Source organism: Kribbella deserti (genome assembly GCF_042434725.1).
GTDB classification, from domain to species: Bacteria; Actinomycetota; Actinomycetes; order Propionibacteriales; family Kribbellaceae; genus Kribbella; species Kribbella deserti.
The window spans coordinates 113,480-210,900 of sequence record NZ_JBHLTC010000008.1; the positions used below are offsets into that span (position 1 = coordinate 113,480).

83 protein-coding genes (1 of these 83 cut by a window edge) are annotated in these 97,421 nt (G+C 68.2%); 38 read left to right on the forward strand and 45 right to left on the reverse strand.

Annotated features, from left to right (window positions below):
- Positions 1-427: the 3' portion of an MFS transporter gene (locus ACFFGN_RS07755; RefSeq protein WP_380044655.1), read on the forward strand. 746 nt of this gene lie to the left of the window's left edge; 427 of the gene's 1,173 nt are visible here — the last part of the coding sequence; the start codon falls outside the window, past its left edge; the stop codon is at positions 425-427.
- Here the strand turns inward: ACFFGN_RS07755 and ACFFGN_RS07760 are convergent.
- Positions 424-1,236 carry a hypothetical protein gene (locus ACFFGN_RS07760; protein WP_380044656.1) on the reverse strand — a complete coding sequence of 271 codons (813 nt, stop codon included), beginning with the start codon at positions 1,234-1,236 and terminating at the stop codon, positions 424-426. The two genes, ACFFGN_RS07755 and ACFFGN_RS07760, sit on opposite strands and share 4 nt — an antisense overlap.
- Here ACFFGN_RS07760 and ACFFGN_RS07765 point away from each other — a divergent pair.
- Positions 1,217-1,984 (forward strand): helix-turn-helix transcriptional regulator, encoded by a 768-nt coding sequence (locus ACFFGN_RS07765; RefSeq protein WP_380044657.1) that lies wholly within the window; start codon positions 1,217-1,219, stop codon positions 1,982-1,984. The genes ACFFGN_RS07760 and ACFFGN_RS07765 overlap by 20 nt on opposite strands.
- Positions 1,985-2,199: 215 nt before the next feature.
- Here ACFFGN_RS07765 and ACFFGN_RS07770 read toward each other — a convergent pair whose 3' ends face one another.
- The 5 genes from ACFFGN_RS07770 to ACFFGN_RS07790 all read right to left on the reverse strand — a co-directional run bounded on the left by ACFFGN_RS07770 (position 2,200) and on the right by ACFFGN_RS07790 (position 5,839).
- Entirely contained in the window at positions 2,200-2,553 is a 354-nt protein-coding gene (locus tag ACFFGN_RS07770; RefSeq protein ID WP_380044658.1) for a GntR family transcriptional regulator, read from the reverse strand.
- Between the two features lie 226 nt (positions 2,554-2,779).
- Positions 2,780-3,208, reverse strand: coding sequence for a VOC family protein (locus ACFFGN_RS07775; RefSeq protein ID WP_380044659.1), 429 nt, complete (start codon positions 3,206-3,208; stop codon positions 2,780-2,782).
- A 39-nt stretch (positions 3,209-3,247) separates the two neighbouring features.
- Entirely contained in the window at positions 3,248-3,673 is a 426-nt protein-coding gene (locus tag ACFFGN_RS07780; RefSeq protein ID WP_380044660.1) for a helix-turn-helix transcriptional regulator, read from the reverse strand.
- A 66-nt stretch (positions 3,674-3,739) separates the two neighbouring features.
- Positions 3,740-4,699: a glycoside hydrolase family 19 protein gene (locus ACFFGN_RS07785; protein WP_380044661.1), complete on the reverse strand. Its 960-nt coding sequence runs from the start codon at positions 4,697-4,699 to the stop codon at positions 3,740-3,742.
- A 198-nt stretch (positions 4,700-4,897) separates the two neighbouring features.
- Positions 4,898-5,839: a glycoside hydrolase family 19 protein gene (locus tag ACFFGN_RS07790; RefSeq protein WP_380044662.1), complete on the reverse strand. Its 942-nt coding sequence runs from the start codon at positions 5,837-5,839 to the stop codon at positions 4,898-4,900.
- 182 nt (positions 5,840-6,021) lie between these two features.
- Between ACFFGN_RS07790 and ACFFGN_RS07795 the strand changes: the two genes are divergently transcribed.
- Positions 6,022-8,838: an AfsR/SARP family transcriptional regulator gene (locus tag ACFFGN_RS07795; protein WP_380044663.1), complete on the forward strand. Its 2,817-nt coding sequence runs from the start codon at positions 6,022-6,024 to the stop codon at positions 8,836-8,838.
- A gap of 60 nt (positions 8,839-8,898) precedes the next feature.
- Here the strand turns inward: ACFFGN_RS07795 and ACFFGN_RS07800 are convergent, their stop codons facing one another.
- From ACFFGN_RS07800 to ACFFGN_RS07815, 4 genes are all read right to left on the reverse strand, one after another.
- Entirely contained in the window at positions 8,899-9,252 is a 354-nt protein-coding gene (locus ACFFGN_RS07800; protein WP_380044664.1) for a hypothetical protein, read from the reverse strand.
- Positions 9,253-9,344: 92 nt separating this feature from the next.
- Complete coding sequence (gene aspS / locus ACFFGN_RS07805) at positions 9,345-11,117, reverse strand: aspartate--tRNA ligase (protein ID WP_380044665.1); 1,773 nt, start codon at positions 11,115-11,117, stop codon at positions 9,345-9,347.
- A complete protein-coding gene (gene hisS, locus ACFFGN_RS07810) occupies positions 11,114-12,457 on the reverse strand; it encodes a histidine--tRNA ligase (RefSeq protein ID WP_380044666.1) in 1,344 nt (447 codons plus the stop codon). Before hisS ends, aspS begins: the two co-directional genes overlap by 4 nt.
- Entirely contained in the window at positions 12,454-13,143 is a 690-nt protein-coding gene (locus ACFFGN_RS07815; RefSeq protein ID WP_380044667.1) for an MBL fold metallo-hydrolase, read from the reverse strand. Before ACFFGN_RS07815 ends, hisS begins: the two co-directional genes overlap by 4 nt.
- A gap of 171 nt (positions 13,144-13,314) precedes the next feature.
- Between ACFFGN_RS07815 and ACFFGN_RS07820 the strand changes: the two genes are divergently transcribed.
- A complete protein-coding gene (locus ACFFGN_RS07820) occupies positions 13,315-14,583 on the forward strand; it encodes a DUF349 domain-containing protein (RefSeq protein ID WP_380044668.1) in 1,269 nt (422 codons plus the stop codon).
- Positions 14,584-15,069: 486 nt separating this feature from the next.
- Positions 15,070-16,008, forward strand: a complete 939-nt coding sequence (locus ACFFGN_RS07825; protein WP_380044669.1) for a type IV toxin-antitoxin system AbiEi family antitoxin — start codon at positions 15,070-15,072, stop codon at positions 16,006-16,008.
- Between the two features lie 2 nt (positions 16,009-16,010).
- Here the strand turns inward: ACFFGN_RS07825 and ACFFGN_RS07830 are convergent, their stop codons facing one another.
- The 12 genes from ACFFGN_RS07830 to ACFFGN_RS07885 all read right to left on the reverse strand — a co-directional run bounded on the left by ACFFGN_RS07830 (position 16,011) and on the right by ACFFGN_RS07885 (position 28,320).
- Entirely contained in the window at positions 16,011-16,643 is a 633-nt protein-coding gene (locus tag ACFFGN_RS07830; RefSeq protein WP_380044670.1) for a DUF2461 domain-containing protein, read from the reverse strand.
- Between the two features lie 42 nt (positions 16,644-16,685).
- Positions 16,686-18,884, reverse strand: coding sequence for a RelA/SpoT family protein (locus ACFFGN_RS07835; protein WP_380044671.1), 2,199 nt, complete (start codon positions 18,882-18,884; stop codon positions 16,686-16,688).
- A 333-nt stretch (positions 18,885-19,217) separates the two neighbouring features.
- On the reverse strand, positions 19,218-19,757 hold the full coding sequence (locus ACFFGN_RS07840) for an adenine phosphoribosyltransferase (protein WP_380044672.1): 540 nt from the start codon (positions 19,755-19,757) through the stop codon (positions 19,218-19,220).
- Positions 19,757-20,956: a protein translocase subunit SecF gene (gene secF, locus ACFFGN_RS07845; protein WP_380044673.1), complete on the reverse strand. Its 1,200-nt coding sequence runs from the start codon at positions 20,954-20,956 to the stop codon at positions 19,757-19,759. The genes ACFFGN_RS07840 and secF overlap by 1 nt, the downstream gene beginning before the upstream one ends.
- Positions 20,956-22,776, reverse strand: coding sequence for a protein translocase subunit SecD (gene secD / locus ACFFGN_RS07850; RefSeq protein WP_380044674.1), 1,821 nt, complete (start codon positions 22,774-22,776; stop codon positions 20,956-20,958). The genes secF and secD overlap by 1 nt, the downstream gene beginning before the upstream one ends.
- 75 nt (positions 22,777-22,851) lie before the next feature.
- Positions 22,852-23,271 (reverse strand): preprotein translocase subunit YajC, encoded by a 420-nt coding sequence (yajC, locus tag ACFFGN_RS07855; RefSeq protein ID WP_380044675.1) that lies wholly within the window; start codon positions 23,269-23,271, stop codon positions 22,852-22,854.
- A gap of 254 nt (positions 23,272-23,525) precedes the next feature.
- Complete coding sequence (gene ruvB, locus ACFFGN_RS07860) at positions 23,526-24,584, reverse strand: Holliday junction branch migration DNA helicase RuvB (protein WP_380044676.1); 1,059 nt, start codon at positions 24,582-24,584, stop codon at positions 23,526-23,528.
- 1 nt (position 24,585) lies between these two features.
- Positions 24,586-25,188 (reverse strand): Holliday junction branch migration protein RuvA, encoded by a 603-nt coding sequence (gene ruvA / locus ACFFGN_RS07865; RefSeq protein ID WP_380044677.1) that lies wholly within the window; start codon positions 25,186-25,188, stop codon positions 24,586-24,588.
- The gene (gene ruvC, locus ACFFGN_RS07870; protein ID WP_380044678.1) at positions 25,185-25,718 is read right to left on the reverse strand and encodes a crossover junction endodeoxyribonuclease RuvC; all 534 of its coding nucleotides are present in this window, start codon (positions 25,716-25,718) and stop codon (positions 25,185-25,187) included. The genes ruvA and ruvC overlap by 4 nt, the downstream gene beginning before the upstream one ends.
- A gap of 81 nt (positions 25,719-25,799) precedes the next feature.
- Positions 25,800-26,969: a GNAT family N-acetyltransferase gene (locus ACFFGN_RS07875; protein ID WP_380044679.1), complete on the reverse strand. Its 1,170-nt coding sequence runs from the start codon at positions 26,967-26,969 to the stop codon at positions 25,800-25,802.
- Positions 26,970-27,009: 40 nt separating this feature from the next.
- Positions 27,010-27,816: a CPBP family intramembrane glutamic endopeptidase gene (locus tag ACFFGN_RS07880; protein WP_380044680.1), complete on the reverse strand. Its 807-nt coding sequence runs from the start codon at positions 27,814-27,816 to the stop codon at positions 27,010-27,012.
- Positions 27,817-27,828: 12 nt separating this feature from the next.
- Positions 27,829-28,320 carry a hotdog fold domain-containing protein gene (locus tag ACFFGN_RS07885; RefSeq protein ID WP_380044681.1) on the reverse strand — a complete coding sequence of 164 codons (492 nt, stop codon included), beginning with the start codon at positions 28,318-28,320 and terminating at the stop codon, positions 27,829-27,831.
- A 124-nt stretch (positions 28,321-28,444) separates the two neighbouring features.
- Here ACFFGN_RS07885 and ACFFGN_RS07890 point away from each other — a divergent pair, with 124 nt between their 5' ends.
- The 7 genes from ACFFGN_RS07890 (at position 28,445) to ACFFGN_RS07920 (ending at position 37,144) form a co-directional block, all read left to right on the forward strand.
- Entirely contained in the window at positions 28,445-29,488 is a 1,044-nt protein-coding gene (locus tag ACFFGN_RS07890; protein WP_380044682.1) for a LacI family DNA-binding transcriptional regulator, read from the forward strand.
- Between the two features lie 13 nt (positions 29,489-29,501).
- On the forward strand, positions 29,502-30,131 hold the full coding sequence (locus tag ACFFGN_RS07895; RefSeq protein WP_380044683.1) for a DUF1961 family protein: 630 nt from the start codon (positions 29,502-29,504) through the stop codon (positions 30,129-30,131).
- Between the two features lie 312 nt (positions 30,132-30,443).
- Complete coding sequence (locus tag ACFFGN_RS07900) at positions 30,444-31,073, forward strand: YesL family protein (RefSeq protein WP_380044684.1); 630 nt, start codon at positions 30,444-30,446, stop codon at positions 31,071-31,073.
- Positions 31,070-32,620 carry an extracellular solute-binding protein gene (locus tag ACFFGN_RS07905; protein ID WP_380044685.1) on the forward strand — a complete coding sequence of 517 codons (1,551 nt, stop codon included), beginning with the start codon at positions 31,070-31,072 and terminating at the stop codon, positions 32,618-32,620. Before ACFFGN_RS07900 ends, ACFFGN_RS07905 begins: the two co-directional genes overlap by 4 nt.
- A 72-nt stretch (positions 32,621-32,692) precedes the next feature.
- On the forward strand, positions 32,693-33,688 hold the full coding sequence (locus ACFFGN_RS07910; RefSeq protein WP_380044686.1) for an ABC transporter permease: 996 nt from the start codon (positions 32,693-32,695) through the stop codon (positions 33,686-33,688).
- Positions 33,689-33,698: 10 nt separating this feature from the next.
- Positions 33,699-34,592: a carbohydrate ABC transporter permease gene (locus tag ACFFGN_RS07915; RefSeq protein WP_380044687.1), complete on the forward strand. Its 894-nt coding sequence runs from the start codon at positions 33,699-33,701 to the stop codon at positions 34,590-34,592.
- A complete protein-coding gene (locus tag ACFFGN_RS07920) occupies positions 34,589-37,144 on the forward strand; it encodes an exo-rhamnogalacturonan lyase family protein (protein ID WP_380044688.1) in 2,556 nt (851 codons plus the stop codon). The genes ACFFGN_RS07915 and ACFFGN_RS07920 overlap by 4 nt, the downstream gene beginning before the upstream one ends.
- 243 nt (positions 37,145-37,387) lie before the next feature.
- Here the strand turns inward: ACFFGN_RS07920 and ACFFGN_RS07925 are convergent, their stop codons facing one another.
- The 6 genes from ACFFGN_RS07925 to ACFFGN_RS07950 form a co-directional block, all read right to left on the reverse strand.
- Positions 37,388-38,623: a hypothetical protein gene (locus ACFFGN_RS07925; RefSeq protein ID WP_380044689.1), complete on the reverse strand. Its 1,236-nt coding sequence runs from the start codon at positions 38,621-38,623 to the stop codon at positions 37,388-37,390.
- A 205-nt stretch (positions 38,624-38,828) separates the two neighbouring features.
- Positions 38,829-39,590 carry a YebC/PmpR family DNA-binding transcriptional regulator gene (locus ACFFGN_RS07930; RefSeq protein WP_380044690.1) on the reverse strand — a complete coding sequence of 254 codons (762 nt, stop codon included), beginning with the start codon at positions 39,588-39,590 and terminating at the stop codon, positions 38,829-38,831.
- A gap of 33 nt (positions 39,591-39,623) precedes the next feature.
- Positions 39,624-40,223, reverse strand: coding sequence for a pyridoxal 5'-phosphate synthase glutaminase subunit PdxT (gene pdxT, locus ACFFGN_RS07935; protein ID WP_380044691.1), 600 nt, complete (start codon positions 40,221-40,223; stop codon positions 39,624-39,626).
- Between the two features lie 27 nt (positions 40,224-40,250).
- On the reverse strand, positions 40,251-40,808 hold the full coding sequence (locus ACFFGN_RS07940; RefSeq protein WP_380044692.1) for a DUF6891 domain-containing protein: 558 nt from the start codon (positions 40,806-40,808) through the stop codon (positions 40,251-40,253).
- Positions 40,805-41,701 (reverse strand): pyridoxal 5'-phosphate synthase lyase subunit PdxS, encoded by an 897-nt coding sequence (gene pdxS / locus ACFFGN_RS07945; protein WP_380044693.1) that lies wholly within the window; start codon positions 41,699-41,701, stop codon positions 40,805-40,807. The genes ACFFGN_RS07940 and pdxS overlap by 4 nt, the downstream gene beginning before the upstream one ends.
- A gap of 72 nt (positions 41,702-41,773) precedes the next feature.
- Positions 41,774-43,174: an aminotransferase-like domain-containing protein gene (locus tag ACFFGN_RS07950; RefSeq protein WP_380044694.1), complete on the reverse strand. Its 1,401-nt coding sequence runs from the start codon at positions 43,172-43,174 to the stop codon at positions 41,774-41,776.
- Positions 43,175-43,239: 65 nt separating this feature from the next.
- On the opposite strand from ACFFGN_RS07950, the gene hrpB reads away from it, so the two are divergent.
- The 3 genes from hrpB (at position 43,240) to ACFFGN_RS07965 (ending at position 48,040) form a co-directional block, all read left to right on the forward strand.
- The gene (gene hrpB, locus ACFFGN_RS07955; protein ID WP_380044695.1) at positions 43,240-45,798 is read left to right on the forward strand and encodes an ATP-dependent helicase HrpB; all 2,559 of its coding nucleotides are present in this window, start codon (positions 43,240-43,242) and stop codon (positions 45,796-45,798) included.
- Positions 45,799-45,853: 55 nt separating this feature from the next.
- Positions 45,854-47,515, forward strand: a complete 1,662-nt coding sequence (locus ACFFGN_RS07960; RefSeq protein ID WP_380044696.1) for a bifunctional 3'-5' exonuclease/DNA polymerase — start codon at positions 45,854-45,856, stop codon at positions 47,513-47,515.
- Between the two features lie 111 nt (positions 47,516-47,626).
- Positions 47,627-48,040 (forward strand): DUF4259 domain-containing protein, encoded by a 414-nt coding sequence (locus ACFFGN_RS07965; RefSeq protein WP_380044697.1) that lies wholly within the window; start codon positions 47,627-47,629, stop codon positions 48,038-48,040.
- Between the two features lie 13 nt (positions 48,041-48,053).
- On the opposite strand, the gene ACFFGN_RS07970 is transcribed toward ACFFGN_RS07965, so the two are convergent.
- Entirely contained in the window at positions 48,054-48,560 is a 507-nt protein-coding gene (locus ACFFGN_RS07970; RefSeq protein WP_380044698.1) for a hypothetical protein, read from the reverse strand.
- 90 nt (positions 48,561-48,650) lie between these two features.
- Between ACFFGN_RS07970 and ACFFGN_RS07975 the strand changes: the two genes are divergently transcribed.
- Complete coding sequence (locus ACFFGN_RS07975) at positions 48,651-49,451, forward strand: S-methyl-5'-thioadenosine phosphorylase (RefSeq protein WP_380044699.1); 801 nt, start codon at positions 48,651-48,653, stop codon at positions 49,449-49,451.
- A complete protein-coding gene (locus tag ACFFGN_RS07980; protein WP_380044701.1) occupies positions 49,448-50,467 on the forward strand; it encodes an NAD-dependent epimerase/dehydratase family protein in 1,020 nt (339 codons plus the stop codon). The genes ACFFGN_RS07975 and ACFFGN_RS07980 overlap by 4 nt, the downstream gene beginning before the upstream one ends.
- Before the next feature lie 76 nt (positions 50,468-50,543).
- On the opposite strand, the gene ACFFGN_RS07985 is transcribed toward ACFFGN_RS07980, so the two are convergent.
- Entirely contained in the window at positions 50,544-51,683 is a 1,140-nt protein-coding gene (locus ACFFGN_RS07985) for a sensor histidine kinase (protein ID WP_380044703.1), read from the reverse strand.
- On the reverse strand, positions 51,680-52,387 hold the full coding sequence (locus ACFFGN_RS07990; protein WP_380044705.1) for a response regulator transcription factor: 708 nt from the start codon (positions 52,385-52,387) through the stop codon (positions 51,680-51,682). Before ACFFGN_RS07990 ends, ACFFGN_RS07985 begins: the two co-directional genes overlap by 4 nt.
- A 122-nt stretch (positions 52,388-52,509) precedes the next feature.
- Between ACFFGN_RS07990 and ACFFGN_RS07995 the strand changes: the two genes are divergently transcribed.
- The 4 genes from ACFFGN_RS07995 to ACFFGN_RS08010 all read left to right on the forward strand — a co-directional run bounded on the left by ACFFGN_RS07995 (position 52,510) and on the right by ACFFGN_RS08010 (position 56,770).
- On the forward strand, positions 52,510-53,169 hold the full coding sequence (locus tag ACFFGN_RS07995; RefSeq protein WP_380044706.1) for a glycosyltransferase family 2 protein: 660 nt from the start codon (positions 52,510-52,512) through the stop codon (positions 53,167-53,169).
- Positions 53,166-54,455, forward strand: coding sequence for a DUF2064 domain-containing protein (locus ACFFGN_RS08000; protein WP_380044708.1), 1,290 nt, complete (start codon positions 53,166-53,168; stop codon positions 54,453-54,455). The genes ACFFGN_RS07995 and ACFFGN_RS08000 overlap by 4 nt, the downstream gene beginning before the upstream one ends.
- Positions 54,452-55,819: a glycosyltransferase 87 family protein gene (locus tag ACFFGN_RS08005; RefSeq protein WP_380044710.1), complete on the forward strand. Its 1,368-nt coding sequence runs from the start codon at positions 54,452-54,454 to the stop codon at positions 55,817-55,819. Before ACFFGN_RS08000 ends, ACFFGN_RS08005 begins: the two co-directional genes overlap by 4 nt.
- A gap of 81 nt (positions 55,820-55,900) precedes the next feature.
- On the forward strand, positions 55,901-56,770 hold the full coding sequence (locus ACFFGN_RS08010; RefSeq protein ID WP_380044712.1) for an ATP-grasp domain-containing protein: 870 nt from the start codon (positions 55,901-55,903) through the stop codon (positions 56,768-56,770).
- Between the two features lie 62 nt (positions 56,771-56,832).
- Here the strand turns inward: ACFFGN_RS08010 and ACFFGN_RS08015 are convergent, their stop codons facing one another.
- Complete coding sequence (locus tag ACFFGN_RS08015) at positions 56,833-57,642, reverse strand: serine/threonine-protein kinase (protein ID WP_380044714.1); 810 nt, start codon at positions 57,640-57,642, stop codon at positions 56,833-56,835.
- Between the two features lie 106 nt (positions 57,643-57,748).
- Here ACFFGN_RS08015 and ACFFGN_RS08020 point away from each other — a divergent pair, with 106 nt between their 5' ends.
- From ACFFGN_RS08020 to ACFFGN_RS08035, 4 genes are all read left to right on the forward strand, one after another.
- Positions 57,749-58,033 (forward strand): hypothetical protein, encoded by a 285-nt coding sequence (locus tag ACFFGN_RS08020; protein ID WP_380044715.1) that lies wholly within the window; start codon positions 57,749-57,751, stop codon positions 58,031-58,033.
- Positions 58,034-58,199: 166 nt separating this feature from the next.
- Positions 58,200-58,799: an RNA polymerase sigma factor gene (locus ACFFGN_RS08025; RefSeq protein ID WP_380044717.1), complete on the forward strand. Its 600-nt coding sequence runs from the start codon at positions 58,200-58,202 to the stop codon at positions 58,797-58,799.
- Positions 58,796-59,824, forward strand: a complete 1,029-nt coding sequence (locus tag ACFFGN_RS08030; protein WP_380044719.1) for a hypothetical protein — start codon at positions 58,796-58,798, stop codon at positions 59,822-59,824. Before ACFFGN_RS08025 ends, ACFFGN_RS08030 begins: the two co-directional genes overlap by 4 nt.
- 130 nt (positions 59,825-59,954) lie before the next feature.
- Positions 59,955-61,256, forward strand: a complete 1,302-nt coding sequence (locus ACFFGN_RS08035) for an APC family permease (protein ID WP_380044721.1) — start codon at positions 59,955-59,957, stop codon at positions 61,254-61,256.
- Here ACFFGN_RS08035 and ACFFGN_RS08040 read toward each other — a convergent pair.
- Entirely contained in the window at positions 61,234-61,542 is a 309-nt protein-coding gene (locus tag ACFFGN_RS08040) for a hypothetical protein (protein ID WP_380044723.1), read from the reverse strand. The two genes, ACFFGN_RS08035 and ACFFGN_RS08040, sit on opposite strands and share 23 nt — an antisense overlap.
- Before the next feature lie 319 nt (positions 61,543-61,861).
- Here ACFFGN_RS08040 and ACFFGN_RS08045 point away from each other — a divergent pair, with 319 nt between their 5' ends.
- Positions 61,862-62,614, forward strand: coding sequence for a GntR family transcriptional regulator (locus tag ACFFGN_RS08045; protein WP_380044725.1), 753 nt, complete (start codon positions 61,862-61,864; stop codon positions 62,612-62,614).
- 105 nt (positions 62,615-62,719) lie between these two features.
- Here ACFFGN_RS08045 and ACFFGN_RS08050 read toward each other — a convergent pair whose 3' ends face one another.
- The 3 genes from ACFFGN_RS08050 to ACFFGN_RS08060 form a co-directional block, all read right to left on the reverse strand.
- Positions 62,720-63,349: a DUF47 domain-containing protein gene (locus tag ACFFGN_RS08050; RefSeq protein WP_380044766.1), complete on the reverse strand. Its 630-nt coding sequence runs from the start codon at positions 63,347-63,349 to the stop codon at positions 62,720-62,722.
- Between the two features lie 75 nt (positions 63,350-63,424).
- Positions 63,425-64,381 carry an inorganic phosphate transporter gene (locus tag ACFFGN_RS08055; protein ID WP_380044727.1) on the reverse strand — a complete coding sequence of 319 codons (957 nt, stop codon included), beginning with the start codon at positions 64,379-64,381 and terminating at the stop codon, positions 63,425-63,427.
- A gap of 239 nt (positions 64,382-64,620) precedes the next feature.
- On the reverse strand, positions 64,621-65,940 hold the full coding sequence (locus ACFFGN_RS08060) for a phytase (RefSeq protein WP_380044729.1): 1,320 nt from the start codon (positions 65,938-65,940) through the stop codon (positions 64,621-64,623).
- A gap of 283 nt (positions 65,941-66,223) precedes the next feature.
- Between ACFFGN_RS08060 and ACFFGN_RS08065 the strand changes: the two genes are divergently transcribed.
- From ACFFGN_RS08065 to ACFFGN_RS08095, 7 genes are all read left to right on the forward strand, one after another.
- A complete protein-coding gene (locus tag ACFFGN_RS08065; protein WP_380044730.1) occupies positions 66,224-67,408 on the forward strand; it encodes an ABC transporter substrate-binding protein in 1,185 nt (394 codons plus the stop codon).
- Between the two features lie 5 nt (positions 67,409-67,413).
- Positions 67,414-69,228 (forward strand): ABC transporter permease, encoded by a 1,815-nt coding sequence (locus ACFFGN_RS08070; RefSeq protein WP_380044731.1) that lies wholly within the window; start codon positions 67,414-67,416, stop codon positions 69,226-69,228.
- A 3-nt stretch (positions 69,229-69,231) separates the two neighbouring features.
- Positions 69,232-70,380, forward strand: a complete 1,149-nt coding sequence (locus ACFFGN_RS08075) for an ABC transporter ATP-binding protein (RefSeq protein ID WP_380044733.1) — start codon at positions 69,232-69,234, stop codon at positions 70,378-70,380.
- Positions 70,373-71,146, forward strand: coding sequence for an HAD family hydrolase (locus tag ACFFGN_RS08080; RefSeq protein ID WP_380044735.1), 774 nt, complete (start codon positions 70,373-70,375; stop codon positions 71,144-71,146). Before ACFFGN_RS08075 ends, ACFFGN_RS08080 begins: the two co-directional genes overlap by 8 nt.
- On the forward strand, positions 71,139-71,960 hold the full coding sequence (locus ACFFGN_RS08085; protein ID WP_380044736.1) for an inositol monophosphatase family protein: 822 nt from the start codon (positions 71,139-71,141) through the stop codon (positions 71,958-71,960). Before ACFFGN_RS08080 ends, ACFFGN_RS08085 begins: the two co-directional genes overlap by 8 nt.
- On the forward strand, positions 71,957-72,778 hold the full coding sequence (locus tag ACFFGN_RS08090; RefSeq protein WP_380044738.1) for an HAD-IIB family hydrolase: 822 nt from the start codon (positions 71,957-71,959) through the stop codon (positions 72,776-72,778). The genes ACFFGN_RS08085 and ACFFGN_RS08090 overlap by 4 nt, the downstream gene beginning before the upstream one ends.
- Positions 72,779-72,867: 89 nt before the next feature.
- The gene (locus ACFFGN_RS08095) at positions 72,868-73,353 is read left to right on the forward strand and encodes a TspO/MBR family protein (RefSeq protein ID WP_380044740.1); all 486 of its coding nucleotides are present in this window, start codon (positions 72,868-72,870) and stop codon (positions 73,351-73,353) included.
- A 297-nt stretch (positions 73,354-73,650) separates the two neighbouring features.
- On the opposite strand, the gene ACFFGN_RS08100 is transcribed toward ACFFGN_RS08095, so the two are convergent.
- Together ACFFGN_RS08100 and ACFFGN_RS08105 are read right to left on the reverse strand one after the other, a co-directional pair.
- The gene (locus tag ACFFGN_RS08100; protein WP_380044741.1) at positions 73,651-74,325 is read right to left on the reverse strand and encodes a hypothetical protein; all 675 of its coding nucleotides are present in this window, start codon (positions 74,323-74,325) and stop codon (positions 73,651-73,653) included.
- Between the two features lie 43 nt (positions 74,326-74,368).
- Positions 74,369-75,067, reverse strand: coding sequence for a GAF and ANTAR domain-containing protein (locus ACFFGN_RS08105; RefSeq protein ID WP_380044742.1), 699 nt, complete (start codon positions 75,065-75,067; stop codon positions 74,369-74,371).
- A 175-nt stretch (positions 75,068-75,242) separates the two neighbouring features.
- Here ACFFGN_RS08105 and ACFFGN_RS08110 point away from each other — a divergent pair, with 175 nt between their 5' ends.
- On the forward strand, positions 75,243-76,112 hold the full coding sequence (locus ACFFGN_RS08110) for an alpha/beta fold hydrolase (protein WP_380044744.1): 870 nt from the start codon (positions 75,243-75,245) through the stop codon (positions 76,110-76,112).
- Positions 76,113-76,166: 54 nt separating this feature from the next.
- On the opposite strand, the gene ACFFGN_RS08115 is transcribed toward ACFFGN_RS08110, so the two are convergent.
- Together ACFFGN_RS08115 and ACFFGN_RS08120 are read right to left on the reverse strand one after the other, a co-directional pair.
- Positions 76,167-76,859, reverse strand: coding sequence for a glycoside hydrolase family 12 protein (locus ACFFGN_RS08115; RefSeq protein ID WP_380044745.1), 693 nt, complete (start codon positions 76,857-76,859; stop codon positions 76,167-76,169).
- A 241-nt stretch (positions 76,860-77,100) separates the two neighbouring features.
- Positions 77,101-80,109 (reverse strand): glycoside hydrolase family 3 C-terminal domain-containing protein, encoded by a 3,009-nt coding sequence (locus ACFFGN_RS08120; RefSeq protein ID WP_380044746.1) that lies wholly within the window; start codon positions 80,107-80,109, stop codon positions 77,101-77,103.
- Positions 80,110-80,335: 226 nt separating this feature from the next.
- Here ACFFGN_RS08120 and ACFFGN_RS08125 point away from each other — a divergent pair, with 226 nt between their 5' ends.
- Positions 80,336-81,397 carry a LacI family DNA-binding transcriptional regulator gene (locus ACFFGN_RS08125; protein WP_380044748.1) on the forward strand — a complete coding sequence of 354 codons (1,062 nt, stop codon included), beginning with the start codon at positions 80,336-80,338 and terminating at the stop codon, positions 81,395-81,397.
- A 98-nt stretch (positions 81,398-81,495) separates the two neighbouring features.
- A complete protein-coding gene (locus ACFFGN_RS08130) occupies positions 81,496-84,300 on the forward strand; it encodes a glycoside hydrolase family 2 TIM barrel-domain containing protein (protein WP_380044749.1) in 2,805 nt (934 codons plus the stop codon).
- Between the two features lie 787 nt (positions 84,301-85,087).
- Here ACFFGN_RS08130 and ACFFGN_RS08135 read toward each other — a convergent pair.
- From ACFFGN_RS08135 to ACFFGN_RS08155, 5 genes are read right to left on the reverse strand one after another with little or no spacing between them, the layout of a single operon-like run.
- Positions 85,088-87,058: a beta-galactosidase gene (locus tag ACFFGN_RS08135; RefSeq protein ID WP_380044750.1), complete on the reverse strand. Its 1,971-nt coding sequence runs from the start codon at positions 87,056-87,058 to the stop codon at positions 85,088-85,090.
- Between the two features lie 4 nt (positions 87,059-87,062).
- On the reverse strand, positions 87,063-89,276 hold the full coding sequence (locus tag ACFFGN_RS08140) for a WD40/YVTN/BNR-like repeat-containing protein (RefSeq protein WP_380044752.1): 2,214 nt from the start codon (positions 89,274-89,276) through the stop codon (positions 87,063-87,065).
- Positions 89,277-89,300: 24 nt separating this feature from the next.
- Entirely contained in the window at positions 89,301-90,275 is a 975-nt protein-coding gene (locus ACFFGN_RS08145) for a carbohydrate ABC transporter permease (RefSeq protein ID WP_380044754.1), read from the reverse strand.
- Positions 90,272-91,252, reverse strand: coding sequence for an ABC transporter permease (locus ACFFGN_RS08150; protein WP_380044756.1), 981 nt, complete (start codon positions 91,250-91,252; stop codon positions 90,272-90,274). Before ACFFGN_RS08150 ends, ACFFGN_RS08145 begins: the two co-directional genes overlap by 4 nt.
- Entirely contained in the window at positions 91,236-92,900 is a 1,665-nt protein-coding gene (locus ACFFGN_RS08155) for an extracellular solute-binding protein (RefSeq protein ID WP_380044758.1), read from the reverse strand. Before ACFFGN_RS08155 ends, ACFFGN_RS08150 begins: the two co-directional genes overlap by 17 nt.
- Before the next feature lie 177 nt (positions 92,901-93,077).
- Between ACFFGN_RS08155 and ACFFGN_RS08160 the strand changes: the two genes are divergently transcribed.
- Complete coding sequence (locus ACFFGN_RS08160; protein ID WP_380044760.1) at positions 93,078-94,280, forward strand: ROK family protein; 1,203 nt, start codon at positions 93,078-93,080, stop codon at positions 94,278-94,280.
- A gap of 222 nt (positions 94,281-94,502) precedes the next feature.
- Positions 94,503-97,367, forward strand: coding sequence for a glycoside hydrolase family 3 protein (locus ACFFGN_RS08165; protein ID WP_380044761.1), 2,865 nt, complete (start codon positions 94,503-94,505; stop codon positions 97,365-97,367).
- Positions 97,368-97,421 lie beyond the last annotated feature (54 nt).

A 97,421-nucleotide genomic window follows, 5' to 3' on the forward strand; every position in this document is an offset into this window, starting at 1 on the left:
GTCCACGGGCGCGCTCGGGCTGGTCGCGGTCAGCGGGTTCATGGTGGTGATCCGGCTGCTCGGCGACCGCATCGTCGACCGGGTCGGCCGCCGCGCGGTGGTCCGCTTCGGCGGTGTCACGGCCGTACTGGGTTACCTGGTCACGGTCTTCACCGAACCACTCGGGCTGTTGCTGATCGGCTGGGCCCTGGTCGGTCTGGGCGTAGGCCTGGTCGCCCCGCAGGTGTACGCCGTCGCGGGCCATACCGGCGGCGGCCGCATGCTCGCCGTGGTGGTGACCTTCGGCTACGCCGCCTTCCTGATCGGCCCGGTCCTGATCGGCCAACTGGTAAACCACATCGGCATCCAGAACGCCATGATCCTGCCCCTGGTCCTCTCCCTGGCCCTGGTCGCCGTCTCCCCCGTCCTCCCCCGCACCGAGCCCTAACCAGCCCGCCACGCCGGCATCCCCGGCATCCCCGGCGTGGCGGTATCCCGCTCATCGGACCCTTGTGACGCGGCGTGTCGCCATTCATCGGACCCTTCTGACCACGAGCGCAGGCCTACAGCGTCCGCTAGAAGGTCTCCGGTCTCCCAGGACTGCACGATGCCCTTGACCGGTGTGTACCGCGCATAGGCCTTCCCAATCGCCTCGGAGAACGGAACCCACTTGTCGTCCTCCCGGTGGTTGTAGGCGTACACAAGGTCCATACCGGTCCGACGCATGTACTCCCCGCTCAACCGCATGTACGCGTCTACGTCCGCCGCAGGCCACGAACCCGGGTAGGTGTAACCCGCGCCCGACGGACCGCAGACGAGCAAGTCGTTGGCCGTAGCGGTTCGCTGATAGTGGCTGAGCAGGCCCGGGCCGATGTCGGCTAGCAGCGGGCTGACCGTCCAGTTCGCAGGGGCCTCGCCACGGCGCGGGTCGTCCCACAGCTCGCGCATCCGGCGCTGGCAGTACTGGACGTTGTCGCCTTCGCCGATGGTCATCGTCACGTAGATCTTCTTCTGCGCCTTAACCCGCTTAAGCGGCCCGACCTTCGCCGAGACCGGCGCAGCCACTCCGGAGTGCACAGTGCCGTTCATGTAGAAGTCCGCCGGTAAGGCCTCTACGCCGGCTTGGGCGGCTAGATCGACGCCACTCCACTCCCCCGCCACATCGTTCGAGAACCAACCGGCGTACGGCGTAGTGGGTTCAACCGCCTGGAAGATCGCTGAGCTTGCGCTCGCTCCGATGCGGGACCAGCTCGACAACGACGCGCCCGAGTACGGCGTGGAGATGGTGGCGTTCGCGACGGCTTCACTGGCCGAGGCCAAGGGTCAGGCGACGAAGGCGCACCAGCTGCTCCTGCGCTTCTGGCAACTCGACGAACAACGGGAGGTCCGCTACTACCATCGGTACCTCGCACCACCTCTCGTCCGCCTCAGCCTCTTGCTCGGTCAGGACGACGTCGCCCGGGCGGTGACCGAATCCGTGGAAGCGGGCGCCAAGCTCGCGCCGGACGTGCCGACCGTCCAGAGCACGGCTCTGCGCTGCCGCGGCCTGCTCGAACACGATCCGGACGCGCTGATCCGGGCCGTCGAGCTGGCCCGTCCGGTCGGGCGGCTGATCGACCATCTGTTCACGTGCGAGGACGCGGCCGGCGTCCTCGGTGCGGCCGGCCGTACCGAGGACGCGATCGCGCTGTGGTCAGAAGCCCTCGAGCGGTACGAGGCAGTGGGCGCGGACGCGTGGGCCACGCGGGTGCTGGCGCTGCTGCGGCGTCACGGCGTACGGCGGGGCACGCGCGGGCCGCGGCAACGTCCGTCCGCAGGGTGGGACGGTCTCACCCCGACCGAGCACGCGGTATCGGACCTCGTGGCCGAAGGGCTCACCAACCGCGAGATCGCCCGCCGCCTCCACATCTCGCCGCACACGGTCAACACACATCTGCGGCACGTCTTCCAGAAGCTGTCCGTGCCAAGCCGAGCCGCGCTGGCCGCCGAGCACCCCGGGCGGTGACGTCGCGGTCGTCTACTGGGAGGCCGACGATATCGCGGCGGCCCTGACGGGACTGGCCACCTCTGACGATCCGTTCGACCGCTGGTTCCGCGACCACATCCGCGACGTACACGGGCTGAACGTCGAGGACGGCTTCCCGCCGCCGGAACAGGTGATGGACTACCGCGCCTAAGCCGTTCGTCGGCCGGGCGTGAGGGCCTGAGCCGGCAGTGTGGTCACCAGGCTTTGGCGAGGATCTGGGTGGTTTCGGCGAGGCTGAGGCCGGCTTGGCGGGCCGCTACGGCGAGAGCCGTGGCGGCTCGCTGGGTGGCGGCGTCGTTGATCTGGCTTCGCCCGGCCAGTACGACGGTGCCGTTGCGGCCCCGGGTCTCGACCAGCGCGTCGGCCTCGAGCTCCTTGTACGCGCGCGCCACCGTGTTCACCGCCAACCCGAGGTCGATCGAGAGCTGCCGCACGGTCGGCAGCTTCGTACCCTGAGCCAGCTCGCCGGTACGGATCAGCTGCTCGATCTGATCCTTCACCTGCTCGTACGGCGGGATCGCCCCGACCGGGTCCACCGTGATGTCCATCGACCGAGCGTATCGGTGCCCTCCGGTCAACCGCTCGCGAAGCAACCCCGGCGCGTCACCAGACCTGGTCGAGGATGCGCGCCGCCGCGGCTGGATCAACCGCGATAATCACGCTTCCACCCACCCGGCGCGACTGGGCCCGATCCAGGGCGTGCCACGCTCATGTCCAGTTTGCACCAGCTGTATTGACGCAAAGCAAGGCAGCACGCCAGCCCGGTTCAAGGGGTCAGGCGAAGTCGGCCTCGGTGTACGGGTGCCGCTCGACCAGCACGAGCCAGTTACCGGAGTTGTCCCGGAGCACGGCCTCCACGCCGTACGGGCGGTCCGACGGCTCCTGGATGTATTCGACGCCCTTGGCAACGAGTTCGTCGAAGGTCTTGCGACAGTCCTCCGTCGCGATGCCGAAGCCGTGCAGAATCCCCTTCGCCATCATCCGCTTCACCGCGTCCGCCGCCTCCGGATCGAGCGGCGGCCCCGGCACCGCCAGCTGGATCTCCAGCTCGGGATGATCTGGCTGACTGATCGTGCACCAGCGAAAATCGGGTCCGACGGTGACGTCCTGCATCGCCGTAAAACCGAGCTTCTCGGTGTAGAAAGCCTTGGCCTCGTCGATGTCGTTCACGTACACGTGGATCAGCGAAACATTGGTGATCACGGCGACCTCCCTTTCGAAATTACGAAGACAGGTACGACGCTAAGCCCTCGCGGCCGGATCGGGCTTCGCCGGAATTGCGCTGTTCAGGCCGAGCATGAACACGTAACACCCCGGCACGCGTGGGCCGTCCTGGGTTCGCTGGTACTCCGACGGGCTCATGCCGAGCAAACTGGTGAACCGCCGGCTGAACGAGCCGAGACTGCTGAATCCGACCAGGTGGCACACCTCGGTCACGGTCAGGTTGGTGGCCCGCAGCAGATCGGCCGCGCGCTCGATCCGCCGCCGGCCGACGTACTGCATGGGCGTCTCGCCGTACTCCGCGGCGAAACATCGGAGGAAGTGGTACTTCGAAACTCCCGCGGTGGACGCCAATGCGGTCAGATCCAGCGGCTCGGCGAAATTTCGATCAGCCAGGTCCCGCGCCCGCCGCAAATGCGGCAACAACTCAACCGGCACCACACCCATCCCCCGAGCATAGATCCCCCACCTCGTGGCGCCCGGGCCTGAGCGAAGGCCCGGGCGCTTCGCGGTTCAGCCCTTGCTGGTCGGCGTACCGGCCAAGCGGTCGAACTCGGTGGACGTGAGCTTGCTGGTGTCACCGGAGAGCTTGGACGGGCGGGTGCAGATGATGCCGCCAGGCACCGACCCGGTCAGGACGCGAATGGCGCTCTTGAACGAGTCACACCGGCGCAGGTCCTCGGTGCCGGCGGGATAGCCGATCGCCGCGTTCACCCTGCCCATGTGCAACGCGTCGGCCATCGGGTTGATGTTGCGAGCGACCGTCCAGTACCAACGGGCGATCGGAGCGCTCCACTGCAACGACCGGGCCAGCTCCGGATTCCCCAGCAAATCGATCCCGAAGTACCGACCGGCCGGGCCGTAGTTGAAGTCCCCCGTCAACTGGATGTACCCGCGACCTCCGTACAGCCGGGTGTCGCCGATCTCGCGGATGTTGTACTCCAACCGCGACTCGTGCACCAACGTCGCCAGGAACGCGGCCTTGCGATACGGCGTGTTGATGTTCGCGTCCCGCATCGCCCGGTTCAGCGACGGCAGGCCCTCTTCGACCAACCTCGGGTTGGCGATCCGCGAACCGAACATCGCCTGCACGTTGGCCAGAGTGATGTCGGGACCGGGGTTCGGATTGCCGCCGCATTCGGGCACACCGGGCAGCTTGTCCTCGGGAATGCTCACATAGGCGACAGTGACATAACCACCCAAAGCCGGAACGTGGGCCCACCAGCTACTGGAACCACCAGACACCGTGACGCGATCGCCGAGCTTCTGGCAGTCCACGTCGATAGAGGTCGGGCCGGGCAGGGTTCGTACCACCGCCGAGCTGAGGTAGGCGTCCGCGCGGACGTTCACCCCGGTCCCGTACGTCGAGAAGACGGCAGCCTGGGCCGGAGTCGCGGCGATCACTCCGGCGGCGGTGATACCGGCCAGAGCGAGCAAAGCGGCTCCGAGCCGGCGAATCGTTGGTACGCGCATGTTTTCTCCCGGGCGGGCAGAAGGGCGGAGCTTCTGACGGGCGCCGTGAACAATTACCGAAACACTGTTACGGCATCGTCACTTTCCACCCAGCCCGGCTCGCGCTCAAGCCTTTCGACTCCAGCGCAACAGCCGGCAGCGCCGTGACGGTTGCCCATCACGGCGCTGCCGGCGTAGCTCAGACAACGCCTCGAGGGATCAGCCGACTGTTCCCGGCGCGATGCCGAGGGCGTCGAACTGGGCGCGGCTGAGCTTGCTGGTATCGCCCGCGTACGCCGTCGGGCGGGTGCAGATGATGCCCGCCGGAACCGATCCGGTCAGATAGCGCAGCGCGTTCTTGAACGAGTCACAGCGACGCTGGTCCTCGGCGCCGGCCGGATAACCGATCGCCGCGTTGACCTTGCCCATGTGCAACGCGTCGGCCATCGGGTTGATATTGCGCGCCACCGTCCAGTACCAGCGAGCGATCGGCGCACTCCACTGCAACGACCGGGCGAGTTCGGGATTGCCCAGCAGGTCGATACCGAAGTACCGCCCAGCCGGCCCGTAGTTGAAGTCACCCGTGAGCTGGATGTACCCGCGACCGCCGTACAAGCGCGTGTCCCCGATCTCGCGGATGTTGTACTCCAGCCGCGACTCGTGCACCAACGTCGCCAGGAAGGCCGCCTTGCGCCGGGCCGTGGTGATGTTCGCGTCCCGCATCGCCTGGTTCAACGACGGCAGGCCTTGGTTGACCAGCGTCGGGTTGGCGATGCGTGAACCGAACATGGCCTGTACGTCGGCGAGCGTGACGTTGACCGGTGGGTTCGGGTTCGGCGCGCACTCGGGCACGCCGGGCAGCTTCGTCGCGGTGGTGTTGAGATAGCCGACGGTGACGTAACCGTTGTGCGCGGGCAGATGCGCCCACCACGTCGTTGCCGCCTTTCCGGGCACGGTGACCGAGTCGCCGGACCGCTGGCAGTCGACGTCGACCGCGACCGGTCCGGGCAGCACCTTGATCACGGACGACGACAGATAGGCGTCCGATCGCACGTTGAGATTGTTGGCGGTGGTCTGAAAACCGACCGCCTGAGCCGGTGTCGCCACCAACGTCGCGGCAGAAACCAGCGTGGCAACAAAAAGTGAAGCGAACCTGACCATGGGCACTCCCTGGCGGTGGAGGGTCGGACCTCAACCGTGCTCCCCACAGCACCGGGTTGCTCAAGTACGCAACGGGCAGCCGTTGGGTCCGTCTGACCCGATGGTTCGACGGAGATCGAACACCGTGTGCAGCCAACTCTTCGTGCCTAGAGTCGAAGAGACGGCACAAGGGGAGGCGGTCGATGCGGTACGGGGTTCTGGGGCCCGTCGAGGTACTGGCAGCCGGTGGAGCGAGGGTGGCGCTCGGCGCCAAGCAGCGAGCCATCTTGGCAGCACTGCTGTGTCAGCCGAATCAGGCGATATCGACCGGACAGCTGATCGACCTGGCCTGGCCACGCCGTCCACCGGCGGCAGTCCGCAACAGCCTTCAGGTCCAGGTCTACCGCCTGCGCAAGTCGCTCGGTGATGAACGAATCCGGCACACCGCTGCCGGATACACCTTGGTGGTACAGCCGGACGAGCTGGACGCACGGCGCTTCGAAGACGACGCCGAGGCCGGCCGGCGCGCGGCCGGAGCCGGGTCGATCGAGCAGGCCACCGGCCTCTGGCGCCGGGCGCTGAACCTCTGGCGAGGCGAACCCTTCGCCGGTTTGGAGGACCTGGCCCTGGTTCGCGAGGAAGCGGCCCGGTTGGAGGAGTTACGGGTCTGTGTGTGGGAGGAACAGATGGACGCCGGGCTGCAGGTCGGCCGGCACCACGAGCTGGTACCGGAGCTCACGCGGTTGTGCGCGAGCTTCCCGCTGCGGGAGCGTTTCCGCGCCCAGCTGATGCTCGCGCTCTACCGATCGGGACGGCAGGCCGACGCACTTGCGGCGTATCGCGATGGACGAGAGCTGATCAGGACCGAGTGCGGCCTGGAGCCCGGGCACGATCTCCAGCGCCTGGAGACCGACATCCTGCGAGCAGATCGGGCCCTCGACCTGGTGCCGGACCGGGTCGAGGTCAGCAAGGATGTGGTGCCCGCCGAATTGCCCGCACCGAGCAGCCACTTCGTGGGTCGCGAGGCGGAGACCGCGCTGATCAGCGACCTGCTCCGACGGACGACCGACGGGCCGGTGATGACAGCCATCAGCGGGGTCGGCGGAGTCGGCAAGTCGGCCCTCGCGGTCCAGGTGGCGAACACGGTGGCGGAAGCCTTTCCCGACGGCCAGCTCTACGTGAACCTCCTCGGAGCCACGCCTGGCGTTCAGCCGTTGCCCCCGGAGGAGGCGCTGGACCGGCTGCTCCGGGCGCTGGGAGATACCGCGGACCGACCGGCCGGACTGGCCGAAGCGACCGCGCGGTTCCGGACCCTTACCGCGCACCGGAAACTCCTGCTCGTCCTCGACGATGCGATCGACGTGACGCAACTCAGGCCGTTGGTGCCTGGCGGTTCGGGCTGCGGGGTGCTGATCACCAGCAGGGTCGAGCTGCCCACTCTGGACGGCGTCACCCAGGTGCGACTGGACGTTCTCGGTGACAACGACGGTCTCCGGCTGCTCACCGCACTCGCCGGATCGGACCGGGTGGCCGGCGCCGAAACGGCCGCGCTGGACATCGTCCGGCTGTGCGGGCGACTGCCGCTGGCCATCCGGATCGCGGGTGCACGACTCGCCACCCGCCGCCATTGGACGCCACGGGTGTTCGCCGAACGGCTGTCCCGCGCCCACGTCCGGCTGGACGAGCTGGAGTACGCCGATCTCGCCGTCCGGGCCAGTTTCACCATGAGTCTCGAGCAGTTGCGGGCAGATCGCCGACGGGTCGTGCGGGAAGCGGCCGCGGTCTTTCCACTTCTCGGCCTGCTCGAACTCCCCACGCTGACCGCGCCCGTTGTCAGTGCACTGGCCGGACTACCGAACGACAAGGTTGCGGACCACCTCGACCTGCTGGTGGAGGCTCAGCTGCTGCGGGCCGTCGATCAGCACCACTTCGTCATGCACGACCTGGTCCGGCTTTACGCCCGTGAGCTGGCAGCGCAAGAGCTGTCCGAATCGGAGCGGTCTGCCGCCATACAGCGAGCCATGGAGCACTACCTGGCGACCAGTCGTACGGCGTTGATGCGCGCCGTCATCGACGGCGGCAGCCGGCTGCTGGCCGGTCTGCCGCCAGACGAGGTGACCCAGGCCGGCTTGCCGTTGACGGACAAAGCGGCAGCGCTGGACTGGCTCCGGCGGGAAGACCTGAACCTGCTCGCCACGATCCGGCAGGCATCGGTTGCCCCAGGCAACGGACCGGCCATCGCGCTGGGTCTGGCCGCCGCCATGAACGGGCTGGGGGTGCTCTATCAGCGCTGGCCGCTACTGCTCGGTGTCAACCGGCTGGCGCTCCGAGTCGCCGACGCGGTGGGCAGCCCCCGGGAAGTCGCGCTGGCCGCGGGCGATCTCGGCCGGGCCTGCAGGCTCACCGGCAGGCCCGATGAAGCCGAGCACTACTTCCAGCAGGCATTGCGTGGCTGGCAGGCCATGGCCGACCTCGGGCATGAGGCATCGGTGCTTTACAGCTTGGGGGCGTTACGGGCCTCGGCCGGCGACCTGACAGGTGCGCTCCGCTACCACCAGCGAGCCCTCGCGCTGCGTCGCGCATCGAAAGACGTGTACGGCGAGGCGCATCTGTTGCACGCGGTCGGTCTGGTGGAGATGGAGCAAGGTCAGTTCGGCGACGCGCTGCGGAACTTCACCAGATCACATCTGCTCTTCCGGCGACTCGCCATCGGTGAGGACCAGGGCATGGTGCTGACAAGTGTCGGCCGGCTGCATGTGCGTCGCGGCGACTCGCATCAGGCGCTGGCTGTCTTCGAGCGTGCGCTCGCGCTGCTCCGGGAGGCCGGGGATCGCGCGACGGAGGCGTTCTGTTTGTGGCATCTCGCCAAGGCCCGCCAGGATCTTGCGCTGTCCGGGCGAGCCGAGCAGCAGGCGGCGCTCAGCTTGCTGGCGGAGCTCCGGGTCCTGAGCGCCGACGAAGTACGGGATCTGGTCCAGCGCCTTACCCCGAGCGTGTCCTGGCCACTCGGAAACCATTAACACTCGGGAACCATTGAGGAGCGGGCCAGGTCGCCGTCGGTGACCTGGCCCGCTTCGACATCAGCCGACGAACTGGGCGTAGTAGCCGGTCAGGCGGTGCGGCGCGCATTCCCCGCCGAACCGCCAGTAGCCCACACCCTGCCACGGCCCGTACTTCGTGGTGCCGTCAGAGCAGGTGGTGATCGCGCGGGCATGGCCGGAGTTCACCCGGCAGTTCGCCCACCAGCTATAGCCGTTGTCGCCCACGCTGTCGCAGGAGCCGCCTTGCGCGGTGAACGGCCCGCCGCTCTGCGCGAGGGAAATCCGCTCGGGCGCAACCGGCGTACTGGCCGATGCAGCGGGTGCGGACGCGAAGGCGGCTCCGGCCAGCGCGGTGACGGCGAAACCGGTCTTCAGATAAGTACGCATGGACATCTCTAGCTCCCAGTGACATATGCGGAATGTCTGACCCTGAGAGCGTGCGGCCGGCCACTGACTGCGTACTGACCGGCCGCTGATCCGTCGATTCAGCCCTTCGGCTCCGGTACGGCGTCCACGCCGGCCTCCTTGCGCTGCGCCGGGGTGATCGGCGCCGGCGCGGCCGTCAGCGGGTCGAACCCACCGCCGGACTTCGGGAACGCGATCACGTCGCGGATCGACTCCGTACCGGCGAGCAGCGCGGTGATCCGGTCCCAGCCGAACGCGATTCCACCGTGCGGCGGCGCGCCGAACTTGAACGCGTCGAGCAGGAAGCCGAACTTCTCGGTCACCTCTTCGTCGGACAGGCCCATCACCGCGAACACGCGCTTCTGCACGTCCTCGCGGTGGATACGGATCGACCCGCCGCCGATCTCGTTGCCGTTGCAGACGATGTCGTACGCGTAGGCGAGCGCGTTGCCCGGGTCGGTGTCGAACGTCGCGAGCGAGTCCGGCTTCGGCGAGGTGAACGCGTGGTGCACCGCGGTCCACGCGCCCGACCCGACGGCCACGTCACCGGCGGCGGTGGCGTCGTCGGCCGGCTCGAACAGCGGCGCGTCCACGACCCACAGGAACGACCAGGCCGACTCGTCGATCAGGCCGCCGCGACGGCCGATCTCCAGCCGGGCCGCGCCGAGCAGCGCCCGCGACGACTTCACCGGGCCGGCCGCGAAGAACACGCAGTCCCCCGGCTTCGCGCCGACGTGATCGGCCAGACCCGCGCGCTCGGTCTCGGACAGGTTCTTGGCGACGGGACCACCCAGTTCGCCGTCCTGGCCGACGAGCACATACGCGAGGCCCTTGGCGCCGCGCTGCTTGGCCCAGTCCTGCCACGCGTCGAGCTGCTTGCGCGGCTGGTCGGCCCCGCCCGGCATCACCACGGCACCGACGTACGGCGCCTGGAACACCCGGAACGGCGTGTCCTTGAAGTAGTCGGTGCACTCGACGAGCTCGAGGCCCATGCGCAGATCGGGCTTGTCGCTACCGAACCGCGCCATCGCCTCGGCGTACGTCATCCGCGGCAGCGGCGTCTGCACCTCGTGGCCGATCAGCTTCCACAGCTCGACCAGGATCTCCTCGGACAGCGCGATCACGTCGTCCTGGTCGACGAAGCTCATCTCGATGTCGAGCTGGGTGAACTCCGGCTGCCGGTCGGCGCGGAAGTCCTCGTCGCGGTAGCAGCGCGCGATCTGGAAGTACTTCTCCATGCCGGCCACCATCAGCAGCTGCTTGAACAGCTGCGGCGACTGGGGCAGCGCGTACCACGAACCGGGCTGGAGGCGGGCCGGGACCAGGAAGTCGCGGGCGCCTTCCGGCGTCGACTTGGTCAGCGTCGGGGTCTCGATCTCCACGAAGTCGTGCTTGGCCAGCACCTCGCGCGCCGCCCGGTTGACCTTGCTGCGCAGGCGCAACGCGTTGCCCGGGCCCTGGCGGCGCAGGTCCAGGTAGCGGTACTTGAGGCGGACCTCCTCGTTCACCGGCGTCGCGTGGTGCTCCTCGACCGGGAACGGCAGCGGCGCGGCCTCGTTCAGCACCTCGACCTCGGTCGTGATCACCTCGATCTCACCGGTGGGCAGGTTCGGGTTCGCGTTGCCCTCGGGCCGCGGCGAGACCTCACCGACGATCTTGAGGCAGAACTCGGCGCGCAGCGGATGCGCGATCTCCTCGTCCCGGATCACCACCTGGACCGTGCCGGACGCGTCGCGCAGATCGATGAACGCCACGCCACCGTGATCGCGCCGCCGGGCCACCCAGCCCGCCAGGACGACGGTCTGACCGGCGTGCTCGGCACGGAGCGAGCCTGCGGAATGGGTACGGATCACTGGTTCTCCTGGGGGTTCTCGATGCTGGGTCGCAAGTCTTGGGCCGCGGGCGCCCAGGTGGACGCGTCGGCCTCCACCTGCTCGCCGCTGCGAATGTCCTTCACCGAATCGGCGGCGCCGTTCTCCCCGGCGAACCAGACGAACGGAATACCGCGGCGATCGGCGTACTTGATCTGCTTACCGAACTTCGCGGCGGCGGGTGCCACCTCGGTCGGAATGCCCCGGCCACGCAAGGCGGCGGCGGTACGCATCGCGTCGGCCCGGTCTTCTTCCTGGTTCAGCGCGACCAGTACGGCGGTGGGCGTCGAGCGGCTGCCCTTGACCAGGCCCTGGCTGAACAACCGGGCCAGCAGGCGGGAGACCCCGATCGAGATACCGACACCCGGGTACGTCGTTTTGCCGTCGCTGGCGAGGGAGTCGTACCGCCCGCCGGAACAGATCGAGCCGTACGACTCGTGGCCGATCAGCTGGGTCTCGTACACCGTGCCGGTGTAGTAGTCGAGGCCGCGGGCGATCTTCAGGTCCGCCACCAGCAGGCCGGGCGCGTGCTCGTTGGCGGCGGTCATGATCGCGGCGAGACGCTCGAGGCCCTCGTCGAGAATCTCGTGCTTCACGCCGAGGGCGCGGACCTGCTCGACAAACGACGCGTCCGTGCTGGAGATCTCGGCCAGCTGCAGCGCGGACTTCGCCTGGGCGTCGGTGAGACCCGCGTCGACGAGCAGCTTTGTGACCTTATCCGGGCCGATCTTGTCCAGCTTGTCCACAATCCGCAGCACGCTCGCCACGTCCTCGATGCCCAGACCGCGGTAGAAACCCTCGGGGATCTGGCGGTTGTTCACCTGGATGCGGAACGGCGGGATCGGCAGCTTGGAGAAGGCGTCCGCGATCACCAGCGGCAGTTCGACCTCGTAGTGGAACGGCAGCGTGCCGTCGCCGACGATGTCGATATCCGCCTGGGTGAACTCGCGGAACCGGCCCTCCTGCGGGCGCTCACCCCGCCAGACGCGCTGGATCTGGTAGCGGCGGAACGGGAAAGCCAGCTTGCCCGAGTTCTCCAGCACGTACCGCGCGAACGGCACGGTCAGGTCGAAGTGCAGCCCGAGACCTGGGCCACTGTCGTCATCCGCGCCGGCCGCGAGGCGCCGTACGGCGTAGATCTCCTTGTCGGCGTCCTCGCCCTGGCTGGACAGCCGCTCGATCGGCTCGACCGCGCGGGTCTCGATGGACGCGAAACCGTGCAGCTCGAACGTCTCCCGGATCGTGTCGAGAAAGTACTGCTCGACGATGCGGTCCGACGGCAGCCACTCGGGGAACCCACTAATGGGGGTTACCTTGCTCATGTGTTGGGGATCTCCAGGTCCTGCAAGTAGGGGTTGGTCGCCTTTTCCCGGCCGATCGAGGTCTGGCCACCATGACCCGGCAGTACGACGATCTCGTCGCGCATCGGCAGGATCTTGGTGGCCAGCGTATGCAGCATGGCCTGATGGTCCCCACCGGGCAGATCGGTGCGCCCGATGGAACCGGCGAACAACACGTCCCCGGAGAACAGCACGGCCGGAACATCCTCCGGCCCGTCGTACGGCGAAGTGAACGTGACCGAGCCACGGGTGTGCCCGGGCGTGTGATCAACCGTGAACCGCAGACCCGCCAACTCGAGGCTGGACCCGTCCTTGAGCTCGGCGACGTCGTCGGGCTCGGCGAAGGTGTAGTTCCCCCCGAGCAGCATCTGCGCCGTCTCCGGGCTGATACCGGCCATCGGATCGGCCAGCAGGTGCCGGTCGTCGGGGTGGATGTAGGCGGTCGCGTCGTACGTCCCGCAGACCGGCAGGACGGAGAACATGTGGTCGACGTGCCCGTGGGTGAGCAGTACGGCGACCGGCTTGAGTTTGTTCTCGGCGACGATCTGCTGGATGCCCTTGACCGCGTCCTGGCCGGGATCGACGATGACGCATTCCGTGCCCGGGCCGGTGGCGGCGACGTAGCAGTTCGTGCCCCACGCACCTGCGGGGAACCCGGCGATGAGCACGACTGACCTTCCTGAGGGAATCCGGAACGAGCCAAGATTACCGGTGCCCCCGGCCGAGGGACTAACCGGATTGAGACCCGAACCCCGTTGCGTACCCGGCCGGAGTTTGTGAGGCTCGACAACACGCCTACTGGGCACCCGGCTACGCGTTTGAACCGGACAGTGGCCAGAATGGGCAGCGAGCGCAAGACATACCGCCGAAAGGGGCGAGTTGTGGCCGAGGACAGCTGGGGCCGGGTAGCAGCGGACGGAACGGTCTACGTCCGGACCAAGGACGGTGAACGCGCGGTCGGCCAATGGCCAGACGCGGATCCCGCCGAGGCACTCGCCTTCTACACCCGGCGGTACGACGCCCTCGCCTTCGAGGTCGAACTGCTGGAGCAGCGCGTCGCCGCGGGCACGGTTTCGCCCGACGACGCGCGCGCCGCCGTCAAGAAGGTGACCACCGCGATCGACGAGGCACAGGCCGTCGGCGACCTGGACGGCCTCCGGGCCCGCCTGGAGGCGCTGAACCCGCTCGTCGCGCAGCAGCGCGAGAAGCGCAAGGCCGAGCGCGCGGCGAAGGTCGAGGAGGCCCGCGAGGCCAAGACGAAGATCGCCACCGAGGCCGAGGGCATCGCCGCCGGTACGGACTGGCGCCACGGCGTCACCCGGCTCCGCGAACTCCTGGACGAGTGGAAGGCGCTCCCCCGCCTCGACAAGTCCAGCGACGACGAACTGTGGCACCGGTTCTCCTCCGCGCGGACGACGTACACCCGGCACCGCAAGCAACACTTCGCCGAGCTCTCGTCCAAGCGCGACGAGGCCGCCGTGGTGAAGGAGCGCCTCGCCGCCGAGGCCGAGTCCCTGGTCAACTCGACCGACTGGGGTCCCACCTCTGGCCGGTTCCGCGACCTGATGCGCCAGTGGAAGGCCGCTGGTCCCGCTCCGCGCGAGGTCGACGACAAGCTCTGGGCCCGGTTCCGCACCGCCCAGGACACCTTCTTCGGCGCCCGCGACGCGGTCCAGGCCGAGGAGAACGTCGAACAGCAGGCCAACCTCCAGGCCAAGGAGGAACTGCTGGTCGAGATCGAGGCCATCCTCCCGGTCCGCGATCCCAAGGCCGCCCGCGAACAGCTGCGCGTCCTGCTCGACCGCTGGGACGCCATCGGCAAGGTCCCGCGCGACTCGATGCGTACGATCGACGCCCGCCTGCGAGCCGTCGAACAAGCCGTCAAGGCCGCCGAGGACGAGGTCTGGGAACGCAGCAACCCCGAGGCCCGAGCCCGCGCCGAAGCCACGGTCAAGCAACTCGAGTCCCTCATCGCGGACCTCGAAGCCCAAGCCGCCAAGCACGAGTCCGCCGGCAACGCCAAAAAGGCCAAAGACGCCCGCGAAGCCGCCGAAGCCCGCCGAGCCTGGCTAGCCCAAGCCCAACAAGCCCTAACCGACTTCAGCTAGCCCACCCCAAGGCCCGCGCTCCCCCACCAGGGACCGCGGGCCTTTCCGTTATCCCCGCCGCCACATCCCCGTCCAACCGTCAGAAAACTTCTTCCCGCCCCCCACGCCCGCCCGCCCAAAACCTCCCGACGGTCGGACGCAAAATGCGGCACGAGCGTCCCTGGCTTCCGACGGTCGGACGCGGAATCCCACGTCCGACCACGGGAAGGTTAAGTGCCAACCCGCACGGGGTGCATATGGACAACCTTCCGACGGTCGGACGCGGAATCCCACGTCCGACCACGGGAAGGTTAAGTGCCAACCCGCACGGGGTGCATGTGGACAACCTTCCGACGGTCGGACGCGGAATCCCACGTCCGACCACGGGAAGGTTAAGTGCCAACCCGCACGGGGTGGGTGTGGATAACCTTCTGACGGTCGGACGTGGAATGCGGGGCTGTGGATGAAGGGCGGCCAGGTTCGTCTCGCGGAGCGCATTCTGGTCCGATGCTTTTCGACGACCTGCGGTACTTCGACGGCGCGCCGTTCACGCGCATACAGGCGGCGGTGCGCGGTTGGGACCACGCGACGCTGCGGCGGCACCTCGCCAACGGGCTGATCCGCCAGGTACTCAAGACCGTGTACGTCGACGCGCTGGTGCCGGATTCGCTGGAGCTACGGGCCGCCGCGTTGTGCCTGGTCACGCCACTGGATGCGGTGATCTGCCGCCGTACGGCCGCCTGGTTGTTCGGCGTCGACACCTTCGCGCTGCAGGAGCGGGACGAGCCGATGGCGATCGACACCTTGCGGCCTGGCCGTTATCGCGCCGTTCGCCGGTCGAAGGTGACGGGGCACAGCCAGACGGTGTTGCCTGGCGACGTGATGGTTCATCGCGGCCTGCGGGTCACCACACCGCTGGCCACTGCCGTGCACCTCGCGCGGCATCTGCCTCGGCCGTATGCGCTTTCCGCCATCGACGCGATGCTCCACGCCGGGCTGTTCAGCCCTGACGAGTTGAACGCCGCAGTCGGGCGTTATCCGAAACACCCAGGCATTGCCCAGGCGCGTGAACTCGCTCTGTTCGCCGAGCCGTTGACCGAATCACCGGGCGAGTCCTGGCTACGGCTCCGCCTGCTTGATGCCGGCTTTCCCCGGCCGGAGGCGCAAGTCCGCGTGCTGACACCGGCCGGAGATCGCCGCATCGACCTGGGATATCCCGATATCAAGTTCGATGGGCGCCGGATCGGCCTTGAGTACGACAGCGACAAGTGGCACACCGGCAGGCGGGCGGCGCTTCGCGACGAAACGCGACGACTCGACCTGGAGGATTGCGGTTGGCTCATCTTGTCCGTACGACGTGGCGACGTCTGGGGTCGGAGCGTCAGCCTGGAGTACGCCGTGGGCGAGATTCTAGGGATGGAGCCACGGTTGCCGCGGAGGTGGTGAGGTTAGGGGCCGGTGGCGGTTACCCAGTCGATGAAGGGGGTTACGGCTCGCCAGTCTCGGCGGATCTGGTCGGCGAGTTCGGGGGTGTGGATGACGGGTTCGAAGCCGTACGACTTGGACAGGCTCATCGACTTGTGGCGCAGGAGGTCGATCCGGGGGTGGTCGGCGTCGTAGCCGCGCGGGCTGGTCTTCAGGCGGTCGCCGCCTACGATCCAGCCGGCCTTCTTCAGTTTGGCCAGGATCTTCTCGAGTTCGGTTCCGCGTCGTTCGTCCGCGATGGCGTCGCGGAAGGCGGCGAGCCGTTCCGGGGAGGCCTCGTAGAAGCCGGCGCCGACCAGCACACCCGGCGCGGCCACTTCGACGTACCAGCCGAGTGACGGGCCCTTCGCGACGAACGCGCCTTGGTTGGTCTTGTACGGCGTCTTGTCCTTGGCGAAGCGGACATCGCGATGTGGGCGGAAGATCTTCGCCGGGCCGAACTCGCCTTCCAGCAAAGCGACCAGCGCGGTCATCGGTTTGCGGACCGACTCGTCGTAGATCTCCTTGTGTTCCGCCCAGAAGGTCTTCGTATTGTCGACCTCGAGATCGTCGTAGAAGTCCAGCGCGGCAACCGGGAACCCGGTGAACTCAGCCATGCGCACACCCTAATCGGAGCGTGCGCACGGCCGCGAAGAGACCTACTGGGTGACGCGGTAGACGTCGAAGACGCCTTCTACGGAGCGGACGGCTTTCAGGACGTGGCCCAGGTGGGTTGGGTCGCCCATTTCGAAGGTGAAGCGGGACTTGGCGATTCGGTCGCGGGTGGTGGTCAGGGCCGCGGAGAGGATGTTCACGTGGTAGTCGGACAGCACGCGGGTGATGTCGGACAGCAGGCGGGCCCGGTCGAGGGCTTCGACCTGGATCGCGACCAGGAAGACCGATTGGGCCGTGGGAGCCCATTCGACCTCGACGATGCGCTCCGGTTGGGCCTTCAGGTTGTCCACGTTGGTGCAGTCGCTGCGGTGGACCGAAACGCCCGCGCCACGGGTGACCCAGCCGATGATCTCGTCGCCTGGCACCGGCGTACAGCACCTGGCGAGTTTGGCCAGCACGTCGGTGGTGCCCTTGACGATGACGCCGGCGTCGCCACGGTTGGTACGTTTGCGCCGCTCGCGACTCGCGGGCAGGCGGACGCCCTCGGCCAGGTCCTCGGCCGCGCCCTCCTCACCACCGTGCATCTCGATCAGGCGGCGAACGACGGCCTGGGCGCCGACGTGGCCCTCGCCGACGGCGGCGTACAGCCCGGTGACATCGGGATAGCGCAGGAAGTTCGCGACCTGGGTCAGCGTCTCGTGCGAGAGCAGGCGCTGCAGCGGCAGGCCTTCCTTGCGGAGCTGCTTGGCGATCGCGTCCTTGCCGTGCTCGATCGCCTCGTCGCGGCGTTCCTTGCTGAACCAGTGCTTGATCTTGTTCCGCGCGCGCGGGCTCTTGACAAACGTCAGCCAGTCGCGCGACGGACCAGCGCCCTGGGCCTTCGACGTGAACACCTCGACCACGTCGCCGTTCTCGAGAGTGCTCTCGAGCGGTACGAGCCGGCCGTTGACGCGGGCGCCGATACAGCGGTGACCCACCTCGGTGTGTACGGCGTAGGCGAAGTCGACCGGCGAGGAGCCCGTCGGCAGCGACATCACGTCACCGCGTGGCGTGAAGACGTAGACCTCGGCGTTGTTGATCTCGAAGCGCAGCGAGTCGAGGAACTCCGACGGGTCGGAGGTCTCTCGCTGCCAGTCGACCAGCTGACGCACCCACGGCATATCGTTCGGCCCGCCGACCTCGGTGGCCGGTGGCGCGCCGACCTCGGGGGCGGGCGCGTTCGGGTCTTCTTTGTACTTCCAGTGCGCGGCGATGCCGTACTCCGCGCGGCGGTGCATGGAGAAGGACCGGATCTGCAGCTCCACCGGCTTACCCTGCGGGCCGATCACGGTGGTGTGCAGCGACTGATACATGTTGAACTTCGGCATCGCGATGTAGTCCTTGAACCGGCCGGGCACCGGATTCCACCGCGCGTGCAGAATTCCCAGCGCGGCGTAACAGTCCCGGACCGACTCGACCAGCACGCGAATGCCGACCAGGTCGTAGATGTCGCCGAACTCGCGGCCGCGCACGATCATCTTCTGGTAGATCGAGTAGTAGTGCTTCGGCCGGCCGGTGACGGTCGCCTTCACCTTCGCGGCGCGCAGATCCTCGTGCACCTGATCGATCACGGTGGCCAGATACTCGTCACGCGACGGCGCGCGCTCCGCGACCAGCCGCACGATCTCGTCGTACACCTTCGGGTGCAGGGTCGAGAACGACAGGTCCTCGAGCTCCCACTTGATCGTGTTCATACCGAGCCGGTGGGCCAGCGGGGCGTAGATCTCCAGCGTCTCGCGGGCGATCCGCTCCTGCTTCTCCTGGCGCAGGAACCCGAGCGTGCGCATGTTGTGCAGCCGGTCGGCCAGCTTGATCACCAGCACGCGAATGTCCTTGGCCATCGCGACGACCATCTTGCGAATGGTCTCGGCCTGGGCGGATTCGCCGTACTTGACCTTGTCCAGTTTGGTGACGCCGTCGACCAGCATCGCGATCTCCTCGCTGAAGTCCTTCTTCAGCTCGTCGATCGTGTAGTCGGTGTCCTCGACGGTGTCGTGCAGCAGGGCCGCGCACAGCGTCGGAGCGGTCATACCCAGCTCGGCGAGAATCGTCGCGACCGCAAGGGGATGCGTGATGTACGCGTCGCCGCTCTTGCGCAGCTGGCCGGTGTGGTACTTCTCGGCGGTCCGGTAGGCCCGCTCGATGATGGCGAGATCAGCCTTGGGATGGGTGGCCCGGACGACGCGGAACAGCGGCTCCAGCATCGGGGCGCGGTTCGGGTGTCTCGTGCCACCGAGGCGGGCCAGGCGGGCGCGGACCCGGGCCGGCGCGATTCGCGGCGGTTGCGCCGCGGGTGGCGGAGCAGCCGGTGGAGGGGTCGCCGGCGGCCGGGCAGCCGAGGTCACTGCCGCAGGCCTCTCGGCTGACGTAGCGGCAGGCGCGCGCGGGGGCTCAGGCGGTACGACATTCGGTACCGCCGAAGTCATCGCCGGGTCTTCACCCACATTGTTTCCCTCCGCAGACGTTCCACCAGTCTAGAGGGAGAACGGCAACGGCCCCGACGCGCCCTGTGGACAACACGCCGGAGCCGCTTCGTCTCAGACGGTGAGCAGCGCGTCGATCCGCTCCCCCGCCAGGCGCTCGCGCCCTGGCAGGAACGACAGCTCGAGCAGTACGGCGGACGCGGCGACCGTGGCACCACAGCGGCGGATCAGCCCGAGGCAGGCCTCGACCGTGCCACCGGTGGCGAGCACGTCGTCGATCACCAGCACCCGATCGCCCGGGTCGAACGCGTCCTGGTGCACCTCGATCGTGGCCTGCCCGTACTCCAGGTCGTACGACGCCTCGAACGTGGCGGCGGGCAGTTTGCCCTTCTTGCGAACCGGCACGAATCCGGCGCCGAGCGCGAGGGCCACCGGCGCGGCCAGGATGAAGCCGCGGGCCTCGATCCCGACCACCTTGTCCACCACGGTCTGGCCCAGGCTGTCCCGGCCCGAGGCCGCGAGGGCGTCCACCACCTGGGTGAAGCCCGCGTGGTCCGCCAGCAGCGGGGTGATGTCCTTGAACATCACCCCGGGCTGCGGGTAGTCCGGGATGTCGCGGATCAAGGTCTTCAGGACCTCATCGAGTGACGGCACTACTTACCGCGCTTCGACCGCGGCTTGCGCTTCGGCTGAGGCCGTCCCGCGCTGCTGGTCTTGCTGATCGGCCGGGGCGAACCACCGCCGGTGGGACCGGCCTTCGGCGCGTTCCGCGTGCCCTTGTCCTGGGGACGTGGGCCCTCGATCGTGGCGACGCCCCCACCAGCACCGGCGACCGCGACACCAGCGACGGGCCGAGCGGCGCCGGCAGCCTGGGCGCGACGGGCCTTCACCCGGCGGTCCAGCGCCTGCATGGCCGGCTCGCGCTCCTTGAACGCAGCCAGCAGGGCCGGCGCGATGAAGATCGACGAGTAGGCACCAACCGCGACACCGATGAACAGCGCCAGCGAAAGGTCCTTCAGCGGACCGCTGCCGAGCACGAAGGTGCCGACGACAAGGATCGAGCCGATCGGCAGCAGGGCGATGATCGTGGTGTTGATCGAACGCACCACCGTCTGGTTCACGGCCAGGTTGGCCGCGTCGCTGTAGGTCTGCCGGTTCGAGCCGGTGATACCGCGGGTGTTCTCGCGGACCTTGTCGAACACCACGACGGTGTCGTACAGCGAGTAACCCAGGATGGTCAGGATGCCGATCACCGTCGCCGGGGTGACGTCGAAGCCGATCAGCGCGTAGAGGCCGATGGTGATGAGCACGTCATGGACCAGCGCGATGATCGCCGCCATCGAGCCCTTCGGTTCCCGGAAGTACAGCCAGATCACGAAGAACACCAGGAACAGGAAGATGCCCAGCGCGAGCAGCGCCTTGTTGGCGATCTGCGCGCCCCACGACGCGCCGATCTGCTGCCGGTTGACCTGCTCCGGATTACTGATGCCGACCTCGCGCGCGATGGCGTCGCGAACCTTCAGTACGTCGGCGTCGCTCAGCGGCCGGGTCTGCACCCGGACCTTGTTGTCGTTCAGCGTGGTGACGATCGGGTCGCCGAGCTCCTGGGCGTTGGTCGCTATGACCGCCTCGCGTACATCCGCCACGGTCGAGTCGTTCACCTTGGCAGCGGCGATGAACTCGTTGCCGCCGCGGAACTCGATGCCCAGGGCAAGACCACGCCAGGCCAGGCCCGCGATCGAGAGCAGCACCAGCACCGCCGAAACGGTGAACCAGAGTTTGCGCTTGCCGACGAAGTCGTACGAGATCTCGCCGCGGTGCAGCTTGGCACCGATGGCTCCGAGCTTCGACATCAGATCTCCCCTCCGACGGGCTTGGTACCGGCCCGGGGACCGGCGTTCTTCCTGCCCGGCGCCGACTGCCCCGGCAGCCGCTCGACACCCAGGTTCTCCGGGTCGAGGCCGGACAGCTTGTGGCCGTGGCCGTAGAAGTCGGTCTTGGCCAGCAGCGTGACCAGCGGCTTGGTGAAGACGAAGACGATGAGCAGGTCGACCAGCGTGGTCAGGCCGAGCGTGAACGCGAAGCCCTTGACGCCACCGACGGCGAGCATGAACAGCACGACCGCGGCGAGCAGCGAAATCGAGTCGGCCGCGATGATCGTGTGCTTGGCCCGGGCCCAGCCGGTCTCCACCGAGGTACGCAGGCTACGGCCCTCGCGGACCTCGTCGCGCAGTCGTTCGAAGTAGATGACGAACGAGTCGGCGGTGATACCGATCGCGACGATCAGACCGGCGATACCGGCGAGCGTCAGAGTGAAGCCCATCGACTTGCCGAGCAGCACCACCAGCGCGTAGGTCATCGCGGCGGCCACCGCCAGCGACAGCACCACGACCACACCCAGGCCGCGGTAGTACAGGAACGAGAAGAGCACAACCACGCCGAGGCCGATCAGACCGGCCAGGATGCCGGCGTCGAGCTGGTCACCACCGAGCTGCGGCGAAACGTTGCTCACCTCGGAGACCTCGAACGCCAGCGGCAGCGCGCCGTACTTCAGCACGTTGGCCAGGTCGCGCGCCTCGGACTCGGTGAAGGTGCCGGTGATCTCCGCCGTACCGCCGGGGATCGGGGCGCTCACGCTCGGCGTCGAGATGGTCTCGCCGTCCAGCACGATCGCGAACAGGTTGTTGCCCTCGCCGCGCTGCGAGATCGCGGTGGTGGCGTTCAGGAACTTGGTGCCGCCTTCACCGGTGAACTCCAGGTTCACCTGCCACTGGATGCCGTTCTGCGGGATACCCGCGAAGGCGTCCTTGAGGTCCGTGCCCTGCAGGATCGCCGGGCCGAGCAGGTACTTGGTGCTGCCGTCGCGGCTGCAGGCCAGCAGCGGCTTGTTGGAGACGTCCTCCACCTTGGGCGCCTCGCAGTTGTAGCCCGCGAAGGCCGCCTGCGTAGCGGGGTCCGGCTGCCACTTCAGCGGATCGCCCGAGGCGACCGGCAGCACCGGCGCCTTCGGCGTACCAGTAGCGCCCGGCGTCGGGGTCGCGCCCGGCGTCGGGGTGCCGGTGGCGGCCGGGGTGCCGGTGGCTGCCGGGGTCGGCGTCGGCGCGGGGGTGGTGGTCGGCGTCGGATCGGCGAGTACGCCGGTCCAGGCGCGGCCGTTCGGCGTGGTGGTCGGCTTGCTGCTGACTGGCGTCGACGGCTTCACGCTCGGGTTGGCCGACGGCTTTCCGCTGGGCGTGGCCGTGGGCTTGCCCGTCGGGGTGGGCGTCGGCACGGCGGTCGGGGTGACCACGCCCGCCTGCGCGTCGTACACGATCCGGAAGCGCAGTTCGGCCGTCTGGCCGACCTGCGCCACCAGCGCGTCGTTGTTCTGACCGGGCACGGCGACGGTGATGTGGGTTCCGCCCGAGGTAGTGATCTCCGCCTCGGCCACACCGCGGCTGTTCACCCGCTGCTCGATGATGTTCTTGGCTTCGCTGAGCTTGTCCGCGGTCACCGCACCACCGGTGACGGAACTCTTCGCCGTCAAGGTGATGGTGGTGCCGCCGCGCAGGTCCAGCCCGAGCTTCGGCTTCCAGCTGTTGGTCAAAGCCATGATGCCGAACAGGATGACCAGCACCACGCCCAGCGCGATGAGCTGCCGGCCGGGGCGTGATTGTGATGTCGTCGTTGCCACGTCAGTCTCTTCCTCGAGCTACAGGGCGCGGCCGGTGATCGTCACCGGGCGCCTACACCGAACTGGACCGCGAGGTCACTTCTCGGTGTGCGTGGGCGGAAGCTTGGAGTCCTCGACCGAGTCCTTGACCGGAGCGTCGGTGACGTCGGTGTCAGTCGCGTCGGTGTCGGCGACGGCGGGCTCGTCGTCCGGCTCCTCGTCGGGCAGCACCCGGCCGACGGCCTGCTTGACGAAGCGGGTGTACACGTCGGGAGCGACCTCGAGCGTGACGTACTCCTCGTCGATGTCCCAGACGGTGCCGAGCTGGCCGCTGGTGGTGATCACTCGCGTACCAGGCTTCAGGGCCGCGACGGTCTCCGCCTGCCGGGCCTTCTGCTTCTTCTGCGAGCGGCTCATGAACCAGATCATGCCGATGATCAGAATGAGCGGGAGCAGCAGCGTAAAGCCGGAGCCTCCGCTGGAGCTTTCGGCCATCGGGACAGCGGTGAGAAGCATCGGGATCGAAAATCCTTCGTCGAGTACGGCTGTCCCCGGCCAGGTTTCTCGATAGGCGAACTGTCGAGAACCGGCCGGCGACGCGATCGGATGACCTGGGGCCAGGCCACCGGGGAGTCTAACCCTGACCGTGGACAACTGGCGCATCACCGGTGGTCACAGTTGAGTTACTCAGCCCGGAGGGATTTACGGATGGCGCCCGGCCAAAGTTCCGCGCCCGCCCACAACTGCCGACCGTCGCGACCCGGGCACCGTCAGGCGTCGTCGTCCGCGTCGAACAGCGTGTCGGCGAAGGTGGCGTTCTTCGGCACGTTCAGGCCGAGGTGGCGCCAGGCCGCCGGGGTGGCGACACGGCCGCGCGGCGTACGGGCCAGGTAACCCGACCGGACCAGGAACGGTTCGGCCACTTCCTCGACCGTCTCCCGCTCCTCGCCGACCGCGACCGCCAGGGTGGACAACCCGACCGGTCCCCCACCGAACCGCCGGCACAACGCGTCGAGCACACCCCGGTCCAGCCGGTCCAGCCCCATCCGGTCGACCTCGTAGAGATCCAGCGCGGCCTTCGCCAGCGCGAGCGTGATGATGCCGTCGGCACGCACCTGGGCGTAGTCCCGCACCCGGCGCAGCAGCCGGTTCGCGATCCGGGGTGTGCCGCGTGAACGCGACGCGATCTCCGCGCCGCCCTCGGCGGTCATGTCCACCTGCAGCAGTTCGGCCGAGCGGTTGATGATCCGCTCCAGCTCCGACGCCTCGTAGAACTCAAGGTGCCCTGTGAAGCCGAAGCGGTCACGCAGCGGCCCCGGCAGTAGACCAGCGCGGGTGGTCGCCCCCACCAACGTGAACGGCGGAATCTCCAGGGGAATGGCCGTTGCCCCCGGCCCCTTGCCGACGATCACGTCGACACGGAAGTCCTCCATCGCCATATAAAGCAGTTCCTCGGCGGGCCGCGACATCCGGTGGATCTCGTCGAGGAAGAGCACCTCGCCCTCGCTCAGGCCCGACAGGATCGCGGCCAGATCGCCCGCGTGCTGGATCGCCGGACCGCTGGTGATGCGCAGCGGCGCCGACAACTCGCTGGCGATGATCATGGCCAGCGTGGTCTTGCCCAGCCCGGGCGGACCCGAGAGCAGGACATGGTCCGGTACGCCGTTGCGCCCGCGGGCCGCGTGCAGCACGAGTTCGAGCTGTTCGCTGACCCGGCGCTGGCCGCCGAACTCGGCCAGCGTTTTCGGCCGCAGCGCCGACTCGAACGTGCGCTCCTCGAAATCGGCGTCGGCGGAGACCAGTGGCCGGACGTTGTCCTCAGAGTTCATCTCAGGCCTTCGACAGCGTGCGCAAAGCCGCCCTGAGCAGATCCGGTACGGACGGCTCGGCCTGGTCCACGGCCAGCGGCGAGACGGCGATGACGGCGTCCTCCGCGTCCCGGGCCGACCAGCCCAGGCCGATCAGGCCGGCCTGGACCTGGGCGCGCCAGTCGTTCGCGGTCTGCAGCGGGCGGCCGCTGACCGATCTCGACGGCAGGCCGATCTTGTCCTTGAGCTCGAGCACGATCCGCTGCGCGCCCTTCTTGCCGATGCCGGGCACCTTCACCAGCATGGCCAGGTCCTCGTTCGCGACGGCCTGACGGATCTGATCCGGGCTGAGCACGGCCAAGGCCGCCTGCGCGAGCCGGGGACCGACGCCCGAAGCCGTCTGCAACAGCTCGAACAACTGCTTCTCGTCGTCGTCGGCGAAGCCGTACAGCGTGAGGGAGTCCTCGCGGACCACCATCGAGGTGGAGACCCGCGCCTCCTGGCCGGGCCGGAGCCCCGCGAGCGTGCCGGGATGGCAGAACAACTGCAACCCGACGCCACCAACCTCGATCACACAACTGTCCACGCCGATCGCGGCCACCGGGCCACGGACGAACGCGATCATCGACGTCCTCCTCTACTACTCGCCTGCGCGGCGACAGCCTGCTGGAACCTGTTCGTCACGCCACCGCGCCAAACATGGCAGATAGCCAGTGCGAGCGCGTCAGCGGCGTCGGCGGGTGTCGGCCGCTCGGGCAGCTTGAGGATACGGGTGACCATCTCCGTCACCTGCTCCTTGCCCGCCCGGCCTGAGCCGGTAACGGCCGCCTTGACCTCACTAGGCGTGTGCAGTGCGACCGGCAGGCCCATCCGGGCCGCGACCAGCATGGCCACTCCGGCCGCCTGCGCCGTACCCATCACGGTCTGCACGTTGTGCTGCGCGAAGACCCGCTCGACCGCGACGGCGTCGGGGCGATACTCGGTGATCCACTCGACGATGCCGGCCTCGATCAGTACCAGCCGGCGCGCGATGTCGAGATCGGCCGGGGTCCGCACCACGCCGACGGCGACCAGGGTCGGTGGCCGCCCGGTCGCGCCATCAACGAGCCCGAGACCACACCGGGTCAGCCCCGGGTCGACTCCGAGCACGCGCACTAGACCACCCTCCACCACTCCGAACGTTTGTTCGACACCCTAGTCGGTGGGCATGCCCAGGCGAGAACCGACGCGCCCTATTTAGAAGTAGTCGAGCATGTACGGCGTAGCCCCCGCGAACGCCGCATCCAGCCGTAGATCGTCCTCGGCACCGCCACCGCTCGCGAGGCCTGAAGCGCGCAAGGTGCTCAGCGCCGTACCGGCGAAGAGGGCGGCGACGCCCCGGGCCGAGAGGCGTGGCGCCGGCGTCGTACCGCTGGCGGGGATGAGCTCGCCCGAACCGTTCGAGACCTTCAGGCGCCAGCGGCCGGAGTTGGCGGGCATTTCCACGTCGTCGATCTCGAACTCGGTATCGACCGACACGGCCGGGTTCCAGCCGCGGGCGGCGATGGCGGCGGGTGCGTCGAGCAGGCGAAGCATCCAGCGCTGGTAGTTCACCTCGGCCGCCGCTTCGTGCTGCAGCAGGTAGTGGATGGGGTCCTGCGGTGAGAGGTACGCCGAGACGGTCTTAGCAGTGGAGGAGCCTGAACCAACCGTGGCCCACAACGCCCGGGCGGTCGCCTCCGAGCCAGCTACAAGCTCGTCAACCCGCAGCTCGGAGCCGTCCCAGGTATAGGCGGTAAAACCGTCCTCCGCTACGTACACGAAGTTGTCGTCCTCTGCGAGCCAGTCGCGCACCTTGTCGACCGGCCAACGCAGGATGCCGTTCTCCCGGGCCGGTCCTCGCACACTGGCTACTAAGTCCAGCAGTAGTTCGGCGTCGTCCGGAGTGCCTGGGCGGAGCTTGACGTCTTTGCCGCCGAGAAGTCGTAGATCCGCCGCAGGGAAGGAGAACTTGTACCAGCCGCCGGCGAACTCGTAGCCGAGGTGCCGGTAGATAACCACTGTTGCCGGGTAGAGCGCGCTAATCGGGTAGCCGAGCGCCTTGCCGCGTTCGAGCACTCCTCGCATCAACAGGCTGCCGACTCCCCTACCGCGGTAGTCCGGCGATACGACCACACCAGCCACACCCGCCATCCGGACCGGCCGTCCGCCCCACCACTGCTCGAAGTCCCAGATCCGGGCTGCTGCGACCACCCGGTCTCCGGCCAGTACGCCGAAGAACCGGCCGTTGGCGACGAACTCCCGCGCGTCGGCCAGCCACCCCTCCTGCTGGGCGGGTTTGATCAAGCCGAACGACCGCGCACGAATGCGGATCACCTCGGGCAACTGGTCTTCGGTCAGGTCGGCAAACCGCAGCTCATCACTCACGCTCCGACCCTAAATGACCACCCGCCCGAACGCCTCGCCTTTACAGCGCCCACACGATGATCGAGGCGGTGTTGACCGCGCCGTGCACGACGATCAACGGCCACATCCGGCGGTACCGGCTCCACAGATAGCCGAGGAACAACCCCTGCACGCCCTGGTTGACCAGCGCCGACGGCAGATCGACCGACAGGTCCCCCGTGCCCTGGATGCCGACATGCCAGCAGGCCCACAGCACCGAGCTGAGCACGATCGCCGGCCACGGCCCGATCAGCGCCTCCCACCGAGTCTGCAGCCAGCGCCGGTAGAAGAACTCCTCCAGCACGCTGTTGGCCAGGAACGCGACCGCCACCACGATCAGCAGTTCCGCCATCTGCAGGTCGGTCTCGAACGGCGTCAGCACCGACACCGGCCCGACGTAACTCACCACCAGCCAGGCCGCGACCGCCACCACCGGGACCAGCACCGGACCGGGCGCCGGCACGATCTTCGACTTCCACACCCGAAAGGCGATCAGCGGCAACGCCAGCAACAGAAGGAGTTTCAGCACGCTGTGCGCCGGCTCCCCACCACCAAAAGCCACAAGCAGTACGGCGAACGCCGCCGCCGCGCCGGCCAGCAGGTAGGCGCCGCGCCGGTCCACTTCGAGTGGCGGGCGATCGAGCCGGGGCGGGATCAACCGGGTCAGCAGCAGGCCGATCGCCACCGGAACCCAGCGCCACCACAGCGGCTGAGTGCGATCGTGGTCCGCGCTGTACCTGATGCCGGTATGCCCGGTCGCGAACAGCCAGACCGCCGAACCGGCGATCAACGCGAGGCCCACTGCCAGCACCCACCTGCCGTTACGCATGCAACTCCCAACTCAGTGGGCAGGCGTGTCCTTCGGCGCGGGGGCGGGCTTGTCGGTCACCCAGAGGTGGATGGTGCCGGCGACCACCACCGTGCCGTCGGTTCGGACCGCCTTGACCCGGACCGGTACGTCGGGACCAGACAACCAGTCGCCGGGGTCGGTCTCGGCGCTGCAGGTCAGATCGGTGGTGGACTTCGCCAGGTACTCCACCTCCATGCCTTTCGGCAGCCAGCGCTTGCCCGTTGGCACGGTGGCTTCGGCCAGCGCACCCATCGCCGCCTCCAGCCCGTTGCAGACCGCGATCGCGTGCACGGTGCCGATGTGGTTGTGCACCGCCCGGCGCTTCGGCAGCATCAGGCTGGCGTAGTTCGGGCTGACCTGGAGGAACCGCGGCCGGATCGTGCGGAAGTACGGCGCCTGCCGCGCGAACGCCGCGGAGAACAGCCGCCGGCCCGCCGGAAGCCGACTCAATTTCGTGTACATCGCCAACACCGAGGTCGCCATGACCCGATGTTACCCTCGAGTCACTTACCCCGGAGGCTGCCACCGGCCCGGCCGATATGATGTGCCGCACTGTCCGACGTTGTCTCCACCGCGGCTCAGCATTCCGACACCTGGACGAAGGACGATGGCCACGCCCAGCATCAAAGAGGTCGCCCGGCACGCCGGCGTCTCCGTCGGCACGGTGAGCAACGTGCTGAACAAGCCCTGGATCGTGACACCGCCGCTGCGCGAACGAGTGCAGCGCAGCATCGAGGCACTGGGCTTCGTCCGCAATGAGGCCGCCCGTCATCTGCGGGCCGGTCGCAGCCGCACGATCGGCCTCGTCGTACTCGACGTGTCGAACCCGTTCTTCACCGATCTGGCCGCGGGCGCCGAGGAACTGGCGGCGGATCACGACACCGTGGTGATGCTGTGCAACAGCCGCACCGATCCGGTCCGCGAGCGGCATCACCTCGACCAGCTCGAACAGCAACGCGTGCTGGGCATTCTGATCACCCCGGTCGGTACTCACAACAACAAGTTGCTCACCGCGATGGCGGCCCGCGGTACCCCCGTGGTGCTGGTGGACCGCGCCGCGCCCAGCGGCGACCACTGCGCGGTGTCGATCGACGACCACCTCGGTGGGCGGCGAGTCGGTGAACACCTGATCGAGCGCGGTCACCGGCGCATCATCTTCATCGGTGGGCCGCTCACCATCCAGCAGGTCGCCGATCGCCATGAAGGCATCACCGCCGCCGTCGCCGCGGCCGACGGCGTCTCGCTGGAGACGCTCGAACTGCCCAGCATGAGCGCGGAACAGGGTCGTACCGCGGGTGACGCGATCGCCGCCCGCGCGCCGGAGTCGCGCCCGACGGCCGCGTTCTGCGCGAACGACATGGTGGCGCTGGGCTTTTTGCAGGCGATGGCCGCGCGCGGGCTCGCCGTACCGGGTGACATGGCGATCGTGGGGTACGACGATATCGAGTTCGCCGCCACCGCCGCCGTACCGTTGTCATCGGTGCGGCAGCCGCCGGACCTGCTCGGGCGGACCGCGATGGAACTGCTGCAGGTCGAGGTCGAAGCACCCGAGGGACATCGCCACCGTCAGGTGATCTTCCAGCCCGAACTCGTCATCCGCGAATCCAGCGCGTTGGCCCATAATTCAGGCGGATCGGCTCACGACAACTGAGAGGACCGCCACCGTGGCGTACGAGAATCCGCTGGCCTCACCCGACGACCTGGCGGGATTCCGGCTGGAAGGCGACGGCGCGGTCTCGTTCCCGCAAGGGCGGATGCGGCTCGAAAGCCTCCGCCCACCGGAGGACGGCCAGGACGCCAACATCGTGCTGTGGTGCCCGGAGAACTTCGGTCCCGACCTGACGGTGGAATGGGACTTCTGGCCGATCCGCGAACCAGGCCTGTGCATCATGTTCTTCAACGCCCGCGGCCGCCGGGGCGAGGACCTGTTCGACCTGGCACCTCGCACCGGGCCGTACGAGCAGTACCACCACGGCGATCTGAACGCGTATCACGTGTCGTACTTCCGCCGGATGTGGCCGTCCGAGCGCAAGTTGCACACGTGCAACCTGCGCAAGAGCCACGGGTTCCACCTCGTCGCTCAGGGGCCGGATCCCTTACCCGCGGTGCTGGATGCCCAAGGGCCGTACGCGATGCGCCTGTCCGTTCAGGGTGGCGACATCAGCTTCGAGATCGACGGGCTGACGACGTTCCGCTGGCACGACGACGATCCCCTGGCCGGCGGCAAGCTCGGCTTCCGCCAGATGGCGCCCCTGATCGGCGAATACGCCAACCTCCGCGTCACCGAGCTCTAGCCCCTTTCACCTCACCCGGCTTCGGCGCTTCGGCGTCACCGGGCTTCAGCCGCGTTCACGTCAGCCTGCGGTGCTTCGCCAAAAGACCGCCGTCGCGACCAAATCCGTCACGGATAGTCAGCGCTAACGCACGTCCCGGTCGCGGCCGGTGACCGGTGTCTGACAACCGGTTCGCGGAGCATTGACTTTGATACGATTCAAATATACGTTCCTTCCCACTTCCCGCCCTGGCAAGCGCTCTCCTGATGAGGCAGGTACACCGGTGGAACGTACTCCGATCGTCATTTCGCTCCGCCCGACCGGCGGCTCGCGATGACGTTACCTGCTTGGGGTTTGCGCCTCTACGAGGCGGCCGACGAGCTGTTCTGGGCGTTCACGCTCACCCTGCTCTGGATCACCTTCACGCTCGCCGGCGGGATCGTGTTCGGCATCGGTCCGGCAACCGTCGCGGCCTACACCGTGGCCCGTCGGCGCGCTTCCGGTGAATCGTTTCAAGCCTGGCCCGCCTATCTCTCCGCCTACCGGCGGGAGTTCGTCCGGGGCTCACTGCTCGTGCTGCCCCTGGCCGGGGCCTTCGCCCTGCTCGTCGCGAACTACTTCTGGTTCGCGACTCTCGGCTCCGCGGCCGCCGTACCCCGGCTGATCACGGTCGCGGCGCTGATCGCGCTCACCCTCGTCAGCTCGTATCTGCTGCCGATGTTCGTGCACTACGACCTGCCGGCGCGGGCCTACCTGCCCAAGGCGTCGCTGTTCGCCCTTACCCGCCCGGCCTCGTCCGTCGTCCTGCTGTTCGTGCTGGCGTCGGTCGTCTACCTGGGCAACTCCTTCCCGTTCCTGGGACTGGTCCTGGCCGTCGGCGGCTGGATCCAGCTCGACACCTGGCTCTGCCTGCGCTTCTTCGCGGAGAACGAGGCGCGCCTGCAAGCGAAAGGCATCTCATGAACCGTCCACCCCTGCGTTCCCGCGCGATCGCCGCGACCGCGCTCGCGCTGAGCACCGCCCTGTTCGCCACCGCCTGTTCCGGCGGCAACGGCGAAGAGGCGTCCGCCGACGAGCTGACCATGATGGTCCCGCTGTTCGGTACGGCGCCCGATCCGAGCGGTGAGATGCAGCAGGCCGTCGAAAAGCTCGTCGGCAAGAAGCTCAAGATCACCTGGGTGCCCAACGCCGAGTACCCGGACAAGACCAACGTCACGCTGGCCTCGGACAAGATCCCGCAGGTGATGGTGATCCAGGGCGAGAAGACCGCGTCGTTCGTCAAGGCCGCCGAGGCCGGCGCGTTCTGGGACCTGACCGACAAGCTCGACGCCTACCCGAACCTCAAGCCGTCCGAACCGCAGACCGCCAAGAACTCGATGGTGAACGGCAAGGTCTACGGCATCTACCGGGTCCGCCCGCTGCTGCGCTCGGCCGTGATGATCCGCAAGGACTGGCTGACCAAGCTCAACCTGAAGGCGCCGGAGACGGTCGACGAGCTGCGTACGGTCGCCAAGGCCTTCACCGAGCAGGACCCGGACGGCAACGGTAAGAAGGACACCTACGGCCTGATCATTCCGAAGTGGCCCGGCAACTACAGCAGTGCCAGCCCGTACGACGTGATCGAAACCTGGTTCGGCGCCCCGAACGGCTGGGGCGAACGCGACGGCAAGCTGGTCCCGGGCTTCGACACCCCCGAGTTCCTGGCGGCGAACAAGTGGCTCAAGACCTGGGTCGACGAAGGCCTGATCAACCCCGACTTCGCCACCCTGGACACCGGTGACTGGGCCAACCCGTTCGTACAGGGCAAGGGCGGCATCATCATCGACGTGAACGTGCGCGCCATCCAGATGCTCGACCTGTTCAAGGAGAAGAACCCGAAGGACTTCGACAAGGTCGAGATGGTCGGCAACCTGAAGCGGTCCGACGGCAAGAAGTTCTCGTACCCGTTCACCGGCTACGCGGGCGTGATCGCGATCTCCAAGCAGCAGATCCGGACCGAGGAGCAGCTCACCGAGGTGCTCAAGCTGCTGGACAAGCTGGCCTCGAAGGAGGGTCAGGTGCTGCTCACCAACGGCATCGAGGGCCGTAACTTCAAGGCCGAGGGCAAGTTCGCGGTACCGATCAACGAGTCCGACCCGAAGATCCAGCAGATCAAGAACGACGTGGACAAGGCGTTCATCCAGCTCGGTACCAAGGCCAGCGTCGGCATGGGCGCGTACACCCCCAAGCCGAACGACGAGCCGAGCCGTCTGCACTACGAACTGCGGGAGAGGCTGGTGGCGGAGGACCTGAAGACGGCGGTGCACAACCCCGCTCTCGGCATCGTCGCGCCGACCTCGATCGAGAAGGGCCAGACGATCGAGACGATCGTGTCCGACGCCCGGGTCAAGTTCTTGTCGGGTGCCATCAACGAGGACCAGCTCAAGGCCGAGATCAAGCGCTGGTACGACAGCGGCGGTACCCAGATCGTGGCCGAGACGAACGACCTGTACGCCAAGCTCGGCGGCTGATTCCCCAGCGTGTTCCGGGGCCGGTTTCGCCGGCCCCGGATCAGCTTGTCTTGACTCTCGAAGGGATCCGCCGTGGCCACCGATCTGGCGCCGAACCCGGCGCCGCCACCCGTTGACGTAACCAAGATCGCCGGGCGCCGGCGCAAGCGCGAGGCGCGCAAGGTACCGCTGGGCCGGGACCTGTACCGCTATCGCTGGCTGTACCTGATGCTCTTGCCGGGCGTCGTGTACTTCATTCTTTTCAAGTACCTGCCGATGTACGGCCTGACCATCGCGTTCCAGGACTTCGTACCGTTCCTCGGCTATTCCGACAGTCCCTGGGTCGGCTTGAAGCATTTCGAGACCCTGTTCAGCGGACCGGATTTCGGCCGGCTGATGGTCAACACCCTGATCCTCGCGCTGCTGACGATCCTGTTCGTCTTCCCGGCGCCGATCGTGGTCGCGATGATGCTGAACGAGCTGCGCATCAACCTGGTGAAGCGCTCGGTCCAGTCGCTGATCTACATTCCGCACTTCCTGTCCTGGACGATCGTTGCCTCGCTCACCTATCTGCTGTTCTCGGTGGACTTCGGCGTGATCGCGAACTACATCCACGGCCTGGTCGGCGGACCGAAGGTGGACTACGTGGCGCAGTCGGCGTGGTTCCGGCCGCTGATCGTGCTGCAGCTGCTGTGGAAGGCGACCGGCTGGGGCACGATCATCTACCTGGCCGCGCTGGCCGGTGTCGATCCGCAGCTGTACGAGGCCGCCCGGGTCGACGGCGCCGGCCGGTGGCGCCAGTTCTGGCACGTCACGCTGCCCGCGATCCGGCCGACCGTGGTGGTGATGGCCATCCTCACCTCCGGCAATCTGCTGGACTCCGGGTTCGAGCAGATCTGGCTGATGACCACCTCGCTGAACCGGTCGGTGGCGGATGTTTTCGACACCTACGTGTACTACGTCGGCATCACCCAGGGCGCGTTCAGCTACGCGACCGCCGTGGGCTTGTTCAAAGGCCTGATCGGGGTCCTCCTGATCTTCGGCTCCAACTGGCTGGCCAAGCGTCTCGGCCAGCGCGGATTGTTCTGAGGAGGCGGAGATGGCCAGAAATCAGACCGTGAAGCACTACAGCTCCGTCGGCAGCCGGGCGTTCGACGCGATCAACCTCATCCTGTTGATCGGCCTGGCCGTGGTGACGGTGCTGCCGCTGGTCTACGTACTGGCGGGATCGTTCGCGACCGAGTCGGAGATCACCAGCCGGCCGTTCTTCCTGTGGCCGGAGAAGTTCGTCACCGACACCTACGAGTACATCTTCTCCACCGACACCTTCATCCGGGCGCTGCTCACCACCATCGGCGTGACGGCGGTCGGCACGGCGGTCCAGCTGCTGCTCACCTTGACGATGGCCTATCCCCTGGCCAAGCGGTACCTGCCCGGCCGGGCGCTGGTACTGAACATGGTGATCTTCACGCTGGTGTTCGGTGGGGGCATGATCCCCACTTACCTGGTGGTGCGTGACCTCGGCCTGCTGAACAGCTACTGGGCGCTGATCCTGCCGCTCGCGATCAACCCGTTCTACCTGATCGTGGTGAAGAGCTTCTTCCAGGAACTGCCCCAGGCCCTGGAGGAGTCGGCCCGGATCGACGGCTGCAACGAACTCGGCGTGTTCCTGCGCATCGTGCTGCCGTTGTCGAAGCCGATCATCGCCACCTTCTCGCTGTTCTACGCCGTCGGCATCTGGAACGACTACATGTCGCCCTTGCTGTACATGGACGACAGCAAGAAGTGGACCCTGCAGGTGATCGTCCGCCAGCTCACGGCGACCAACGCCGACTCGGCGAACGTGCTGCAGCAGCTGGAGTCGGTGACCTTTCCCGAGCAGGGCCTGAAGTTCGCGGTGGTGGTCGTCGCGACGTTGCCGATCCTGCTGTTCTACCCCTTCCTGCAAAAGCACTTCGCCAAGGGCGTGCTGATCGGCTCGGTCAAGGAGTGACCGAGGTCCGCTGGCTGGAGGAACCGCGCGGACAGGGCACCTGCTGGGGAGTTCCCTGGCCGCGCGGCACGGTAGCGCCCGGTACGCCGTTCGCGCTCGCGGACGGTACGCCGCTGCAGAGCTGGATCACCGCCACCTGGCCGGACGGCTCGGTCAAGTGGTCCGCTCACGCGATCGGCCCGCAGGAACTACCAGCCGAGTCGTACGACGTTGTGCCCGGCCGCCAACCCGCCGTACCGGCCTCGCCCGTGCAGGTAGTCCGTGACGGCGATGAGGTCCGTGTAAGCACCGGGCCCGTCACTTGGCGATTGAACCGGCCGAACCTCATCACCGCGATCGAGTACGACGGCCGGGCGGTCGCGCGTGACGTGCGGTTGATCAGCCTGCGCCGGGATAGCCCGGACGAGGGCGGATCGATCGTCCAGACGCAGACGACGGCCCAGGTGGAGCGGATCACCGTCGAGCAGGAAGGACCTGTGCGAGCCGTCGTACGGCTGGAAGGGCGTCATGGCGACTGGTTGCCGTTCAGCGTGCGGCTGGTCTTCTACGCGGGTGCTCCCGACGTACGGATCATGCACAGCTTCGTATGGGACGGAGACGCCGGGCAGGACTTCCTGGCCGGACTGGGCCTCGCCGCCGACGTGGTGCTGCGGGACGAGCCGCACAATCGGCACGTTCGCCTGGCCGGCCTGGAGGGATTCCTGACCGAGGCGGTTCGCGGCCTCACTGGTCTGCGGATCGACCCCGGGGTCGACGTACGACGTGCACAGGTGACGGGCCGACCGGTAGCCGATCCGGGAGTTGGGTCGCGCCTGCGGTTCATCCCCACCTGGAACGATTACACCCTCGACCAGACCACCGCCGACGGTTTCAGCCTGCGTAAACGAACGGCGCCGGGCCATGCGTGGGTGACGATTCCGGCCGGTACGCGTTCGCCGGGATACGGGTACGTCGGAGACGGCCAGGGTGGTCTCGGCTTCGGCCTACGCGACTTCTGGAAGTTGCACCCGACGCGCCTCGACATCCGTGGCGCCGCGACGGACCTAGCGACCGCGACGGTGTGGATGTGGTCGCCGAGCGCGCCACCGATGGACCTGCGGTGCTGGCATGACGGAATGGGCCAGGACACCTTCGAGGATCAGCTCGAAGGCCTCGAGATCACCTACGAGGACTACGAGCCGGGGTTCGGCGATCCGCGCGGTATCGCCCGTACGCATGAACTGACGCTCCGGGCCCACGCCGCGACACCCGCCACGGACGAACTCGCCGAGCACGCAACGATGTTGAACTCCCCCGGCCTGTTGACGGCATCGCCCGAATGGTTGCTAGCGGCAAACGTCTTCGGGGTTTGGGGTCTGCCGGATCCGGAGCACCAGGAGATCGAGAACCGGCTCGACTTCCTCTTCGACTTCTACGTGCGTCAGCAGGAACAGCGCCGGTGGTACGGGTTCTGGGACTACGGCGACGTCATGCACACGTACGACCCCGACAGGCACACCTGGCGGTACGACGTGGGTGGATACGCCTGGGACAACTCGGAGCTCTCCCCTGACCTGTGGCTCTGGTACCAGTTCCTCCGCACCGGCCGGGCTGACGTGTTCCGGTTCGCCGAGGCGATGACCCGGCATACCGGCGAGGTGGACGTGTATCACCTCGGGCAGTGGCGTGGTCTCGGCTCGCGGCACAACGTCCAGCACTGGGGTTGTAGCTGCAAGCAACTACGGATCTCCAACGCGGCGTACCGGCGGATCTACTACTACCTCACGGCCGACGAGCGAACCGGCGATCTACTCGACGAGCTGACCACGCCGGAGCACACGTTCCTCGCGATCGATCCACTGCGCAAGGTACGAACCGATGTGTACACGCCCGATCCCGGCGCGCTGTCCGTCGGCCTCGGCGCGGATTGGGGCGCGCTGGCCGCCGCCTGGCTCACCCGCTGGGAGCGGTACGGCGACGAGCGGGCGCGGGACCGCCTCCTCGGCACGATGGCGGATATCGCGGCGATGCCCCGGGGATTCCTTACCGGGCAAGCGCGAATGGACTTGGCGACAGGGCGATTCGATACCTCGGTGGACGCGATCAGCGTGTCCCACCTGTCGGCCGTTTTCGGTCTGCCGGAGATCGTTGCCGAGCTCATCGATCTGGTCGAGGTCGACGGGTTCGAGCGGGTGTGGCTGGACTATTGCCGGCTCTACCTCGCGACTCCGGAGGAACAAGCGGCCGAGGTGGGGCATCCGTTGCAGGGCATCTCGCTGATCCAGGCGCACAGCCGACTGGCCGCGTACGCCGCCGCCCGGACGGGTGACGAACGCCTGATGCGCCTTGCGTGGCGGAAGTTCCAGCTCGACGAAGGTGATCAGCTCAACCGGAACGCCCTACAACGCGAGACCAACTGGCGCCTGACCACCATCACCGGCCCCGGCGTACTAATGCCCGTCGACGAAGCCGCCTTCATCTCCACCAACGACGCCGCCCAATACGCCCTAGCCGCCATCCAACTCCTAGCCCACCCCCACCCCCACCTGCCGCCTCTCACCGACCCCAGCTAACGCGGCATGTCTGCGTTCATCGGACCCTTGTGACCAGGCGTGTCGCCGCTCATCGGACCCTAGTGACCAGGCGTGTCGCCGCTCATCGGACCCTTGTGACCAGGCGTGTCGCCGCTCATCGGACCCTTGTGACCGCAGACCCCTTTGTTCACAAGGGTCCGACGACACGCCGCGGTCTGGTCAGAAGCGACCGATGAACCGCGACACGCCCTGTCACAAGGGTCCGATGAACGGTATACAGCGTTAGCTGCAGATGTTGAGGGGGGCGTTGTTGCGGATCAGGTTGCGGAAGGTGGTGTTGGTGCCGCAGGGGTTTTCGGTGATGCGGGTGTTGGTGACCGTGAGGTTCTGGATCAGGATGTCGCGGTTGTTGGCGAACTCGGTCCGGGCCGCGAGGCGGATCTCGCCGCCGCCGGTGACACTTCCGCTGACCGCGGCGATGTTCACGTTGTAGCAGTTCTCGATCAGGATCGAGTTGTTGCCGGTGTTCGAGATCGTCACGCGATCGATGACGGCGCCCCCGCTCTCGGATACGCAGAACACGCCGCGACCGCCGCCGCGGGCGATGACCGTGCCGACCCGGATGTTGGTCGGGTAGCTGCTACCGACGCGGCCGTTGCGGTTGGCCATCCGGAAGGCGGCGTACCCGGTGCCGGTGCCGGCGCCATCGGCGTCCACCGTGCCGATCGTGGCGTTGATGGTCTGGTTGAGCAGCAGGCCGGAATGACCGGTGTTGCGGGCGATCACCGTGCCGATGGACAGCCCGTCCACGCCGTACGTCTCGACGGCGTGGGAGCCGCTGCCGGAGACGTACACGTGGTCGATCCGGACGTTGCGGGTCCACTGGCTGGTGTCGCCGCGGTTGTCGATCCGGACGCCTAGACCGTTCGACAGGCGCATGTCGATCTGGCCGAGGATCACGTTGGTGACGTTGCGCATGAAGATGCCGTAGATCGGCGTGCCGGTCAGGTTCAGGTGCTGGACCTCCACGTCGCGAACGCCGCGCGCGTAGATCGGTGCGTAGTCGCCCGAACCGGAACCCGTCACGTTGATGGTGCCGCAGACGTCGAGCACGGTGTAGCTGGCGAGGGACAGCCGTGAGCCGGCGCTGAACGTGCCGGAGCCTTGCACGACGACCCGCTGCTTGGAGGTACGACCCGCGGTCAGGCTGTTCACCGCCGCTTGCATGGCCGCCAGCATGCTGGAGCCGGTGTACCTCGTGCTGCTGCCGTTGCGAGCGGTCCAGGTACTGCCGCTGACGGTGACGAGAGCGTTGTACGTCCCGGTGCCGCAGTCGGCGGCGATCTTGCCTGTCTGGTCGCCCTTGATCGCCTGGGCGCGGTTCGGCTGGACCGTCGATGCGGCCGTTACCAGGTCGGCCGTTCGAGGTTCGGCCGGTGCTGCAGCCTGGGCGGTTGGCGCGACGGCGGCGGTGAACAGCGCCGTCAGGGCGAACGCGGTACGGATGGATCTGGACATGGATATGCCTCCCGAATCAAGGAAAGGGCGGGGCAACCGCTTTCCACTGACCGGGATTGTTATCGCTCACACTCGGGCGGTCAACGGCCCGTAGCCGACTGGGCACGGCCAGTACCGGACACGCGTCGTTTGACGCGCGTCCGGACGGCTAGGCGAAGAGGCGTGAGCGCCGCCGTGGTGGCGGTACCGAGATGACCGGGATCAGTCAGCTGACCTCGGCCATGACCTCGTCGGAGACGTCGTAATTGGCGTAGACGTTCTGCACGTCGTCGCTGTCTTCGAGGGCGTCGATCAGGCGGAAGATCTTCGCCGCGCCGTCGGCGTCCAGCTCGACCGTCATCGACGGCACGAACGACGCGTCGGCCGATTCGTAGTCGATGCCCGCGTTCTGCAGGGCGGTGCGGACCGCGACCAGGTCACCGGCCTCGCTGATCACCTCGAACGACTCGCCGAGATCGTTCACCTCGTCGGCGCCGGCCTCGAGCACGGCCTCCATCACGTCGTCCTCGGTCAGCGTGCGGCCGTCCTGTTCCTTGGCCAGCACGATGACGCCCTTGCGGTTGAACAGGTAGGCGACGCTGTTCGGGTCGGCCAGCGAGCCACCGTTGCGGGTCATCGCCGTGCGCACGTCGGCGGCGGCCCGGTTCCGGTTGTCGGTGAGGCACTCGATCAGCATCGCGACACCGTTGGGGCCGTAACCCTCGTAGGTGATCGACTGCCAGTCGGCGCCGCCCGCCTCGGCACCGGAGCCACGCTTGACCGCGCGGTCGATGTTGTCGTTCGGAACCGACGACTTCTTCGCCTTCTGAACGGCGTCGTAGAGAGTCGGGTTACCGGCCAGGTCGCCACCGCCGGTGCGGGCGGCCACCTCGATGTTCTTGATCAGCTTCGCGAAGAGCTTGCCGCGCCTCGCGTCGATGACGGCCTTCTTGTGCTTCGTGGTGGCCCATTTGGAGTGGCCTGACATGCGCGACCCAACCTTCCCGACTGCTGTTTCTGGCTACTGGCCGCGCACGATCTCGGCGAACAGCCCGTGTAGCCGTGCGTCCCCGGTCATCTCCGGGTGGAACGACGTGGCGAGCAGCCGATCATGGCGAACCGCGACGATCCTACCCGCGGCCGGGCCTTCCGTGACCGTCGCCAGTGTCTCGACGTCCCGGCCGACCCGTTCCACCCACGGCGCCCGGATGAAGACGGCGTGGTACGGCGTGTTCAGCGCGGCGAATTCCAGGTCGGCCTCGAACGAGTCCACCTGCCGGCCGAAGGCGTTCCGCCGTACGGTCACGTCCAGTCCGCCGAGTGTCTCCTGGCCCTCGATGCCACCGGTGATCTCGTTGGCGAGCATGATCATGCCGGCGCAGGTTCCGAACGTCGGCATGCCGTCCGCGATCCGCTTCTGCAGCGGTTCGAACAGCTCGAAGGCGCGGGCCAGCTTGTCCATCGTGGTGGACTCGCCACCCGGTAGCACCAGGCCATCGACCTCGGCCAGCTCCGAAGGCCGTCGTACCGGCCGGGGTTCGACGCCGACCTGCGCGAGCATGGCCAGGTGTTCGCGGACATTGCCCTGCAGGGCGAATACCCCGATCACGGGCTTACTCATCGCTCTCCTCCAGTCGGGGGCCGAACATCACAGCGCCACTCGTCGTTGCCAATTGAGGGTGGTCTCGATCCGGCCCTCGTCGAACACGGCCGGGATGTCGCGTTCGGCCAGCAGAGCCAGCACGTCTTCGAGCAGCGGCTCCCCCGGCGCGACGTTCGCCGTGTCCGGGTGCCAGACCTTCAGCTCGAGCATGCCGAAATCGACCGCGTGCCAGACATCGGTGTCCGTGAAGAACACCAAGCCCTTAGCCTCCGTAGCCGCTTCAAGCGCTTGACGAGCCTCGTGGTGGTCGGCGCAGTACCGGACGACTACAAGCCCAAGGGCCTCCAGCTCATCCAGTACGGCGTCCAACCGGTCCGTGTCGGTCTCGTCCGGCCAAGTGGCTGCCTCGGCCTGCAGATCCGTGACGGCCTCAGTGATCAGTACCGGAACCAGAGCGGCCGGATCGACCTCGGGCGCGTCCTCGCGAACGGCCTCAGTCAGTGCGGCCTCAACCTGGCTCCGGTCGGCATAACCGGAGCGGACCAGGACGCGGGCCAAACCCCGCAACTCCCGGCCGGTCCGGTCACTGAGCCCTGCAATCACCAGCCGCGCTCGGCAAGACGGTGCGGCTCGGGGATCTCGTCGACGTTGATGCCGACCATGGCCTCGCCGAGACCGCGCGAGACCTTGGCGATCACGTCCGGGTCGTCGAAGAAGGTGGTGGCCTTGACGATGGCCTCGGCGCGCTGGGCCGGGTTACCGGACTTGAAGATGCCCGAACCGACGAACACGCCCTCGGCGCCGAGCTGCATCATCATCGCGGCGTCGGCCGGGGTGGCGATACCGCCGGCGGTGAACAGCACGACGGGAAGCTTGCCGGCCTGCGCGACCTCCTTGACCAGCTCGTACGGCGCCTGGAGCTCCTTGGCCGCGACGTACAGCTCGTCGGTGGGCAGGTTCTGCAGGTGCCGGATCTGCTGGCGGATCTGACGCATGTGGGTGGTGGCGTTCGAGACGTCACCGGTACCGGCCTCGCCCTTGCTGCGGATCATCGCCGCGCCCTCGGTGATCCGGCGCAGCGCCTCACCCAGATTGGTCGCACCACAGACGAAGGGCACGGTGAACTGCCACTTGTCGATGTGGTTCGCGTAGTCGGCCGGGGTGAGCACCTCGGACTCGTCGATGTAGTCGACACCGAGGCTCTGCAGCACCTGCGCCTCGACGAAGTGACCGATCCGGGCCTTGGCCATCACCGGGATCGAAACGGCCGAGATGATGCCGTCGATCATGTCCGGGTCGCTCATCCGGGAGACGCCACCCTGGGCGCGGATGTCGGCGGGAACACGCTCGAGAGCCATCACCGCGACGGCGCCGGCGTCCTCGGCGATCTTGGCCTGCTCGGCGTTGACGACATCCATGATGACGCCGCCCTTGAGCATTTCCGCCATCCCGCGCTTGACCTTCGACGTACCGGTCTGCGGACTGTTCTCGGTCACTCGATCCTCCATCGCTGTGTGGCTGCTGCGCTCCCAGCGTAGGCCGTGCGACCGGTCCCGGATCAGTCCACTTCAGATCATGTGGACTGATGTGTCCTGCGCCTCGGTCAGCGCCTGGCCGAGCCGATCCACCACCAGCCGCAGCGTCTCAGGGGGTGCCGTGAACGGGATGCGCAGGTGCCGCCGATCCGTACCGTCAGGCGTGAACAGGTCCCCCGCGCTGAGCAACAGCCCGTGCCGCCGGGCGATTTCGAGGACCCGGCGCGAGCGCAGTTCGGTCAGCTCGAGCCACAGCGTCATACCGCCGGTCGGCGTGACCCACGCCACCCCCGGCAACGTACGGAGGCCCGTCTCCAGCGCGGCCAGGTTGGCTCGCAGCCGGGCACGACGCCGTACGACGAGTTGGTCCAGGCGGTCCACCAGGGCCTGCGCGAGCAGATCGTCGAGGGCGCTCGGCGAGGTGATGTTGAGCTGCGCGGTGGTGGTCATGCGCCGCCGCAACTGCCGGCCGCTACGAACCCAGCCGACGCGGAGGCCACCCCAGACGGTCTTGCTCAGGCTGCCCACGCTGACGGTCCGCGGATACCGGCTGAGCGGCGGGGGCTGCTCGGACGCGGACAGCCACAACGGCCGCAGGGTCTCGTCGCAAATCAGCGTGGCGTCGTACCGGCGGGCGATCTCCACCACCTTGAGGCGGCGATCCCCCGGCAGACTGAGGCCCGTCGGGTTGTGGTTGTCCGCCTGCAGGTAGATCACCTTGGGTTTGTGGCGCCGGCACAGATGCGCGAGCTGGTCCGGATCCCAAACACCCGCGGGCCAGCCAACCACCTCCAGGTGGTGCCGTCGCAGGATGTCGAGGGCCGCGGGATACGTCGGCGACTCGGTGATCGCGATGCCCGGGCCGAGGTCGAGCCCGGCGAGAGCGGCGTTCAGCCCGGCGGCGGCGCCAACCGTGAGCGTGAGCTGATCCGCCTCGGTCGGTACGCCTTCCCGCGTGAGCTGCGCGGCCAGTACGGCGCGAAGCTCGGCCGAACCACCCGGCGGCGGGCCGTCGCCACCCATGGCCTGCGGCAGACCACCCGTAACAAGCTGAGCGCAGGCCTCGGCCACATCGTGCGGCGCGGCCGTCGTGGCGAAGCGCAAGTCGAGTAGGGGCTCATCCGCCTGGACCAGGGCCCGGCCGGTTTGAGTGGTGACGGTGGAGGCGGGGGCGATCGGGTCGAGCAGCCGGTCCAGCGGGCGTACGTGCGTACCCGAGCCACGCCGGGTTTCGAGTACGCCGTCCGCGCGCAGCTGGTCGAGCGCGCGCACAACCGTCACCCGGCTGACGCCCAGGCGGTCCGCGAGTACCCGCTCGGAGGGCAGACGCGAGCCGATCGAGAGGTCGCCGCGCTCAATCCGGCGCAGCACCAGACCCTCCACCTGCGCGGTCTTGGTGCCGTCCGCGGGATCGAGGTCATCGGCTCGCCACATAAGTCCACTCTGACACAACTGGCCTTACCCGCGGAAACAACGCGTGGCTCCGCTAGCGTCAGGGCGTGCTGTTGCCTGACTCGTCGGTGCCGGGGGCGGATCTGCCTGTCCGGGCGGTGCTGCCTGCCACGGTTGATGCGGTGCGCTCGCGCGGTACGGCGGTTGTGGTCGCGCCGCCTGGATCGGGCAAGACGTCGCTGTTGCCACTTGCGCTGGCCGACGCCCTCGAGACAACGATCATCGTCGCCGAACCGCGGAGGATGGCGACGCGTGCGGCCGCGACCCGGCTGGCGACGCTGGTCGGCGAACCGCTCGGGCAGCGCATCGGTTACGCGATGCGCGGTGAACGCAGCGGCGGCAAGGGACTGCGCGTCGAGGTGGTCACGACCGGGCTCCTGGTACGACGCCTGCAGCAGAACCCGGAGCTGCCGGGTGTCGCCGCGATCGTGATCGACGAGTGCCATGAACGGCACCTCGATGCCGATCTGCTGCTCGCGTTCTGCGTCGACATCCGGGCGAATCTGCGGGCAGACCTGGCGATCGTCGCGACCTCGGCCACTGCGGACACGATCAGACTGAGTCGCGCACTGGGCACGGACGTTCCGGCGCCAGTGATCACCGCGTCCGCCGCGCTGTTCGACGTGGCGATCGAATGGGCCCCGCCACCGGTCCCCGTGCCGCTGCTTCCCGGCGGGCGGGTCGACCCGCGCCTGCTGGATCACGTCGCGGCCGTCGTACGGCGGGCGTGTGCCGAGAACGACGGCGACGTCCTCGTGTTCGTTCCGGGTGAGGGCGAGATCAACGGCGTGACTCGCCGGTTGGCGGATCTGAACGTACTGCCGTTGTTCGGTCGCCAGTCGAGGGCTGAACAGGACCGCGCGCTGGCGCCGGCCGCTACTCGACGGATCGTGGTCACGACCTCGGTCGCGGAGAGTTCGCTGACCGTGCCCGGGGTCCGGGTTGTGGTCGACTCGGGTCTGGCCCGGGAGCCGCGGACCGATCAATCCCGTGGGCTCGGCACGTTGGTCACCTGCCGGGTTTCGAAATCGTCGGCCGACCAGCGAGCGGGTCGCGCCGGGCGGGAGGCGCCGGGCCGGGTCTATCGGTGCTGGTCTGCCACCGATCACATGCATCTCGACGATCACGCGGCGCCGGAGATCGCGATCGCCGATCTGGCGGCCTTCGCGCTTGACCTCGCGGCCTGGGGTGCGCCTGCTGGTGACGGCCTGACCTTGCTCGAAGCACCGCCGATGGTGGCGATGACCGCGGCTACCGAATTGCTGCACCGGCTCGATGCCCTTGACGACGATGGCCGGATCACCGAGCGGGGACGGCGGATGGCGGCGATCGGCACGCATCCACGGTTGGCTCGCGCGTTGCTGGACGGAACGCCGCGGGTCGGCGTCGACCGGGCGCGCGAGATCGTCGCGATGCTCTCGGACGACTCCGGCCGCGACTTCGGCGACGATCTGCCGGCCCGCTGGCGGGCTCTGCGCCGCGGCGAGGACCGCGCGGCCACGGCTCGCTGGCGGGAGGAAGCAAAGCGCCTCAACGGGAACACGACCGACAACGGCACGACGGACGGCGGCACGACGGACGGCGGCACGACGGACGGCGGCTCGGCCGGCCGAGGGACGCGCGGCGTACCGGACGATCTTGCGGTGGGAACCTTGGTGGGACTGGCCTATCCGGATCGGATCGCGCGGATCCGGACCGCCGACTCGGCGACGTACCAGATGTCCGGTGGCACGGGTGCTGCGCTGGATCCGCAATCGCCGCTGCGGACCACGCCGTGGCTGGCGATCGCGGTTGCCGATCGGGCCCCTGGCCGTGCGGACGCCAGGATCCGTTCCGCGGCTCCGATCGACGAGCAGACCGCGCGAGACATCGCGGGCGACCTCGTCTCGACCAACGACCAGATCCGCTGGGACGACGGCCGGATCGTGACGAGGCGCGTCGAGACACTCGGCGCGATCGTGCTGACCGACGTCCCGCTGGCGAAACCCGATCCGCTGCTCGTCCAAGCGGCCGTCCGGGACGGCATCCGGCGCAGCGGTCTGTCCGTACTGCGCTGGCCGGAGGCCGCCCTCGCCTTGCGGCAGCGGCTCGCGTTCTGCCACGCCCATCTCGGCGCCCCCTGGCCTGCGGTCGACGACGAAGCGCTACTGGCCGAGCTCGACGTTTGGCTCGGTACCGAACTCGCCTCGGTGCGAGGCGCGCGCGATCTTGCCCAGATCGACGTGGGTTCGGCGCTCCGGCGACTACTGCCGTGGCCCGCGGCAGCCCGGTTCGGCGAACTCGCACCGGAACGGCTCCAGGTCCCTTCGGGCTCCGAGGTGCGACTCGCGTACGACGGTGTTGAGCCACCGGTCCTCGCAGTGAAGTTGCAGGAGGTATTCGGCTGGACGGCCACTCCGGCTGTCGCGGACGGTCGTGTTCCCGTCGTTCTGCACCTGCTGTCGCCCGCCCGGCGCCCGGTGGCGATCACGAGCGACCTCGCTTCTTTCTGGAAGCAGGGCTATCCCCAGGTGCGAGCCGATCTGCGAGCCCGCTACCCCCGCCATCCGTGGCCCGAAGATCCACTCACCGCCATCCCGACCAAGCGGGTGAAACCTCGCCAGTGAACCGGCCTTCGGCTCGTTCCGCGAATTGTCGGTGGGTGGTGGCAGAATCGAACCTATGAGCGAACGGTGGGCGATCGCGCCGCTGGAAGGCGGCGGGGCCGAGGTCGTGCCGCTCGGGGTGGACGGGCGGCCAACGGCTCCGGTCCAGCGCGAGGGCGATCTCGTTACTGCCGTGCGCTCGCGACCGGCCGTGGACCGCTGGGTCTGGCGTGCGACGGCCGAGCTGTATCCGCGCCTGCTCACGGCCGGGGTCCGGGTCGAGCGCTGCTACGACATCGAGAACGCTGAAGGTCTGTTGCTCGCGCACGAGGGCCGGTTCGGCGAGCCGCGATCGGCGGCGGCCGCGTGGGCCCGGCTGAAGGGTTTGCAGGTCCCACCGGATCCGCCGCTGCGCGCGGCCGAGCCGGGATCGCAGTCGTCGTTGTTCGAGATCCAGCCGAAGCCGGTCCCGTTCGACGCGCTGTTGACCGTTTACGCCGATCAGCTGCAACGCCACGAGAAGGCGGTTGATCCCGATCGAATGCGGCTGCTGACCGCGGCCGAGTCGGCGGGCATGCTGGTCGCCGCCGAGATGGACCAGGCAGGGCTGCCATGGAGCGCCGAGGTCCACCGCGCCCTGCTCGACGAACTGCTGGGCGAGCGCTATGCGGGCGGGGTCGAACCACGCCGGCTCGCTGAGTTGGCCGACCAGGTGTCCGAGGCCTTCGGCCGGCCGGTTCGGCCCGCACTCGCCGCCGACGTGATCAAGGCGTTCGGGCAGGCCGGGATCAAGGTGCGCTCGACCCGCCGGTGGGAGCTGGCCGGGATCGACCATCCGGCCGTCGCTCCCCTGCTGGAGTACCGATCGCTCTACCGCATCTACACGGCGAACGGCTGGTCCTGGCTGCAGGACTGGGTGCACGGCGGGCGCTTCCGCCCCGGCTATCTCCCCGGCGGTACGGCGACCGGCCGCTGGGTGACGAACGGCGGTGGCGCGCTGCAGATTCCGAAGGTCATCCGCCGGGCGGTTGTCGCCGATCCCGGCTGGCGCCTTGTCGTCGCGGACGCGGATCAGCTCGAACCACGCATCCTGGCCGCGGTCTCCCGGGACAAGGCCTTCATGGAGGTCGCGGGCAAGGCCGGCGACCTGTACAAGGCCGTCTCGGACAAGGCCTTCGCGGGTGATCGCGAGACCGCCAAGCTCGCCGTGCTGGGCGCGATCTACGGGCAGACCTCGGGCGACGGCCTGGAGAACCTGGCCGATCTCCGCCGCCGCTTCCCCCAAGCCGTGGCGTATGTCGACGACGCGGCGCGGGCCGGTGAGGAAGGCCGCCTGGTCCGGACCCACCTCGGCCGGACCTGCCCGCCCGCCGTGCGCACGGGCGAGGTGGACCCGTCGGTCGAGGTGGAGGAAACGCGCTACGCGGCGGGCTATTCCGGTTCGGACGCGCGGGCCCGGGGGCGTTTCACCCGCAACTTCGTCGTTCAGGGCAGCGCGGCGGACTGGGCGTTGCTGATGCTGGCCGCGCTTCGCCGGTCGATCACCGATCTGCAGGCGGAGCTGGTCTTCTTCCAGCACGACGAGGTGATCGTGCACTGCCCGGAAGACGAGGCTGAGCAGGTGTCGGCAGCGATCCGCGCCGCCGGGGAGCTTGCCGGACGAATAGCGTTCGGCGAAACCCCCACGCGCTTTCCCTTCACGATCGCCGTCGTGCAGTGCTACGCGGACGCGAAATGACCGCTACGAGCCGGTAGCTGGTTCGGGGAGCGGACGGTTGGGATTCCGGGGAGTGAAAAGGTGGGCCGCAGGGCTTCGGCATGAGCCGGTTCGGCCGCTACATTTTTTCCCATGGGTGCATGGGACGCGTCGGTCTTCGGTAACGACACTGCCGCCGACTGGGCCGGCGATCTGATCGACGCTGGTTCGGTGGATTCGATCGTGGAGCTGCTTTCGCAAGTGGCCGAGACCCCCGAGGACGACGTCCTCGACGCGGATCTGGCCTGCGAGGCGCTGGCCGCCGCCGAGGTGGTCGCGGCCGCCGCGGGCAGCCCGGTCGAGGCCGACGAGTACAACGCGGAGGCGCTGGCCTGGGGATCCAAGCATCCCGAGCTCGGCACGAAGGAGAACCGCGTTCTCGCCGTGCTCGCCGCCGAGCGGGTCCGGGCGCCTGGTTCCGAACTGCTGGAGCACTGGCGCGGTATCGACCCCGAGCCGGGCGAGTGGGACGAGGCCATCGACGACCTGGTCGAACGCCTCAGCTGACCTGCTGGCGGCGCTAGCTGCCGTCGTCGAGTTCGATGGTGCGGGGCAGTGGCGCGTGGCCGGCCAGGCGCAGCACGCCGACAAGGCGGCGCTGACGCAGGGCGCGGGTTGAGACCACGATGTCGTTGTGGAACCGCCTCGCCAGCTGAACCCGCCGCGCGGTGGCGGCCAACTCCCCCACCCACGGCTCGATCGCCGCACCCGTGAGCGTGGCAGCGATCGCCCGCGTGAGCGCGGACTCGCATTGCTCCCGGTCGTCGGCTGACGCCGTCCGGGCCCGGTGCGCGGCGTCCAGCAGTAGCAACGAACTGGCCGGATCGAGAACCCCCGCACTGGCCAGTTCCGACACCAGCGCCGATCGCCGCGCCAGTTCGGTGTCGAGCGAGGCCCGGGCCGTCGCGACCCGGTGATGCAGCCGGTCAAGCCGTCCCGCGGTCCAGGTCGAGTACAACGCCAACAGCAAGACGACCACCACAACCGCCACCAGCACCCAGGCCCACACGCCCCCATTCCACCTCATCGCCCGGACCGGGTCGACCAGCGCTTACGGGCCGCTGACGTTCAGCGCTGTTCCAGGGACAGCGGGTGGCGCCGGCCCTAGGGTCGAAACGTGGCTATCAAGGATGCTGAGATCGGCGTGATCGGCGGTTCGGGCTTCTACTCGTTCCTGGCCGACGCACGGGCGGTCGCTATCGACACGCCCTTCGGACCGCCGAGCGAACCACCGGTGGCCGGAGAGGTCGGCGGTCGCCGGGTGGCGTTCATCCCCCGGCACGGCGCGGATCACCGGTTCGCGCCGCATCGCGTGAACTACCGCGCCAATCTGTGGGCCTTGCGGGCGCTCGGCGTACGGCAGGTGCTCGGGCCGTGCGCCGTCGGTTCCCTGCGGGCCGAACTCACCCCGGGCACGATCGTCGTACCGGATCAGCTCGTCGACCGGACCTGGGGTCGCGCACACACCGTGTACGACGAAGGGCCGCCGGTGCACGTCTCCCCCGCCGATCCGTACTGCCCGCGCGGACGCGCGACAGTAGTCGCCCAAGGCAATGAACTGGTCGACGGCGGCACGATGGTGGTGATCAACGGGCCGCGGTTCTCTACCCGGGCGGAGTCGCAGTGGCATGCGGCGCAGGGCTGGTCCCTGGTCGGCATGACCGGGGCGCCGGAAGCAACCATCGCCCGCGAACTCGCGCTCTGCTACACCTCCGTGGCGGTCGTGACCGATCACGACGCGGGGGTCGAGGCCGGTGAAGGCGTCACTCATGCCGAGGTACTGGCCCAGTTCGGCAAGAGCATCGAGACACTGAAGTCCCTGCTCACCAAGGTCGTTGCCGAACTCCCTTCGACCGACTCCGATTGCGCCTGCCACCACTGTCTGGACGGCCTTCCGCTGCCGTTCGAGTTGCCATGAGGATCTTGGTCACGGGCGGCGCCGGCTTCATCGGCAGGCACGTGCACCGCCAGGTTGTTGCCGAAGGCCACCAGGTCGACGTACTCGACTCACTGCGCGCCGACGTTCATCGCGAACCACCCCGCGGACTCGACGTCATCCAGGCCGACGTCCGGGACGCCGAGGCGCTCGATCGGGCCTTGCCGGGCGTCGACGCGGTGATCCACCTCGCGGCCAAGGTGGGCCTCGGCGTCGACGTCGACGATCTCGACGACTACGTCAGTACGAACAGCCTCGGTACGGCGGTACTGCTGCGCGCGATGGCCCGTTCCGGCGTACGACGACTGGTCTTCGCCAGTTCGATGGTGGTGTACGGCGAGGGGCACTACGACTGCGACCGGCACGGGCCCGTCGCGCCTGGGCCCCGGCGGATCGAGGACCTGGAGCGAGGGCGGTTCGAACCACTCTGCCCAGTGTGCGGCGAACCACTCACGCCCGGGCTGATCGACGAAGACGCCCGGCTGGATCCGCGCAACACCTACGCCGCGACCAAGGTGAACGGCGAACACCTCGCCGCCTCGTGGGCCCGGGAGACGGGTGGCGTCGTGGCCGCGATGCGCTTCCACAACGTGTACGGGCCGGGCATGCCACGCGATACGCCGTACGCCGGGGTGGCCGCGATCTTCCGCTCGGCGCTCGACCGTGGCGAACCACCGCGGGTCTTCGAGGACGGTCGCCAGCGCCGGGATTTCGTGCACGTGCGGGATGTCGCCGCGGCGGTTTCGCTTGCCCTCGGCAACGAACAGCCGTTCGCCGCGTACAACGTGGGCAGTGGAACGGTGCACACCATCGGCGATCTCGCGGCGGAGCTGGCCCGCGCCTACAACGCCGCGCCACCGGTCATCACCGGGCAATACCGCCTCGGCGATGTCCGCCACATCACCGCCTCCTCCACCCGCGCCCGCACCACCCTGCACTGGACCCCGACCTACGACCTCCGCACCGGCATCAAGGACGTGCTCACCACCAACTCGTAGGCGCTCACCGGTCCGGATCCGCCCTCTCAGCGCCGCGACTGTGGCGGTCGAGCGGTGGTCCGGCGGGCGCGCGGGGTTAGGCCGGGGCGGGGATGGGTGGGAGGTGGACTTCGAAGGCGCAGCCGCCCTCGATGTTGGAGACGGCGATTCGGCCGTCGTGGGACTCGACCACGCCGCGGGCGATGGCCAGGCCGAGGCCGCCGCCGTTGTCGGAGGGGGTTCGCTGCAGGTCACCGCGCCAGCCGATGTCGAACACCCGGTCCAGGTCGTCCGGCGGAATGCCGCCGCAGCCGTCGGTGACCGCGAGGCGGATCCGCCCGTCGCTGTCCCGATCCACCGCAAGCCGGACCGTACCGCCTTCATCGGTATGGCGAATCGCGTTGCCGACCAGGTTCGTCACCGCGCGAGTCAGTTCGTCCGCGTCACCGTGTACGGCGAGCCGGTCGTCCCCGGCGGGCGTATCAACCGCCAGTACGACGCCGTAGGCGCGGGCGTGCTCCACGGTCTCCCCCGCGACATCCTCCACGAGCTCCCGCAGGCTGACCGCCGAACGCCGGCGTGGCGCCGGAGCGGCCGACAGGCGGGACAACTCGAACAGGTCGTCCACCAGCCCGGTCATCCGGTCCACCGTGGTGCGCATCTGCCGCAGCGCGCCGGGCACATCCTCGACGACCCCGTCCTCCAGGCCTTCCGAAACCGCCCGCAGTCCCGCGAGCGGCGTACGGAGATCGTGCGACATGAAGGCGACGAGCTCACGGCGACTGGCCTCGAGCGCGCGTTCGCGCTCGCGGGAGGCCGACAGGCGCTGCCGGGTCTTCTCCAGCTCGTCCGACAGCTCGGCCAGCTCAGCGGGAACCGCCAGAGCCGGCTGCTCCGCCACGGATCCCGTGTCGTCGGCCAGACCGCGAAGCCGGCGGCCGACGTCGCGAGAGCCCGCGGTGATCCAGTGGCCGAGCAGGATCGCCAGGCCGATGCCCAGCAGGGCGGCGAAGGCCAGCGTCCACATCACCACCAGCGAGTCGTGGCTGGAGATGAACATGGCCCGTACGTTCTGCATCACGGCCGCTTGTGCCGCGGCCATCGGAACCAGCGCGGCCACGATCATGGTGACGCGTAACGAGCGCCGCCGGACCCGCCACAGCAGCAGTACGCCGAGCGCCGCCACCACCGCCGTGGTCAGAGTGGTGAAGGCGAGAATCGTGAACATGTCCTTCATCCGGCCGGCTCCTCCTCGGCCGCGAAGCGATAACCGGTTCTCGGCACGGTGAGCACCAGCCGGGGATCGGACGGATCGTGCTCGATCTTCTCCCGCAGCCGGCGGACGTGCACGGTCACCGTCGACGAGTCGCCGAAGTCCCAGCCCCAGACGCGGCGCAGCAACTCCGCCTTGGTGAAGGCTTCGCCCGGATGACCGACCAGAAAGGCCAGCAGGTCGAACTCCCGGTGCGTCAGCGACAACGGTTCACCCGCCAGGGAAGCCGTCCGGGCCGCCGTATCGAGTGCAACGGGCCCACAGGCCAGCTTCTTCGGCGTCAGCGTCTGCCCGCCTAGGCGTTCCTCACGGCGTAACAGAGCCTGCACGCGCAGGGTGATCTCGCGCGGGCTGAACGGCTTGACCACGTAGTCGTCGGCACCGAACTCCAGCCCGACTAGACGGTCTTCTTCCTCGCCCCGGGCCGACAACATGATCACGGCCGCGCCGTCGTCTGCAGCGCGCATACGGCGCAACACCTCCAGTCCGGACAGGCCAGGCAGCATCACGTCCAGGACCACTACCGACGGCCGCCACTGTTGCCAGGCTTCAACCGCCTGCAGGCCGTCGGCGACCACCCGAGCCTCGTAGCCGGCCTTGGTCAGATAGGCGGAGACGACGTTCGACACGGTCGGGTCGTCATCCACGATGAGCACGCGAGTAGCCACGGTCTGAGCGTAGAACCTCCCGACCGCATCTCACCGCCCATTGCGACTTCTCCCGGCGTACGTAAGCGAGCCGTCATCGCGTCCAGGCCCCACCCGGGCCGCGCCGTACCTACCGTCGAAGAGTGCCCGAACCGACGATCGACCTCGTACTGCCCTGCCTCAACGAGGCCGCCGCCCTGCCCTGGGTCCTCGGCCGCCTGCCCACCGGCGTACGGGCGATCGTGGTCGACAACGGCTCCACCGACGGCTCCGCCACGATCGCTGCCGCCCATGGCGCGACGGTGGTCCACTGCGACCTCAAGGGGTACGGCGCCGCCTGCCACGCGGGGCTGGAGGCCTCGACCGCAAAGATCGTGGCCTTCCTCGACGCGGACGCCTCGCTCGATCCACGCCAGCTCGACCGGGTCATCGCGCCGGTCCAGGCGGGCGAGGTGGACCTGATGCTCGGCCGCCGCAAACCGGTTTCGCGCCAGGCCTGGCCGTGGCACTTACGCCTCGCGAACGCCGAGCTCTCCCGCCGCATCCGCCGCCGTACGGGCCTGACGTTGCGCGACCTGGGTCCGATGCGGGCGGCCCGGCGGGAGGGACTTCTCGGCCTGGGGATCACCGATCGTCGTTCGGGCTATCCCCTGGAGACGGTGGTACGAGCGGCCGACGCGCGATGGCGGATCGCCGAAGTCGAGGTGGACTACCTGCCGCGGTCCGGCCGTTCGAAGGTGACCGGCACGCCGCTCGGTGCCGCCCGGGCGGTTCTCGACATGAGCAAGGTCCTCGCCGGATGACCTACATCGTGATCGCGAAGGAGCCCGTGCCGGGGCGAGTCAAGACGCGCCTGCAAACCGGTTTCACCCCCGCGGAGGCCGCCGCGCTCGCCCGCGCGGCCCTGACCGACACCCTGCAGGCCGTTCGGGCGGCCGCCGCCACCGAGCAACCCGTACGTCGTACCGTGCTGGCTCTCGACGGCAGGGCCGGTCCGTGGCTGCCACCGGAGTTCGAGGTTGTGCCGCAACGCGGCGAAGGCCTCGCCGAACGGCTGGCGGCCGCTTTCGAGGATGCGTACGAGGGTGAACCGATGCTGCTGGTCGGGATGGATACGCCGCAGCTCACGTCGGAACTCCTCAAACCCGACTGGACCGGGTACGACGCGGTCCTGGGCCTGACCGATGACGGCGGTTACTGGACGATCGGGCTGCGGCATCCGGATCGACGCGTGTTCGATCGGGTGCCGATGTCCACCGACCACACCGGCGCCGACCAGCTGGATCAATTGGTTGCCCTCGGCTACAACGTGCGGCTGTTGCCGACGCTGCGCGACGTGGATACGCCAGCGGACGCGATGGCCGTGGCAACCACCTATCCCGGGCTGCGAATGTCGCGGTTGCACCGACGGCTGCAGCGTTCGGCTCATCCCGCCATGTTGTTCGAACGGGCGCTCGGCGGGGAACCGGTTGTTGCCTTCGGCTCCGATGGACGCGCCGTCCCGGGCTTGGCGGAGGTGGATCGGTGGAACGCGCCGGCCGATGCGGTCGACCGGCTCGCGCTGAGCCGTTGCGAAGGGCCGGTGCTCGACATCGGGTGTGGACCCGGCCGGATCGTGACCGCCTTGGCCGAACGGGGAATTCCGGCCCTCGGCGTGGACGTGTCGGCCCAGGCCGTACTGCTCACCACCAGGCAGGGCGCGCCGGCCTTGCGGCGACCGGTGCAGGAGCCGCTGCCGGGCGAGGGCCGTTGGGGCACGGTGTTGCTGATGGACGGGAACATCGGCATCGGGGGCGCGCCCGGCGAACTGCTGCGCCGGTGCGCCGAACTGGTCCGGCCGGAGGGCCTGGTGCTGGTCGAGGTCGATCCCGACGACAGCCTCGACGAGTCGGGTCCGATCGTGCTGCACAGCCCGGGCACCGGCCGCCGCTCGACGCCGTTGCCTTGGGCACGGGTTGGCAGTCTGGCGGTCCTGAGGCATGCGCTTGCGGCCGACCTGCTGGCCACGGAGGACTGGCGCGCGGACGGCCGGGCTTTTCTCACCTTCCGCCGCTGCGGCTCCCACCGCGTTGCGCGGGTGGGCGGATGAGGTTCGGACTTGGCGCTTTGCTCGCGGCAACGATCTGCGCCGGGACGATCGTTGCCACCGCCAACAGCTGGTGGCCGACCTCGGTGTTGCTCGGGGCAACTGTGGCCATAGCCGGTATCGCCCTCGTCGTTACCCGGCAGCCACCCGGGCGGCACGTCGTGATCACATTGCTTGCGGGCGCCGCATTGTGCCAACTGCCTGGTCTGACCATGCCGCCGCTGTCCAGCACCGACGCGTACCGCTATGTCTGGGATGGCCGAGTCTCGATATCTGGCACTTCCCCGTATGCCCATGTGCCGCTCGACGACGAGCTTGCGCAGCTGCGCGATCCACTGCTCTTCCCCGGCCTCGGCGCGAACGACCGCTCCGGCGTGACCGGACCACCGCGAGTGCCCGCCGACGAGGCCGGCCTGATCGACCTGGCGAAGGACGACCCGCGCACGAAGATCAACCGGCCGCGGGTGCCGACGATCTACCCACCGGTGGCGCAGGCGTACTTCGCCACGGTCGCGCTGGTCACTCCTTGGCAGGCCGGTACGTTCGGGTTGCAGTTGGCCTCGGCCGCGATCGCCGTACTGCTCACCTGGCTGCTCGCCTGGGCGCTGAAGGCCGGCGGCCGCGATCCTCGCTGGGCGGTGCTGTGGGGCTGGTCCCCGATGGTCGTCCTGGAAACCGGTAGCGCGGCTCATGTCGACGTTCTCGCTGCATTCCTGCTCGTTGCCGCCGTCATCGTTGCCGCCCGGCGTCCGTTCGCGGCCGGCGTACTGGTGGGTGCCGCCGCGAGCGTGAAGTTGCTGCCGCTTTTGTTGCTGCCGGCATTCACCAGCCTGCGCCGTCGCGAACTAGCCGCGCCGTTTGTTGCCGTTGGCACCTTTGTCGCGTCGTACCTGCCCTACCTGCTCGTCTCGGGCAGTCTGGTGATCGGATTCCTCCCTGGCTATCTCACCCAGGAGAACTTCACCGAGCGCTCGTCGCTGCTCGGCCTGGTGCTACCGCCGGAACTTCGCCAGTTCGCCGCCGCCGCGATAGCGCTGGCCCTCGCCGTCGTGGCGGTCCGCCAGTTCGGCCGCGAACCCGTCGCGGTCACCTGCTGCTGGCTGTACGGCGCGGCGCTGCTGCTCACCACGCCCGCCTATCCGTGGTACGGCCTCCCGCTGATCGCGCTCGCCGTACTCGCGACGCGGCCCGAGTGGCTCGTCGTACCGACGGCGGCCTACGCGGCGTACGTGAACTACACCGACGGGCCCCGGCAGGGTCTGATCTACCTGGCCGCGGCCGTGATCGTGGTCACCGCGACGGCGGTACGATCCACCCGCCGTGTTCGCGCTCACACGGAGCGTCCGAATACGGCGAATCCGGTTTGACCCGGGTGGCCAACGGCGCCAACACTGGGAGGCCGTCGCGTTGTGAGGCGGCGAACGAACGTCTGAGTGAAAGGCCCTTCCGTGTCCGACCGTCTTCCGCGCCTAGCCCTGGCCACCTCCGCCGAGCACGCCCAGTTGCACGAGGACGACCTCCCGTTGCTGGCCGCCCTGCGCGAGGCCGGTCTCGACGCGGTGCCGGTGGTCTGGACCGATCCCTCGATCGACTGGTCGTCGTACGACGCGGTGCTGCTGCGCTCGATCTGGGACTACCACAAGCGCTATCTCGAGTTCACCGAATGGCTCGGGCAGCTGGACAAGGCGGGCGTGCGCCTGCTGAACGACAGCGCCCTGGTCCGGTGGAACGCGGACAAGCGCTACCTACTGGAACTGCGCGAAAAGGGTGTCGCGATCGTGCCAACGCAGGTCGCGGCCGGCGCCTGTCTGCGTGAGGTGGTCGGCGGCCTGACCGGCCAGGAGATCGTGGTCAAGCCGACGGTCAGCGCGAGCGCGACGCACACCGTGCGCGGTATCGCCGGCAGCGCGGAACTGGCCGCCGAGCTGGACAAGCTGCCGGATGGCGCGTACCTGGTGCAGCCGTTCCAGCGCGAGGTCACCGCCGACGGCGAGTGGTCGCTGCTGTACTTCGACGGCCAGTTCAGCCACGCGGTGCTCAAGCGCGCGGCCGACGGCGACTTCCGGATCCAGCAGGAGTTCGGCGGCACGTCCGAGGCGATCGAGCCCCCGCCCGCCGCCCTGGAGGTCGCCGAGCGCACGCTCGCGTCGCTCGACGTACGCGTACCGCCGGTGTACGCGCGCATCGACGGCATCATGGCCGGTGGCCGGTTCCTGCTGATGGAGGCCGAGCTGATCGAGCCCTACCTGTTCCTGCCGGACCACCCGGCCGCCTATACCCGCTTCGCCGACGTAGTCACCACCCGCCTCAGCGCCTGACCACCCAAGCGGCTAGCCACAGGCAAGGTGCCAGATCGCGGGGGTTCGAACAGTCCCCGCGCCTAACGGGCGGCGAGCCAGGCCTGGTGGAAGGCTTCGTAGGAGGGGAAACGGGTGGTGACGGCCTCTTGGGTGACGGCGTAAAGGGCGTCGTTACCGCGGAAGGGCGAGCGGTCCAGAGTGCCGTCCGATAGGAAGACCAACACCGCGCGGGCCAGCACGTAGGCGGTGGTGCGGTCGTCGATCGGCGCGCCGAGGGAGAACTCCTCCGGCGCCATGAACCGGCGCGCGCCGAACATCCGGCCCATGTCGTTGCGGTAGGCACCGAAGTGGTAGGTGTCGAGGTCCATCACGGTCAACCGCCGACGCGTGAAGTCGTACAACAGGCACCCGTCGTAGAAGTCACCCTCAACCCACCCCGCGCTCGTGATCCGCGCATGCAGTTCGAACAACGCGTCTAGTGCAGTCAGAATCTCGCCCACCGGCAACGAGCGGAACCGCTGGTACGCCGTGGCCGGATCGTCCCGCCGCTCCCGGGTGGTCCCCAAGTGCTCGCCATCGCGCCACTCGTAGACCAGTACGGGACCACCGGGTGACTCGATCACCGCGTGCAGCTCAGGTACCAGCGGATGCGGAACCGCCTCGGCGATACGGACGGCGTTGCGCAGCAGAGCCACCCGGCCGTCGAAGTCGAGGTACGGCGCCTGGTCGGCCGGATCCCCCGCGGTCTTGAGGAAGTACCGCCCGGCCGGAGTCTCCACGCCGTACGACACGTTGCCCGAGTCCTGCGTATCCGCCCCGAACCGGGCGAAGACCCGGCCGAGCTGCTCGACGTACTCGGCCGGCTGGATTTCGATCGCGGCAGGGAACATCCGACCGACCCTAGCGACCGCCCGCCGCTGCCGCGACCGATTTGCGCCGGGCTGGTTGTCGTCGCGCGGGGCGGGTACCGGACGGTCGAGAGAGAGGTGATCCCTGATGGGACTGACAGCAGACGGCCGGTATCCGCCCGGCGAGAAACCGCGAACGGTCACCGACAGCGACGTGAACGCCGAACTCGAACGGACCGGCACGGTGGACGAGAGCCTGCTCGGCAAGGCCGATATCGAGCACGACGAGGGCGCTCAGCCGCATTCACCCCGCGGGCAGGCCGCCCGGACCGCGGAGAACGCCGACAACGTGCCGGAGCACGGCAACTCCGACCCGGCCGACTTCCACCCCGGCGGCCCCGAAGCGGCAGACCCACCCAACCGCACCCCCTGAGCCCGTACGACGCGCCTTGAGCCGGTACGGCGGCCTGGCCGTCGTACCCGCTCAGGACGTCGGAGGTCCTGAGCCCGTCGCACCCGAAGCGGCGGGCTCAGCCCTGTCGGCGTACGGCCGGGAACTGACCTGTAACGATCGGCATACTGCCGGACATGGTCGGAGTATGACGAGTACGCCGAGTCCACCACGTCTCGCGCCGTTACGGGCCGTGACGGACCAGGAACTCAGATTCCGCGAGCTGTTCGCCGGGAACTCCCGCGATCTGCTCGGCTTCGCCCTGCGCCGGGTGTGCTCGCCGGAGGACGCCTCGGACATCGTGGCGGAGACGATGCTCGTGGCCTGGCGGCGGATCGACGAGGTGCCGATCGACGGCACCGCCCGGCTCTGGCTGTACGGCGTCGCGCGGCGGGTGCTCGCGAACCACCGGCGCGGGCAGGCCCGGCGCGACCGGCTGGGCGAGCGCCTTCGCCTGCAACTGGTCCAGGTCGCCCCGGACCCGACCGATTCGATCGACTCGAACACCGTGGTGCGGGCGGCAATGGCCCGGCTCGGCGAAAGCGATCGCGAACTGCTGATGCTGACCGGCTGGGAAGGGCTCGATCCGCGAGAGGTCGCGATCGTGCTCGGTGTTCCCGCGCGTACGGTCCGGACCCGCCTGCATCGGGCCCGGACCCGACTACGCAAGTTGCTCGGAGACGCTTTCGACGCAGACGGACATGTACGGGATGAACCGCACGCGCGACCGGCTCAGGAGGAGCGATGAACGACGACCAGCTCAGCCGCCTGATCGCGCAGGCCAACCCGTTCGGCGAGAACACGGTCCGGCAGTTGCCGATCGACGACGCCGAGTCCGACCTGCTGGAGGAGATCATGATCACCGCCGAGCCCACCCCTCAGCGCAAACCGAGCGGCCGCCGCGCCATGGTGCTGGCCGCCGCCGCGGTCGCCACCATCGCCGTACTCGCATCTCAACTGCTGCCCCTCGGCTCCGCCCAGCCGGCCCCAGGGCCAGCCGGCAGCATCGGGTCCGCCCAGGTTCGGACAGACGGCGCCCAGCGCCTGTTGCTGAACGCCCCCGGATGGAAGATCGACCAGTTCATCAGCGGTGGGACCTTCGACGGTGGTGAACTGGACTTCAAGAACGGCAAGAAGGATCTGAGTGTGCATTGGCGCGCCGCGGAGCTGTACAAGTCGTACTACGACGACCGCGCCGACGTGAGTGCGCCCAAGCCGATCGAGCTGCTCGGCCAGCAGGGTTCGGTGTTCAACTACAGCGCGCGTGACCACGCCGCCATGCTGCCACCGAAGGGCAAGCACTTCCTCGAGATCCGCGGGTCCGGCGGGACGGAGAAGGAGTTCCGCGAGTTGCTGTCCAAGCTGTACGTGGTGGACAGCAATGCCTGGGTGGACGCCTTGCCAGGCAGCGTCGTAAAGCCGTCCGAGGTGGAAGTCGTGGTCGGCGAGATGCTGGCCGATGTCCCGATTCCGGCCGGGCTCAACCGCGAGAAGCTCTACCAGGGCGCGCCGAACGACCGGTACCACCTTGGGGCCGACGTCAGTGGAGCGGTTACCTGCCTGTGGGTCGACAAGTGGGTCAAGGCCAGGAAGGCCGGCGACGCCGCCGGAATGCAGGCATCCGTCCAGGCGATGAACACCAGCCGGAACTGGAAAGTCCTCAAGGAGATGGCCAAGGACGGCGATTACTCTGCCGTGCTGTGGGACTTGGTGGGCTTGATCGCCGCCGGCAAGGACCCGGGCAACTACAGGTCGAGGCTCGGCTGCAAGTAACGCCGGTCAAAGGAGCCCTGCGCACTTCGCGCAAGGCTTCTTTGCCATCGGCAACCAGCCTTGGGTGGTAAGGCTGACTGACGAACGCGATCGCGGGTACTGGGCTGCCAGCCGAAACTGGAGGTAGACCGTGCCATCGCTTCGCCGTGAGGTGACCACACCCCTGCTGTACCTGTTCATCCTCGGCGACACGCTCGGCGCCGGCGTCTACGTGCTGATCGGCGAAATCGCCGGCGAATCCGGCGGCGCCGTCTGGCTGCCCCTGGTGCTCGCGTTGTTGCTCGCCCTGCTAACCGCCACGTCGTACGCCGAACTGGCCACGAAGTACCCACGTGCGGGTGGCGCGTCGCACTACACCCATCGGGCGTTCGGGCCACTCGCCGGGTTCGCGGTCGGCTTCTGCATGCTGGCGGCCGGCCTGGTCTCGGTCGGCGCACTCACTCGCGCCTTCGGCGGCGAATACCTGACCGAGTTCTTCACCGCGCCGACCGCGATAGTGGCCATCGTTTTCCTGGCAGCGTTGGCCGCGCTCAACATCTACGGCATCAAGGACTCGCTGCGCGCGAACGTGGTCGCGACGATGATCGAGGTGACCGGACTGCTGCTGATCGTGGGCCTGGGCTGCTGGGTGATCGCCCGCGGCGACAGCGACCTCGGCCGGCTCACCGAGATCGGCAGCGGCGAGACGGGTGCCGTCGCCGCGACCTTGAGCGGTGCCGTGCTCGCGTACTACTCGTTCGTCGGCTTCGAGACCTCGGTCAACATCGCCGAGGAAACGAAGGACCCGCGCCGGTCGTACCCGCGGGCGCTGTTCGGAGCACTGGCCACCGCTGGAGTGGTCTACCTGGCGATCGGTCTCGTCACCTCAGCGGTGGTTCCTACCAGCACCCTGGCGGAATCGAGTGGCCCGTTGCTCGAGGTGGTTCGCGCCGCGGGCGGCGTACCGACCTGGGTCTTCAGCGCGATCGCCTTGGTCGCGGTGGCGAACGGCGCGTTGCTGACCGGCATCATGTCGTCGCGGCTGGCGTACGGCATGGCGCGCGACGGGCTGCTGCCGAAGGTATTGTCCCGGTTGTTGCCTCAGCGCCGTACTCCGTGGCTCGCCGTCCTCGTGACCACGAGCCTTTCACTGGTATTGGCGCTGACCGGCCAGGTGGCGGAACTGGCGTCCACACTGGTCTTGTTGCTGCTGATCGTGTTCCTCGCGGTCAACACCGCCGTACTGGTATTGCGCCGGGAGACCGTCGACGAAGACCACTTCCGTGCGCCGACGATCATTCCCGTGCTGGGCATCGGTTCCTGCCTGCTGCTGTTCACCCGGATCGAGGCCGGCGTCTGGTTGCGCGGCGGCATCCTGCTGGCGGTCGGCCTGGTACTCGGCCTGGTTGCCGCGCGCAACAAGCAGCGGGCTACCGCCGAATCGCCTTCCTGACCAGCAAGAACACCGCGCCGCCCGCCACCAGCCAAGGCGCCACGACGATGACGGGGTCGAGCGGCTGATGAGCCAGGTCGGCGCGTTTCTGGCCGGTCCGGGATCTCAGCCCGTGATGGGTGAACTCACTGCGCAAACCGGTTTCGGTCAACGGGTTGTCCGGACGCAAGGTGGCGAACGACCGCACGGTGCTCTCCACCGCATCCACCCGATCCGCGGCCGGTAGGAGCAGCCAATGCGCGGCGCGGCCCTCGCTGAACCGGCGGTACGAGTACCGGCGAATCACCCCGGACAGGCCCTTCGGCGGACAGGCCGTACCGATGACCGGAGTGAGCGTCTCGTGCTCGATCGAACGCTCCCGCGGCCACTTCTCGGGTTGGCGCTCGGGGAACTCCCAATGTGCCCCGTTCTCGCCAAGGCACGGCTGCTCCTTCGGTACGGCGGGCCGCCTTGTAACTTCAGTTTCGCGGCGGTCACATGCTGCAGCAGGTTTCCGTCGGCCTCGGCGCCGACCGCGTGCCGCGGCGGGTGGTGGGCCATTGATACTGACATCATGACAAACTGCGGGTGTCAGATTGCTTGTACGTTCCGGAGCTGAGGCGACAGTGGACAAACCCGCGTTACCGCTCGGCCAGGTCATCTCCCTGGACCGGTCGAGTCCCGTGCCGCTGTACTTCCAGGTCGCGCAACGCCTTCAGGACCTGATCGAGTCCGGGGAGATCCCCACCGGCTCGATGCTCGACAACGAGGTGGTCATCGCGTCCCAGCTCGGCCTGGCGCGTCCGACCATCCGCCAGGCCATGCAATACCTGGTGGACAAGGGCTATCTCGCCCGCAAACGCGGTGTCGGTACGACGGTGATCCATAACCGCGTCCGCCGCAAGGTCGAGATGACCAGCCTGTACGAGGACCTGGAGCAGGCCGGACGCCACCCGAGCACGCAGGTCCTGTCGTACGAGGTCGTGCCCGCTCCCCCGGAGGTTGCGACCGCCCTCGGTTTGGAGGTGGGCGCCGACGTGCTGTCGCTGCGCCGGTTGCGCTTCGCCGGGGACGAGCCACTCGCCATCCTGCGAAACCACGTGCTCCGCGATCTCGGCGTGACCGAGGCCGGCCTGAAACGCCAAGGGCTGTACCAGTTGCTGCGCAGCAAGGGCACCGAGATCCGCAGCGCCGACCAGACCGTCAGCGCCCGCCGAGCCACCACGGCCGAAGCGGAACTCCTCGCCCAACCTCGCGGCGCCACCCTGCTCACCGTCAACCGCACCGCCTACGACCAGGCCGGCCGGCCAGTCGAATTCGGCCGCGACCTCTACAGCGCCGCCCTCTACTCCATCGACATCTCCGTAGCCCGCGACTAACCCGCCCCCGCCCGGCGTGTCGTCACCCGTTCATCGGACGCTTGTTACCAGGCGTGTCGCCGTTCATCGGACCCTTGTGACCGCGCCTGGCGGCTGAACCAGGGGCTAGTGGGAGCGTTTGAGCATGGCGTCGGACAGGGCGTTGGCGCATTCGCCTAGGCGGAGGCCGATGACGTCGAGGCGGCGGAGTAGTTCGCGGCGTTTCAGCAGCCAGATCGACAACTCCTGCTGGAACAGCTCCGCCAGCGCCGCCTGGTAGAGCTGCCGCACGCGACCCGCGCACTTTCGCGCCGCCAGGGTCGACTGGGTCACCTCCGCCGGACGCCGCGACAACTTCCGCATGGCCACCTGCAGATGGTCGAGGCCTTCACCGATCGCGTGCAACGCCTCCAGATCCGAAGGCTCGGGCTTCACCTGGTAGAGGTCCGTCTCCCGAACCAGGTCGCGCAGGTTGTCCAGCACATCGTCGACCGAACGGGACAACCGATACAGGTCTTCGCGATCGATCGGCGTGGTCAAGGCCGTCGCGAGTTCCGCGACCAGCTGCGCGCGAAGATCGTCGCCGGAGTGTTCCAGCACGGACATCAACGCCCGGGCTTCGGCCGGTTCCAGCTCACCACTCGTCATCCGAGCGGTCAGCTCGACACCGCGCAGCGCCGCGCCGATCTGCTCCGCGAGGGCCTCGATCGCGCGATGCTGGGCCCGTCCCGACAGGTCGTCGACAAACCGCCGCATCCGCTTCACTGCAGATCCTCGACAAACCGTGGCGTCCGCTTCACAGCAGGCCCTCGACAAACCGTGGCGTCCGCTTCACAGCAGGCCCTCGACCAGTACGGCGGCCAGCGCGCCGCCGGCCAAACCCGCCGGAAGCGTGACGACCCACGCCACGACAAGCGGTACGGCGTACTGCCAGCGAACGCGATGATGGCCATCCATCAGCGCCGCGCCGACCAGTCCGCCGGTGGTCGACTGGGTGATGCTCACCGGCACGCCTACCCCGGCACTACCGAATACCGCGACCGACGAGGCGATCTCGGCCGAGATAACATGCCCGGGCCGTGCTCGCAGCAGGCCAGTGGTCGCGCCAAGGCTGACCCGGCGCAGACTCAGCGCCGAACCGGCCGCGAAAACCGCCGCGACCGCGATGGCGGGCCCGACCTGGAAGCCGCCGAGCAAGGGATGCCCGAGAGCGGCAGCGGCCATGATCACGACCGCGAACATCTTCTGCCCGTCGTTCGCCGCATACGCCAGGCTCTGCCCGGCAAAAGCCAGGAGCTGTACGCCGCCCGTCAGCCGGCTGATCCGCGGCAGCACCGGCAAGCGTCGTACGAGCGAACCGAGCAAGTACGCCACGGCCAGGCCCACCAGCGGCGCGAGAATCCCGAGCAACAGGATGAATCCGAGGTGACCCCAAGCCGGCCTGGTTCCGAATCCGGCCGTCGCGCCCGCGAGTGCACCGAGTAACGCGAGCGTGATGCTGGTCGGAATCCCCTTCCAGGTCAGGGTCAAAACGATCACGATCGCGACGGCCGCCGCCACCAGGAAGGCGGTCTGCGCGTTGTCACCGGCTCCGGCCAGCAGCCGGTGCGTGAACGTGCGCGCCACCGCCAGACCGAACAAGGCCGGACCGATGCCGACGGCAACAACCAGCACGAGCAACACCAGCGGGTTGGACCGGGCCCGGTGACGGGTGGCCAGCGCGAGCAGGGCCCCGCCGTCGTTCGCGCCGCAGATGAAGACGAAGACCAGGGCGGTACCGAGCAGCACAACGCCTTCGATGGCACACCTCCGGAGCGGGTGGAGTGGCGTACGTCCGGTGGCAGCCGACGTACGCCACTCCACGTTTGAGTGGTCACAAGCGTCCGATGAACCCCGACACACCGCGTCACAAGCGCCCGATGAACGGGATACCGACACGCCGGGGGCGGGGGGGCGGGGGGGGGCGGGGGCGGGGGCGGGGGGCGGGGGGGCGTGTCGGCGTGGCGGCGTGGCGGCGTGGCGGGGGGTTAGTCTTCTAGGGGGGTTTCGTCGGCTACGTCGTCCCAGCTGACGAACTTGAAGTTGGTGTTGGGGCGGGGTTCGCCTTCGGGGTCGAGCACGTCCGGGCCGTTGAAGCCGTCCTGGACGACCAGTAGGCCGTCGGGATAGGCGCTGCCGAAGGAGGCACTCGACACCATCGCGCCGTCGCACTCCTCGGAACCGTCGACGGCCGGGCCGGCGCCGATCCGGAAGCTGGTCAGGTACGGGTTGCTGCCCTCGCGGTCGTAGGCGACGAAGGTGTTGTCGCCCTGGCTCGACGCGAGCAGGTAGCCCTCGCCGTCGCCGTCATCGAAGATGGTGAGGCCTTCGACGTCGGCCGCGATCCGCTTGCCGCCGTAGCCCGGGTCCGGGCCGTAGGTGCACTCGTCGGTCTCGGGGTCGTACGTGCCGGGTACGCCGAACGAACGGACCTTGTCGACCAGGGTGGGTGTGCCCGACAGGTTCGACGAGAGCTTCCAGATGCCGACGTCCTCCTGACCGGCGTACAGCTTGCCGGCGTGCACGTCGAAGACCATGCCCTCGACCTGCGGGGTCGAGCCGGGCTCGTCGCACGGGCTCCACCTCGTCCCGTTCGGCAGCACGAACGAGGCCGGCAGGTTGATGGTTCGCACCGGCACGTACGTGATGGTCGAGCCCGTCACCACGAGCTGGACCAGCTTGATCGTGGTGTGGTTGCGCTGGCTGGCTACCGCGTAGTGCTTGCCGGTGGCCTTGTCCGTGTACGACGCGAGGCCGTACGCCGTGTTCTGGTCTTCCACGTCGGCCTCGGTGGCGGAGAACATCCGGGGCGCGTTCGCGGCGGTGACGTCGGTCAGCGGAGCCGACGGCCGGCCCGGGTAGATCCGGTAGGTGCGGATGCGGTCGCGGCCACGGTCGGACACCACGGCCACGTCGGCCTTGCCGTCGGGGAACTGCACCCCGCTGATCAGGTCCACGTTGTTGAACCGGCCGGTCTCCAGCCCTGGAGCCGGTGCGGGCGGTACCGGTAGTGCCTGCACCTGTACGCCGGACAGGTTGTAGACCTTGAGCCCGCCCTCCTTGGCGGTGGTGATGACCAGGCTCTGGCCGGGGTTGGCGTTGTTGCGCCAGATGGCGGGATCGTCGGCGTCGGCGTTGCCACCGGCGTCGTCGTCGAACTGGGCTGGGGTCTCGGTGACGGCCTCGATCGAGGCGATCGTGCCGGCGCCGGTACCGGCCGACGTGGCCGGAGGTGCGGCGGCCACCAGGACGACGGCGGCACAACTCGCGAGCGCGAGTCCGCGCCGGCTGCTGCGGAATCTGGACATCCTTGCCTCCCTGAGGGGCGGTAGATGAGGGAATGCGCTGGAAGCTACCTCACTATGTCTAGACAAACAAGCATTCACCTGGCGGTAACCTTCTGGCCACTTACCCGGCTGAGAAAACTGACCGGATTACGTTCTTATGTCTTGACATATAGACTTATTCGCGGAACGGTTTGTCCACCTGGCCGCACGGGCCCTGCCCCGTCTGGACCGCACCGAGCACCGCACGCGGCAACGCACGCAGCCCTGCTCGCGGACCCGCCAGAGCTGACACGCAGGAGGAGACATGAAGGTGAGATCCGCAGGCACATTCCGGGCCGGCCGGCTGATGACGGCCGCGATCGTGGCGGTCACGGCCGGTTGCGCACCGTCCACCGCGGGAGGTGGCTCGCCCGCGGCCGAACAGTCCCTGCCGCCCGCCGTGGTGGAGGCCGACTTCGACCTGGCGAAGCTGATCGCGGCGGCCAAGGCCGAGGGCAGCGTCACCGTGTACGACAGCACCGGTGACATCAAGAAGGTGGCCGAGGCCTTCACCGCCAAGTACGGCATCAAGGCGACCGGGGTGAAGTCCGACGTCGGCGACACCCTGGAGAAGATGACCCGGGAGGCGCAGGCCGGCAACGTCACCATCGACGCCACCCTGTACGAGAACGGGCCCACGCTGGTCGGCCAGCTGATTCCCCAGCAGACGGTCTACACCTGGATCCCGGCCGATCTGCAGGAGAATATTCCCGAGCGCAACCGCAACCCGCTGCTGGTGCTGTCCAAGGCGAACGTGTGGATCTACAACCCGAAGGTGTTTCCCCAGGGCTGCCCGATCGACAACATCTGGGACCTGGCCGCGCCGGAGTGGAAGGGCAAGGTCGCGCTGCAGGATCCGCTCGGCAAACCGAACATCATCGAGTGGTTCAACCAGATGGCGGGCAGCTACGACACCGCCCTACGCGATGCGTTCAAGCAGTCCGCGGGCCGCGATCTCGACACCTCCGAACCGTCGGCCGCGCACGAATGGGTCAAGCAGCTCGCGAAAAACGATCCGATCCTGACGTCGGCCGATGACGACGTGTCCGCCGCCGTGGCCTCACCGAACCAGACCGAACCGCGCATCGGCCTGGTCTCGATCGCGAAGTTCCGCGATGTGAAGGGCAAGAACTACCAGATGAAGGTCTGCGACACGATGGCGCCGTACGTCGGCTACCAGTACCCCAAGTTCGGCGCGATCGCGACCGGCTCGAAGCACCCGAACGCGGCCAAGCTGTTCATGCGCTTTGTGCTCACCGAAGAGGGCATCACGCCGGAGATGGGCTCAGGTGGCGTGTCCGGTAGCTCGGCGGTGCCGGCCAGTAAGAACAATCCGCCCGGGCTGACCGACTGGTCCAAGCAGTTGATGCAGTTCGATTCGGTCGCCCTGATCACGGACTACGAGAACGCGCAGTCCATGCAGGACCACTGGCGCGTCAGCCACCGGTGACACCGATGCTGCGCGAGAACAAAGCCACGCGAACCCGCCGCTGGCGGTACCGGCTCAGCATCGCCCGGCACGAGCCGACCCTGCTGATCGGCCTGCTCCTGATCGCCGTACTGGCCTATCTGGTCATCGCGCCACTGGTCGCCGTACTGTCCGACGCCGTTCGGGTGCAGTTCGGCGACCAGCCGAAGACCGGTCAGTCGCCGGGCGAGCTCACCGGGTACTACCTGTGGCGGGTGTTCCGCTCGCCGGTCAGCTCGATCGTGTTCTGGCAGCCACTCGTCAACACGATGGTGGTCGCGATCGGCGTCACCGTACTGGCCCTGCTGCTCGGTGGTACGGCGGCCTTCCTGCTCACCCGGACGAACGTTGTCGGCCGCAAGTGGTTGTCGACGGCTCTGGTAGTGCCGTACATGTTGCCGTCTTGGACCTTTGCGCTGGCCTGGCTGGCGTTGTTCAAGAACGACCGTTCAGGTGGTCAGGTCGGCATTCTCGAGGCCTGGGGTGTGCGAACGCCGGACTGGCTGGCGTACGGCGCGTTCCCGATCACGATCTGCCTTGGACTGCACTACTTCCCGTTTGTGCTGCTGTTGTTCGGCAACGCGTTGCGGCGGCTCGACTCGCAGTTGGAGGACTCGGCGCGCATCCTTGGCGCCCGGCAGCGAACCGTGCTCGGCCGGATCACCCTGCCGCTGATGTTGCCGTCGCTGTCGTCGTCCACCCTGCTTGTGTTCGGGCGCATCCTCGGCACGTTCGGTACGCCGTACATCCTCGGGCTGCCGGTGGACTTCAACCTACTGGCCACCTCGTTGTTCTCGGCGGTGCGTAACCACGAGCCCGGTATCACCGCCGTGATCGCGACCGTGATCGTCGCTATCGGCGTACTGGTGGTCGTGTCGGACGCCCGGTTGCTGCGCGAACAGCGCCGGTTCGTGACGGTCGGCGGTAAGGGCGCGATGGACCGGCTGACCGACCTCGGCCGCTGGCGCTGGCCGGCCGCGGCCGTTGCCTTCGGCATCTTCCTGCTCGGAGTGGTGATCCCGGTCGTCACGCTCGCGCTGTCCACTGTGACGGTGACACCGGGCATCTTCACCCGGGAGAACTTCACCCTGAAGTACTGGATCTCGGACAACCTCGCGGGCGCGCCCGGTTTCCCGCACGGCATTCTGCGCGGCACGGAGCTGTTCGACGCCGCCTGGAACAGCCTGCGCATCGTCGGACTGGCCTCGCTGATCTGCGGACTGGTCGGCCTGCTCGTCGGGTACGTCGTGGTTCGGTCCGACGGCTCCCGGATCGCGAGTTTCCTGCGCCAGATCAGCTTTCTGCCCTATCTGGTTCCGGGAATCGCCTTCGCGGCGGCGTTCCTGTCGCTGTTCGCCGTTCAGCGTGGACCGATTCCGGCGTTGTACGGATCGATCACGCTGCTGGTGATCGTGCTGGCCGTCACGCATCTGCCGTACGCGTCGCGCTCGGGAATCAGCGCGATGACGCAGCTCGGCCGGGAACCGGAGGAGGCGGCGCAGATCGCCGGCGCCGGCTGGTTCACCCGGGTCCGGCGGATCGTGCTGCCGATCCAGAAGGGCGCGCTGGTGACCGGCGTGATCCTGCCGTTCATCTCGGGCATCAAGGAACTCAGCATCGTCATCATGCTCACCACCACCGGCACGCAGTTGCTCACCACGCTGTCGATCAACCTGATCGACTTCGCCTACGACCAGATGGCGAACGCCGTCGTGCTGGTGATCGCGCTGGTGTCGTTCCTCGCCACCTATCTCACCCAACGACTGACCAGGACCAGCCTGGCGTCCGGACTCGGAGGCTAGCCCGTGCCCGACATCACCCTGACCGCCGTCAGCAAGGCCTACAGCGCCGGCGGGCCGCTGGCCGTGGACAACCTCGACCTGACCATTCCGGACGGCTCCTTCACCTGCCTGCTCGGCCCGTCCGGCTGCGGCAAGACCACCACCCTGCGCATGATCGCCGGCCTGGAGCACCCGACGCAGGGCTCCATCCGGGTCGGCGATCGCCAGCTGGACTCGGTCGAGCGCGGCATCTTCGTACCACCCGAAAAGCGCGGTATGGGCCTGGTCTTCCAGAACTACGCGTTGTGGCCGCACTTGAGCGTACGGCGCAACGTCGAGTTCGGGCTCACCGTGCGCAAGACACCTTCGGCCGAACGGAAACGACTGGTGGACGCGGCCCTGACGATGATGCAGATCCTGCATGTCGCGGACCGCTATCCCTCCCAGCTGTCGGGCGGCCAGCAGCAACGGGTGTCGCTGGCCCGGATGCTGGCGGTGAATCCCGCGGTCCTGCTGCTGGACGAACCGTTGTCCAACCTCGACGCCACCCTGCGGCTGGAGATGCGCGCCGAGCTCAAGCGCGTACACGACGAAACGGGACACACCATCGTGTTCGTCACGCATGACCAGCTCGAGGCGATGACGATGGCCACCCATGTCGCGGTAATGCGGGACGGCGTACTGCAACAGCTGGCGCCGCCGCTCGACGTTTACCATCGCCCGGCGAACACCTTTGTGGCCGCCTTTCTCGGCAGTCCCGCGATGAACCTGTTCGAGTGCGGGCCGGAGGCGGGGGTGCTGGGCCGGCAGGCCTGGAAGTACCTCAGCGGTGGCGGGTTGACCGGTGGCGACGTACACGCCGCCGGCGTACACACCGTCGGAGTACGGCCGGAGGCGTTGCGGATCGTGGATGCGCAGGAGTCGACCGAGGCCGATTGGGCCTTCGATGCGACGGTCAAGGCGGTTCTGCCGACCGGAGCGGCTTGGACGATCTCCCTGATGGTCGACGACACCGAGCTGTATCTCGTTACCACCAAGGCGATTGCCGCCGTGAGCGGGGACACCGTGCGCTGTGCGGCGGCCGCGTCGGCCCTGCATCTGTTCGACTCGTCGGGTGCCCGCAATGACCTGGCCGACGTACGGCCGGAGCTCGCGGGCACGGCCCATGCCTGAGCTGATCCAGCCGAGCGCGCTACTGCTCGACTTCGGCGGTGTGGTCGTCAGTACGGCGAAGCGCGCGGGCTGGGCCGACGACCTGGCCCGGGCGATCCACCCGCGGCTGGGCTCGGCCCTGAGCCTGGACGACGTACGGTCCGATATCGAGGCAGGAGCCAGCGCGGACAGCCAATGGAAGAACGCGATGTCACGGCCGTTGGCGCCTCGCGAACTCACGCACGCCGAGTTCTGGGCCGACTTCGTGGCCGCGGATTGGCCGGCGGAGCCACGGGCGTGGGTCACCGAGCACGCCACCGAGCTGTGCCGCCGGATGGGCGAGCTGCGGCAGACCCGAACCGTACGGCCCGGTATGGCCGAACTGCTCGACACGGCCGACGACCAGGGCCTGGTGGTCGCGATCGTGAGCAACGCCCTGTCCGGGCAGGTGCATCGCGACTTCCTCGAACAGCAGGGCCTGTCCGCGCGGTTCGCCTTGCAGGTCTACAGCGACGAGGCCGGGGTGCGAAAACCGAATCCGGAGATGATCGGGATCGCGGTCCGCGAACTGGACGTCTCCCCCGGCCTGGTTTGGTACGTCGGGGACAATTTCGATCGGGACGTCGTCTGTGGCTGCCGGGCCGGAGCCGGGGCGACGATCCTGATGGAGGCCAAGGGCACCTACGACACTCCGTTCGCCGTTCGGGCGGTTCCCGACGCCGTCGTCGCCGATCCGTACGAACTCCGCGAGTTGCTGCTCGCCGTCTCTAGGGGGAACCATGACTGACCCGACCTACTCATCCCGGTTGCGCGAGATCGCCGCGGACGCCACCCGGCTGGTCGCCGCGGACCTGGTGACGGCGTTCCGCGCCACGATGCACGTCGACTTCAAGCGTGACGAGCACGATCCCGTCACCGAACACGACCGGCGGGCCGAACAGCGCATCGCGGAGTTCCTCACCAGCGCCGTACCCGGCAGCACGATCGTCGGCGAGGAAGGTGGCCGCCGCGACGGCACCACCGGCGTCACCTGGTACGTCGACCCGATCGACGGCACGGCCAACTTCGCGCACGGCCTGGCCTTCTTCTGTACCTCGATCGGCGCGGTCGTCGACGGCGAGATCGTGGCCGGCGCGATTCTCGATCCGATGGCCGGCACGTTGTTCAGCGCCGATCAGTCCGGCGCCTTGCTGAACGGCAAGCCGATCCGCTCCACCGGTGTCACCGACGAGTCCCGGGCGATGCTGATCACCAGCTATCCCGCCGCGCGCGACATCGCGAGCGACGGCGAGGCCAGGCTGTCCCTGTACGCCGATCTCGTGACGGCGTACGGCACCGTACGGCGCCCGGGCAGTGCCGCGCTGAGCCTCGCGCACGTGGCAGCCGGCTGGGCGGACGCGGCGATGGGCACCTCCGTCAGCGCGTGGGACATCTGCGCCGCGAAGCTCATCGTGGAACAGGCCGGAGGCAACTATCACGGCTTCCGCGGCGAGGGCTGGGACCAGCCGGCCTACGTCGCGTACACGGCACAGCTGCGCCCGGACGCCTTGCGCAAGTTCGTCTCCTCGTACGGCGACGGCTCGGCCGGTCCAACGTGGTGACGCCATTGCGCTGGCCCTGGCTGGTCACGGATCTCGACGGCACCCTGGTCGCCCGTGACCTGGTCATTCCCGAGCGCAACCTCGCCGCGATTCGCAGCTACCGCCAGGCCGGTGGAACCGTCATCATCGCGACCGGGCGCAACGAGGCGTCCGCCGGGCGGTACCACGCCCAGTTGGAGCTCGACACCCCGCTGATCCTCTACAACGGCGCCCGGATCGTGAGTCCAGGCGGGGACGAACGCCTGCTGGATCTCACCCTTGGTACGCCGACCGCCCGCGCCTTCTTCGAACTCGTCCTGCCGGCCCTGCCGGAGGGCGTCGGCGCCGTCGGTTTTGTCGAGACCACCGCCCACGTACTCAAACCGGCGGCGGCGCTCACCCGATATGCCGCCCGGGACCAGATCAGCCTGCTGGCCGGACCGCCGCCGGCCGATCTCACCAAGGTGATGCTGATCGCCGCGCCGGAAGCGCTCGATCGGCTGGAACCAGTTGTCGCCGGGCTGCTGCCGAAGACCCGCCAGGTGCGGTCCGAACGGAGCTACCTGGAGATCCTTCCGATCCAGGCCACCAAGGGCGCGGCCTTGCTCAAACTGGCCGAAGTGCTTGGTATTCCGCTGGCCGGGGTGGCCGCCATCGGTGACAACCCGAACGATCTGGAGCTGATCGAAACCGCGGACCTGGGCGCCGTACCGGCCGATGGGCATGCCGACATGCTGCGCATCGCCGACGCCGTGATGGGCCCCTGCGCGGACGGCGCCGTCGCCGACCTGATCGAACTGATCGCCCGGACCCCGGCGCTGGAGGAACGCCCGGCCTGAGCAGCCCGCCCTGGAGGAACGCGCGGTCCGGGGACCTCCTGGCCGCGGCCGCGCGTTGGCCCGGCCGCCCGAGTGGGTACCGGGCCGGTATGACGACCTGGACAGAGCACCGGCCTCTTCGTAGCGCGCTGGCCCTCGGCGTACTGGCCGCCGCCGTGACGGCCGCCGCGCTGATCGGCGTACTGGCGGTCAGCAACACCGCCGGGCAGTACGCCGATCTCCGCCAGCCTGGCTGGGCACCGCCCAGCTGGCTCTTCGGCCCGGTCTGGACCGTGCTGTACGCGATGATCGCGCTCAGCGGCTGGCTCGTCTGGCAACGAACCGGCTGGTCCCGCGACCTGGTGCCGTTCGGCGTACAGCTGGTGCTCAACGCCGCCTGGACCCCGCTGTTCTTCGGCCTCGCCGCCCGCGGCCCGGCCCTGATCGACATCATCGCGCTCTGGCTCGCCATCGCCTGGACCGTGCTCACCTTCCACCGCATCCGCCCCCTCGCTGCCGCCCTCCTACTCCCCTACTGGGCCTGGACCACCTTCGCCCTAGCCCTCAACGCCACCCTCTGGCACCTCAACCGCTAACACCCCCGCCCCGGCGCGCCCCCTTGCCGTTCATCGGACCCTTGTGACGCGGCGTGTCGGCGTTCATCGGACCCTTCTGACCACCGCTCGGCCCTCCAGTTCCGACCGTCGACCGTCGGAATCGGGGGTGGACCTGTCAGATTTCGCACGTCCACCCCCGATTCCGACCGCCGACGGTCGGAATCGGGGAGGCCCGCACAAGGACGGGCGCGCCGAGTGGTCGCGTTCAGACGTGACCACTCGCGGGTGGCTTTCACGGCGGCGTACGGGGCGGAGGGTGATTGTGCCGCTCCGGCTTCAGCCGCGGACAGTACGAGTGGGCAGGGTGTTCAGATCGGTGGGGCCGGGGCGGCCTCGGCGGCTGCCGCGGTAGGCGCGCTCCCGGATAGTGCGGAGCCAACGGGGCGACAGCGTCGCGGCCGGCGGGTGGTTGACCATCGGATCGAAAACCAGCTCGGCCTCGGTCGTGACGGCCTCGCCCAGTACCAGTTCGCCAACCGCAATCCACTCGCAGCTGATCCCGGCCAACCGCAACGTGAAGGCCCGCGGCGCTTCCGCCGGCAAGTCGGCGGTCGAGGCGTTCCGCGCGTCCGGCCCGGCCGGAATCGCCACCAGCCAGAACCGCTGCCCCGCCACGTCGTACGGCATGACCGTGCCGTACCGGGCGCTTCCCCAGTTCAACGCGGGCCACGGCAGCAAGCGCGTCAGACGACCCATGCCGCAACTCGACAGCAGGACGTCGCACAGTCCTCCGGACGGCAGGCTGAGCCGTATCGCCAGGCCCAGCACGTCGGGATAACCCCCAGGCGTTCCGCCGCCCTTGGACAACCGGACCAGCGCGTCGTACCGGCCTCGCGGCAGGCCCAGCTCATCCAGGCCGGTCAGCTCGACCTCGGCCGTGAACGTCCGGCCGTCCGGATGCAGCACGGGCCCTCGCCGCAGCCGGGCCAGGTTCTTGAAGACAGAAGGCATCTGCCCTGAGTACCCACCCGAGGGCGGGTGGACACGGGATCGCCTACTGGGCCTGGCGGATGGCGTCGGCGACGATGCCTTCGGCGACCGTGCGGAGTTTGGTGTTGCCGGTTTGGGAGGTTCGGACCAGGAAGGCGAAGGCCCGGGTGCTGTCCAGCCGGTACCGCTCGATCAGAATGCCGACGGCTTGACCGATGATCTGGTGGCTCTGCAGCGCGGCGTTCATCGTGCCTTGCTGGCGGGACCATCCCATCGCCACGGCCACCAGCTCCGCGAACATCTCGCTCAGCAACCGGGCCTCGGCATCGATGACGTGTGGCTCGACACCGTAGAGGTTCAGCGCACCGCGGGCGTGCGGTTCGGCCCGGAAGTGGTACGCCAGTTGCGAGCTCAGGCCGAGATCGGCCGCCTGCGGCCCGTACCGCGGCCAGCGCGGATCCGCCGCCAGGTCATCCACCTGCACCACCGGTTCGGTGATCGCCGCGTCCAGGCTGGGGCCCTCGCCCAACTCGTATTGGAGTTCGTCGGCTTTGGTGGCGATCGAGTCCGTCGGGGCGAGGGTTTCGATCGCACCGCCGCGAGCGGTGACCGAAATACTGGCGTACTCGATACCGTCGATGCTGTCGACCGCACTCATGGTGATCTGCCGCAGGGCCTCGTCCAGGTCCAACGGCAACTTCAGGGCTTCGGCCACGTCAGTGACGAGCTCCACCAACTGCGTTTCGTGCAGCGGCATGTTCATGGCCTGGTCAGCTCCTACGGCTAAAGCCGACGTGAGCATTCGTCAGCCCCTACAGTGTGCACCTCCCCGGCCCGGACGCCAGAGGTGACGCGGATTCCGCTTCGCCGTGGCGGGTACCGGGCTGGCTCCGGAGCCGCGTCCACCGGCGTTCGCGGCCGGACTGGGAGGAGTACGGGTGTTCGAGGGATTCACGCTGGACCGGGTCCAAGCCGGCGATGTCACCCTGCGCGTGCGGTACGGCGGCGCCGGCTCGCCGGTGGTCCTGCTGCACGGCCATCCCCGCACCCACACGACCTGGTATCAGGTGGCCCCGGCGCTGGCCGCGGCCGGTCATACCGTGGTCTGCCCGGATACGCGTGGCTACGGCCAATCGAACAAACCCGCGAGCACCGAGGACCACACGCCGTACTCCAAACGCACGATGGCCGCGGACGTGGTCGCGCTGATGAGGGCCCTCGGCCACGAAACCTTCGCCGTCGTCGGCCACGACCGGGGTTCACAAGTCGCGTATCGCACCGCGCTGGACCACCCGGACGCCGTCTCGAAGCTGGTCGTGATCGATGGCGTGCCCACGGTGGAGGCGCTGGACCGGTGTGACGTGCGGTTCGCCTCCGAATGGTGGCACTGGTTCTTCTTCGCCCAGACCGAGAACCCGGCGGAGCGGGTCATCTGCGCCGATCCGGAGACCTGGTACAACGCTTGGACGGCCAACGGCCCGGCCGAACTCGGCCCCGAGAACCACGCCGACTTCCTGGCCGCGATCCGGAACCCGGCGACCGTGCACGCGATGATCGAGGACTACCGGGCCGGGCTCGGCCCCGATCCGCGGGCCGACGCGGCAGATCGGGCCGCCGGGCGGCGGATCGAGTGCCCGATGCTGGTGCTGTGGTCCACCAAGGACGACATGGAGCAGCTGTACGGCGACCCGTTGGAGGTCTGGCGGCCGTGGTGCCCGCACGTTGCCGGCCACGGCATCGAGTCCACCCACCACGTCGCCGAACAGGCACCTCAGGCGCTGGTGGACAGCCTACGGAAATTCCTTTGAGATATCGACGGCCGGGTAATTTCGCCCGGCCGCCGATATCTCAGTTGAAAGGATTTACCAGGAATCGATCGAGAAACTGTTCGAGGTGAAGTTGAGACCACCACTGGACGAGGTGATCTCGAATCCGAACTGAACCTCGCCGATCACGACATCACCGAACCAGCCGCGGTTCCTGATCCAGTTCATCACGGCCTTGATATCGACCGAACCGGCATTGGTGTTCGACGTGCGCACAAACGAGAAAACCTCGTTCGAGCCGTTTGTGCCCTTGTGCACGTCCCAGGTGTGACCGCCGACCGAGACAGTGGTCTGCCGGCCGCCGATCGGGCCGACCGCGCCTTGCTTGTTCATCCAGATCATCACCTCGTAGCGGTGATTGTCGGCCCAGATGTCGTACGCGGCGGTGTAGGCGCCGGCGTTCGGACGGCTCACGTTGAAGCTGCTGCGCAGCGTGCCGACCGAGCTCAGCCGCTTGTTGATGTTCTTACCGGCGTGCGGGTACGACTTCACCCCGCCCGTGTTCGGGTGGTTGGCCCAGACGCCCCACTGGCTGTAGGAGTTGGCCCAGATCGACTGCGGGCCGGCGCCGCCACCCCAGACGTTGTTGCGGACGACGTAGCCGCCGTTGTTCCAGGTACCCCACTTGTCGGACGACTCGAACGTCGCCGCGTGCGCGGGGGTGATCGCCGCCACCAGGCTGGCGATCACGGCGACCGCCGCGACCGGAAATCTCCATGACTTCGGCATTTTGTGTTCCCTTTCCCCAGAGCGGACACGGCCGTACAGAACGGCCGCGGAGGAATCGAAGCGCTTCGAATACAGGCTTTTAAAAAAGGGGGGCTTGCCTGTCGAATTCGAATCGAATCGACAATACCGTGCAATTCGCCTGCCGGCGGATTAGGAGAACTATTACAGCCAGCCGAATTCCGGTCAACAACTCATCCGAAATTGAACAAGTGTCCCGGGCCCGAAGGCCCGGGACACTCGCTTATCGAAGGGACAGATCGCGGATGTTCGTATCGCCCGCGCCGAACACCAGATAGATGTCCCGCACGCCACGGGCCAACCGCGAATCCACTGCGCCGGAAACCGACGACCACTGGTAGCGATCGCCCGTACCGGTCGCCGTCAACGTGCCGGCGATCGGCCCGTCCGGACGCCCGATCCGCACCTGGATGCTCGCCGAGCCGGTTCCGGCCCGGGAGACCGAGGCGGTGATCGACCGAACGCCCTGGCCCAGTCGCACCCCACGGAAGGCGATCCAGTCTCCCGCCTTCGTCCCGCGAACGGCGTCACCACGGACCTTCGAGGCGTCGATCAGCTCGATACCCGCATAGTCGTCGAAATCGGCCGCTGAGGTCACCCGGCTGAGGTCGCGCGGCGGGATCTCCTCACCACGCACCAGGATCGCGCTACGGCTACGCAGGTCGGTGGACGAGCTACCGGCCATCAGGTCGTGCGCCGAGGACTCCACCACCCACTTGTTCCGGGTCACGTCCCACGATCCGAGGTCGGTCACCTTGACCTCGAAGCTGACCGTACGACGCTGCCCCGGCGCGAACGACAGTCGCTGGAAGCCGCGCAGCACCTTCAGCGGCTGCTCGACCCGCGACGTGCGCTGGTGCGAGTACAACTGAACGACCTCGTCACTGCGGACCTTGCCGACGTTCGTCACATCCAGGCTGACCTTGACCGTACCGGTGGCGGAAACCACGGGCCGGTCCACTCGCAGCGGCGAGTACCGGAACTCGGAGTAGGTCAGACCGTGGCCGAAGGAGTACAGCGGCTTGGCCCGGTGGTACTGGTACGTCCAGCCCGCCTTGATGTTGTCGTAGTCCAGCGCCGACGGCAGCTCCGCGTCGGTCCGGTACCAGGTCTGCGGCAAGCGCCCGGAGGGCGAGTAGTCGCCGAACAGCACATCCGCGAGGGCCCTTCCGGTCTCCTGGCCGGCGTGCGACGTCCAGAGCAGCGCGGGCACCTTGGCCGCGTCCCAGCTCGCGGTGAGCGGGTAGCTGCTCTCCAGTACGACGACCGTGTTCGGGTTGGCCGCGGTGACGGCCTTGACCAGCGCCTGCTGGCCCAGTGCCAGCTCGGTGCTCTGGCGATCGTCGTCCTCACGCCCGTTCACGAACGGCATGCTGCCCACCACGACCACGGCGGCATCGGCCTTCTTCGCGGCGGCGACGGCCTTCGCCGTTCCACTCACCAGCACGTCCTTGCTGAACTGCGCCGCGCCATCACTCGTCTCGGCACCAACGGTCAGGGTGCCGTCGGCCCGCAGGACGACGTACTGGTTCTTGCCGTACCAGGACTCCTTGACCTCGTTGCCGCGGTACCGCAGCACGTAATTGCCGTTGGCAAGCTTCTCGAGGCCGAACTTCTGCTGCACGAACCAGCCGTTCGGCTTGTCCTGGTCGTTCACCAGCGACATGTCGCCGGCCCGGGAGACGAGCTTGCCATTGGCAACGGAACGCAGGGTGACGTTGCCGCCGCCCCAGTCGAACACGTCGAAGGCCTGCTCGTCGCCGGCCGCGGCGCTGTCGGCCACCAGCGCACCACCGGTCGTGGCGGTCGGCGCGGAGACGTAGCGGCCCGTGCTCACCGAGCGCAGCGCGATCCGGTCGATGCCCTCCTCGGCGTTGACGGTGGCGCTCGTGCCCAGGCGATCGGCGATGCCCTTCTTGGGCGTGATCCGGTACGGCATCGTGCCGCTGTACCAGTCCTCGTACAGCGTGTCCGCGAGCGGCCCGATGACCGCGACGTTGCGGGTCTTCGCCGCCTGCAACGGCAGCGTCTTGCCCTCGTTCTTCAGCAGTACCAGCTGCTTGCGAGCGGCCTCGCGGGCCAGTTCCTGGTGGGCCGGGGCGTTGATGACCTCGGGCCCGATCTTCTCGTACGGGTTCAGCCCGGCAGGGTCGAACTCACCCAGCCGGAACCGGATCGACAGCAGGTGCCCCACCGCCCGGTCGACGTCCGCCTCGGCCAGCAGGCCTTGCGCGAGCGCGGCCTTGACCGACGCCACCGTCGGACCGCCGTTGGCGTCGTTCTCGGTGAAGCTGTCCACGCCGGCCTTGATCGTGGCCGCGGCGGCCTGCGCGGGCGTGGCGAAGTACCGCTGGGTGCCCGTGAGGTTGCCCACGCCCGAGGCGTCGCCAACGATCATCAGGTCGTCGCGGGACCACGAGCGGACGAGTTCGTTCAGCTCCGGCGCGACGTGCGTGGGCCGCCCGTTGAGCAGGTTGTACGACGCCATCACGCCGGTGGCCGCGCCGTTCTCGAGGGCCGGCTGGAACGCCTTGTACTCGTACTCCCGCAGCACCCGCGCTCGTACGCTGGACGAGACCCGGCTGCGATCGGCCTCCACGTTGTACGCCGCGAAGTGCTTCAGGGTCGGCGCCGTCTTCAGATAGCGCGGGTCATCGCCCTGCAGCCCATGGCCGTAGGCGGTCGCGATCTCCGACGTCAGCAGGGGGTCCTCGGAGTAGCCCTCCTCGTTCCGGCCCCAGCGTGGATCGCGTAGCTGGTTCACGACCGGCGCCCAGAGGTTGAGTCCGTTCTTGGCCGGGTTGATCCGGTTGAACCCGCGCGCCTCGTCACCGACCACGGAGCCGACCCGGCGGATCAGCGCGGGGTCCCAGGTGCTGCCCAGGCCAACGGCCTGCGGGAAGACGGTCGCCTCACCCAGCCAGGCCATGCCGTGCAGCGCCTCGGTACCGGTCTTGAACGGGCCGATCCCCAGTCGCGGGATGGCCGGCTGGTACTGGTGCAGCAGCGAAACCTTCTCATCGAGCGTCAACCGGCCGAGCAGATCGGCGCGCCTGGTTGCGAGAGGCAACTTTGCGTCGCGGAAAGCCGGTTCGGCCTCGATCCGCGCATTGATCGACTGAGCGTCCGCGTCGGCGCGGGCCGGCTGGGCGAACAACAAGCTCACCGGCAGCAGCAAAGCAAGCGCTAGCGCGGTCCGTCTACGAGTGACGGCTGGCAAGAACTGGGTCATGGCGGCCCCTTCGGCGGAGAAAGCTAGATGGCCCGATCGACCCGCCCACCGCCGAGTGATCAAGCCGGGCGGGAGTCGTCGAAGCGGTTCGACAGTGTCACGGCCACCTGAGACCGTCAAGAGCCAGCAGCACTTTGGGTATCGAGACGATGACGACAAGGTGAACGGCTACCGCGCGGGCTCTTGACACACGACGCCCGCCCCTTGACTCTTTTCCCAGCCGGAATTGTCGAAGCGCTTCGACCTCCAGCTTCCCAGCCGCCGCCAGGAAGGGCCCACGACCGTGGTCACGATCGCCGATGTCGCCCGCCATGCCGGCGTCGCGCCCAGCACGGTTTCCTATGTGCTCAGTGGAAAACGATCCATCTCCGGCGACACCCGTGAGCGCGTCCAGGCCAGCGTACGAGCTTTGGGCTACCGCCCCAACGCCAGCGCGCGCGCCTTGGCCTCGAACCGCTCGAACGTACTCGCGCTGGTGATCCCGCTGCGAACCGGTATGCACGTGCCGGTGCTGATGCAGTTCGCGACCTCGGTGGTGACCACCGCCCGCCGGTACGACCACGACGTACTGCTGCTCACCGCCGACGAAGGCCCGTCCGGTCTGGAACGGGTGGCGCAGAGCGCGCTGGTCGACGCGCTGGTCGTGATGGACGTCGAGCTGCACGACGAACGTGTGCCGGTACTGCGCGAACTGCCGATGCCGTCCGTGCTGATCGGTTTTCCCGCCGAAGCCGAAGGCCTCACCTGTATCGACCTCGACTTCGTCAACGCCGGCGCCGAGTGTGTTGATCACCTCACCGATCTCGGTCATCGCTCGATCGCGCTGCTCGGCACCCCCTCGGCCGTCTACGAACGTCAGACCGGCTTCGCGCATCGGACCCTGGCCGGTTTCCGGTCCGCGGCCGAACGGCGTGGAGTGACCGGTATCGAAACCCCCTGCGAGAACACCTTCGAGGCGGTGCTCGAGACGGTTGGCCAGCTGCTGGACGAACACCCGGACCTGACCGGCATGGTGGTCCAGAACGAGCCGATCATCGGCCCGCTGCTCGACGTACTGCGCCGCCTCGGCCGCCGGGTGCCCGAGGACATGTCGCTGATGGCGATCTGTGCGGACGACGTCGCGGAACGGCAGGTGCCGCAGCTGTCCTCGGTCGCCATTCCCGCCGACGAGATCGGCCAGCAGGCGGTCGAGAGCCTGATCGCCAAGCTCGAAGGCCACGAGGTCCCGGCCCTCACGCTGTTCCCGCCACGACTCACCCCCCGCGCCAGCACCTGCGCCGCACCCTGATCCGCTCCGTCCTGTCCTGATTCCGCTTGGTCCCGCCCGGCCCGGACGCTTCGACGCCTTGTCGAAGCGCTTCGACTCTTCCTCTGTGAGGTCCGCCCATGGCCCTGCAACGTCGCAACTTTCTCGCTCTCAGCGCGGCGGCCGGTGCCGCCGGACTGGCCGGTCTCCGCCCCGACCTGGCCAGAGCTGTCAGTACGGCCGGTACGGCTACTGAGCGCCTCCTGCTGACCGGGCGCGACCGCGAGCAGACGGTCGACTGGGACTTCATGGTGACGAGCGGCCGTCGCGCCGGCACCTGGGCGAAGATCCCGACGCCTTCGCACTGGGAGTTCCACGGCTTCGGCACGTACAACTGGGGCTTCAACCTCGTGCCCGAGGAGAAGGGCCACTACCGGCACAGCTTCTCGCCACCGGCCCGCTGGCAGGACAAGCGCACGTACCTCGTGTTCGAGGGCTCGATGACCGACACCGAGGTCTGGATCAACGGCCAGTCCGCCGGGCCCCGGCATCGCGGCGGCTTCTACCGCTTCCGGTACGACGTGACGGATCTGCTGCGTCTGGGCAGTCCGAACCACCTAGAGGTCGTCGTACACAAGGAATCCAGCGACGAGTCGGTCAACCGCGCCGAACGGATGGGCGACTACTGGAACTTCGGCGGCATCTTCCGGCCCGTATACCTGCAGGCTGTTCCGGCCGAGTCGATCGAGCGGCTGGCCGTGGACGCGCGGGCCGACGGCTCCTTCGCCGTGGACGTGTACCTCGATCGGCCGCGAACCGCAGACCGCGTGGTGGCCCAGATCCGCAAGCTGGACGGCACTCCGGTGGGTAAGCCCTTCGCGGCCTCGATCGCCGCGGGCGAATCCACCGTCACGCTGCGAACCAACGCGGGCAAGATCCGTACCTGGAACGCCGAAGCTCCCAACCTCTACCAGGTCGAGGTCCGGCTGTATGCGGGCCAGCGCGAGTGGCACCGGACCAGCGAGCGGTTCGGCTTCCGCACGGTGGAGGTCCGGCCCGGCGACGGCGTGTACATCAACGGCAGCAAGATCGTCTTCAAGGGCGCCAACCGGCACACCAGCTGGCCCACCTCGGGCCGGACCAGCAGCCGCAAGCTGAGCCGCGACGACATCCTCCTGATGAAGGAGATGAACATGAACGCGGTCCGGATGGCGCACTACCCGCCGGACACGCACTTCCTCGACCTGTGCGACGAACTCGGGCTGTACGTGCTCGACGAACTCGCCGGCTGGCAGAAGAAGTACGACGAGGAGGTCGCCGCGCCGCTGGTGAAGTCGCTCGTGACGCGGGACGTCAACCACCCGTCGGTCGTGTTCTGGTGCAACGGCAACGAAGGCGGCTGGAACACCGCGCTGGACAGCCACTACGAGCGGTACGACCCGCAAGGGCGCAAGGTGCTGCACCCGTGGGCGACGTTCAGCGATATCAACACCGATCACTACGAGTCGTACGACAGCACCAAGCGGATCCTCGAAGGCGACACGATCTTCATGTCGACGGAGTTCCTGCACGGGTTGTACGACGGCGGGTCCGGTGCCGGGCTGGACGACTACTGGAAGCTGATGGCCGGTACTCCCCTGGGCGCGGGCGGATTCCTCTGGGCGCTGGCCGACGAAGGCGTCGTACGCGACGACCGCGACGGCGCCATGGACGTCATGGGCAATGCCGCGCCGGACGGCATCGTCGGCCCGTTCCGCGAACGCGAGGCGAGCTTCGCCACGATCAAGGACATCTGGTCGCCGGTCCAGCTCACCGACGCGGATGCCCTGCGGCAGCGGTTCCCCGCGCGCTTCACCGGGCAGATCCCGATCACCAACCGATACCACTTCACGAACACGAAGGCCTGCCGGTTCACCTGGACGCTGTCGGACTTCGCCACCCCCGCCAGTGGCCGGACTGGTTCCACCGTCCGCGTCCGCGGTACGGCCGCCGCGCCGGATATCGCGCCGGGCGCGAGCGGCGTACTGGATCTCAAGCTGCCGCTCAACTGGCGCCGTTTCGACGCGCTCACCGTGACGGTCGAGGACAGCACCGGCCTGGAACTCACGAGCTGGCGCCTCACCGTCGGCAAGGCCGCGGACCGGGTCGCCAAACTCGTTGACCGAGGCAACTGGCGGCACGTCAACGGTAGCGCCGACGGCTCGCTCATCACGATGCGCGCCGGCCGTACGGAGATCCAGGTGGACGCCTCGACCGGCCGGCTGGCAGGCGTACGCGCGGGCGGCCGTCCGATCTCCCTGGCCAACGGTCCCGCCCTCTCGACCGGTACGGCGACTCTGGCCGGGTTGACGCACGGGGCCGAAGGGGCGTCGTACGTCATCAAGGCGCAGTACAGCGGCGACCTGCGGTACGTGCAGTGGCGGTTGCACCCGAGCGGTTGGCTCCAGCTGGACTACGAGTACTCGCTGGCCGGGGCGCATCCGTTCTTCGGGGTCGACTTCGACTACCCGGAGGCGGCGATGACGGGTCTGACCTGGCTCGGGCAGGGGCCGTACCGCGTGTGGAAGAACCGGCGCCGGGGATTGCTCACCGACGTGTGGCACAAGACCGCGAACGACACCGCGACGGGCGCCTCGGGCTGGGAGTATCCCGAGTTCAAGGGGTACCACGCGGAGACCTCGTGGGCGATGCTGCACACAACCGAAGGCCAGATCCTCGTGGTCGCCGAAAACGACGACCTCTTCCTCCGTGTTGGCACGCCCAAGATGGGTCCCGATCCGCGCTTCACCGCCCCACCCTTCCCGGCCGGCAACCTCTCCTTCCTAGACGCCATCCCCGCCATCGGCACCAAGTTCGACCCACCCACAGCCCTAGGCCCCCAAAGCCAACCCACCCCCTCCCAAACCCCCCACCCCCGAACCCTCCACTTCAACTTCACCCCCTAGCCACCCCGCTCCCCGCCCAGCGCCGGCCCTCCCTGTGGAAACCCCCACCACGGCCGGACCCCAAATACGGTCGCCTGTGGAAACCCCTGCCACGGTCGGACCCGAAATACCGCCGCCGGTGGAAACCCCCTCCACGGTTGGACGAAGTATGCCGCCGGTTGCGGAAACCGCTGCGACAGTACGACGCACGGGGCAGCCGCCTGTGGAAACCCTTCCGACGGTCGGACGCAAAATGCGGGTGGCCGCCTCTGCACCCTCATTCCGCGAGTGGCCACGTCCGCACACGACCACTCGCGGGAGCCGATACAAACGCCCCACCGCATTTCGCGCCCGACCGTCGGAAGGGTTTCCACAGGCGACCGCATATCGCGTCCGACCGTCGCAGGGGTTTCCACAGCCGACCGCATATCGCGTCCGACCGTCGCAGGGGTTTCCACAGCCGACCGCATATCGCGTCCGACCGTCGCAGGGGTTTCCACAGGCCGCGGCCTACTCGCGACGACGGACAGCCGGGCCACCTCGGCGGCCCGCCACCCCGGTGGACCTTCCGTCAAGGGGCGAAAGGGGATCTGGGGACTCCCGGGTTTGGGCGGACGGGCCGGGGGGAGGGGGCGCGACGGTCGGACGCGGTTTGCCGCGTCCGACCGTCGCGATAGTGGGTCCGACCGTCGGCGGAATAGGACCCCGCCTACGGCAAAGTGCGTCCGACCGTCGGCGGAATGGGACCGGCCTGCGGCATCGTGCGACCGACCGTCGGGGTCGTGGGGACGGGGGTTGGGGGTTGAGGTCAGGTGCGGAGGATGGTGGGGGTGTGTGGGGGGAGGGTGAGGGGGGTGGTTACGGGTTCGCCGGTGAGGGCGTTGGTGCCGGTGGCGGCGAGGGTCGCGGGGGTGGGGGTGTGGTTGATGGCGATCAGCCAGTTGGTGGTGGGTGAGCTGCGGCGGATGAGTTCTACGCCCGCCGGCTTGTCCACCGGTTCCAGCCCGGAGGCGGCCAATACGTCCGCGATGAGCGCCGAATAGGCCGGATCCGCCAGCTGGGTGGAGACGTACCACGCGCTGCCTTGGCCGTAGGTGTGCCTCGTGATGGCCGGGATTCCCTCGAGGGTGCCTTCGGCATAACGCGCCACAGCCTTGGCCCCCGCGAGGTGGACGTGTTCGCTCCAGACGCTGCCCTGTCCCCCGTTGGTCAGCGAGACCATCTGGTCGTCGGCCAGCGGGTGGAACTCCTCCACCCGGATGCCCAGCACCTCGGCGAAGGCGCCGGGGTATCCACCGAGACGGACCTGCACGTTCTCGTCGACGATCCCGCTGAAGTACGTCACCAGCAGTTGACCACCACCATCGACGTACTGGCGCAGGACTTCCGCCGCCGCGTCGGTGATCAGGTACAGACTCGGCACCACCACCAGCCGGTACGACGAGAGGTCGGTGCCTGGTGCAACAAAGTCGACGCCTACCCCGGTCTGCCAGAACTGGCGGTGCATCGCCCGTACGGACGCGAGGTAGTCGAGCCGCGGCGAAGGCAGCATCCGCGCCTGCAGGGCCCACCACGATTCGGCGTCCCACAGGATCGCCACGTCGGCGTCAACCGTCGAGTCGTCCAGTTCGGCCAGTCGCGGCAGCAACGCGCCGAACTCCGCTACCTCCCGGTAGACCCGGCTGTCCGGACCGGCGTGCGGCACCATCGCCGCGTGCCACATCTCGGAGCCACTGCGCGATGCCCGCCACTGGAAGAACATCGCGCCGCGCGAACCACGAGCCACATGCGAAAGGCTCATCCGGGCCATCCGGCCAGGCTCCTTCGTATGCATCCGGCCGGCGTCGTTCAGCACGCTCGACGCCTGCTCCATCAAGAGCCATGAGCCGCCGGCCCATCCGCGAGCGAGATCCGCGCCGAAGGCGGTCTGCTCCTCGGCGCCGATGTCCGAGGTTTCGGGATAGTGGTCGAGGGCAACCAAGTCGACCTCTTGCGCCCAGCGCATGTGGTTCACCGGCACCCACGGGGCGAAGACGAAGTTCGTCGTCACCGGGATGTGCGCCGACCGCTCGCGCAGGATGTCCCGCTGCTCGCAAAAGGCAGCCAGCAGCTCGTCCGACAGGAACCGGCGGTAGTCCAGCGCCTGCGTCGGGTTCGACAGGTACTGCGTCTTCCGCGGCGGCTGGATCTGTTCCCAGGCGGAATAGCCCTGGCTCCAGAAGGCCGTCGTCCAGGCGGCGTTGAGCCGATCCAGGTCGCCGTACCGCTCCTGCAGCCAACGCCGGAACGATGCCGCGGCGTGATCGCAGAAGCAGTAGCTGCCGTACTCGTTGTGCACGTGCCACATCGCCAGCGCCGGGTGGTTGCCGTACCGATCGCCCAGCGCCGTCGCGATCCGGCTCGCCGCTTCGCGGTAGGCCGGGGCACAAACGCAGTAGGTGTCCCGGCTGCCGTGGGTCAACCGGACCCCGTCGCCGTCGATCGGCAGGGCGTCCGGATGCGCGAGGCTGAACCACGGTGGTGGCGAGGCCGTCGGCGTGGCCAGGTTGACCTTGATATCGCCGTCGTGCAGGAGATCCATCACCTGGTCGAGCCAGCCGAACTCGTATCGGCCGGGTTCCGGTTCGAGGCTGGACCAGGCGAACACGCCGAGGCTGACCAGGTTGACCCCGGCGCGGCGCATCAGCGCGACGTCCTCCTTCCAGACCTCCGGCGACCACTGTTCGGGGTTGTAGTCGCCGCCGTAGCAAAGACCCGTCACGCCCAAGGGCCAACGCATCCGGTCACCACCTACCCGGAGCAGGCTCGCCGTACTGGATGCCCCGGCCGTTCGTCGAGACGTAGACCCGGCCGTACTTGCGCGGATCCCCGGTGATCGCCTCGCCGGTGTAGCCCCACTGGTGCTTGTCGTCGTTCACCCGCACCCACGTGGTACCGGCGTCGTCGGAGCGGAAGATCCCGCGCACGCCGCCGACCTTGCCGGAGATGTACGCCGCCATGTCGGTCCGCCCGCGCGCGGGCATCCCGAAGCCGATCGTGTAGGCCTCTTCGACCGCGCGCACCACCTGGTACGTCTTACCACCGTCGACCGATTTCAGCAGGCCACCCGGACCCGCGGCCAGCCAGCAATGGCCGGTCCGATCGAGCAGGGTTTCGAGCTTGCCGTAGCCGGTCGGCAGACCTGTTGCCGACGGCAAGAAGGTGGCTCCGCCGTTGACACTCGTGTACGCCGTACCCGTCGCCGGGTCGAACGCGTAGAACCGGCTACCGTCCAGGCGGTCCCCGGCCACGGCCACCTGGTTCGGCAGGCCGTTCACCGGTGTCCAGGTCGTACCGCGATCGCGCGAGTAGTGCGGCGCGACATCACCCGGCACCCATACGATCGTGCGGGCATCCGCGGCCAGTACGATCCGCCCGGGCTGCGAAGATCCGGCCGGCTCACCGGCGAACGGCTGCCAGCTCACCCCCGCGTCGGTCGAATACGCCCCGCGCTCCTTCGAACCGCCATACGCGACCCGTACGACAAATCCCTCGGCCTTCGCGGCGTAGTCCAAGCCGGGCGAACTACCCGAGACCGGGTTCGCCGCCTGGCCGTCGGGCGGTACGACGTCCAGGCGCGCGTGGCGGTAGACACCGATGTCGCCGAGGGCACTGATCAACGGCGGACCCCACGGCGGACTGATCAGGTCGAGCACCGCCGTCTCCTCGAGCCCCTGGGCCCGCACCGACCAGTGCGTCGCGCGCCCGGCCTCGGCATTGGTCACGTCGTTCGTACCGAAGATGGTCGCGCCGGTGACGTACATGACCTTGTTCGAGTCGAACGGATCGATCGAGATGTCACCGATCATCCAGCCGATCTTGGGCGTGCCGTGGAAGTCCAGGTACGGCGAACCGGAGGTGTCGAGCACGATCTTCTCGGCGATCGAGTGCCAGGTCTTACCGCCGTCGATCGAGCGGAAGATGTCGTCCACCGGTCCCCAGCGGCTCATCGTCGAGACCATCACCGTGCCGGGTTTGCGCGGATCGATCGCCAGACCGCCGTACCCGAACCCGGCCTCGCCGCCGGTGTTCGGGCGCAGCGGGGTGATGTCGGTCCAGGCGCCCGTCGCGGTGTTGAGCTTGTGCACGGCGCCGTTGTACATCTCGTACGGCCCGGGCAGATCGCCGTACGTCACATAGACGTGGCCATCCGGTGCCAGCTCTGCGTGGTGCGGCAGCAGGCCGGTCGGCTGGTTCGGCACGGACGCCCAGGTGACACCGCCGTCCGTACTGCGGTAGAGCGGACTGGCCGTGTCGGTCGCGCCCACGTAGATCGTCGGCGTCGGCCGTCCGGCGCGCGCACCCCGGGCGTCGAAGAAGACAAAACCGAGGCCGAGGCCTTCCTTGCCGACGGTCGGGAAGCTCTCCACCTTCGCCCAGGTCGCACCGCGGTCGGTGCTACGCCACAGGCCGTGGTTACGGGTACCGAGATAAAGGATCCGGCCGTCACGCGGATCGACAACAAGCCGCTCCCCCATCGAACGCCCGGGCTCGTTACCGCCGAGCTTGAAGGGCAGATCGGTACGCCGGAACGTGCGGCCCTGGTCATCGGACCGCAGAATGGCGGCGTTGATCGGCGACCAGTCGTTGGTATAGGTGCCGACGGCAACGTAAAGCCGACGCGGGTCACAGGGATCGAGCGCGAGGCTCTCGACCCCCGTCCAGTTCCACTCGTCCCACCCGATCCAGTCCAGCAACGGAATCCACCGCTTCGTCCGGTTGTCCAGCCGATAGGCGCCACCGATGTCGGTACGGGCGTAGACCAGACCACGCTGGCCCGGGTGGTGAATGATGCCGGTGACAAAACCGCCACCGACGATCTCGACGTTGCGCCAGCGATACGCGCCGGCCCCGCGCCGCCCCGCGTCAGCGGCGGCGGGAGTCGCGGTGGTGGCAGTCGCGGCCAGACCGGCGGCGCCGGCGCTCAGGGCGATGAACTGCCTGCGTTGAAGCGGCATGTTTCTCCTTCTACAGAACGGGGATCAGCCCTTGACCGCGCCGATGATGACGCCCTTGGTGAAGTGCCGCTGAATGAATGGATAGACCAGCAGTACCGGCACGATCGCGATCACCACGATGGCCATCTTGATCGCGAGACTCGGCGCCGGCGTCAGATCCAGGCCAGGCGTCGAGGTCACACCGCCGGCACCGCTGGGCAGTACCTGGGCCTGCACGATGTACGTGCGCAAGACCATCTGCAGCGGCCACTTGTTGTTGTCGTTCAAGTAGAGCATCGCGTTGAAGAAGGCGTTCCAGTAGCCGACCGCGTAGAACAGCCCGACCACCGCGACCACCGCCTTCGACAGCGGCAGCACGATCCGGCTGAGCACCTTGAACTCGCCGGCGCCGTCGATGCGCGCGCTGTCGATGAGTTCACCAGGTATACCCATGAAGAACGAGCGCATCACGATCAGGTTGAACGCCGAGATCGCGCCCGGCAGGATCAGCGAGGCGTAACTGTCGATCAGCCCCAGCGAGTTGACCATCAGGTAGCTCGGAATGATGCCCGGCCCGAACAGGAACGTCAGCAGTACGACGAACAACAGCGGGCGGTGCCACAACGATCCCGGCCGCGACAGTCCGTACGCCGCCAGGATGGTGACCGTGAGGCTGAAGAACGTGCCGATCGCTGTGATCGCCGTGCTGATCAGCAAGGCCCTGGTGACAACGCCACCGGAGAGCAACTGGACGTACGCCGCGATGGTCAGCTCGCGCGGTACGACGACCAGGCCGCCGGCGCGGGTGACCGCCTCGGTGGTGGAAAGGCTGGTCACCACGACGACGTACAGCGGGAACACGACCATCAGCACGATCAGCGCGAGCACCAACGGCTTGCCCAGACGCCCGACGATGGTCGGTTCCTCTTCCCAGACCGGCCGGCCGGCATCGAGCCGGGTCCGCCTTCTGGCCTTCTGCGCTTCGGTGTGTGCGGGTCTTTCCGCGAGTTGAGTGCTCATGACTTGGAGTACACCCCCTGCTCTCCGACTAGATGGGCCAGGCGATTCGCCGCGAGTACGAGCACCAGGCCGACTACTCCCTTGAAGAGACCGGCGGCCGCGCCGTACCCGTAGTCACCGAGCAGCAGGCCCTGGTGGTAAACGAAGGTGTCGAGCACCTCGGCGGCGCGCTCACCGACCGCGCTGCGCTGCAGGATGAACTGCTCGAACCCGACGGTCAGCGCGTCCCCCAGCCGCAGGATCAGCAGCAAAATGATGACCGGCCGCAGCCCGGGCAGGGTGATGTGCCACAGCCGTCGCCAGCGGTTGGCGCCGTCCGCGGCCGCGGCCTCGTACAGCGCTGGGTTGATGGTGCTGAGCGCCGCGAGGAACACGATCATGCCCCAGCCGGCGTCCTTCCAGATCGACTGCGCGGTGACCAGCACGATGAAGGTGTCGGGCTTCGTCATCAGGTCGACCGCCTGCAGCCCGTTGTCGCGCAAGGTCTGCGCCAGCAGGCCGGCCCCACCGATCATCTGCTGGAACAACGACACGACCAGCACCCAGGAGAAGAAGTGCGGCAGGTACGCGATGCCCTGGATCATCGTGCGCAGCTTGGGCGACAGCACGGTGTTGAGCAGCAGCGCCAGCATGATCGGAATCGGGAAGTAGAACACCAGCTGGAACGACGTGATGATCAGCGTGTTGCTGAGCGCCTTCCAGAACGCCGGCTCGCCGAACATCCGCTGGAAGTTGCCGAAACCGATGAACTCGCTGCCGCGGACACCGGCGTACGGCGAGTAGTCCTGGAAGGCGATCACGTTACCCAGCGTCGGGATGTAGTGGAACACCCCGAGCAGGATCACCACCGGCGCCACCATCAGCAGCAGCGGCCAGTCCTGCCGCAGCCGGCTCCGCCAGTGCGGCCTCCCTCGGGAGACCGCTCCGGCCTTCTTCTTCACCGCGACGGCCCGGTGCCGCTCATCGACCGTTGTCACTGAGCACCTTGGCGTAGAAGTCGCGGCCCTCGTTGCCGCCGTTGTTCTGCCACTCCTTGACGGCTGCCTTCAGGTCGCTGACCGGGCGGCGGCCCCGGTAGATGTCCTGCAGCCGGTCGTCGAACGGCGTGTGCAGCGCGGCCATCTTCGACGGCTCCTGGACGCGGATACCCTCGAACAGGTTCTTTTCCCGGTGGTTGGCGCACTCCACCTCGAAGGCGTGCATCGCCTCGACGTAGCCCTCGTGCTGGCCTTGGGTGATGGCCGACGGGCGACCGCCGAGGAACGTGTAGGTGGCCGCCACCTCCTTGTTGCCCAGGGCGGTCAGCTGCGGTGCGCCCGAGGCCGCCCGGGTGTAGTGCTTGCCCTCGACCCCGTTGTTGCTGAGCTCGAACTCCTCGGTACCGAAGGGCGCGGAGGAGTAGTTGGCAACGCCCAGCAGTTCGGCGATGCGCTGCTCACCAACGCCCTTCTTGATGAAGGTGAAGATGCCGGCCGGGTCGCCGGCCCAGACGATCGGCGTACCGCCGTCGTGCGCGAACGGCTTCACCGCCTGCATGTTGAACGACCGGTTTCCCTGCTGCCGCTGCAGCGTCTCTGCCCAGGTACCGGTACCGTCCTGGCGGATCAGGATCTGGCCACCCTCGAACAGCGGCTTCTGGTCGGCGTCCTTGTTGCCCACCACGGCCGGGTGCACGTAACCAGCCTTGTACAGCTTGGCGGTGAGGGCCACGGACTCCTCGAACTCCGGCGTCTCGTACTTGTGCACCAGCTTGCCGTCGGACTCCTTGCGCCACTTACCGGGCGCACCGTAGGCCCGGGCCAGCTCGTCGTTCACGCCGCCGAAGGCCCACTGGTTCGCCCTGGCGTTGGTGAGCTGCTTGCCCAGCTTCATGAAGTCGTCGGCGTTCTGCGGCGGGGTCACGCCGGCCTTGTCGAGCAGGTCCTTGCGGTAGTACAGAATCCACGCGATGCCGACCGACGGGAACGGGATCGCCTTGAGCTGGGAGTTCCAGACGCTGAACGCCCAGGCGTTCGTGGGCAGGTTCGCCAGCATCGGATACTTCGAGACCTTGTCACCGGCCAAGTAGGGCGTCAGGTCCTCGAACAGCTTGTCCACCGCCTGGTCGAACCGGCTCAGCTTGGCGATCTCCCAGCCCGGAATGCAGATCATGTCGGGCACGTTGCCGGCGGCAAGCACGGTGCCGAGCTTGGTGCCGTAGTCCATGCCGTTGACGATGTTGAACCGGACCGGCGCGCCGATGCGCTCGTTGTTCGCGTCGTAGTACGAGTTGTTGCCCAGGCCAGGCGGCAGCGGCGCCCACAGCGGGGTCATCGCGGTGACCTCCTTGCCGCTGGTCACCGCCTTCTCGGGCACGGCGCGTACCAGCGACGTCGGGTACTTCGTGAAGCCCGGCGAAGAACCATTCACGCCGGGCAGGTCCGGTTTCACCGAACCGAAGGCCATGTACGCCGGCAACAGACCGGCCAGCTTGTCGACCGTCTCGGCCTGGCCCTTGCCGGAACTGGCCGGCTTGGACGAGCAACCAGCGAGGGCGCCACCGCCTGCCGCGAGGGCTGCACCAGCACCAAGGAACGCGAGGAAGGTGCGGCGGCTGGTCGGGCCGCCGGCGGTTGTTCCGGTCACGATGAGTTCCAATCGGTCGGGCGGGAGTTGCCCTTCGGCGGTCCCGCACGGATAATTAGTTTGGCGAGTAGCCAAATAAATTAGCCGACGACGCCGGGGCCCACAAGGGTGTAGAACTGAGGTTCATCGGCGCCACCCGGTGGGACCGAGTCGGATGAGCGGAAACGGGACGGACACTTGACCACGACACAGACCGCGGATCATTCCGACGTACGTGCCACGAATCTGGCGGCCGTCCTCAGCTATCTGCGCGCCAATGCCCCCTGCTCTCGCGCCGCCATCGCAGCCGGCACCGGCCTGAACAAGGCCACTGTCACCAGCCTGGTCGGCGATCTGATCGATCGCCGCCTGGTCCGCGAAACCCAGCAGACGCAGAACCACGTCGGCCGTCCGGCCACCTTGCTGGTGCTCGACGGTTCGGCGTTCGCCGCCATCGGCCTGGACGTGAGCGCACGTGGGCTGACCGTGGCCGCGTTCGACTCCGCGGGTGGACAGCTGCTGCGCTGGCACCGGGCCGCGCCCGCCGCGGATGCCGCTCCGGCCAAGATGGTCGCGGCGATCGCGGCACTGGCGCGACGGGCCGTAACCACCGTGCGCAACTCGGGCCGCCAGGTGCTGGGGCTGACCGTCGGTATCCCCGGCCTGGTCAGTACGGACGGCTCGGTGGTCGTCGCGGCCGGCCTCGGCTGGCACGACGTACGCCTGAAGGCCGATTTGATCCAGGCGCTTGGCAATCCGCCGTACCCGGTGATGGTCGACAACGACGGCAACCTCGGCGCACTGGCCGAGCATCGGTACGGCCCGCACGCCGGCGCCGAGGACCTGATCCATCTGACCGGCGACACCGGTATCGGGGCGGGCGTCATCTGCGACGGCCGCCCCCTGCGCGGCCACCTCGGGTACGTCGGCGAGGTCGGGCACATCCAGGTCATTCCGGGCGGTCCCGTCTGCGGTTGCGGGCGGCGTGGCTGCCTCGAGGCCGTCGCGGGTATTCCGGCGATCCTCGACCGGGTCTCCCCCATCGGCGACGAGCCCGATCCGGACATGGAGGCCCGCCTCCACGAGCTGGTCCGGCGCGCGGAGGCCGACGACCCGGACGTGACGAAGGTGCTGCAGGAGGTCGGCAGCCACCTCGGCCAGGGCATCGCCGTACTCGTGAACGTGCTCAACCCCGGATTGGTGGTGCTCGGCGGCTCGTATGCCACTTTGGCGCCGTGGCTGGCCGGGCCGATCGACAAGGAACTGCGGGAGCGTTCGATCGCGCCCGACGCGGGTGGCTGCCTGGTGACGGCGTCCACCTTCGGGCCCGACGCGACCGCCATCGGCGCGGTGGCCCGTTCGCTGGACCGCCTGGACGCGGGCCGGCTGCCCACGTTGTGATCTCTGCGCGATACCGATCCGGCGCCGCCTCTTGACCATGGCGGCGCCGGATGCCAGCCTCAGTTCCACTCCGCCATAACACGGCCGTCAAAAGCCGGGGCGGATTTTTTCTCCTGCATCATCGAAGCGCTTCGACAACGGTGTCACAGGTTCTACTTCGAAGCGCTTCGAGACCACACCGCCCCGCCGCCCCGGCGGCCGAGATCCACCGGAGTTCCACCGATGAGCCAAGCCCCCGCTGCCAGCTTTCGAGACCCGGCGCTGCCCCTCGGCGCCCGGGTGGACGATCTGCTCGGCAGGCTCACGCTGGCCGAGAAGCTTCGCCTGCTGCACCAGCACCAGGGCGCCGTACCGCGCCTGGGCGTGGATTCGTTCCGCACCGGGACCGAGGCGCTGCACGGCGTCGCCTGGCTCGGTTCGGCCACGGTCTTTCCGCAGGCCGTCGGTCTGGCCAGCAGCTGGAACACCGATCTGATCCGCTCGGTCGGTACCGCGATCGGCGAAGAGGTTCGCGCCTTCCACCACAAGGACCCGACGGGCGCCGGCCTGAACGTGTGGGCGCCGGTGGTCAACCCACTGCGCGATCCGCGCTGGGGCCGCAACGAAGAGGGTTACTCCGAGGACCCGTGGCTGACCGGCGAGATCGCCGTCGCCTACTGCGAGGGTCTGATCGGCGACGACCCGCGGCGGCTGCGAACCGCGCCAACGCTCAAGCACTTCCTTGCCTACAACAACGAGACCGACCGCTGCGTGACGTCGAGCAGCCTGCCCCCGCGGGTGTTGTACGACTACGACCTGCCGGCCTTCAAGGCGCCCCTGCAGGCCGGGGTGGCCTTCGCGATCATGCCGTCGTACAACCTGGTGAACGGACGGCCGGCGCATCTCAGCCCGTTGATCAACGACCTGGTTCGCACCTGGACGGACCACGACCTGCTGTTCGTGAGCGACGCGGGCGCACCGGCCAACCTGAGCGAACTGCAGGGCTACTTCCCCGACGGCGTCACGGCGTACGCCGCCTCGCTGAAAGCCGGCGTCGACAGCTTCACCCAGGACGACGCGGACTACGGGCCGAGCGTGCAAAAGCTGGAGCAGGCCCTGGCCGACGGCCTGCTGGCCGAAGGCGACATAGACCGGGCCGCGCGCCGTGCGCTGGAGCTGCGCTTCCGCCTCGGCGAGTTCGATCCGGTCTCGTACGACGACGTGGACCCCGAGGTGGTCAACTCCCCCGCGCATCAGGCCCTTGCCCGCGAGGCGGCCACGCAGTCGATCGTGCTGCTGAAGTCGGAATGCTGTTTGCTGCCGCTGCGGCCGGATCTCAAGTCCGTCGCGGTGATCGGGCCGCTGGCCGACACGCTCTACGAGGACTGGTACTCGGGCACCTTGCCGTACCAGGTGACGGCCCGGGCCGGTTTGACCGAGCGGTTCGAGTCGGTGACGTACTGCGAAGGCCTCGACCGGATCGCACTGAAGATCGATGGCGGAGCTGGTTACCTCGCCGCAGCCGAAGCCGGTCAGCCGCTGACCGCCTCGCCGGCATCGGGGCCGGATTGCTGGTTCGACCTGTTCGATTGGGGTGGCGGGGCGTTCGCGCTGCGGTCGGTGCGGAACCAGCGTCACCTTTCGGTCAACGACGCCGGTGAGGTGGTGGACGACCAGCCTGGGCCGAACGGCTGGGAAGTCAAGCAGACCTTCGCGCTGGTGGAACGGACCGACGGCTCGATCGCGCTGCGCCACCTGAACAGCGGCCGCTTCGTGACGCTCGACTCGACCGGCTCGGCACGCCTGCAGGACGAAGGCGCCGATCCGTTGACGATCTTCACGATGGAGACCGTGGTCGACGGTGCCGCCCAGGCCGCCGAAGTGGCCGCCGCGGCGGAGGTCGCGATCGTTGTTGTCGGCAACCACCCGCTGGTGAACGGCCGGGAGACCGAGGACCGGGCCGATCTCGATCTCCCCGCCGCCCAGGACCGCCTGGTTCGCGCCGTACACGCCGCCAATCGAAGCACCGTGCTCGTGATGAGCAGCAGCTACCCGTTCTCGACCACGTGGGCGCAGCAGCACCTGCCCGCGATCCTCTGGTCATCCCACGGTGGTCAGGAGTACGGGCACGCGCTGGCCGACGTACTGCTCGGCACGGTCGATCCGGCCGGGCGCCTGCCGCAGACCTGGTACCGCTCGGCGGCGGATCTGCCCGATCTGCTCGACTACGACATCATCGGCGCGGACGCGACGTACCTCTACTACCGGGGCACGCCGTTGTACCCGTTCGGTTTCGGGCTCAGCTACACCACCTTCGAGTACGGCGACCTGCGGCTCTCCTCGACGACCATGCCGGCCGACGGCGAGGTGGCGATCTCCGTGCGGGTGACCAACACCGGCGACCGGGCCGGTACCGAGGTGGTCCAGCTCTACACACATCAGCAGCGCTCCCGGGCGAAGCAGCCGTTGCGCCAACTGCGCGGATTCCGCCGGGTGGAGCTCGAACCAGGCGAGTCCGTCGAGGTGGAACTGACCCTGCGCGCGGCCGATCTCGCCTTCTGGGACGTCACCCGGGACCGCCCGTGCGTGGAAACCGCCCGGCACAGCATCCTGATCGGCCGGTCCGCCACGGATTTGTTGCTCAGCGCCTCGATCGACGTGCAGGGCGAACGCATCCCCGCCCGCGACGTACGCCGTACCGCCCTGGCCGCGACCAGCTTCGACCACTACTGCGCGGTGACTCTGGCCGACGCCTCCCCCGAGCGCGGCGATTCCGTGCACGCGCTCGAGGCCGGCAGCTGGATCGCCTTCGACGACGTTGATCTCGGCCCGGGTTCGGTGACCGCGTTCACCGCGCGGGTGGCCCGTGACCAGGAGGGCGCGGCGACGTTGACCCTGCGGCTGGACGATCCCCTGCACGGCACCGAGCTCGGCACCATCGACGTCGCGCCCACCGGTCACCGGCACAACTGGCTGACCCTCGCGGCGCCTCTTCCCGAGGCGGTCTCCGGGACGCACACGTTGTACGTCGTCTTCTCCGCCGAGGGCACCTACCTCGACAACCTCACCTTCGAACCCACTCCCGGAAAGCAGGACCTCTCTCTATGACGGACTACACCCCTCGCAAGGAAGACAAGTTCTCGTTCGGCCTGTGGACGGTCG

What these genes read in the sequence shown, in the direction of transcription:
- ACFFGN_RS08095 (WP_380044740.1), top strand. Translation starts at nt 72,868, where the DNA reads ATGACGACCTGGACAGAGCACCGGCCTCTTCGTAGCGCGCTGGCCCTC.
- ACFFGN_RS08100 (WP_380044741.1), bottom strand. Translation starts at nt 74,325, where the DNA reads ATGCCTTCTGTCTTCAAGAACCTGGCCCGGCTGCGGCGAGGGCCCGTG.
- ACFFGN_RS08015 (WP_380044714.1), bottom strand. Translation starts at nt 57,642, where the DNA reads ATGTTCCCTGCCGCGATCGAAATCCAGCCGGCCGAGTACGTCGAGCAG.
- ACFFGN_RS08105 (WP_380044742.1), bottom strand. Translation starts at nt 75,067, where the DNA reads ATGAACATGCCGCTGCACGAAACGCAGTTGGTGGAGCTCGTCACTGAC.
- ACFFGN_RS07880 (WP_380044680.1), bottom strand. Translation starts at nt 27,816, where the DNA reads ATGCGTAACGGCAGGTGGGTGCTGGCAGTGGGCCTCGCGTTGATCGCC.
- ACFFGN_RS08000 (WP_380044708.1), top strand. Translation starts at nt 53,166, where the DNA reads ATGACCTACATCGTGATCGCGAAGGAGCCCGTGCCGGGGCGAGTCAAG.
- ACFFGN_RS08165 (WP_380044761.1), top strand. Translation starts at nt 94,503, where the DNA reads ATGAGCCAAGCCCCCGCTGCCAGCTTTCGAGACCCGGCGCTGCCCCTC.
- ACFFGN_RS08005 (WP_380044710.1), top strand. Translation starts at nt 54,452, where the DNA reads ATGAGGTTCGGACTTGGCGCTTTGCTCGCGGCAACGATCTGCGCCGGG.
- ACFFGN_RS07960 (WP_380044696.1), top strand. Translation starts at nt 45,854, where the DNA reads ATGAGCGAACGGTGGGCGATCGCGCCGCTGGAAGGCGGCGGGGCCGAG.
- pdxT (WP_380044691.1), bottom strand. Translation starts at nt 40,223, where the DNA reads ATGAGTAAGCCCGTGATCGGGGTATTCGCCCTGCAGGGCAATGTCCGC.
- yajC (WP_380044675.1), bottom strand. Translation starts at nt 23,271, where the DNA reads ATGCTTCTCACCGCTGTCCCGATGGCCGAAAGCTCCAGCGGAGGCTCC.
- ACFFGN_RS07885 (WP_380044681.1), bottom strand. Translation starts at nt 28,320, where the DNA reads ATGGCGACCTCGGTGTTGGCGATGTACACGAAATTGAGTCGGCTTCCG.
- ACFFGN_RS08050 (WP_380044766.1), bottom strand. Translation starts at nt 63,349, where the DNA reads ATGCGGCGGTTTGTCGACGACCTGTCGGGACGGGCCCAGCATCGCGCG.
- ACFFGN_RS08135 (WP_380044750.1), bottom strand. Translation starts at nt 87,058, where the DNA reads ATGCGTTGGCCCTTGGGCGTGACGGGTCTTTGCTACGGCGGCGACTAC.
- ACFFGN_RS08065 (WP_380044730.1), top strand. Translation starts at nt 66,224, where the DNA reads ATGAAGGTGAGATCCGCAGGCACATTCCGGGCCGGCCGGCTGATGACG.
- ACFFGN_RS07765 (WP_380044657.1), top strand. Translation starts at nt 1,217, where the DNA reads ATGCGGGACCAGCTCGACAACGACGCGCCCGAGTACGGCGTGGAGATG.
- ACFFGN_RS07970 (WP_380044698.1), bottom strand. Translation starts at nt 48,560, where the DNA reads ATGAGGTGGAATGGGGGCGTGTGGGCCTGGGTGCTGGTGGCGGTTGTG.
- ACFFGN_RS08020 (WP_380044715.1), top strand. Translation starts at nt 57,749, where the DNA reads ATGGGACTGACAGCAGACGGCCGGTATCCGCCCGGCGAGAAACCGCGA.
- ACFFGN_RS07965 (WP_380044697.1), top strand. Translation starts at nt 47,627, where the DNA reads ATGGGTGCATGGGACGCGTCGGTCTTCGGTAACGACACTGCCGCCGAC.
- ACFFGN_RS07890 (WP_380044682.1), top strand. Translation starts at nt 28,445, where the DNA reads ATGGCCACGCCCAGCATCAAAGAGGTCGCCCGGCACGCCGGCGTCTCC.
- ACFFGN_RS08025 (WP_380044717.1), top strand. Translation starts at nt 58,200, where the DNA reads ATGACGAGTACGCCGAGTCCACCACGTCTCGCGCCGTTACGGGCCGTG.
- ACFFGN_RS07985 (WP_380044703.1), bottom strand. Translation starts at nt 51,683, where the DNA reads ATGAAGGACATGTTCACGATTCTCGCCTTCACCACTCTGACCACGGCG.
- ruvA (WP_380044677.1), bottom strand. Translation starts at nt 25,188, where the DNA reads ATGATCGCGTTCGTCCGTGGCCCGGTGGCCGCGATCGGCGTGGACAGT.
- ACFFGN_RS07780 (WP_380044660.1), bottom strand. Translation starts at nt 3,673, where the DNA reads ATGGGTGTGGTGCCGGTTGAGTTGTTGCCGCATTTGCGGCGGGCGCGG.
- ACFFGN_RS07830 (WP_380044670.1), bottom strand. Translation starts at nt 16,643, where the DNA reads ATGGCTGAGTTCACCGGGTTCCCGGTTGCCGCGCTGGACTTCTACGAC.
- ACFFGN_RS07820 (WP_380044668.1), top strand. Translation starts at nt 13,315, where the DNA reads ATGGGCAGCGAGCGCAAGACATACCGCCGAAAGGGGCGAGTTGTGGCC.
- ACFFGN_RS08030 (WP_380044719.1), top strand. Translation starts at nt 58,796, where the DNA reads ATGAACGACGACCAGCTCAGCCGCCTGATCGCGCAGGCCAACCCGTTC.
- ACFFGN_RS08070 (WP_380044731.1), top strand. Translation starts at nt 67,414, where the DNA reads ATGCTGCGCGAGAACAAAGCCACGCGAACCCGCCGCTGGCGGTACCGG.
- ACFFGN_RS07905 (WP_380044685.1), top strand. Translation starts at nt 31,070, where the DNA reads ATGAACCGTCCACCCCTGCGTTCCCGCGCGATCGCCGCGACCGCGCTC.
- ACFFGN_RS07770 (WP_380044658.1), bottom strand. Translation starts at nt 2,553, where the DNA reads ATGGACATCACGGTGGACCCGGTCGGGGCGATCCCGCCGTACGAGCAG.
- ACFFGN_RS07785 (WP_380044661.1), bottom strand. Translation starts at nt 4,699, where the DNA reads ATGCGCGTACCAACGATTCGCCGGCTCGGAGCCGCTTTGCTCGCTCTG.
- ACFFGN_RS07950 (WP_380044694.1), bottom strand. Translation starts at nt 43,174, where the DNA reads ATGTGGCGAGCCGATGACCTCGATCCCGCGGACGGCACCAAGACCGCG.
- ACFFGN_RS08145 (WP_380044754.1), bottom strand. Translation starts at nt 90,275, where the DNA reads ATGAGCACTCAACTCGCGGAAAGACCCGCACACACCGAAGCGCAGAAG.
- ACFFGN_RS08130 (WP_380044749.1), top strand. Translation starts at nt 81,496, where the DNA reads ATGGCCCTGCAACGTCGCAACTTTCTCGCTCTCAGCGCGGCGGCCGGT.
- ACFFGN_RS07800 (WP_380044664.1), bottom strand. Translation starts at nt 9,252, where the DNA reads ATGTCCATGCGTACTTATCTGAAGACCGGTTTCGCCGTCACCGCGCTG.
- ACFFGN_RS07930 (WP_380044690.1), bottom strand. Translation starts at nt 39,590, where the DNA reads ATGTCAGGCCACTCCAAATGGGCCACCACGAAGCACAAGAAGGCCGTC.
- ACFFGN_RS08060 (WP_380044729.1), bottom strand. Translation starts at nt 65,940, where the DNA reads ATGTCCAGATTCCGCAGCAGCCGGCGCGGACTCGCGCTCGCGAGTTGT.
- ruvB (WP_380044676.1), bottom strand. Translation starts at nt 24,584, where the DNA reads ATGAACTCTGAGGACAACGTCCGGCCACTGGTCTCCGCCGACGCCGAT.
- ACFFGN_RS08080 (WP_380044735.1), top strand. Translation starts at nt 70,373, where the DNA reads ATGCCTGAGCTGATCCAGCCGAGCGCGCTACTGCTCGACTTCGGCGGT.
- ACFFGN_RS07900 (WP_380044684.1), top strand. Translation starts at nt 30,444, where the DNA reads ATGACGTTACCTGCTTGGGGTTTGCGCCTCTACGAGGCGGCCGACGAG.
- ACFFGN_RS08085 (WP_380044736.1), top strand. Translation starts at nt 71,139, where the DNA reads ATGACTGACCCGACCTACTCATCCCGGTTGCGCGAGATCGCCGCGGAC.
- ACFFGN_RS08120 (WP_380044746.1), bottom strand. Translation starts at nt 80,109, where the DNA reads ATGACCCAGTTCTTGCCAGCCGTCACTCGTAGACGGACCGCGCTAGCG.
- secF (WP_380044673.1), bottom strand. Translation starts at nt 20,956, where the DNA reads ATGTCGAAGCTCGGAGCCATCGGTGCCAAGCTGCACCGCGGCGAGATC.
- ACFFGN_RS07925 (WP_380044689.1), bottom strand. Translation starts at nt 38,623, where the DNA reads ATGTCCAGATCCATCCGTACCGCGTTCGCCCTGACGGCGCTGTTCACC.
- ACFFGN_RS07915 (WP_380044687.1), top strand. Translation starts at nt 33,699, where the DNA reads ATGGCCAGAAATCAGACCGTGAAGCACTACAGCTCCGTCGGCAGCCGG.
- ACFFGN_RS07980 (WP_380044701.1), top strand. Translation starts at nt 49,448, where the DNA reads ATGAGGATCTTGGTCACGGGCGGCGCCGGCTTCATCGGCAGGCACGTG.
- ACFFGN_RS07835 (WP_380044671.1), bottom strand. Translation starts at nt 18,884, where the DNA reads ATGCTGGAGCCGCTGTTCCGCGTCGTCCGGGCCACCCATCCCAAGGCT.
- ACFFGN_RS07790 (WP_380044662.1), bottom strand. Translation starts at nt 5,839, where the DNA reads ATGGTCAGGTTCGCTTCACTTTTTGTTGCCACGCTGGTTTCTGCCGCG.
- ACFFGN_RS08115 (WP_380044745.1), bottom strand. Translation starts at nt 76,859, where the DNA reads ATGCCGAAGTCATGGAGATTTCCGGTCGCGGCGGTCGCCGTGATCGCC.
- ACFFGN_RS08140 (WP_380044752.1), bottom strand. Translation starts at nt 89,276, where the DNA reads ATGCCGCTTCAACGCAGGCAGTTCATCGCCCTGAGCGCCGGCGCCGCC.
- ACFFGN_RS07795 (WP_380044663.1), top strand. Translation starts at nt 6,022, where the DNA reads ATGCGGTACGGGGTTCTGGGGCCCGTCGAGGTACTGGCAGCCGGTGGA.
- ACFFGN_RS07825 (WP_380044669.1), top strand. Translation starts at nt 15,070, where the DNA reads ATGCTTTTCGACGACCTGCGGTACTTCGACGGCGCGCCGTTCACGCGC.
- hisS (WP_380044666.1), bottom strand. Translation starts at nt 12,457, where the DNA reads ATGAGCAAGGTAACCCCCATTAGTGGGTTCCCCGAGTGGCTGCCGTCG.